Genomic DNA, 114066 nt, shown 5'->3' on the forward strand with positions numbered 1-114066 from the left:
CGAAGGCGCGGTCAGCGCTTCAAACTCCAGGGCGGGCGACAGGCTCTCGCAGCGGTCGCCCGCCCTACCCGGGGAGCGCTTCCGAAAATTGCGGCCTGCGCGAATGACATACGCCACGCCGCGCTAATCGCGCCGCAGCTACCCGCCGAGCAGCAGGATAAATCTCGCCGAAAAGACGCTCGAAGGTACGATCCCAGCCATAACGCCGCTCGACCATCGCGCGCGCGGAAGCGCCCATTTCCGCCGCTCCGCTCTGCCAGATGCGAACGACATTGGCGGCCATCGTCTCGACATCGTCGACCGGGCCGAGCAGCCCCAGCCCTGGCGGCACCCGATCGGGCATCGCCCCGCCCGCGACACCGACGACGGGAAGGCCGCTCGCCTGCGCCTCGAGCACCGAGATGCCGAACGTCTCGTCGGCCATGGCCGAGACGTAGATATCCGCCGAAGCGAGTGCGCGTGCCAGCTCTGCGCGCTCGCGCTCGAAGCCCGGAAAGGCGATGTCGAGCGATTCGGCCGCGGCCTGCGCCATCATCGCCTGCCGCAGCTTGCCGTCGCCGATCAGCACCATCGACGCATCGAGATCGCGAGGAAGCCGGCGGAACATCGCGAGCAGGCGGTCAGCGCGCTTCTCGTTGTCGATACGGCCGGCATAGACCAGCAGCGGTCCGCCGCCGCGCAATCCCAGCGATGCCCGGTATGCCGGATCGCGGCGCGCGGGGTGGAACAGCGTGGTGTCGACGCCGAGCGGCAGCACCGATTGCTGCGCGATGCCGCGCCGCGCGAGCGCCAGCCCTGCCTGTTCGCCAAGCGTATAGACCCAGTCGAATTCGCGATAGGTGATCTCGGCATAGCCGTAGGACAGCCAGCGAAACGCGCGACCAAGCGTATCGCCGAACTTGTCGGCGGCGACGCGGTAGACATGGGCGTTGGGAAAATCGGTACGATAGCCTGCTACAAGCGCGGTATCGGGAAAAGCGCGGCGGTGCCGGATCGCGGTCCACGGCAACACCCACGGGCACAGCGATTCGACGATGTCGGGACGGTAGCGCGCCAGCAGATCGCGCACGATGCCGGTGCGCAGGATAAAACGGTAATTGGGGCTGCCGCGCACCGGATCAGCACCGACCTCGGCGAAGATATGCCGACCGTTTACGGTCACGCGGTCCTGCGCGCCGGGGACGATCTGCAACAAATGGTGCGGCGTCGCGCGCAGCACGTAATCGCGCTTCTCGCGCAGATAGGTGCTGATGCCGCCGCCACCCTCGGGCGCCCAGCTCTGCGTCAGATCGCAGACGAGCAGCGGTCCGTCGGCACGCGCCACAAGACGGTCCGGGTCAAGCGCTCCGGCATTCTTGTGCATGATGTGAAGAGCCCTCGGCGCGCGTCGGCTCAGGCCGCCTGCACGACGCCCTTGTCGGCCATCAGCTGCTGCAATTCGCCGCTTTCGTACATCTCCATCATGATGTCCGAACCGCCGACGAACTCGCCCTTCACGTAGAGCTGCGGAATGGTGGGCCAGTCGCTGAAGCTCTTGATGCCCTGCCGCACGCCCTGGTCCTGCAACACGTCGACGCTCTGATAGTCGACATTGAGGTGCTGGAGAATGGCGACCGCGCGGCTCGAAAAGCCGCATTGCGGGAACAGCGGGCTGCCCTTCATGAACAGCACCACGTCGTTGGCGTCGACAAGGCCCTGCAGGCGGGCGTGAATGTCGTCGGTCATTCGGTCACTCCTTGGGTGTGGCGGTAGTGAGCTGGAGCGCGTGCAGCACGCCGCCCATCCGTCCGCCGAGCGCGGCGTATACCGCGCGCTGCTGCGCCACGCGCGACTGGCCGCGAAAGCTCTCGGCCACGACATGCGCCGCATAATGATCGCCGTCGCCGGCGAGATCGGTGATCGTCACTTCGGCATCGGGGATCGCTGTGCGGATCAGCGTCTCGATCTCGTCGGCGGCCATCGGCATCGCGTCAGGCCACGCCGATCAGCTGACGCCGCGCCTCGATCGTCTGCGCCTCGAGCGCGGCGCGCACCGCGGCTTCGTCGAGCTCGATACCTGCCGCGGTCAGATCGCTCAGTACCTTGCGGACGATGTCCTCGTCGCCGGCTTCCTCGAAATCGGCCTGGACGACGGCCTTGGCATAGGCGTCGGTTTCCTCGGGCGTCAGCTTCATCGCCGATGCAGCCCATTCGCCGAACAGCCGGTTGCGACGCGCAGTGATGCGGAACGCCAGCTCCTCGTCGCGCGCGAACTTGGTCTCGAACGCCCGTTCGCGATCGTCGAAGGTGGTCATGGCCGGCTATCCCCTTGCTGATGAGCAGCAAAGATAGGGGGCGCGAAACCGCGACGCAACGGGCCGCTACGGCGCGACGCGGACCACCGCCTTGCCGATGACCTGCCGCGCGGCCATTGCGGCGATCGCCTCCCCGCCGCGCTCGAAGGCGAAGGTCTGCGTCACGCGCGGCGCGATCCGCGCTTCCTCCCACAGCCGGAACAGCGTTTCGGCGTGCGCCGCATTGGCCTGCGGATCGCGCGCGGCGAAGGCACCCCAGAACACGCCGCACACATCGCAGCTCTTGAGCAGCGTCAGGTTGAGCGGCAGCCGCGGAATGCCCGCCGGGAAGCCCACCACCAGATAGCGGCCTTCCCAGCCGAGCGAGCGCAGCGCGGGCTCGGCATAATCGCCGCCGACCGGATCGTAGATCACGTCGAACCCCGCCTTTCCGCCCGCCGCCTTGAAGCGATCGGCGAGCGCTTTCGAGGCCTCCTTGTCGAACGGTGCCCGGTCATAGACGATGGTTTCGTCGGCACCCGCGGCACGCGCCGCCTCGGCCTTCTCCTTAGACGATACCGCCGCGACGACGCGCGCGCCGAACGCCTTGCCCAGTTCGACAGCGGCCAGGCCGACGCCACCCGCCGCGCCCAGCACCAGCAGCGACATCCCCTCGCCCAGCCGACCGCGATCGAGCAGCGCATGGATCGTCGTGGCGTAGGTGAGCATCAGCGCCGAGCCTTCCTCGAAGCTGCGGCCGTCGGGCAGGCGATGCAGCTTGACCGCATCGACCGCGACCTTCTCGGCTAGGCCGTTCCAGCCGGTCATCGCGATCACCCGATCGCCGACGGCCCAGCCAGTCACGCCCTCTCCCACCGTCTCGATCACGCCGGCGACCTCGCCGCCCGGCGCGAAGGGGCGCGGCGGCTTGAACTGGTATTTGTCCTCGATGATGAGCACGTCGGGATAGTTGATCGCGCAGGCGCGCACCGCGATCACCACCTGCCCCGCACCTGCGACCGGATCGGGCGCCTCGCTCAGTTCCAGAGTTTCAGGTCCGCCCGGCGCCTTCGACAGCAATGCCCGCATTCTGGCTCTCTCCCGCGATCCACGGCCGGGCGGCAAACGCCTCGGCTTCGTATTTCGAAATCGCGGTATCTCTTGCCAGTGTGATGCCGATCTCGTCCAGCCCCTCGATCAGGCACTGACGACGAAACGCGTCGAGGTGAAAGGCGAAGCGATCCTGATAGGGCGTGGTCACGCTCATGGTTTCGAGATCGACGGTGATCGCCACGCCCTCGTGCGCCACGTCGAGCAGGCGATCGATCGCCTCCTGCGGCAACACCACGGGCACGATGCCGTTCTTCACCGCATTGCCCGAGAAGATGTCCGAGAAGCTCGGCGCCAGCACGGCGCGCACGCCCATATCGGCCAGGGCCCAGGCGGCGTGCTCGCGGCTCGATCCGCAGCCGAAATTGTCGCCCGCGATCAACAGCGGGCTGCCGGCATGCTCGGGCGCGTCGAACACATTGCCCGGCTCGCGCCGCACCGCCTCGAAAGCGCCCTTGCCCAGCCCTTCGCGGCTGGTCGTCTTCAGCCAGTGCGCGGGGATGATGATGTCGGTATCGACATTCTTCGCACCCCATGGATAGGCGCGCCCCTCAATCCGCGAGACGGGTTCCATCAGTCGAGCATCTGCGGGAAGCGCGGCAATGCCGCCAGATCGCGCGGATCGTGCTGGATGACGACACGCGCCTTCAGGTTGGCGGCGATCGTCTCGAACCGGTCGTGGCTTGCCAGCGTGTCGGCACGGTCGGCGTTGAAGGTGGGCACGCCGCGCACGGCGCGGTTCTCGCGAAAATGATACTGGTCGCCGCTGACGAGCACCGCGCCGGCGTTGGGCAGGCGGACGAGCAACGCGCTATGGCCCGCGGTGTGGCCCGGCATCCGGAGCATCATCACGCTGCCGTCACCGAATATGTCGCGGTCGCCGCTGACGGGCGTGACGCGAGCGCCGTTCGTCAGCCACGGCGAGAAGGCTGCGCGCTGCGGATCGTCGGCGCCGAGACGCTGCACCGTCTCCCAGTCGCCAGCACCGATCAGCAACTCGGCGCCACCGAAGCTAGCGGTATCGCCGGTGTGGTCGGCATGGGCATGGCTGATGGCGACATGCGTGACATCAGCCGGCGCCAGCCCGAGTGCCTTCAGCCGATCGGCGATCGGCGCGACGAACGTCATGCGACCTTGCGAGCGCTCGGCCATCGCGCGCGAAATGCCGGTATCCCAGAGCAATACACCTTTGGGATGACGAACGACGAAGCAGCCGGCGGCGAACTCGCGCCGTTCGCCGACGAAGCGCATGGTGTCATTGAAGCGGCCTAGATCGGGCTGGACGATCCGGCCGCATTCGAAACCGGCGAGCCGCACGCCGGCCGTCGCCTGCGCCGAATCGAGCGCCGGTGCGTGACCGAGCAGCATTGGCGCGCAAGCGATGCGCGCCGCCCGGAGCCACGCCGCGCGCGTCACGCGGTATCGCGCACGGCTTCGGTGCGCACACCCGTGCCGGCCGAGCCGGGCCGCTTCGCCGACGCGGCATAGGCCGCCGCCAGGCCGCTCACCAGCGTCCCCGCCACCAACAAAACCAAAACGCGTCGCATACCCCAACCCCTTCCGGCATGATTGCCGGTCCCATTTACACGCTCACCAGATCGCGCACGTCGGTCAATCGTCCCGTCACTGCCGCGGCGGCGGCCATGGCAGGCGAAAGCAGGTGCGTGCGTGCCCCCGGACCCTGCCTTCCTACGAAATTGCGGTTGGAAGTGGAAGCGCATCGTTCGCCGGGCGGCACCTTGTCAGGGTTCATCGCCAGGCACATCGAACAGCCGGGCTCGCGCCACTCGAACCCCGCCTGCGTGAAGATGCGGTCGAGCCCCTCGGCCTCGGCCTGCCGCTTGACGAGACCCGAGCCCGGCACGACGAGTGCCTGCCGCACGCCATCGGCCACGCGCCGGCCGCGCACCACCGCGGCGGCGGCGCGCAGATCCTCGATGCGGCTGTTGGTGCAGCTGCCGATGAACACATGCTCGATGCCGATGTCCTGCATCGCCATGCCGGGCGCGAGCCCCATGTAATCGAGCGACTTGCGCGCCGCTTCCTGCTTCGAGGGGTCGGCGAAACTCTCGGGCTCGGGCACGCGGCCGGTGATCGGCACGACATCTTCGGGGCTCGTGCCCCAGGTGAGCGAGGGTGCGATCGCACTGCCGTCGATGGTCACGCGCCTGTCGTACTGCGCGCCGGCATCGGTAGGCAGCGTGCGCCACCAGGCGACGGCGCGCTCCCATGCCTCGCCCGTCGGGGCCATCGGCCGCCCCTTGAGATATGCGAATGTCGTGTCGTCGGGCGCGATCAGGCCCGCGCGCGCGCCGCCCTCGATCGACATGTTGCTGATCGTCAGCCGCCCTTCGACCGAAAGCGCACGAATGGCCTCGCCGGTATATTCGATGACATGGCCCGTGCCGCCGGCCGCGCCGATCCGCCCGATGATCGCGAGGATCACGTCCTTGGCCGATACCCCGAAGCCGAGCGTGCCGTCGACGCGCACTTCCATCGTCTTCGATTGCTGGAGGAGAAGCGTCTGCGTCGCCAGCACATGCTCGACCTCGCTCGTGCCGATGCCGAACGCCAGTGCCCCCAGCGCGCCATGCGCCGAGGTATGGCTGTCGCCGCAAACCAGCGTCGTGCCCGGCAGCGTGAAGCCCTGCTCGGGACCGACGACATGGACGATGCCCTGTTCGCTGGCGGTGGCGTCGATATAGCGGATGCCGAAATCGGCGGTGTTGCGCTCGAGCGCGGCGAGCTGCGCTGCACTTGCCGGATCGGCGATCGGCAAACGATGGCCAGCAGCGTCAAGCCGGGCGGTGGTTGGCAGATTGTGATCGGGAACCGCGAGCGTCAGCTCGGGCCGGCGCACCGGCCGGCCGTTAGCGCGGAGGCCATCGAAGGCTTGGGGGCTGGTGACTTCGTGCACCAGGTGACGATCGATATAGATCAGGCACGTGCCATCCTCACGCCGCTCGACGACGTGATCGGCCCAGATCTTCTCGTAAAGGGTAAGCGGTCGACTTGCCATGACGCCCGCGCTCTAGCCTTTTCATGCGCGAAGGCAAGCGCGGGCGTCATTTTGTTTCATGGAGTGTCAGGCGTTCGCGAGCGCCTTCTCGATGTCGGGCACCGGATGGCCGGTCAGGTCCTTGTCGAGCTCGCCCACCAGACGCGCTTCGACTTCCTTGTGATAGGATTTGCGCAGCTCGCCGAGCGTCTTGGGCGGCGCGACGACGATCAGCTTCTCGAAATCGTTGCGCAGCGCGCGCTTGCGCAGCAGTTCGGCGGTCTCCGCGGCAAACCGGTCCTCCTCGAGCTGATGGAAATCGGTTTCCTCATAGGCGCTGCGGCCTGGCCCCACGCTCGAGAAGCTGCGACCCGGCCGATCGGTCGACTGGTCGCCATCGGCCGGATTGTCCTGCTCGCGCACGCGCTCGACGGTGAGGTTCAGATGCTCGGCATCGCCCTCGTTGCGGAAGAACAGCATCTTGCGGCCATCGGCGACGACGACGAATGCCTTGTGGGGAACCTGCATCGGCTACTCCTTTTCTCGTTCTGTATGACAATGCGCCAACGCGCGGGTCGCCGGGCGGGTTGCGTGACGCCGCCGAGCCGGGCCATAGCGCGGCGATGCATGACATTCGTTTCATCCGCGAGAACCCCGAAGCGTTCGATGCCGCGCTTGCCCGGCGCGGCGCGGCGGCCCAATCGGCGACGCTGATCGCCCTCGACGAACGCCGCCGCGCGATCGTGACCGAGACGCAGGCCGGCCAGGCGCGGCGCAACGAGGCATCGAAAGCGATCGGTGCCGCCAAGGGCAAGGGCGATCACGCCGCCGCCGATGCGCTGATGGCCGAAGTCGCCGAGCTCAAGCAGCGCCTGCCCGCGCTTGAGGCCGAGGAGCGGCAGGTTTCGGCCGATCTCGACACCGCGCTCGCCGCGATTCCCAACCTGCCCGATGCCGATGTGCCCGATGGCGCCGACGAGACCGGCAATGTCGAGCTGAAGCGCTGGGGCGAGCCGCGCAACTTCGATTTCACGCCGCGCGAACATGCCGATATCGGTCCCGCGCTCGGCATGGACTTCGAGGCGGGCGCGATGATCTCGGGCGCGCGCTTCACCGCGCTGCGTGGGCCGATGGCACGGCTGCACCGCGCGCTCGGCCAGTTCATGCTCGATCACCAGACCGGTACGCACGGCTATGGCGAGGTCGCGCCGCCGCTGCTGGTGCGCGACGAGGCGCTGTTCGGCACCGGCCAGCTGCCGAAGTTTGCCGAGGACCAGTTCCATACCACCGATGGCCGCTGGCTGATCCCGACCGCCGAAGTCAGCCTGACCAATCTGGTGCGCGAGCAGATCCTCGACGGCGCGGCGCTGCCGCTGCGTTTTGCTGCGCTTACGCCCTGCTTCCGCTCGGAAGCCGGATCGGCCGGGCGCGATACGCGCGGCTTCATCCGTCAGCACCAGTTCGAGAAGGTCGAGCTGGTCGCGATCGCACACCCCGATCACTCGGAGGCCGAGCACGAGCACATGCTCGCCGCCGCCGAATCGGTGCTCGAGGCCCTCGGCCTGCCCTATCGCCGGATGCTGCTGTGCGCGGGCGACATGGGCTTTGGCGCGCGCAAGACCTACGATCTCGAAGTATGGCTGCCCGGCCAGGGCGCGTATCGCGAGATTTCGAGCATCTCGAACACCGGCGATTTCCAGGCGCGCCGCATGAATTCGCGCTTCCGCGCCGAGGGCGAGAAGGCGACGCGCTTCGTCCACACGCTCAACGGCTCGGGACTTGCCGTGGGCCGCACGCTGGTGGCGGTGATCGAGAACTATCAGGACGCCCACGGTTCGGTCGCCGTGCCCGACGTGTTGGCGCCCTATATGGGCGGCATCACGCGGCTGGAGCCGCGCTGATGCGTATCCTGCTCACCAACGACGATGGCTATCACGCTCCCGGCCTCAAGGTACTCGAAGCCATCGCGGCCAAGCTCTCGGAAGATATCTGGGTCGTGGCGCCGGCCGACGAGCAATCGGGCGCGGGGCATTCGCTCACGCTCACGCGGCCCCTGCGGATCCGCAAACACGGCGAGCGGCGCTTCGCGGTGGCGGGCACGCCGACCGACGCGGTGATGATGGCGCTTGCCAAGATCATGAAGGACTGCCCGCCCGACCTCATCCTCTCGGGCGTCAATCGCGGCGCCAACCTCGCCGAGGACGTCACCTATTCGGGCACCGTCTCCGCCGCGATGGAAGGCGCGCTGGCAGGCGTCCGCTCGATCGCGCTGAGCCAGCTCTATGCGCGCGAAGGCATGGGCGATACGGTGCCGTTCGAGGCCGCCGCCGCATGGGGCGAGCGCGTGCTGCGGCCGCTGCTCGACCTCGAATGGGCGCCGCGCACGTTCGTCAACGTCAATTTCCCGGCACTGCCCGCCGAGAAGGTGCTGGGCGTGCGCGTCGCCACGCAGGGCCTGCGCGATTATGGCCGGCTGCGCATCGTCACCAACACCGATCCGCGCGGGTACGAGTATCACTGGTTCGCGCTTGGCCCCACGGTCGAGACGCCCGCGCATTCGACCGATCTCGAAGCCGTGGGCGACGGCTATGTCGCTGTCACGCCGCTGCATCTGGACCTGACGCATCGCCCATCGCTCGCTATGCTCGAGGATGCGTATCGCTGAGGGGATCGGAATGGGGGTATCGCCGCACAGACTTCGCGGGACCGTCGCGCTGGCCGCCATGCTGGCGGTGGCGGGCTGTATTCCCGGCCGCGATGCCGCACCGCCATCATCGGCGCCGCCAGTCGCCGGCACGCCCGAGCCCGTCCGCCGCGCGCCCGACGAGGAAGTGCGGACGCTTCCGGCACCGCCACCGTCGTGGGAAGCACGCGCCGTCAATGCCGATGCGCGCCGGGTAACGGCCACAAGCTATACGGTCACGCGGGGCGACACGTTGCGCGGCATCGCCGAGCGCACCGGCGCTGGCTCCGAGGCGATCGCGCGCGCCAACGGGCTGGCGCCGCCGTTCACGATCTTTCCGGGCCAGCAGCTTTCGATACCATCGGGGCGCTATCACCTTGTCCGTGCGGGCCAGACGGGCATCGCGATCGCGCGCGCCTATGGTGTGGAGTGGAGCCGCGTCGTCGGCGCGAACGCGCTCGAGGAGCCGTATATCTTGCGCACCGGCCAGCGCGTGCTGATCCCCGACGACGCCCTGCCGCGCAGCGTGGCCGAACGCGCGCGCGCCTTCGAGCTCGACATCGACGACATCCTGACCGGCGGCCAGCCGGCGATCGCCGAGAATGCCGCCCCTGCCCGCGCCGTCGCGACGCCGCGCCGCGTGCTGCCCGCGAGTGCCGCGGTGGCAGCGCCCGCAGCCGCATTGCGCGGCGGCTTCCAGTGGCCCGTCGACGGGCGCGTGACACGCCGCTTCGGCCCCGGCCGATCGGGCGAGCGCAACGACGGCATCAAGATCGCCGTGCCGCTCGAAACGCCGGTGCTCGCCGCCGCCGACGGCACCGTCGCCTATGCCGGCAGCGACATTCCCTCGCTCGGCGGCGTCGTCATCCTGCGGCATGGCAGCGGGCTCACGTCGGTCTATGGGCATGCCGGGCAATTGCTGGTGCAGCGCGGGCAAGCGGTGAAGCGTGGCCAGACGATCGCCTTGTCGGGCGATACCGGTGCGGCCGAACGGCCCGAAGTGCATTTCGAGCTGCGGCAGGGCCGCACGCCGATCGATCCGCTAGGCCGGCTGCCACGCCGGTGAGACGCACCACAACCCATGCGACGCTGACGCGAAAGTCAGCATTGCCCGTCTGGGCGTCGCTCAGCCTGCGCGTGCTGCTGGTGCTGGCACTGGTCAGCGCGGCGATCGCGGTGCACTGGTTCGACCGTGCCGGGCTGCGCGACAATTTCGACGGCGAGGTGAGTTTCGCCGACGTCGTATATTTCACCATGATCTCGATCACGACGACAGGCTATGGCGACATCGCCCCCGTGACCGAGCGCGCGCGCCTGTTCGATGCGCTGATCGTCACGCCGATCCGCATCTTCGTGATCCTCATCTTCGTGGGCTCGGCCTACAATTTCATCCTCAAGCGGACCTGGGAGAAATGGCGCATGGCCCGCATCCAGCGCGACCTGACCGACCACATCATCGTCGCAGGCTTCGGCAAGACCGGCTCGGAGGCGGTCGACGAGCTTATCGCACGCGGTCGCGATGCCTCGACGATCGTCATCATCGATGGCGACCCCGAGCGGCTCGAACGCGCCGAGGCATGTGGATGCAATGTCCTGCTCGCCGATGCGACGCGCGATGCGACGCTCGAGGATGTGAAGATCGAGCGTGCCTGCTCGATGATCGTGGCCGCGGGGCGCGACGATACCTCGATCCTCGTTGTGCTTACGGCGCGGCATCTGGCGCCCGACCTGCCGATCAGCATCATCGTCAAGGCCGAGGACAACGAGTTTCCCGCCCGCGCGGCGGGCGCCACGACGGTCATCAATCCGGTGAGCTTCGCCGGGCTGCTGCTGGCAAGCTCGTGCAACGGCCGTCACATCGCCGATTACATGATGGACCTCGCCTCGTTCGACGGACGCGTGCAGCTTGCCGAGCGCCGCGTGGCGCCGCACGAGGTGGGCAAGGCGCTGCGCGATCTCGAGAGCGGGCTTGGGCTGCGGGTGTATCGGGGCGGCAAGGGCTATGGCTGGGCCGATCCCGAAGCGAAAGGTCTTCTGGCCGGCGACATCATCGTCGAGATCGTCGGCGGGCGGAACGCACCGGCATGACCGGCGATGCGGCGCGGCTATGGCCGATCGTGCTGCTGATCGGATCGAACATCTTCATGACGTTCGCCTGGTACGGCCACCTCAAGCACAAGGGCGCCGCACTATGGGCGGTCATCCTGGTGAGCTGGCTGATCGCGCTGCCCGAATATCTGCTCGCGGTGCCGGCAAACCGCATCGGCAGCAACGTGTATTCGGCGGCGCAGCTCAAGGGCATGCAGGAGATCATCACGCTCAGCGTGTTCGCGGTCTTCTCGATCACCTATCTGGGCCAGCGGATCACGATCGACCACGCGATCGGCTTCGCGCTGATCGCGGCGGGGGCGTTCTTCCTGTTCCGCGCTTGAGAATCAGCGCAGGAAATCGGCCAGCGCATCGCCCAGCTCGGGCTTGATTACGCAGCTCATATGCCCGCCGGGCGTCTCGACCAGCGTGGCATCGGGCAACAGCGCGGCGAGTTCGGCGTGCGAGCCGTTGTCGTCGTCTTCCTCGCCCGCCAGCACCAGCACGGGCTGCGTCACTGCCTCGATCGCCGCGCGCGGCGTATCGACGAAGGTGTCGAGGATACCGAGCAGCGCCTGCGGATCGCCTTTGGTGGTCTTAAGGAACGCCTCGACCATCCATTTGGGCGATCCGCGCTCGAAACTGCCGAGATTCTCGAGGATGTCGCGGAAGTGCCCCGCGCGCCGCTGCGTGTCGAGCAGTCCTTCCAGCCCCATGCCGGCGAACACCACGCGGCCGGGCGCCGGCACATGCCCGCGTGCGAGCATGCGCATCGTCGTGCGCGCGCCGAGCGAATAGCCGCCCAGATCATAATCGGTGAGGCCGAGATGCGCGACCAGCGCCTCGCCATCGACCGCCAGTATGTCGGGCGGATAGGCGGCGGCGTCGTGCGGCCGCTCGCTCGCCCCGTGGCCGCGCAGATCGGGCATGATGACGCGCCGCCCGGCGGCCGCCACCTTGGCGGCGTGGCCGTAGCGCAGCCAGTTGGTGTGCGCGTCGGACATATAGCCGTGGATGAGCACCACCGGCCGCCCCTCGCCCAGTTCGTGCCAGGCGAGGCGCACGCCGTCGGACGCGGTGAAATGATGCGTGCGCGCTTCCTGCGACACGCGCTCAGCCCTTCTTCAGATGGCGGCGGCCCAGCAGTTCGGCGATCTGGACGGCGTTGAGTGCCGCGCCCTTGCGCAGATTGTCGCTGACGCACCAAAAGGCCAAGCCGTTCTCCACGGTCGAATCCTCGCGCACGCGGCTGACGAAGGTTGCGAAATCGCCGACGCACTCGACCGGGGTGACGTATCCGCCGTCCTCGCGCTTGTCGACGAGCATCACGCCGGGCGCCTCGCGCAGCAGCTTCTGCGCCTCCTCGGCCGAAATCTCGCGCTCGAACTCGACATGGATCGCTTCGGAATGGCCGACGAATACCGGCACGCGCACGCAGGTGGCAACGACCTTGACCTTGGGATCGAGGATCTTCTTGGTCTCGACCACCATCTTCCATTCTTCCTTGGTCGAACCGTCGTCGAGGAAGCTGTCGATGTGCGGGATCACGTTGAACGCGATCTGCTTGGTGAACTTCTTGGGTTCGGCGGGATCGCCGACAAAGATGTTGCGGCTCTGCTCGAACAGCTCGTCCATGCCCGCCTTGCCCGCGCCCGAGACCGACTGGTAGGTCGCGACGACGACGCGCTTGATGCCGGCGGCATCGTAGAGCGGCTTCAACGCCACCACCATCTGCGCCGTCGAGCAATTTGGATTGGCGATGATGTTGCGCGCCTTGTAGCCGTCGATCGCCTCCGCATTCACCTCGGGCACGATCAGCGGCACGTCGGGGTCCATGCGGTAGAGCGACGAATTGTCGATCACCGTGCAGCCTGCCGCCGCGAAGCGCGGGGCGTGCAGCTTCGTCGCCTCGCTGCCGATCGCGAACAGCGCCATGTCCCAACCGGCGGGATCGAAATGCTCGATATTCTGGATGCGGAGCTGGCGCCCCGTCTCGCCATAATCGGCCATTTCGCCGACCGAGCGGCTGCTGGCGAGCACCGCGATCTCGTCGGCGGGGAATTCACGCTCGGCGAGGATGTTGAGCATCTCGCGCCCGACATTGCCCGTGGCGCCTGCGACGACGATGCGATAGCCCATGTAACAGTCTCCAGAAAGATGCGCGTCCGGTTAGGACGCGTGGCGCGCCGGCGCAAGCAAGCTGCGCTTTAGGCGGCTTCGGCGGACGCCGTGGTCCAGCCCAGCCGCGGGATCGCGATCGAGCGGCGTCCCCCCAGATCGGTACGCACGACGATGAGCTCGCGCTGCTCGATATAGCCGATGAGCCGCCGCGCGCGGCCGAGCGAGCTGGTGCCGTAGACCGCCGCGATCGCGGCATCGTCGGGCGCGGGTGCCCCTTCGCGGGCGGCGCGGGCGATCAGCAGGAACGGGCCGAGCATCTCGCCGGGCAATTCCTGCGCCAGCGCCATTGCCGGCGCCCAGTCGTCATCGACGCCATCGACGATGCCCGCGCGTGCGGCCGCCAGCCGCCGGGTGAACGCCTCTAGGTCGAGCGGGGGGCGCGCCAGACCCTGCATCCGGCAGCGCACCTGATAATCCTGATACAGCACCGCCGCCCCGCGCGTCGCCGCTTCGGGCTCGGCGACGATCGCGCGCAGCACATCGGCGACCACGGCCTCGACATCGACCTCGGGTTGCGCGGGTGCGTCGGTTCGCGCAGGCGCCGGATCGGCAGCGATGCGTTCGATCAGCGCCTCGGCCGCCACCGGCGGCGGCGGGGGCGGCGCGGCGAGCGGCAGCACGGGCTCGATGGGTTCGCCGCCGAATACCAGATCGTGCAGGTCCTCGGCGGGCGCCTGCGGCAGCGGCACCAGCTTGGGGCTGCCGCTGCGCGCCGAGGTAGCGACGGGACCGATCGTTACCGCGATGGGCCGGCGCGACACCGCCGGCCCCAGTGCGAGGAAATGCCCGCGCGCCAGATCGCGGATCGTCTCGGCCTGCCGCCGCTCCATGCCAAGCAAGTCGGCCGCACGCGCCATGTCGATGTCGAGAAAGGTGCGCCCCATCAGGAAGTTGGAGGCCTCGGCGGCGACGTTCTTCGCGAGCTTTGCGAGCCGCTGCGTGGCGATGACCCCCGCCAGCCCGCGCTTGCGCCCGCGACACATGAGGTTGGTCATTGCCGAGAGCGACGCGCGCCGCACCTCCTCGGCGACTTCGCCGCCGCCTGCGGGTGCGAACAATTGCGCCTCGTCGACCACCACCAGTGCTGGATACCAATGCTCGCGCGGCGCATCGAACAACGCGCCCAGGAACTGCGCGGCGCAGCGCATCTGGCCTTCGGCCTCGAGCCCTTCGAGGCTCAGCACCACCGACGCGCGGTGCTCGCGAATGCGCGCGGCGATGCCGGTGATCTCGCGCTCCGAATAGTCCGCCGCCTCGATGGTAACATGGCCATAGGCGCCCGAGAGCGTGACGAAATCGCCTTCGGGATCGATCACCACCTGCTGCACGCGGCCTGCCGACTTTTCAAGCAGGCGGCGCAGCAGGTGCGACTTTCCCGACCCCGAATTGCCCTGCACGAGCAGGCGGGTCGCGAGCAGTTCCTCGAGGTCGATCGATACGGCCTTGCCGGCCGCATCACGTCCCATGTCGACGGCGACGGTCATCAGCGATCGATGCTCAGTCCCCGGCCAGCACGTGCCGGTCGTAGAAATCGAGCATCGTCTTCCAATAGTGGAGGCGCAGCTTCGGATCGCCGAAGGCGTGCGTCTGGCCGGGATAGAGCATCGATTCGAACACGACGCCCTGCTGCTGCAACGCCGCCATCATCGCGGTGGAGTTGTCGAGGAACACATTGTCGTCGGCCATGCCGTGAATGACGAGCAGCGGATCGGCGATCTTGCCGGCATCGCCGATGGTCGACGAGGCGGCATAGGCCTGCGGCACGCGGCGCGGATCGCCCATGTACCGCTCGGTATAATGGGTGTCGTACAGCTCCCACTTGCTGACCGGCGCGCCCGCCACGCCGGCCGCGAAGGTGCCGGGTGCGGCTTCGAGCAGCTTCAAGGTCATGTAGCCGCCATAGGACCAGCCGAAGGTGCCGATACGGTCGCCGTCGACGAAAGGCTGCTGCTTGAGCCAGTTCGCCGCGAGCAGCTGATCCTCGACCTCGACCGTGCCCATCGCGTGATAGATCTGGTCCTCGAACGCGCGGCCGCGATTGGCCGAGCCGCGATTGTCGAGGCGGAAGACGATCCAGCCGCGATCGACCATCATCTGGTGCATCGGATCGGTCCAGCCGCGCGTCACCGTCTGCGGCCCCGGCCCGCCATAATAGGTGAAGAACACCGGATAGCGCCTGCCCGGCTCGCGGCGCGGCGAGAGCATCTGGTAATGCAGCACCGAGCCGTCGGCGGCCTTCAGCGTCCCGAACTCGGGAACGACATGGCTCGCGGCGAAGGGGGCATAGGGGTGCGATCCGTCGACGCGGTTCTCGCTCAGCCAGCGCGTGCGCGTGCCCGCGGTGTCGGCCAGATAGCGCTGCGGCGGCTGCGACGGGTTCGAGCGCGTGACGATGAGGCGGCTGGCCTTGGCATCCATGCTCGCCTCGTTCCACCAGCCCGCCTCGGTCAGCCGCTGTGGCTCGCCGCCGGCCAGCGGCACGGCATAGACATGGCGTTCGAGCACGCCGTCCTTGTTGCCGGTGAGGAACACGCGGCCCCTGCCCTCGTCCACCGCCAGCACTTCGGCGACGTTCCAGCTGCCGCGCGTAAGCTGGCGCCAGTTGCCGCCGGTGAAGCGGTAGAGATGCGAGAAGCCATCGCGCTCGGACGTCCAGACGAGGCTGCCGTCCTTCAGCGGCTTCAGATTGTCGTGCAGGTTGATCCAGCTGCGCTCGCCCGCTTTCTCGGTGAACAGCACGCGCGAGCGGCCCGTCGCGGGATCGACGGCGAGCATGTCGAGCGTCTTCTGGTCGCGGCTCTGGCGCTGGACGAGCAGCGTCCTGCCGTCAGCCGACCAGTCGACGCGGGCGAGGTAGATGTCGCGGTTCTCGCCCAGATCGACCTTGGTGCGGCCCGAACCATCGGGGTTCATGACATAGAGGTCGATCAGCACGTTGTCGGTGCCCGCCAGCGGATAGCGCTGTTCGTAGAGGCGCGTGCCTTCGGCGCCGATCGCGGCGCGTGTCAGGACCGCGACGGGCGCCTCGTCGTAGCGGGCGACGGCGATACGGGTGTCGTCGGGCGACCACCAATAGCCGGTGCGGCGGTGCATTTCCTCGTCGGCGACGAACTCGGCCTCGCCCCAGTGGACGGTGTCCTTTCCATCGGGCGTGACCGCCTGCGCGGTGCCGCCGGTGGCGGGCATCACGAACAGGTTCTGGTCGCGAACGAAGCTCACATAGTTGCCGCGTGGGCTGATGACGGGGTTGAGCGCGCCCGCGCCGCCCTGGGTGAGGCGGCGCACGTCGCCCGAGAGTGTGGCGAGGTAGAGATCGCCATCGAGCGGCACGAGGATGCTGCGGCCATCGGGCGCGAAATCATAGCGGACGACGCCCTGCGTCCCGCCGATGCGCAGCCGTTCGCGCTGCATCTTCTCGGCTTCGGACAGCTCGGCGCCGGTCGTGAACTTCCGCGAATCGAGCAACATCCGCCACTCGCCGCTGGTCATGTCCATCGCCCACAGATCGAGCCGCTGTGGCTCGTCGGCGCGCGCGCGAAGCTGGGTGAGCATCGTGCCATCGGGCGAGAGGCGCGGCGGGAAGCCGCCGACGCCCGACAGCGGCACGCCGCCGAACAGCCGCTCGAGCGGGATCGCCGCGGGATCAGCCACCGGTGTGCTCGCCGCGCGCTGCACCGACTCGGACGCCACCGCGCCGATGCTCGTCGATGCCAGCATCAACCCCGCCAACCATGTACGCATTCCTGTCTCCGGTTCCCGTATTGCCCGGGGTAATGCCGGGCGGGGCGGCGGGCGTAAAGGTTCAGTGATCGTTTGTGCATACGGCACCGGCCCGCTCCCCCACCCGGCTGCCCATCAGGATACTCTCGTGGGTGGCCGGGTGGGGGAGCGGGCTGGTGCCGCCGTTCTCAAGCTCGGACGTCTTCCTCCATCTCCTCGATCTCGTCGGGCAGGTCGTGCCCGAGTGCATCGCGTACCCAGAGGATGTTGACGAGGACGTAGAGCACGCAGGCGAGCGGCGCCGAAACGATTACGCCGATGAAGCCGAAGATGCCTCCCAGCGCCGCCAGCGCGAACAGCAGCACCGCCGGCGGGATCGACACAGCATAGCGCTGGATCATCGGGGTGAGCACATTGCCCTCGAACTGCTGCGCGATGAAGTAGACGAGCACTGCCCAGAGCGCGGTATCGGGCGAATTGGCGAAGGCGAGCAGCACGCCGGGCGCGGCGCCGATGAATGGGCCGACGAGCGGAATGAAGTTGGTGAGGCCCGAGATGACGCCGAGTGCGCCGGCCGAGGGCACGCCGGCGATCGCGAGGCCGATCCAAACCAGCCCGCCCACCACGATCATCGTCACGAACTGCGCGAGCATGTAGCGGTGCAGCGCGGCGCCCGACGCCTCGAGCGCTTCCTGAACGCGCGGCCCCTGCGATTTGGGGAACAGCAGCCGCGTGCCGCGCATGTAGAGCTTGGGGTCGAGCGCCAGATAGATCGCCGCGATGATGACGAGCACCAGATTGGTGACGGCGCCCACCGCGCCGAATGCGAAGCTGACCGCGCGCGTCATGATGCTTTGGATGTCGGGCGTGCTCGACAACAGGCCCTGCGCGAACGGGATCGTCTGGAGATAGCCCCGCACCGTCTCGAACGCCTGCGGCAATTGCTGCGCGATCTCGGTGAACTGCTCGCTCAGCTGCGCGCCGAACAGCCAGCCCGTCAGGCCGAGTATGGTGAGGATGAGCAGCAGTCCGAGCATGACCGAGACGGGATCGGACGCGCCAACGCGGCGGAAGGGGATCGCCGCGGCGCGGATAAGCACGGCGACGAGGATCGCCGAGAAGATGAGCATGAACACGAAAGCGAACTGCACCGTCAGCAGCGCCAGCCCGGTGATGAGCAGCACGATCAGCGTGGTCTGCGCCACGCGCGCACGTTCTTCGGTCGTCATCGCGTCATCCCCCTTGCCTGCCCTTGCGGTGCAACGCGCGACCCGTGCAACGGGGTTCCGCCTGCGACACGAAAAAGGGCGCGCAAGGCCCTGCCCTGCGCGCCCCAAATCGGTGAAAGCGGAATCGCCTTACTCGGCGGCGGTCTTTGCCGGGCGCGGATCGCGACGCTCGGCGATACGTGCCGACTTGCCGGTGCGGCCGCGCAGATAATAGAGCTTGGCGCGACGCACGACGCCGCGGCGCACCACCTCGATCGAATCGATGTTGGGCGAGTAGAGCGGGAAAACGCGCTCGACGCCTTCGCCGAAGCTCATCTTGCGCACGGTGAAGTTGCTGCCCATGCCCTTGTTCGACCGCGCGATGCACACGCCTTCGTAGTTCTGGACGCGCGTACGCTCGCCTTCGACGACCTTGACGCCGACCTTCAGCGTGTCGCCGGGGCGGAAATCGGGGATCGCCTTGGCCGAGACGAACTTGGCGATCTGCTCGGCCTCGATCTGCTGGATGAGGTTCATGTCATTCATTCCCATCATGTCGCCGCGCACCAGAGGGAGACTGGACCCGAGCACCCTCATGGCGCTCCCACAGGTCCGGCCTCCGTAGCCGTGTATCGCTCGCGGCCATGGCGTGGCGCCATGCCGCGATCCTCGCATGATCCCCCGATCGCAGCACTTCGGGGATCGTGCGCCCTTCCCACAATTGCGGTCGGGTATAATGCGGATATTCGAGCAGCCCCGTCTCGAAGCTCTCGTCGTCTCCGCTCGAAGCCGCGCCCATTACGCCGGGAAGCAGCCGGATGCAAGCATCGAGCAATGTCAACGCCGCCATCTCGCCGCCCGAGAGGATATAATCGCCGATCGAGACTTCCTCGATTTCGCGCGCCTCGAACAGCCGCTGGTCGATGCCTTCGAATCGGCCGCAGAGGATGATGGCCCCAGGCCCCATGGCGAGCTCGCGCACGCGCGGCTGGGCAAGCGGGCGGCCGCGCGGCGTCATCGCCAGCACGGGGCGGTTATCGGCGACGTGATCGAGTGCCGCGGCGAGTACGTCGGCACGCATCACCATGCCGGCGCCGCCGCCCGCGGGCGTATCGTCGACCGAGCGATGACGATCGGTGGCGAAATCGCGAATCTGTACGGGCTCGCACGACCAGCGCCCCTCGCGCAGCGCCCTGCCCGCCAGCGACACGCCGAGCGGGCCGGGAAACATCTCGGGATAGAGCGTGAGGACGGTTGCGGCGAAGGTCATCTGCCCCCAATGCGGCGGGGCATGGGGCAAAGGCAAGGCGGCACATGGACGACTGCATCATCATCGGCGCGGGGCCTGCGGGGTTGACGGCGGCGATCTATCTGGCACGCTTCCATCTTGCGATCCGGCTGTTCGACAGCGGCGCGAGCCGCGCGGCGATGATCCCGCGCACGCACAATCATGCCGGCTATCCCGAGGGGATCGAGGGGCTCGAGCTGCTGCGGCGGATGCTGGCGCAGGCCAATCGCTATGGCGCGCTGTGCGAGCCGGCCGAGGTTACGCGGGTCATGCGCGACGGCGACGGCTTCACGGTCGAGGCCGACGGGCGGGCGTTCGTTGCGCGGACGGTGCTGCTGGCGACGGGGGTAGTCAATCGGCGCCCGGCGGGCCTCGATAACGCGTTGCATGACGAGGCGCTCCAACGCGGGCTGCTGCGCTACTGCCCGATCTGCGACGGTTATGAAGTGACCGACAGGCGCGTGGGCGTGATCGGCACCGGCACGCACGGCACGGCCGAGGCGCTGTTCCTGCGCGGCTTCACCGCCGACGTCACGCTGATCGCCCCCCATGTCCACGAGCTCGACGCCGAATGCGCGGCCAGGCTCGATGCGGCGGGCATCGTGCGCGTCGACGGGCCGTGCGGCGACTATGCCATCGAGGGCGACCGGCTGTGCCTGACGACCGCCGAGGGGCCGCTGCGCTTCGACAGCGTGTACCCGGCGCTCGGATCGGACATACGCTCCGAACTGGCGGTGGCGGTGGGAGCGGCGGCAACCGACGAGGGGTGCCTAGAGGTCGACGACCATATGCGCACCTCGGTGCCCGGCCTGTTCGCGGCGGGCGACGTGGTGAAGGGGCTCGACCAGATATCGAACGCGATGGGTCAGGCGGGGATCGCGGCCACCACCATCCGCAACCTTCTCGACGAACGGCGGCCGCTGCGGCGGTGAGCGCTAGGCCGCCGGGCCCGCCGCCCAGCCATCGACCGCGGCGTCGAGCACCGACATGGGCATCGGGCCCGCGCCCAGCACCAGCGCGTGGAAGGCGCGCACATCGAAGCGATTGCCCATTGCCGCACGTGCACGCTCACGGGCGGCGTGGATGGCGTTGGCGCCGACCTTGAAGCTGCACGCCTGCCCCGGATAGACGGCGTAGCGCGTGACTTCGCGATCGGTCGCGTCGCGCGGCTCGCCGATGTTGCGCACCATCCAGTCGATCGCCTTGTCCCGGCTCCAGCGGTGATGATGGAGCCCGGTATCGACGACGATGCGGCCTGCGCGGAACAGCTGCGATTGCAGCGCGCCGATCGCGCCGAAGGGATCGTCGGTATAGACGCCGATCTCGTCGGCCACCTGCTCGGCATAGAGCGCCCAGCCCTCGGTATAGGCGGAGAAGCGCGCGATGCGGCGAAAGCGCGGCAGTTCAGGCGCGTGGCCGAGCGTGCTTGCCTGGAAATGGTGGCCGGGAATGCCCTCGTGATGCGTGAGCGTCGGCATCCGCCATGTCGCATGTTCTACGGGATTGCGCAGGTTGAGCGTATAGGCACCAGGCTCGCCGGGGCCGCCGCGGCTGTAGAAGGCGCCGGGCGCGCCCGCCTCGATCGCCGGGGGTACGCGGCGCACGACGATGGGGTCGATCGGGCCGGGCGTGAAGGCACGCGGCAACAGCGCCGTCACCTTGGCGAGCTGCGCCTCGGCGATCGCCATCAGGCGGGCGCGGCCGGCATCGTCGTTCGAGACGGTAAAGCGCGGGTCCTCGTTGAGCGCGGCCATGCGATCATATACCGAGCCCTGCCGCATCCCCTGAGCCTGCAACAGCGTGTCGATGCGTCCGAGCAGGTCCTCGCACTGCGCCAGGCCGATGCGGTGGAGTTCGCCCGGCGGCGTGTCGACGGTGGTGTTCGACCGGACGGCGGCGGCGTAATAGGCATCGCCATCAGGCAGGCGCCAGACGCCGGCATCGCTGCTGGCATTCGGCAGCAGCGCCTCGAGCGCTGCGATCTGCCGCGACAAGGCGGGCTGGATGCGATTCGCGAAGATCGCCCGCGCCTCGCCGCTGCGATCGCCCAGCCCCTTGGCGCGCATCTTCGCCAGCGCCGGCGCCATCAGGGCCGAAGTCATGGGATCGCCGTCGCGCAGGCCCTTCACCTGCGCGATGGTGCGGACGAGCACGAAATCGGGCGGCGTCACGCCGATCGCGGCATCGGCGGCGATGCGCGCGCTTTCCTGATCGATCGCCACCGCCAGCGCCGCAAGACGCGCGAGCCAGGCTTCGGCATCGGCGCGCGTCTCGAGCGGATGACGGCTGCCGATGAAGGCGGGTAGCCAGTAATAGGCGCCGTTCATCTGGCTTACGACATAGGGGCTGGGCCGCAGATTTGCGTCGACATAGCCATAGCGCCCCAGCAGATCGTCGAGCATCTCGTAGACGAAGCCGGCGGTGGCGTGATCGAGGCGCGCGCGCGGCGACAGCGACGCGACGTCGATGCGCGCAAGCGCCGCGCGTGCTTGGCGGACGGCAGCATGGTCGCGCGTGCGTGCTGCCATCGAGCGATCGTCGAGCATGGCGCGCAGACCGGCATTGGCGCCGGTATCGAAATCCTGGCCCGTCGCCTCCTCGGGCGAGCGGCGCAGGAAGGCGGCGACATGCGCATCGAGCAGCGAAGCGAGCGCGGCATCGGCCGATTGCGGCAGCATCGCGCCGAGCGGCGCGGCGGCAAGCGTCGCGGCGCCGGTTGCGGTGGTGGCGAGAAACTGGCGGCGATCGAACATGGTTGCTCCCGAAAGACAAAGGCGCCGACGGTCATGCGTGGCCGCCGGCGCATTACGGACGTACGCGACGCCCGCGGGGACTTCTAGAATTTGTAGCCGAGCGTCGCGCCGAACACGCGCGTCGAGGGTTCGACCTGCACGCCGCTGTAGAACGCCTTTTCATAGGCGTTGGCGTAGAATTGCTCGTCGAACACATTCTCGACGAACACCGTCGCGCGGAAGCGATCGTCCTCGACGCCGATGCGCAGGTTCACATTGTGGTAGCTCGGCGAGATGAACGGGAACACCGGGTAGAGATAGGCATAGGGGTTCGACACCATGGTGTCGCGGAAGCTCCATTCGGCGCGCGCGAAGCCTTCGAAGTCGCCGGTGATCGGCACATTGTATTGCGCCTGCGCACCGAAGGTCCATTCGGGCGCGTTGACGAGCTGCTCGCCCGTCACGTCGATCACCACGCCGTCGATCAGCGCGTTGGGATAGTCGAGGAACTGCGTCTTGTTCCAGCCGAGCTGGCCGCTGAAGGTGAATTGCGGCGTCAGCCGAGCGTCGAAGCTCGCCTCGAGGCCGTAGCTTTCGGCCGCCGCGGCATTGGCGATGCCGCTGACGCCGCGCAACAGCCCGGTGGCAGGATCGATAAACTGGAAGCGGATCGTCTGCTGCACGTCCTTCCAGTCCATGTAGAATGCCGTGACGTCGACGCGCAGCTTCTTGTCGAACAGCTCGAACTTGGTGCCGGCTTCGTAGTTCCACAGCGTTTCGGGCTGGAACTCGTTGAGGAGGTTGACATTGTTCGACGTCTGCGTGCCGCCGGACTTGAAGCCGCGCGCGGCGGTGGCGAAGATCAGCCAGTCGGGATTGGCCTGGTAGCTGAGCGTAAACTTGGGGCTGACATCCTCGAACTTGGCCTGCCGGTCGTTGACGCCGGTGAGGATGGTGTTCGAGCGCGTGACCGAGTCATTCTGCACCGTCTCGCGCGAGTAGCGGATGCCGAAGGTAGCGGCGAGGCGATCGGTAAGATTGAAGGTGCCCTGCCCGAACACCGCCCAGTAATCGGAGGACGAGCGGCCATCGGCGCCGGTGACTTCGAGGCCCTCGCAATCGCCGCCGGTGCTCGCCGGGCAAAGGGGACTGTCGGCGCCGTGGAAGGTCGACTGGTCGGAGACGCCGGTGTCGCGGCCGGCGGTGATGCCGACGCTCCAGTCGAAGAAGTTGGTGCCCGTCGACTGGACACGCAGCTCGCCGCTGGTCGACTCGCGCTGAAGGAACAGGTCCTCGTAGAAGAAATCGGGGCTGCCACCGTCGACATCGCCATAGTTGAACACCGTGGCGGTGAGGTGGCCGCCGACGGCGGTGACCGAGACGTCGCCGATTTCCCACACCGCACGCCCGCTCAGATATTCGAACTTGCCGCCCACGCGCTGCGGGCGATTGAAGTTCACGCGGTCGTCGTTCTCGGGATAGAAGCCGACACCGTCGGGATTGCCGATGAGGCCGGCGGCGCGGCCATAATAGACCGATGCCCAGGTACGCGTGACGAAGCCGGTAGGCACGCCGTTGCGCATGCCGACCACCTCGTCGGAATAATTATAGGTCACGTCGAGCGTGAGGTTGTCGGTGGGCGTCAGCCGGCCCTGGATACGATAGGTGTAATATTCGCTGTCGTTGCCGCCACCGATGGCGTTGATGTTCTTGATGAACCCATCGGACTTTTCGTACTTGCCCGATGCGCGCAGCGCGAGCAGGCCCTCGACTACGGGCACGTTGACCGCACCTTCGGCGCGATAGGTGTCGAAGCTCGAATAGCCGAGATCGACGAAACCCTCGAACTCGTCATTGGGCTTCTTGGTGACGACGTTGATCGCGCCGCCCACCGAGTTGCGGCCGAAATAGGTGCCCTGCGGCCCGCGCAGCACCTCGATGCGTTCGAGATCGACGATCTGCGGATTGCTGGTGCCCGAGGCGACGTTGAACTCGTCGATATAGAAAGCATAGGTCGCCTGCCGCACGTCGGCATAGGGGTTCAACTGGTTCGAGATGCCGCGGATCGCCAGATCCTTGCGATCGCGCGAGCCGTTCGACTGGAAGCTGACATTGGGGGTCAGCGCGAAGAAATCCTCGACCGACTGGACGTTGTTCTCCTGCAGCGCCTCGGCGGTGATCGCGGTGATGGCGATCGGCACGTCCTGGATGCTCTGCTCGCGGCGCTGCGCGGTGACGATGATCTCGCCCGCCGCGGCTTCCTGCGCGTCCTGCGGCGGCGCCTCGGCCGCGGTCGCCGTTTCGGCCGCCGGCCCTGCCTCCTGCGCGATCGCCGGGGTGGCCAGTGCCAGCGCCAGCGCGCCCGATGCTACCGACGTCGCCATCCTGATCGAAACGATGTTGTTCGAAACTGCCCGCTTGCTCATGTCAAAACCCCCCTCACCGCGCGGACGACGCCCGCGCGCTTGTGGTTTCCCGTTCCTCTCCAGACCCGCGAGCCGCCGGCCCGCGCGCATTCAGCCGGTCACTTCGTCCAGCATTGCGGATCGAGCGGCCCCTTGGCGGGGTCGAGCTCGCTGCGCACCAGCGTGATCGCGGCGATCTTGCCGTCGCGCAGATCGGCGTGGCCCGCTGCGAGCGAGCAGCCGACCTTGCCGTCACGCCGCGAGCGGATGACGTGGTAGTTGTAGATTCGCCCGTCCTTCTCGAACACTTCCTTGAACGGCACGACGATCTCGACGTCGCCGCCGCCCGACTGGATCTTCTGGAAGTGCGTCTCCCACTGCTCGACGCCGCGGATGACGGTGCGCCCTTCGAGCGTCAGCGTGGCGTCAGGCGTGAAGTGCTTCGAGAAATTGGCTGCGGTGAAGGCGCCGGGCGTCTTGAACGCCTGGTTCCACCAAAGGAACATGCGCGACAAGGCATCGGTTGCGGGCGCCTGCGGCTGTGCGCCCGACGGCACGGCGGCGAAGATGGCGGCGATCGAACAGGCTGCGATGAGCTTCTTCATGCGATGGGTCCCCCGTCTGAACCTCGTTGCGGAAGCGGTCGTGCCGCTTGCGTCGATGGCGAGTGTCCGTCAGTTACATTGTTGTTGCAACGACATGACAAAGCGTCCTTCGTTGCGCCACGCGCAACTCCCGCGCATCAATCATCCTTTCGGATGATCTTGCCGCCTTTCATCACGAAGCCGATCGTGCGCAGCGCGGTGATGTCGCGGCTGGGATCGCGATCGACCGCGACGATGTCGGCGAAATAGCCGGGCTTGAGCACGCCAACCTCGCCATCGACGCCGAGCATCCGCGCGGGCTCGATCGTCGCGGTGCGCAGTGCCTGTGCGTGGCTCATGCCGGCGTCGACATAGATTTCCGCCTCGCGCACCGTTGCATTGGTGCCGTCGTTCGGCTCCCACGGATATTGATCGGTGCCGAGCGCGATCGGCACGCCGATGCGGATCGCGTCGCGCAGCGACTGGATGTGCTGGCGCCCCACCGACTCGACACGCGCCAGATACCAGGGCGGCGAGCCGATCTTCTGGTAGAAGGCGCGCGCACCGGGCTGCGTCACCACGATCGTCGGCACGAACCACACGCCTTTGTCGCGCATCTTCTCGAGCACCGGTGGCGTCAGGAAATAGCCATGCTCGAAACAGTCGATCCCCGCATCGATCGCGGTCATCGAGGCATCGGGCGACCCGGTATGGCCCGTCACCTTGACGCCGTTGCGGTGCGCGACCTCGATCGCGGTGCGCAGCTCGTCATCGGTGAAGGGCGAGGCGGCGATGTCGCCATGCGTATCGGAGATGCCGCCCGAGATGCCGATCTTGATCCACGTCGCGCCGGCCTTCACCTGGCTGCGCACTGCCTTCGAGAAGGCCGCCGGGCCATCGACCTCGAGCTTGCCATGGCCGCCGGTGGGCACGATCGACGCGCCAGCGGTGTGGATGCGCGGACCGTCGAAGATGCCGCTGTCGATCGCGCGCTTGACGGTGAAGTCGACGCCGGCGTCGGAGCCGGTCAGCCGGATCGTCGTGATGCCGGCCATCAGCGACTTCTGCGCATTGTCGAGCGTGCGAAGCGCCATCGAGTCGGGCGTCTCGTCATGGATGCGAGAGGCGCCCGGCAGGTTGAGCGCCAGATGGACGTGCATGTTCATGAGGCCCGGGATCAGCCATTTGCCCGCCAGCGGCACCAATGTGGCGCCTTCGGGCACCGGCGTGGTGGCGGCGGGGCCGATCGCCCTGATGCGCTCGCCCTCGACGATCACCACGGCGTCGCGGATCGGCGCCTTGCCTTCCAGATCGGCGACGTGCCCGCCGGTGAGCGCAATGACCTGCGCCGCCGCCGGCGCGGAGGCGAGCAGCAGCGCAATCGTCGCGGCGGCGAAGCGGCGACGGCTCACGAGACCTTGCCCGTCTGCGGATCGATCCGGTCGATCGCGGCGGGATTGTCGTCGTCGCGATAGACGATGCCGCCCTTCATCACGAAATCGAGGCTGCGCAGCGCGCCGATATCCTGCACCGGATCGGCGTCGAGCGCGACGATATCGGCATATTGGCCCGGCGCGATGCGGCCCACTTGCTTGTCGAGCCCCAGCATCCGCGCGGGCTGGATGGTGGCGGCCTGCAACGCGGCGAGCGGCGTCATGCCGGCCTTCACGTACAATTCGGCCTCGTGCACCGTCGCGGTGGTGCCGCTGTTGGGCTCATAGGGGAATTGATCGGTGCCGAGCGCGACGTTGACGCCCAGCCGAATGGCCTTTTGCAGCACCGCCCAGTGATCCTTGCCGACCGAGGCCACGCGATCGAGATACCAGGGCGGCGAGCCGATCTTGCGGTAGAACTCGTATGCGCCGGGCTGGCTGACGACGATGGTGGGGACGAGCCAGGTGCCCTGCTTCTTCATCTCGGCGAGCACCTGATCGTTCAGGTGATAGCCGTGCTCGAAACAGTCGATGCCGAACTTGAGCGCCTGCATCGCCGCAACCGACGAGCCGTTGTGCGCCGTCACCTTCACGCCGTTGCGCTTGGCGACGTCGAGCACGGTCGACAGTTCGGCATCGGTCATCGGCGCGGCGCCGATCGCGCCGTGCGTGTCGGAGATGCCGCCCGAGATCGCGATCTTGATCCAGCTCGCGCCGCGCTTGATCTGCTCGCGCACCACTTTCGAGAACTCGGCCGGGCCATCGGCCTCGAGCGACCCGTGGCCGCCGGTGGGCACGATCAGCTCGCCCGCGCTCTCGATGCGCGGCCCCACCGCCTGGCCTGCGTTGATCGCGCGGCGAAGCTGGAAGTCGAGGCCGCGATCCTCGGCAGTGAGGCGCACGGTGGTGACGCCCGCGAGCAGGCTGCGGCGCGCATTGTCGGCCATACGCAGCGCCTGCGCGCCATCGGTTTCGTTGACCAGCTCGGCCCCCGCCGCGCCGGGCAGCTTGAGGCCGAAATGGACGTGCATGTTCATCAGCCCCGGCGCCAGCCAGCGTCCCGCCATCGGCACCATTTTGGCGCCCGCGGGCACCGGCACGCTGGCGGCGGGGCCGACGGCGACGATGCGCTCGCCCTCGATCAGCACCGTCGCGTCAGGCGTGGTGCGGCCGGTGTCGATATCGACGACGTTGCCGCCGGTGAGCGCGACGACGCGCGGCCGCGCCTCCTGCGCGCTCGACGCGGCAGGCGCGAGCATCGCCACCGCCATCGCGCCCGTCATCCATCGTGTGAGCCTGCGCATCGCCGCTTCCCCCGTTCGTTGGCGACGACAGACTGCGGCATGGGCAAACGAAAACAATGCAGCAGCGACTGCGACTTCATTGCCTGAAACGCAACGGCTGCGGAATATCATATCACGAAAAGCAAGGATGGCTGCGGCGCAATGTCGATAGATGCGGGCGGGCGGATTAACGTCAGGCAGCGATCGACGGTTGCATTCCGCGCGGCTGGCGACACGATTGGCCTGACGGGGAATGGGGAACACGCAATGCAAACCGACCGCTATCGCATCAGCCGCCGCGCGCTTTTCGCCACGTCTGCGCTGTTCGCCTTGGGCCATGCGCTCCCCGCGCTGGCACGCCAGGATGCCGCCGCGCGGCTGCGCCAGCTGCTCGCGGCGAGCGAGGCGGCCGACCTCGCGCTCGATCCGATCGGCGACCTACGCAAGGGCGGCGATACGGCGCCGGGCGCGCCGCTGTTCGTCAACCCGCTGTCCGACGGTTATGCCGCGCGGCTCGAAGCCAACAAGCGCGCCGATGCGCGCGCGCTGGCGGCGATCCCGCGCGATGCGCTGACGGCGACCGATGCGATCGCCTATGACGTGTTCGCCTACAAGACCGCGCAGCAGCTGGAGCTGTTCGACAGCGGGCTGTTCGCGGTGCAGCGCAAGGCTCCGCTCAACCCCTCGTTCGGGATGCATGTCGAATTTCCCGACTTCATGTCGTCGGGCGCGGCGCCCTTCGCCACCGTGAAAGATTACGAGGACAACCTCGTCCGGCTTAAAGGTTTCGCCGGGCATCTGGCGATGATCGTCACGCGGCTGCGGCAGGGCGTGGCCGACGGCTATGTCCAGCCGCGCATCATCGCCGAGAACGTGCTCAAGCAGACCGACGCGATGCTGGCGGTGCCGCTGGCCGAAAGCCCCTTCCTTGCGGGCGTGCGCAAGTTTCCCGATGCCGTCGGCGCCGCCGACCGAGCGCGGCTGACCGCAGCGTACGAGGCGATGGTGCGTGGGCCTGTGCTGGGTGGCTATCGAACGCTCGGCGACTATCTGCGCACGACCTATCTGCCGCTGGCGAGCGCCACGCCCGGCCGCGCCGCGATGAAGGACGGCGCACGGCTCTATGCCTGGGAACTGGCGCGCCACACCACCACGCGCCGCAGCGCCGACGACATCCATGCGCTGGGGCTCAAGGAAGTCGCGGGCATTCTCGCGCAGATGGAGCAGGTGCGCGAGACCACCGGCTTCGACGGCGATCTCAAGGCGTTCTTCGAGCATGTCCGCACCGACCCAAAATATTACTACACCAAACAGGAAGACCTGATCGCGCGGTTCGAGGCGATCGAGGCCAAGATCTGGCCGGCGATTCCCAAGCTGTTCCACAGCCGCCCCAAGGCACCGTTCGAGGTGCGCCCCCTGCCCGCGCTCGGCGACCAGCGCGGTACCGGCTATTACCGCGCCGGCCCGCCCGACGGCGTGTCGCCCGGCATCCTGTTCTTCAACATGTCGATGCTCAACACGCGGCCCATCCCCACGCTCGAGACGCTGACGCTGCACGAGGGCATTCCCGGCCATCATTTCCAGATCACGATGGTGCGCGAGGACGAGAGCCTGCCGCCGATCCTGCGCTACGGTTCGGCCACCGCCTATTCCGAAGGCTGGGGGCTGTATGCCGAATCGCTCGGGCCGGAGCTCGGCATGTTCACCGACCCGATGCAGCTGTTCGGCCATCTCGACATGGAGATGCTGCGCGCGGTGCGGCTGGTGGTCGATACCGGCATCCACGCCAAGGGGTGGGAACGCCAGAAGGCGATCGATTACATGCTCGCCAATACCTCGATGGCGCCGCGCGACGTGGCAGTCGAGATCGATCGCTACATCGCCTATCCGGGGCAGGCGTGCGCGTACAAGATCGGCGAGCTCAAGTTCCGCGAACTGCGCGAGGCGGCGCAGGCGAAGCTAGGCAGCCGGTTCGACGTGCGCGACTATCACGAGCAGGCGCTCTCGACCGGCGCGCTGCCGATGGACGTGCTCGACGCCAAGATCCGCCGCTGGATCGATGCCGGCGGCGGGCGCGCCGCGTGAGCGAGGCGACCGCGCCGGCGCCGCGATCGCGCCGGCATCGCTGGCTGCTGCTGCTGCCCTTCGTGTGGCAGGTGGCGTGCGTGCCGTTGGTCAACGACGTGGCGTGGCGGCCCTTTTCGCTGCCCTTCCCGATGGTGTGGCAGATGGCGGGCATCCTGTTCACCACCGCGATCATCGCCATCGTCTTCGCGATCGACAAGCGCCACCCCGAGTTCGCGCCCGCGGACGGCGAGGCATGATCCTGGTCATCACGCTCGCGATCGTGCTCGGCACGATGGCGGGAGCGCTCGCCGCATCGCTGCGCCAGCGCGCCGCGCGGCACAGCATGGCCGAATGGGCAGTGGGTGGCCGGCGCTTCGGCGTGCTGATCTTCTGGTTCCTCAACGCCGGCGAGATCTACACGACGTTCGCGGTACTCGGAATCTCGGGTTTCGCATGGGCCTATGGCGCGCCGGCCTATCTGGCGTTCACCAGCGTGAGCCTGTCGGCGGCGATCGGTTACTGGCTGATGCCGCGCATCTGGGATGCCGGGCGGCGCCACAATCTTGTGACACAGGCCGATTTCTTCGCGCAGCATTATCGCGCGACCTGGCTGGGCGTAGTGGTGGGCGTGGCGGGCATCGTCGCACTGATCGTCTATGTGCAGATCCAGATCGTGGCATTGAGCCTGATCGTGCGGATGACGCTGGGGCCGGAAGTCTCACCACTCGCCTCGGCGCTGATCGCGGCGGCAGTGATGCTCGCCTTCGTGGTGTTCGCGGGGCTGCGATCGGCGGCATTCGCCGCGGGGGTGAAGGACGTCCTGATGCTGCTCGTCGTCGCCGGGCTGTGCGTGACGGTAGCTAGCAAGGTGGGCGCGGCGTCGATGCTCGACGTGTACCGGCTGGCGCAGGACAGCTTCCCCGGCATCGGCCGCTTTCCGGGACTGCAACCCGAGGCCGGCCTGTCGAGCGTGTGGCTGATGACCTCGGCCCTCAACGTGGCGCTCGGCAACTGGATATTGCCGCATCTGTTCCAGCTATGCTTCTCGGCGGGCAGCGAGAACACCATCCGCCGCAACGCCATCTGGCAGCCCATCTACTCGCTGAGCTATTTCTTCATCATCCTGCTGGGCTTCGCGGCGCTACTGGCGGGCACGCAACCCGAAGGCGGCGATACCAATGCAGTGCTGCTGCAGTTCGTCGCCGATCGCTATCCGGCATGGGCGGTGGGCGTGTTCGCGGGCACCGCGTGCCTGCTGGCGCTGGTGCCGGGATCGGTGCTGCTGCTGACCGCGGGGTCGATCTTCAGCCGCAACGTGGTGCTGCCGCTCCGGCCGGGGACGAGCGACCGCGCCCTGCTGGCACTGTCGCGCGCGGCGATGCTGGTGTTCGCAGGCATCGCGGTGTGGCTGACGCTGGGGGGGTCGCGCTCGCTCGTCGAGATCGGACTTTCGGCCTATGCGGCGATCGGGATGCTGGCACCGGGCGTGTATTTCGCGTTCCTTTGGCCGCGCGCGCATGCCGCAGGCGTGTTCGCAGGCATCGTCGCGGGCTATGCCGCCCTGACGCTGCCGCAGGCCACGGCGCTGTGGAACGCGCTGCTGCCGCATTGGGAGCACGGGCTGATCGCGATGGCGGTCAACGCCGCTGTGGCGGCGGCGGTGTGCCTGATCGTTCCGACGCGCCGGCCCGCTGCCGCCTAGGGTCCTGACCCTAGCTCCAGCTCTTGAGCTTGGCCTCGAGGATCGCGAGCAGGCGCGCGGGGGCGCCTTCGAGCTGGCGGCCCAGGCGGTGGATGAGGCTGACCGTGGTATGCTCGATCGCATCGTCGAGCAGCGGGCGCGCGACGAGCGTGCCCTGATCGAGTTCGGCGAGTGCCGAGATGCGCGGGAGCACCGTGACCGCGCGGCCGGCCTTGGCGATCTCGCGCATCATCTGGATCGAGGTGGTCACCAGCATCGGCTCGAGCCACACATGCGCGCGCTTCTGCGCCTCGGCGAGCGCCGCTATGATGCTGAAGCCGCGCGGCGGCAGGCACAGATCGGTGTCCTGAAGCTCGGCGATCGTGACCGCCTCGCGCGCCGCGAGCGCGTGGCGCGGCGAGCACAGCACCATCAGCGGCTGCTCGACGACGGCGCGCGTGCGGATCTTGGGCTCGGTGGTGGTGTTGAGGATCATGCCGACATGCGCCTCGTCATCGAGCACCATGCGCACGATCTCGGCGCTCGACGAACTCGCGACGGCGATCGCGATGCCGGGGTTGCGGCGCTGGAACCCGTCGATCGTCTCGATCAGCGGGGGGCCGAAGAACCCCTCGCCGATCGCCAGGTCGACGCGGCCGGTCTTGACCTCGCGCAGCTCCTGCAACTGGTTGAGCAGCGTCTCGCGATCGGCGAGCTGGTTGCGGTGAAACTCGAAGGCGAGACGGCCGGCTTCGGTGAGGCGGATCGAGCGGCGACCGCGTTCGATGAGCGCAACGCCCATATCCTGCTCAAGCTGCGCGATCTGGCGGCTGATCGACGAGGTGGCGACGCCGATCTTGTCGCTCGCCAGCCGCATCGACCCCAATGTCGCCGCTTCGTAGAAATAGTGGAGCGCATTGTCCCACATCGTACGATTCTCCCTCCCCTCGGCACCGCGTATGGCCATCCTGTCATATGTTGCGCGATACGCAATCACATACGGCTTTCGTTGTCGCGACTGCTATCGCACCATGGCGCGGCGCTGCTAAGCAGCGGCACGAACAGGCTGACGGGAACGGCCGGGACCGGGGGTATGAGTTGACGACCAAGCGATCGCGCGTGGACTGGCGCGGATATCTGCCGGCCATCACCACCCCTTTCGCGCGCGACGGCGCGCTCGACCACCAGGCGCTCGGCCGGTTGCTCGAATGGCTGCACGGCGAGGGGATGCACGGGCTGGTGATTGCCGGCACCACCGGCGAATGGCCGAGCATGACGCCCGACGAGCGCGTGGCGCTGTTCGCGGCGACCGGAGCGCAGCTGACAGGCAAGCTGCCGCTGATCGCGGGGTGCAGCGCCTTTACCGCGCGCGAGGCGATCGCCTTCGCCGAGGCTGCCGCGACGCACGGCTTCGACGGCATCCTCGTGACGCCGCCGCCCTATTTTAGGCCATCGCCCGACGAGATTTACGGCTTCTACGCCGATATCTCTGCCGGCCAGCCGCTGCCGATCTGCGTCTACAACTGGCCGCCGGGCACCGGCGTCGACATGCCGCTCGACCTGCTCGAACGTCTGGCCGATCTCGAGAAGGTCGTCGCGATCAAGCAGTCGACATCGGACCTCAGGCGCTTCGTCACCACCTATTTCGCGCTGAGCGAGCGGGTGCGCGTGTTCGGCCACACGATGGACGAATATGGCCTCGCTCTGCTCGAGGCGCGCGGCGGCGACGGCACGATGGGCGCGGGCGGCGTGCTGGGACGCACGCAGCCCGATTTCTACAATCATCTGTGGGCGGGCCGCATCGAGAAGGCGCGCATCTGCGGCAGCCAAGACCGCGCGATCCTCGATGCGTGGTACACCGTCGATCTGGTCGGCCGCTTCGGCTCGGGCCCGGCGATCCTCAAGGCGGCGCTCGACGTGCAGGGACTGCCGGGCGGCCATGTCCGCGCGCCACTGCGCGACGTGGGCGCGGACGACCGTGAACGAATCCGCGAGACTCTCGCTGCGCTAGGCCGCATCTAGCGCGCATGGAGCGCGCCGACGTCGCGATCATCGGTGGGGGGCTGATCGGCTGTGCCGCGGCGTGGCGGCTGGCGCAGCGCGGCGCGCGCGTGGTGCTGCTCGAAGCCGGCGAGCATAATGCCGGCGCATCGGGGCAGAATGCCGGATCGCTGCATTTCCAGCTCGAGCGCCGCTTCCTCGAACAGGGCGAGGCGCTGGCCGAGCAGGCGGCACGGATCGCGACGCTCAACGTGCTCGCGGTTGCCGACTGGCGCGCGATCGAGTGTGAGCTCGGCGCCGACCTGCACGTGTCGATGGCGGGCGGGCTGATGGTCGCCGAGACGCGCGAGGAGGTCGCGCTGCTCGAAGCCAAGGCCGCGCGCGAGGCGGCGGCGGGGCTGGCGGTGCGACTTATCGACGGTGACGCGGCGCGCGCGCTGGCACCCTATCTCGCCAAGAGCGTGATCGCGGCCTGCCACCTGACCGATGAAGGCCATGCCGATCCGCGTGCGCTGACGCCGGCGCTTGCGGCTGCGGCACGGGCCGCGGGTGCTGCGATCCGCGAGGGCTGCCGCGTCGAGGCGATCAAGACGCCCGCCCCCGGCAGATTCGTGCTGCGTACTGCCGCGGGCGGCGTGACCGCGGCCCAGTTGCTGATCGCCGCGGGCGCGTGGAGCGCGAGCGTCGCGGCGATGGCGAACATCCACCTGCCGATGGTGCCCGTGGCATTGCAGATGAACGCGACCGAGCGCATCGCGCCGGCGATACCTCACCTTATCCAGCATGTCGGGCGCAGGCTTTCGCTCAAGCAGGCGCATGCCGGCAACGTGCTGATCGGCGGCGGTTGGCCCGCGCGCATGGCGGTGCGCAGCGACGGCGGCTTCGATCTTGCCCGCCGCCCCGCGCTGAGCGAGACGTCGCTGGCCGGCAATCTGCGCGCGGCGATCGACGTGGTGCCGATGCTCGCGCGGCTGAACCTCATCCGCACCTGGACAGGGACCACCGCGATCACTGCCGACCAGTTGCCGATCGTGGGGCCGGTGCCGCGCCTGCCGGGTCTGTGGGTGGCGGGCGGCGGATCGGCGTTCACGCTCGGCCTCACTTTTGCGCGGCTGATCGCGAACGCGATGGGCGGCGAGCGCGTGCGCGAGCTCGACCTGTTCGGCCCGGCGCGCTTCGATCATCTCAACAGCTTCATGGGTGCCGCATGAGGCGCGTCGAGGCCGGCGTGACGAGAGGGCAGCGCGTTGCCTTCACCATCGACGGTGCGAGCGTCACGGCGTTCAAGGGCGAGACCGTGCTGGCGGCGGCTCGCGCGGCGGATATGCCGATCGCGGGCTGGTGCAACATGGGCAGTTGCGGCGAGTGCATGGTGACGGCGGCGAGCGGAATGCGCGTGCGCGCATGCCTGACGCCGGTTGCCGAGGGCCTGTCGGTGACAACGCATGGCTGAGCGCGCAACGGTGGACGTGGCGATCGTCGGCGGCGGGCCGGCGGGTCAGGCCGCGGCATTGCAGCTTGCCGCCGCCGGCATCGCCGCCACGGTGATCGACGAGCAGCCGCGCGCCGGCGGGCAAATCCTGCGCCAGCCGCCATCGGCCGTTGCGGTGCGCGACTGGCTTGCGGGCCGGAGCTATCGCGCGCTCAAGGCGCAGCTTGCGGCGTTCGAGGATTGCAATGCCGTCACCTGGCGCGGCGGCACAAGCGTGATCGGCCTTTCGATGAACGAAGATGGCGCGGGCCTGACCCTTGCCGACGGCTCGGGCGTCGAGCGGCTGCACGCGCGCCATGTGCTCGTCGCGGCGGGATGCCACGATCTGGCGGTGCCGATGCCCGGCTGGACGCTGCCGGGCGTGCAGCCGGCAGGCGCGGTGCAGGCGATGCTCAAGAGCCAGCAGATGCTGCCCGAAGGCGCGACGCTGTTCGCCGGCACGCATCCGCTGCAACTGATCGTCGCCGCGCAACTCGTGCGCGCCGGCGCGACGGTAGCGGGCGTGCACTTCGCGCAGCCGCTACGGCGCTTCGCCACCTGGCTGTCGCCTGCCGCCGCAATCGCTCGCAGCGCCGATCTTGCCGATGCGCTGGCGGCGCTCGCGACGCTGCGTCGTGCGCGCGTGCCCGTGCGCTTCGGCAGCGCGATCAGTGCGATCGAGGGCGCGATGCGGGTCGAGCGCGCGATCGTCGACGGCGTGCCGATCGCCTGCGATCAGGTGGCGCTGTGCTACGGCTTCGTCCCGCAATCGGCGCTGCCGCGCATGGCGGGTGCCACGATGCGCGCGGCGGGGCCGGCGGGCGGGTTCGCTACCGTCGCCGACGACTGGATGGCGAGCAGCGTGCCCGGCCTGTGGGTTGCGGGCGAGACGACCGGCGTTCAGGGCGCCCCCGCCGCCGCGTGCGAGGGCGCGATCGCGGGCATCGGTATCGCGCAAACCATGCGTGCTTTCGATCTGCGTGAAGCCGAGCGCCGCGCTGCGCCGTTCCGCGCAGCATATGTGCAGCATCGCACCTTTGCGGCGGTGCTCGACCGCATCGCCGATCCGCGCGACCACTTCCCCCCGATCGCGCCCGACACGATCGTTTGCCGCTGCGAGGCGGTGCCGCGAGCAGCACTGGCAGGCGGATCGGCCAACGCCGTCAAGCTCGCATCGCGCTGCGGCATGGGGCTTTGCCAGGGCCGCAATTGCGAGCCGACGCTGCTGCGGCTGCTAGGCGCGCCCGATGGTCCCGGCTTCACCGCGCGCTTCCCTGCCCGCCCCGTCGCGCTCGGCATGCTTGCGGGCGATTGATTGCGCAGGCGGCAACGATCTTTGCAGGGATGCCGCGTTGCCCCGCCCCGCCCCGCGCGACAGACTGCCGCGCATTGCCATTCGAGGAGCCTGCATGACCGTCCCTGACGCCCCGCGCTTCCTGTCGGTCGACCATGTATCGTGGACCGTGCCCGATCTTGAGGCAGCGATCGCCTTCTATCGCGACGTCATCGGCGCCGAGGAATTGTTCCGCATGGGGCCGCTCGATGCCGCAGACATCCCGGCGATGCCCGACGGGCGCGACTGGATGGCCGCGCATGTCGGCGTGCCCGGCGCGCGGCTGACGCTGGCGATGATGAAGCTCGCCGACAATCTCAATTTCCAGCTCGTGCAGTACGACAAGCCCGACGATCGCGGCACGACACTGCCGCGCAACTGCGACCGCGGCGGCCATCACCTTGGCCTCAAGGTCGACGATGTCGAGAAGGCGGTGGCCTATCTGGCGGCGCATGGCTGCACGCCGATGGAGATCATCCATATCGATGCCGGGCCGCTCGCCGGCAAGAAGAACGTCTATGTGCTCGATCCCTTCGGGCATCAGCTCGAGATCGTCGACTGAAAGGAAGCGCGATGGCAAATACCAAGCTCAACCCGCCCGAGATGTACGACGCGCTCGGCTACGGCTTCTCGCATGCCGCGCTGCAGGCGGGCGGACGTACCATTCACTGCGCGGGCCAAGTGGCGTGGGACGCCGAGTGCAACGTGGTGGGCGGCGACGATCTGGCCGCGCAGACCGCGCAGGCGCTTGCCAACCTCAAGGCGGTGCTGGCGGCTGCCGGCGCCTCGCCCGCCGATGTGGTGCGGATGCGCACCTATGTGGTGAACCACAGCCCCGACAAGCTCGGCACGGTGCTCGGCGCGTTCGGCGCTTTCTATGGCGATGCGACGCCCGCGCCCAATACCTTCATCGGCGTGCAGGCGCTGGCGCTGCCCGACTTCCTCGTCGAGATCGAGGCAATCGCCGCGATCGACTGAGGCGCCACGCGTCGGCATTGCACAATTGGCGGTTTTCGCCGATCATATCCAAAGTGGAACGACAACGCGGGTCGCGAACGCGGGGAGTCGACCCTCTTGAAGCATGTGCTCGTCGCCGACGATCATCCGATCTGCGCCGCCACGCTGGTGATGGCGGCGCATGCGGCGTCGCACGACGCCGTGGTCGAAGTGGTCGAAACGCTCGCGGCAGTCGAGCATTGCCTGCGCCAGCAGCCCTATGCGCTGGTCTTGCTCGACCTGATGCTGCCCGACGCCCAGGGCCTTGCCGGCCCGGCACTCGTGCATGCGATCCAGCCCGACACCACCTTTGCGGTAGTGACCGCGCGCGACGACGCCGACACGATGCGCGCGGTACAGGCGATCGGCGCGCGCGGGTTCCTCTCAAAGGCCACGCCGGTCGACACGATGATCGCTGCGATCGCGACGCTGCTTGGCGGCGGTCGCTGGTTCGCCGAGCCCGCCAGCCCCGACCCTGCCCCGGGAGTGACGATGATCGCACGGCTGGGCGCGTTGTCGGCCGCGCAGTTGCGCGTGCTGCGTGCCGTCGCGCGCGGGCTGCCAACCAAGCAGATCGCCTATGAGCTCGATCTCGCCGAACCGACGATCAAGTCGCACCTCTCGGGCATCTTCCGCAAATTGGGCGTGACCAACCGCACGCAGGCAGTGCTTGCCTACCGAATGATCGAGGACACGGGCGCCATCGACGCCGGCGGGCCTGCCGACAATCCCATTCCGCTATAGGGGCTCACAGGATGACGTTGCTGCTGTCGAGCGCCGGCGTGCCGAGCAGCCGTATCTCGAGATCGGCGACGCGATCGCCGTTGGTGTCGCCGATCAGGATGCCGCTCACATAGCGCAGCTGCCCCGCCACGCCCGAAAAGGCGGCCGTGCCGATCATCGTGAAGCCCTGGTCGCCCGCCGCCAGCGTATTGGCGTCGATCGCCGACAGGTCGAGCTTGTCGAGCAGCGCGTTGAAATCGGTGATCGTCTCACGCGCGGTAGTACCAACCGCGCGCGGCGCGTCGCCGGCTGCGTAGCGGAAGATGTCGGCCCCCGCCCCGCCCGTCAGCGTATCGGCCCCTGCGCCGCCGATGAGGATATCGTCGCCGTCGCCGCCCGACAGCGTATCGATGCCGATGCCGCCATCGAGCCAGTCGTTGCCGCCGTCTCCGAAAAGCCGGTCATTGCCGTCGACCCCGTGAATGACGTCGTCGCCCGCCCCGCCGCGCGACTCATCGTTGCCCAGGCCGCTGTAGAGCGTGTCGTTGCCCGCCTCGCCTTCGAGGCGGTCGTTGCCGGCACCGCCGAACAGCTGGTCGTTGCCGGCGCCGCCGATGACCTCGTCATTGCCGCCGCCACCCAGCAGCATGTCGTCGCCGTCGAAACCGCGCAGCCGGTCGTCACCGTCGAAGCCATAGATCTGGTCGGGCCGCGCGGTGCCGTCGATGCGCTCGCCAGCGGCAGTACCGTCGATCCGGTTGACGTAGCTCGCCACGTTGAGGACGAAATCGTCACTAGTGCGCGCGTTGAACGTATCGGTGACGGCGACCTGCACGGTAAGCGCGCCGACGAAGCCCGCCGGCGGCGTGCCCGAGAAGGTGCGCGTCGCGGCATCGAAGCTAAGCCAGGCCGGCAGCGGATCGCCATTGGCCATGCGCGCCGACCAGGCGAGCGTGTCGCCCGTATTGTCCTCACGAAAGGCGTTGGTAGGCACCGCGAACGAGAAGGCCACCGTCTCGACCACGCTGCGATCGGCCACGCCGTCGCGAATCAGCGGCGCGGTATTGGTGCCCCAAGGCACCTGGAAGATATCGCTGGCGAGATCGGTGAGGCCTGTGTTGCGTTCGACGATGGTGGCGAATCCCTCGTCCGCCCCGTCGAGATTGGCGTAGAAGGGGAAATCCTCGATCCGGTCGAAATAATAGAAGCGGTCGCCTTCCTGCAGCCGGTCGAGCTGTTCGTGGATGATGACCCAGAAGGTCTGGCCGACGACGCCGCCATTGATATGTGCCTCCGCCATGCCGCCGACCCACAGATCGACGCGATCGATTCCCTTGACGGTATTGCCGTTCACCAGCGCGATATCGGGGTTGGCGGCGGTGAAGGCGGCGATGGCCTCGGGCGTCGACAGCACCAGATCGGGATAGGCGGCGCGGAACTGTGCGATCAGCGTATCCGACAGGCCGTTGCGTGCCTGAAAGTCCTCCCACGACAGATAGGGCGATAGATCGCCGGCATGGCTCACCGCTTCGGCGACATAGGGATTGGTCGAGGCGTCGAGCGCGGCGCGTACCTGATTGAGCGTGCCCAGTCCCACATCGCGCCCACGCGCCACGTTGAAGGCGAACAGATCGGCCGGCTGGCGGACCAGATCGTTGCGCACTGCATCGACGACGTTGACGTCGACTTCCTCGGCGGCCTGACGGACGATGCCGCCGATCACCGCATTGGCGCCGATCTGCGCATAGCCGGGCTGCGGATTGTAGCCATAGGCCTGCAACGTCGCGAGCGGCAGCGTGAACACCTCGGGCGCATTGCTGGGATTGAGGAACGCGTCGAACAGCGTGATGTCGCGCGTGCTGCCGTCGTTGTTGAGGATGCGCAGCGTATCGCCGATCTGCGAATGGCCGAAGCGATAGGCGGCGGCGGCGAACTCGTGCGAGATGCTGGCATCGGCCTCGGGATTGTAGCCAGCCCAGCCATGATCGCCGGTGCCGCGCATGCCGCCCAGCAGCACGTCGGCGAAGTCGGTGAAGACGACGCGCTGATATTCGCCCTCGTTGATGATCTTGGCGGCCTGATAGAGATCCTCGGCATCGCCGCCGAATCCCGCCGCGGCGAGATTCTCGACGTGGAAATTATGGTTGCGCGCCCAGATGGTATGCATCGCGGTGAGCGAGACATTCTCGTTGCCGCGCCCGTCGCCCACCACGACGTGATCGAGCAGGTTGATATAGGCATTGGTGTCGAGCAGCAGCGCTTGGCCCGAGCCCATGAAGTCGGCGGCGAGCCCCGGCACCATTGCGGCGTTGATGACGCCGCCGGCATCGACCAGCCCCGCATAATAGGTGCGGAAGGTCGTGCTGAAGTCGCCGTCCTCGAAGCGCGTGTCGTTGTTCCAGTGATCGAGGATCAGCTCGCGCAGCGTCGGCAGCAGATCGAACTGCGGCGACATCGGATCGGGCCCGCCCATCGAAAGACGCGCGCCCACCCCGCCCGAGCCATCGGTCTCGCGCAGGAAGATGCCGACCAGCGCGGTCGAGCCATAGGCCTGGTTCTGGTCGATGAAGTTCGACGTCTTGTTGAGGTGCAGCGGATTGCCGTCCTCGTCCCAGCCGACGACGGCGCCGCGCGTGAGATCGGCGGGATTGTTCGAACCCGGCGCCATCGAGATGCCCGGCCCGCCGATCGCGATCGATCCGCTGCCGCCCTTGGCGAGGAAATCGAGCCCGTGATCGAAATACTGGCCGAACGCCATGAAGAAGATATTGCTGCCGCTTTCGGCGCGCAGCAGATCCTTTTCGTGCGTACCGATGACGTTACTGATCGCACGCGGATCGAGCCCGTCGAAGATCGGATTGACGCCGAGATTGACGGGCGGCGCGCCGGGCACGGTCGAGGCGATCGGCGCGCCGTAATGCGCGTCGGTCAGGCGGATGAAGTAATTGTCGGTATTGCCATAGCCCGGATTCGCGACATTGTTGCCCCATCCGTCGAGTGTGCGAATACCCGTGAGGTTCTCGCCGAAGCTCTCGCCCCGCACAAGGCGGAGCAGTCCGTCGAGATCTTCCTGCGTGAGTGTGAAGATGGCCATGTGAGCCCCCGATGATGCGTGGTTTGCCGGGCGAGACCGCACCGGCGCAACGTTTCCCGCATCGCGCTCGGGCCGGACATCGCAATCATCGCAAGAATAGGTTCAGCGGGCGCGAGTCACAATTTAGCCTGACGCGCTAGTACCGGGGGTCTAATCACCGTCATCCGATCGGGTGTGCAGTGACGCCGTGCCATACCAAAGTATGGTGGTTAACCACATCTTTCCTTTGACTCGAAACCACGCATTCCTATCCTTGGTGTTGTCGTGACGGTACGAGCGACTCGCCCGATGCAGCCGCATCCGCGAGGCCCATCACCGGCAGCGGCAGGCGGCGTTGGGGACGTCGCACCGGCGATGCGGAAGAGACCGTCACGCCCAGTCAGTTCGGTCGCAAGTCAGGTTGCACGAAGTGCCGATGCGCCCCCCTGGGCTGGCATCGGCGGGGGCATGACAATGCATAGTGACGCGAACGCAATCGCGATCCTGGAGGATTGCGCGATCTACCGGGCCGGGCTGGCCGCGCTGCTGGCGCACGAGATGCCGCGGAGCCCTATCGTCGAACATGGCGACTGGTCGTCGCTGATCGGCTGGCTGCACCGCGGCGACGGCGTTGCGCTGCTGATCGTGGGAAACACGCTGTACGATGCGCGACCGCCCGCGCTCGCGGCGATCCGCGCGCGCAGTCCGCGCCTTCGCATCGCGATCATGGCGCAGCATTGCTCGCGCGAGGCGGTGATTGCGGCACTTGCCGACGGCGTGCACGGCTACGTGACGCGCGAGATGGCTTCGGGTGCGATCGTCGCCGCGCTGCATGCGGTGGCCGACGGCGCGATCCATCTTCCGCCGCAGATCGCCGACCAGCCCGTGCTGCACGGCGAGGCACCCGACGACCAGCTCACCACACGTCAGCGCCAGGTGCTGACGCTGCTGTCGCGAGGATGTTCGAACAAGGAGATCGCGCGCACGCTGGGTATCGCCGAGGCGACGGTAAAGGCGCATGTCGCATCGTCGTTCCGGACGCTGCGCGTGCACAACCGGATGGCGGCGGCATCGAAGCTTCATCTGCTGGGCCCCGGCGCAAGCTCGCCCGAGCGATATTCGCGCGTCGCGTCCGCCTATTCTCACTGAACCGTATCGAATGCGCCGCGCATGAGGGCGCGCTCTTTTCGCCAGTCCGCAAGTATTAGATACTTATCTCTAGCGATTCTGGCGTGGCACTAGTCCGTCTAGCCGAATAGACGTAAATGCGCATCGAGGCGGATAGTTCCTCCATTCGAAACAATGATTCGAACCGGGGGAACTGTCATGGCTACCAGCTTCATCGTAAATCTTGCCGACCTCACCAAGATCCTCGAACAGATCAAGGTCGCCGAGCTTCATGCCTCGACGCCCGGCATGTCGCTGCTCCAGGCCATCCAGCAATATTTCGGCGTGTCTGCCGCCAATGCGGCGCTGCTGCCCGTGGGGCTGCGCACCGTCGACGGACGCGACAACAATCTGCTGCCCGGTAATTCCGAATATGGCGCGGCCGACACGCTGTTCCCGCGGATGACGACGCCGCGCTACCTCAACGATACCGACGGCGATTCGATCGATTTCGACGGCGCCGGCCCCGGACCCACGCTGACGGGCGGCAATTACGGGGGACCGGCATCAGTCGTCGATGCCGATCCGCGCATCATCTCGAACCTGATCGTCGACCAGACGCCGGCCAATCCGGCAGCCGTGCAATCTGCGCTGGCGTTCGTCGGCATCACCGGATCGGCGGCAGTCGCTGCCGCCAACGCGATCGTCGCGGCATACAAGGCGACGCTGCATGCGAACGGTGCCGATGCCGCTGTCGATGCCGCGCAGGCCGCGTTGACGAGCGCAGTCACCGCGCATGCCGCCGCCGCTTCGGCGCATGGCGCCAATCAGGCGCGTGCCGACGCCTTCACCGCCGCCGATAGGCCGGCCGAGGCCGCAGTCGCGCTGGCCGATAGCGCCACGACCGCGCTCGACGCGCTAGCGACCGCGATCGACGCGTTGGTCGCGCCCGAGGCCGCGCTGAGCGCTGCCGAAAACGCGCTGGCACCCGCGGAGGCCGATTCGGCCGCTGCGTCGACGGCGCTCACTGCGGCGATCGAGGCGCGCGACGCCTATCTGGCGCTGCCGCCCGAAAACCAGGTTCCCGAGGAGCTTCAGGCGCTCGAGACCGCGGTCACGACGGCACAGGGCGCCTTCGCCGCCGCCGAGGCTGTCGCACAGCCGCTGCGCGACGACGTGGCCGATGCGCTCGCCACCGTGCAACCGCTGCGCGCCGCTGCCGCCGATGCGTTCACCGCAGCGTCCGATGCCGCCGTCGCGCTGCTCGCTGCGGCCGATGCCGCCGCCAATGCGCTCGATCCCGCCGGTGCCGCGGACTTTACCACACCCGAGGCGCTTGCCGCCGCTGCAACCGCGCAGGCGCTGGTCGATGCGCTGGGCGCGATCGTGGCGGGCGGCGTGCAGGCGGACGATCTTGCCGCCGCCGAGGCCGCCGTCTCGGCGTTCGCAGCCGCGATCGGCGATTTCGCCGCCAGCGCGGTGCTGATCGAGACCGAGCGTGCCGATGCGGTGAGCGATGCGGCGGCGAGCCAGCTCATGCTCGACGGCGCGACGACGGCGCTCAACGCCGCGCAGACGACGTATGACAATGCCGTCGCGCTCGCCAACACCACCGGCACGCCCGAGGAGGCCGCAGCGTTCCTCTCGGAAACGATCGCCGAATATGGCATCGAGGAAGGCACCGAAGGCGGGTTGTTCATCCCCAACGTGTCGCCCGATGTCGGGCTGTCGCAGAGCTTCAATTCGTGGATGACGTTCTTTGGCCAGTTCTTCGACCACGGCCTCGACCTCGTCACCAAGGGCGGTTCGGGCACCGTCTACGTGCCGCTCACCGCTGACGATCCGCTCGTCGCTGGCGCCGACAAGGTGTTCGGCACCGCCGACGATCTGCCCGCGCACCTGCGCTTCATGGCGTTGACGCGCGCGACGCCGACGATCGACGAAACCGGCCAGCGCCAGCACGAGAACCAGACGACGGCGTTTGTCGATCAGAACCAGACCTATACCTCGCACGCATCGCACCAGGTGTTCCTGCGCGAATATGCGCGGCTCGACCTCGACGGGAACGGCGCGCGCACGCTCTCGACGGGCCACCTGCTCGACCACAGCGAAACCGAGGGCGGGCTGGCCGACTGGGGCGACGTGAAGGCGCAGGCACTGACGATGCTGGGCATCGCGCTTGGCGATCTCGACGTGCTCGACGGGCCGCTGCTCGCGACCGACCCCTATGGCAACCTCATTCTCGGCGCCAATGGATATGCGCAACTGGTGATGGCGCCCGATGCCGAGCATGCCGAACCCTGGTTGAAGGAAGGCAGTCCCGACGGCAGCGTGACCACGGCGGGCGCGCTGCGGACCGGCCACGCCTTTCTCGACGACATCGCGCATCATGCGGCCCCCGGTCGCTGGGATTCGAACGGCGACGGCCGGGTGACTGGCGCCGACGCCTTCAAGGTCGCCGATGCCGATCCGGGCACGGGCGACGACGGCATCGCCGGCACCTATGACGACGAGATGCTCGACGCGCATTTCGCCACCGGCGACGGGCGCGGCAACGAGAATATCGCGCTCAGCGCCGTGCACTCGGTATTCCATTCGGAGCACAACCGGCTGGTCGAGGCGAACAAGCTGACCATCCTCGAATCGGGCGACCGCGCGTTCATCAACGAATGGCTGCTGGTCGATTTGGGGCCGGGTGACGTGATCCCCGGAGATCCTTCCGAGCTGGTATGGGACGGCGCACGGCTGTTCCAGGCGGCGCGCTTCGTCAACGAGATGCAGTACCAGCATCTGGTGTTCGAGGAGTTCGCACGGCGCCTCCAGCCCGCGATCGATCCGTTCGTGTTCACCAACACCGCCGATATCGACCCAGGCATCGTCGCCGAGTTCGCGCATGTCGTCTATCGTTTCGGCCATTCGATGCTGACCGACACCGTCGAGCGGCTGAACAACGATCTGGAGACTGTCGACGGCGGCGAGCAGCTCACGCTGATCGAGGCGTTCCTCAACCCGACGCTGTATACCGCGACGGGAGCCGATGCCGCCGAGATTAACGCCAATCTGGTGCGCGGGCTGACGCGTGATCGCGGCAACGAGATCGACGAGTTCGTCGTGCCGGCGCTGCAGAGCAACCTGCTGGGGCTGCCGCTCGACCTTGCCACGCTCAACATCGCACGCGGTCGCGAAGCGGGCATCGGTTCGCTGAACGAGATCCGCGCCGAGCTGTACAACGACTTCGCGCTTGCCGACCTCAAGCCTTATGTGAGCTGGGCCGACTTCGCGCAGAACATGCGCAATCCCGCGTCGCTCGTGAACTTCCTCGCGGCGTACGGCACGCACCCGACCATCACCGGCGCGACCACGATGGTCGCCAAGCGCACCGCCGCGCTCGAGCTCGTATTCGGCGTCGACCAGAATGGCGACAATAGCGTGCCCGCCGATCGCGTGGCGTTCCTTACCGCGACGGGCGCCTGGGCCGGCGGCAATCTCGGCGGCCTCAATCTCGTCGACTTCTGGATCGGCAGCCTTGCCGAGGAGCGCCCCGAATTCGGCGGGATGCTTGGCTCGACCTTCAACTTCATCTTCGAGCACCAGATGGAGAGCCTCGAGGATGGCGACCGCTTCTATTATCTTTCGCGCACGCAGGGCATGAACCTGCTCAACCAGCTCGAGCCCAATACCTTCACCGATCTGGTGATGCGCAACACCGACCTGTCCGATCCCTATGCGACGCACCTGCCGGGGTCGCTGTTCTCGACGCCCGACCTCATCCTCGAGCTCGACCGCGCGATCGCGCAGGCCGAGCCCGACCCCACCTGGGACGATCCGCTGCTCGACGCCATCGCGCCCAAGGTCGTGCGTGTGGTGAGCGGCGTGGTCGACGCGAACGACCATGACGTGGGCGGCGAGCTGCGCTTCTCGGGCGGCGAGCATGTCGTGATAGGCGGCACCGAGGGCAACGACATCCTGACTGCCGATCTGGGCGACGACACGCTCTGGGGTGATGGCGGCGACGATTACATCAACGGCGGCGGCGGTGCCGACAATGTGTTCGGCGGCGACGGCGACGATGTGATCGAGGATAATTTCGGCGACGATTTCCTGCGTGGCGAAGCGGGCAACGACGTCATCAGCGCGGCGCGCGGCGTCGATCTGGTATTCGGCGGCGAAGGCAATGACGCGATCTTCCTCGGGCAGGACATGTCGGAGGTGTTCGGCGGCGAGGGCAACGACTTCATCCTCGGCAGCTCGGGCCCCGACGGGCTGTTCGGCAACGAGGGCGACGACTGGATCGAAGGCGGCGAAGGGTTCGACGTCATCTCGGCCGACAATTCGGAATTGTTCTTCAACTCCGCGGTCATCGGCCATGACGTGATGTGGGGCCAGGGCAACGACCAAGACTATGACATGGAATCGGGCGACGACATCGCGGTGTCGGGCGCCGGCGTCGAACGCTTCGAGGGCATGTTCGGCTTCGACTGGGTGATCGCCAAGTTCGATCCGGCGGGCGCCGATTTCGACTTCAACATCCCGATCTTCACCACCGAGCTCGACGACATCCTGCGCGACCGTTTCGACAAGGTCGAAGGCGCGTCGGGCTGGCGGCACAACGACGTGATCGTGGGCGCCGACGCCGGGCAGACGCTGGGCGGCATCCTCGCGATCGAGCTGCCGGCGGGCGAGACGCGCGTGGACCATGCGCTGACGCAGGAAGGCATCGACCGGATCGAGGGGCTGCGCGGCTTCCTTGACGATGCGCTGACCACCATCGCGGGAATCACCGGTGCCGATGCCGATCACTATATCGATGGCGACATCCTGATGGGCGGCGCCGGCAGCGACCTGCTGAAGGGCAATGGCGGCTTCGACATCATCGATGGCGACGCCTGGCTCAACGTGCGCATCCGCATCAATGTCGACGGGCAGGAATATACCGCCGACTCGCTCAACAGCGACCGGCATGTGGCCGGCGAGCAGGCGGGCAAGGTCTATTTTGTCGGCGGCGCGTTCGACGGGATGGTCGCCTTTGGCGGCAAGTCGCTCACCTCGCTGCTGGTCGATCGCACGATCAATCCCGGCGAGATGGAGATCGTGCGCGAGATCCGCACCGATCCGACGGCCGGCAACAGCATCGACACCGCGGTCTATCGCGGCACGCTGGCGGAATATGAGATCGAGGGCCTCCAAACGAGCGGCCCCGACAATAGCGGCACGATCCTGCGCCGCCCGTGGGACGTGAACGGCGACGGCTTCATCGCGGTACGCGACCGCGACGATGGCGAGACCGGCGCGACGATCACCGGCCCCGATGGCGAGCCGGTCACGCTCACCTCGCGCGGCATCGTCACCGACAATGTCGACCTCATCCGCAACATCGAGCAGTTGCAGTTCAGCGACGTGCGGCTGACGATCGCGGGCGAGAACGCGCCCGCCACGGGAACGCTGACGATCAACGATCCGAGCGACTTCGGCGGGCTGGTGACGCCCACCGTCGGCCAGGTGCTGAGCGTTTCGCTTGCCGACCTGATCGATGCCGACGGGATCGCGCTCGACGCCAACGGCCTGCCGGCGGGCATGACGGTGGAGTGGCAGGCCGCCTTGCTCAACAGCGGTGGCGGCTGGACCACGGTCGGCACCGGCCCGACCTATACCGTGCCGTCGGCGCATGTGGGCGAGAATATCCGCGCGGTGGTGCGCTTCGAGGATCTGGCGGGCGCGAGCGAGCAGCTCACCTCGCAGCCGAGCGAAGCGGTGACGGCGCCCTTCTTCGTTGACGAGAACAGCCCGACGGGCACGGTCGTGAGCCTGACGATCCCGTTTGATCCCGATGCCGATGCGCGCAGCTTCGTCGGCGGGCCGGTGCCCGATATCGACCCGGCGACGCTGTTCCACGAGATCGATCCGCTGTCGGACGCCGACGGGCGCTTCACGATCGTGCTCAACGGCACCGATGCCAACGGCAACCCGCGCTACTCGCTGGTGGTCAACCAGGGCGGCGCCGCCAACCTCAACTATGAGGACGTGCAGACGCCCGTCGACAACGAGTATCAGATCGTCATCAACAGCTATGCCGACCAGCCGGCGACGCCCGAGAACCTCGTCGCGGTGCGCCAGTTCACCGTGCGGCTGAACGATGTGGGCGAAGCGCCGACCGATATCGAATGGGTAGGCGTGTTCCCGAGCGACGTGTCGATCCCGCTCGCCAACAGCGTCGTCGGCAACGCAATCGGCATTGGCGACGAGAGCTATCATCACAGCCTGCTGCCGAGCAGCACCGCGGGCTTCGTCATCGCATCCGATGGCACCGTGACGCGCACCGGATCGAGCCTTGCGCAGAACGGCGTCTACCAGCTCGATGTGGTAGCAGCCGGCGGCGGCGAGCAGCTTTCCGAACGCTTCGTCATCCGCACCGGCGCCTTCACGACCAACGACGATATCGTGGGCGGTCTGGGTAGCGACATCATCTACAGCCTGACGGGCAATGACACGCTGGGCGGCGATGCCGGCGACGACACGCTGTACGGCCAGTCGGGCAATGACATCCTGAACGGTGGTGCTGGCGACGACACGCTTATAGGCGGCGCGGGCACCGACAGCGTTAACGGCGGCACCGGCGACGATCTCATCATCTACCGCCATATCGACGGTGTCGACACCATCAACGGTGGCGCCGATTTCGACACGCTGGCGATCATGGGTGCCGGCGGCACCCAGACGATCAGCGTCACCTATGACGGCATACGCCTGACCGGTGTGGGCGGCGGCAGCATCGCCAATGTCGAGCAGGTCACGCTCGACCTGTTCGCAGGTTCGGACATGCTCAGCATCGTCTCGAACGCCGCGGTGATCGTCGATCTGAGCGCGGGCACTGCAAGCGGCTTTGCCTCCATCGCGGGTGTGGAGAACATCCAGACGGGCAACGGGGCCGACCAGGTGACGCTCGATGGCGCAGCGAGCACGGTGATGACCGGACTGGGCGACGACACGGTAGTGGCGACCGTCGACAACCAGCAGGACAGGCTGCGCGGCCAGGGCGGCTTCGACACGCTCGATTACTCTGCCTATGCCACGGGTCTTGGCATCGCGCTTACGAATTCGGTTGTCACGGGCTCGGGCACGACCACCGCGACCTCCGATACCATCGCCGAGTTCGAACATGTGATCGGCGGATCGGGTAACGACACGATCGCCGGTACGGGTCTTGGCAACCGACTCGACGGCGGCAGCGGCGGTGACACGCTGCGCGGCCTCAACGGCGACGATCACCTGATCGGCGGACTGGGTGACGATACGCTCGAAGGCGGCATGGGTACCGATACGATCGAGGGCGGCGCTGGGAACGACGTCATTCGCTGGTTCATCGGCGACGGCGCCGATAGCGTCGATGGCGGCGCCGATACCGACCGTGTCGACATTCTCGGTTCGAACCTGGCGCAGACGGTGAACGTGGTGTTCGACGGGACGCGCATCACGCATGTGGCTGGCGGCAGCTATGCCGACGTCGAGAGCTTCACGCTCGACATGGGCACCGGCATGGATACGCTGACCTACACGACCAGTGCCGACCTGACGATCGATTTGGGTGCGGGCGCCGCGACAGGCTTTGCTTCGGTCGCCGGTGTAGAGCATGTCCGCACCGGATCGGGCGACGACATCATCCGGACGCACGCGGGTGCGAGCAACGTGTTCGCGGGTGACGGCGAGGATGCCGTGATCGTCGCCGTCGACAATGTTGTCGAGCAGTTCCAGGGCGAAGGCGGCACCGACACGATCGACTATTCGGCGTATACGGCGGCGCTGCGCATCATGCTTCCGGGCGGCGTGGTCATGGGTTCGGGCAGCACGGCGGCGACCTCGGACGTGATTGGCGGCTTCGAAAACGCGATCGGCGGGCAGGGCGCCGATGTGCTGACGGGCGACGGCGGCGCCAATGTGCTCGACGGCGGCGGCGGCAGCGACCGTATTCTCGCAGGCGGCGGCGACGATACCGTCCGTCAGTCAGCGGGCCAAGCGGGCCGCGACTTCGTCGATGGCGGGGCGGGAACCGATACCTATGTGCTGACCGGCGATGCCAGTGCCGAGGCATTCGTGATCTATGCCCGCGCGGCGGCGATCACGGCAGGGTTCGTGCCCGTCAACGCGTCGGTCGAGATCGTCATCGTGCGCAACGGCAACGTCATCGCCGAGCTCGACAATATCGAGGAGATCGTCGTCGATACGGTCGAGGTATCGGCGAACGACGGCAACGGCGTGCCGAATGGCGGCACGTCGGGCGGCGACACGATCAGCGTGGCGGGCGATTTCGCGGCGCCGTTCACCAGCCTCGACTACAGCACGATCACGGTCAACGGCGGCGCGGGGACCGATGTGGTCGACATCAGCGCGCTCGCATCGGATCACCGGATCGTGTTCAACAACGTAGAGGGTGGTGACAGCCTTGTCGGGCCGGTGCGCGCGCAGGACGAACTGTTCGGTGCCGACGGTGCGGCGATCGACATGCGCGCCTTCCAGGCTGCCGATGCATTGCAAGAGCCGGTATCGGCGGGCTTCACCGAACGCGGCTTCGCGACCGACCTTTCACTGCCGATGCCAGCACTGGTGTGAACCAGCGCCCATGCGCGTTGACGTGCCGCGCATGGATGGTCGCCGGGTGGGAGCGCCCCCTTCCCGCCCGGCGACTTCGCGTGTCAGGCAGTGGCGGTCAGCGCCTCGAACACATGTTCGAGCAAAGGCTCGTCGAACTGGCAGCCGGCTTCGAAATCATCGGCCCAGACGACGCGCGTCACCTTCTGCCCGTGGCCGGGCAGCGTCAGCCAGATCGTGCTGCCGGGCTTGAGCGCCGAATAGGTCTGCAATCGCGCGCCGTGCATCGAGAGATCGACGACCTTGCACAAGGTACGATCGAGCCCGCCGCGGCCGATGCGCGCATCGAGCGAGACGGGCGCACGCGGCGAGCGTCGGCGCGAGCCGACGACGGCGGGTTCATATTCGGCAGCGAAGGAGCGGGGGGCATGCAGTGTCATACGCGCACGCTACGCTCGCATCGTTAACGGCGCGTCAACGCTACACTAGCGTCGGCGCGCTACCCAAGATTTCAGCTCTTGCGCAGCGAAAGCCCGCCACCGAAGCGCTTGTTGAAGCGCGCGACCTGGCCGCCGGCGTCGAGCAGGCGCTGGTTGCCGCCGGTCCATGCCGGATGCGCCAGCGGATCGATCTCGAGCGTCATCGTGTCGCCTTCCTTGCCCCAGGTGGAGCGCGTTTCGTACACGGTGCCGTCGGTCATCTGGACCTTGATCATGTGGTAGTCGGGGTGGGTATCGGCTTTCACGTCTTTTCTCCGGGTCATGCCGCTGGTTTCCGACCAGCAGCGAAGGCGCGGCCCCTAGCAGAGGCGCGCGCCGAGGGCAATTGGGCGAAGGCTCAACCCGCCTTGGGCGGATCGGCGATCATCGCGGTGAAGTTCGCGGTGGCGGCGACCTGATCGCCCAGCAGCGCGCGGCCAGCGAACTTGCACACGCTCGAACGCTTCTGGACGAACTCGACCTCGAGCGTCAGCAGCACGCCGGGCTCGACGGGCTTCCTGAACTTGGCTTCCTCGATCGCCATGAAATAGACGAGCTTGCCCGAACCGGCGAGCCCGAGGCTTTCGACCGCGAGAACGCCGGCGGCCTGCGCCAGCGCCTCGACGATGAGCACGCCGGGCATGATCGGACGACCGGGGAAATGGCCCTGGAAGAAGCCTTCGTTGATCGTCACCGCCTTTACCGCACGGATCGAGCGATCGGGCACGATCTCCTCGACGCGATCGACGAGTAGCATCGGATAGCGATGCGGCAGCGCCGCCATCACCCGCTGGATATCGAGCGGGCCGATGGCGGTGCGGGCGGTGTCGGCCTCGCTCACCGGCCCTGCGGCGCCGCAGGTGCCGGCGTCGCGGCTGCGGGTGCGGCCTGCTGCTGGCCCTGGCCGCCGGGCTGCCAGCCGGCGGGCGGCGTGATCGTCACGCTCGGCACCAGGCGGTTGAGCTCGGCGGCGATGTCGGCGGTGATGTCGTTGGTGGGCTGCGTGAACAGCGTCGCTTCAGGACGAAGCAGCAGCGAGACCTTCTTGCGAGCGACGGCGGCGTTGACCGCGGCCTGGAGCTGCGCACTGATCTGCTCGAGCGCATAGGCGCGCGCGCGTTGTGCCGGCTCGGTCAGCCGCGCGAGCTCCTGATTGGCGGCCTGCTCGCGCGTCTGGATCGTCTGCGCCTGCGTGCGCAGCGTGTTCTGGTTGGCGTTGGGCTGCGCGGCTGCCGTCTGGTACGCCTGGATCAGCGGCGCGAGCTCGGCCTGCAGCGCCTGCTGGCGCGTCTGCGCCTGCTGAATCTGCGCGGCATAGGTCGTCTGGATCTGCGACTGGGCGGTCTTCCACGCATTGCTCTGCGCGACGGCGCCTTCGGGATTGGCGACGGCGATACCCGCGGTCTGCGCCGATGCCGGGACGGCGACGGCAGCAATGGCGAGCGGCGCCGCGACGGCGGCGAGGAAATGGCTGGGACGGATCATGAGCGTTCGATTCCTTGGGGTTGCGATAGATGGCGACGCGATCAGAAACCCGCGCCGACGTTGAAGGTCAACAGCTTGGGGTCGTCACCCTCGACCGAATAGACGTCCTTGGCGAGATCGATGCGCAGCGGGCCGAACGGCGAGTTCCAGTTGACGCCGATGCCCACGGTGATGCGCGGACGCGGCGAATCACCGACGAAACGCTCGAGGAACGGCGCGATCTGGTTGGTCGCGGCGATGTTGGTCTCGGTGCCCGTGCAGGTGCCGCCGAACGTCTCCGAATAGCCCGTCGAGCAGGTGGTGAGGCGCGTGCCCGTCAGGCCGTTCTGCGTGAATGTGTTGCGGAACAGCGGCTGGCCGTCGTTGCTGAGGACCGGCTGGTTGACCGGGAGCAGCTGCGGCGAACCGTCGACGTTGAAGACCGGGTTGCCATTGGCATCGGTCGCCTGCGTGAAGGTGACGGTGGGCAGCGGTCGCGTGACGTTGAACAGCGCACCCGCCATCACATAGACCGAAGGCCGCAGGCCCAGCTCGGACGCGCCCGAGCCGAGCGGAATCTCGAGCTCGGCCTTGGCGAGATAATAGGCCTTGCCGCCCAGCGCATCGTCGACGATCTGGTCGCGATCGGTGACGAGGATGGTGTTGCCGTCGTCGTCGGTGGTGAAGGGGATGCGCTGGATGCGCGGGCCGACGCCGCGAATGTCGAAGCCGCGGAACTGCGGCTCGCCCAGATAGAAACGGTCGATGATGCGCACCGGATCGATGCCGGGGCCACGGCTGTCCTCGAGCGACTTGATATAGCCGCCCTGCGCCGCGGCCGAGAAAATGAAGCCCGAACCGGCGTTGAAATATTTGATGCCATCGAAGCGCGCGCGCGCATAGCGCACGTCGCCGCCGAGGCCGGCGAAATCGGCGCCGACGAGCAGCCGCTGGCCGGCGGTGGGACGCAGGCGGCTGTTGAGGCTGTCATAGACGAGGCTGACGCCCACCAGCGAGGTGATGCGGTTGCCGAGCTGTTCGCACAGGAAGCGGCCGGCGCGCAGCGGATCGCACTGGCCATTGGTGAAGAACTGGCTCTCGTCGAGCGTGACGTCGTCCTGTTGCAGATTGTAGCGCGTCGACAGCGACCAATATTCGGTCAGCGGCACGCCGGCGACGATGTTGAAGCCCGTCGACACCTGCTGGAACGTGGTGTTGCGATCGTTGCCGATGAAGTTGAAATTGCGGAAGTCGCGGCGGAACACGGTGCCGCCGAGCGCGATGTTGCGATCGAACAGATAGGGTTCGGTGAAGCCCAGCTCGACCGAGCGCGAGAAGCTCGAATAATTGACCTGCGCGCGCAGATCCTGCCCCTTGCCGCGGAAATTGCGCTGGCGGATCGAGCCTTGCAGGATGAACCGCTCGAGGCTCGAAAAGCCTGCCGACAGCGACAATTCGCCGGTCGATCGTTCCTCGACATTGGCATTGAGCACCACGCGATCGGGCGCGCTGCCCGGCTCCTCGGTGATCTCGAAATTGTCTTGGAAGAAACCAAGCGAATTGATGCGGTCCTGCGAGCGGCGGCGCAGGAACGAGTTGTAGGCATCGCCCTCGCCCAGCCGCATCTCGCGCCGGATCACCTCGTCCTGCGTCTGCGTATTGCCGGTGATGTTGATGCGCTCGACATAGGTACGCTGCGATTCGGCGATCGCGAGCGTGATGCCCATGGTGAGGTTTTCCTCGTTGCGGAAATATTCGGGCCGCACATCGGCAAAGGCGTAGCCGAACAGCCCCGCGGTCTCGCTCAGTGACGTGACCGAATCCTCGACGAGCTTGGCGTTGAACCATTCGCCCTTCTTGATCGGCAGGCCAGCGGCGAGCTGCTCGTCGTTGAAGTCGCGGATGCCGCTGTCGACCGCCACGTCGCCGAAGCGATAGCGCGGGCCTTCCTCCACCACATAGGTGATGATGAAGTCTTCCTTGTCGGGCGTCAGCTCGGCGACCGCGGAGATGACGCGGAAGTCGGCATAGCCTTCGGTCAGGTAGAATTGCCGCAGCTTCTGCTGGTCGAACGCCAGACGATCCTGATCGTACGACGTGTTCGAGCTGAAGAAGCGGAACCAGCGCGACTGCTTGGTCGCCATCTCGCCGCGCAGCGCATCGTCGCTATACTGCTCGTTGCCGATGATGTTGATCTGGCGAACCTTCGACTTCGGCCCCTCGGTGATCTCGAACACCACGTCGACGCGGTTCTGATCGAGATTGACCTGCTTGGGCTCGACCACGGCGGCGAAACGGCCCTGGCGGCGATACAGCTCGATGATGCGCGCGACATCGGCACGCACTGCGGTGCGCGTGAAGATCTGCCGCGGCGCCAGCTTGATCTCGGGCAGGATCTTGTCGTTCTTCAACCGGCGATTGCCCTCGAGCACGACGCGGTTGATGATCGGGTTCTCGCGCACGCGCACGATCAGGTCGCCGGTCTCGACGCCCTCGATCTGCACTTCGGCGATGAGATCGGACGCGTAGAGATCACGGATCGCGGCGTCGATCAGCTCGTTGGTGTAGGGCTCGCCGACGCGCAGCTTGGTATAGCTGAGCACGGTATCCTGCTCGATGCGCTGCGAGCCGACGACGCGCAGCGACTTGATGACGCGCGCGGGCTGCGCGGGTGGCGCGATCGGCGCCCGCGGGGCCTGAGCCTGCGGCGCCTGCGGAGCGGCGGGCGCCTGCTGCGCATGGGCGACGCCTGCCAGCATCGAGCCGGCCAGCAGCATCGCCGTGGCGCGCGCGCCATAATGGGTAGCCTTGATCGCGGTCACCTTCGTCCCACCCCGAAATAAGAAAACATCGCACTCGCCGGCACGCCGGCCCGCACGCCCCTGCCCGAAGCGCACTATCCGATCAAGCCGGCCAGCCCGCGCCATACACCGAATGCGCCCAGATCGTTGATCGTCACGAAGAACATCAGCGCCAGCACCGCCGCCAATCCGCCGCGATACGCCCATTCGACCAGCCGCGGGTCGGCAGGCCGCCGCCGCACCGCCTCGATCGCATAGAACATCAGATGGCCACCATCGAGCATCGGGACTGGCAACAGGTTGATGAATCCCAGATTAATCGAGACGAGCGCGACCAGCCCGACGAACTGCGCGAGCCCGAGCGAAAGCTGCTGGCCCGATACCTGCGCGATGCGCAAGGGGCCGCCCAGCTCGTCGATCGAGCGGCGGCCGGTGACGATCTGGCCCAGCGTCTCGACCATCATGCCGATGATGTCGCCGGTGCGCTCGATGCCGACGAGCGGTGCGCGCAGCAGGCTCACGGGTTCGCGGACGGGATCGCCTGCGGTCACGCCTACCAGCCCGATGCGATATTCGTTGCCGAACCGATCGCGCTCGCGGCGCAGACCGATTTGCAGCTCGGCCTCGCGAGGCTGGCCCGCCCGCTCGAACGCGATCGTCGTACGCTCGCCGGGGCGGATATGCGTGTAGGCCGCGATATCGTCGAACGTCTCGACAGCGTTGCCGCCGATCGTGCGCACGCGGTCGCCCGCCTGCAAGCCGGCGGCGGCGGCAGGCGTACCCGCGACCACCTGGCCGATCACCGGCGGCGTGCGGCTTTCGCCATAGGCGAGCGCGAAGCCGGCGAGGATGAGCACCGCGAGCGCGAGGTTGATCGCCGGCCCCGCGGCTACAATGATCGTGCGCTGCCACAATGGTTTGGACTGGAAGGTTCGCTCGCGTTCAGAAGTCGGCAGTGCGAGCCATTCGACGCTCGGCTGGCTGGCGGGGTTCATGTCGCCAGCGAAGCGCACATAGCCGCCGAGCGGCAGCCAGCCGAATTGCCAGCGCGTGCCGCGCCGATCGGTGAACCCCGCGATCTCGCGCCCGAAGCCGACCGAGAACGCCTCGGCATGCACGCCGAACCAGCGCCCGGCAAGATAGTGGCCAAGCTCGTGCACGAACACCAGCGGCCCGAGCACCAGCAGGAACGCGATGACGGTGAAGATCAGGCCTGGGCTCTCGATCAAGCGACGCAATCCTTTACCCGCGCGGCGGCGTTGCGCCGCGCCTCGCCGTCGATCGCCAGTACCGCATCGACATCGTGCGGCGCAGGCGGATCGTAGCTCGCCAGCGTATCCTCGACGATTGCGGCAATTTCGAGGAAGCCGATGCGCCGCTCGAGAAACGCGGCGACGGCGATCTCGTTGGCGGCGTTGAGGATCGCTGGCCGCGCGCCGCCGGCATCGAGCGCCTCGCGCGCCAGCCGCAGCGCGGGGAAGCGATCGGGATCGGGCGCCTCGAAATCGAAGCGGCCGATCGCGGCGAAATCGAGCGGCGCCATCGGCGTTTCCATGCGATCGGGCCAGGCGAGCGTGTGCGCGATGGGCACGCGCATGTCGCTGGGGCCGAGCTGTGCGAGGATCGAGCCGTCGACATATTCGACCATCGAATGGATGACCGACTGGCGGTGCACGATCACCTCGATCGCGTGCGCCGCGACGGGGAACAGGCGCGCGGCCTCGATCAACTCGAGGCCCTTGTTCATCAGCGTCGCCGAATCGATCGATATCTTGGCGCCCATCGACCAGTTGGGATGCGCTACCGCCTGTTCGGGGGTGACGGCGGCCATCGCTTCGCGGCTCCAGTCGCGAAACGGGCCGCCGCTCGCGGTGAGGATGATGCGCCGCACGCGTTCGGGGCGCGCTGAGTCCATACACTGGAAGATGGCGTTGTGTTCGCTGTCGGCGGGAAGCAGCGTCGCGCCCGATCGCGCGGCGGCGGCAAGGATGACCTCGCCCGCCGAGACGAGCGGCTCCTTGTTGGCGATGACGACAGTGCGTCCGCCCTCGATCGCCGCCAGCGTGGGGCCGAGGCCCGCACAGCCGACGATCGCGCTCATCGTCCAGTCGGCGGGCATGCGCGCGGCTTCGCACACTGCTTCGACGCCGCCGCCTGCCTCGATACCGGTGCCCGCCAGCGCCTCGCGCAACGCGGGCAGGCAAGCGGCGTCGGCGACCGCAGCGAAGCGCGCGCGCGTGCGGATCGCGGCTGCCGCCAGTGCGGATACGTCGCGGTTCGCGGTGAGCGCGACGACGGCGAAATCGTCGGGCGCGCGCTCGATGAGGTCGAGCGTCGAGGTGCCGATCGACCCCGTCGCGCCGAGGATGCTGATGCGCCTCATGCGAGCGCTCCCACGCCGATCACCGCGAGCGCCGCGAGCGGCGCGACGGGGACGACGCCATCGAGCCGGTCGAGAAAGCCGCCATGGCCCGGCAGCAGCGTGCCCGAATCCTTGATGCCCGCCTGGCGCTTGAGCCAGCTTTCATAGAGATCGCCCATGGCCGAGACGACGGCGAGCAGCGGCGTCAGCAGCGCCAGCCAGGGCGACAGACCCCAGCTCATCATCGCGCCGCCGAAGATCGCCGCGGCAAGCACGCCGCCGACGAACCCCGACCACGTCTTGTTGGGGCTGATCGTCGGCGCGAACTTGGGACCGCCGACCGAGCGGCCGACGAAGAACGCCGCGGTATCGCACGCCCACACCAGCCCAAGCGCCCAGAGCGAGACGAACAGGCCGTTCTCGCCGGTGCGCAGGAAGGCCAGCGCCAGCGCCGGCAACCCGACATAGAGGATGCCGCGCGCGACATCGACGCGCCGCGTGATCGCCGCGACGAAGAAGAACGCGCCGACCACCAGCCCCAGCGTGAAGAAGCTCGCACCCGAAGCGAGCGGCGACAGGATGGCGAGCGGCACCGACAGCGCGAACAGCGCGATGCGCTTCTGGCGCGTGTCGATGCGATGCAGGTCGCACCATTCGGCCATCATCAGCATCGCGCCGACGACGATGAGCAGCCAGAACACGATGCCGCCGATCGCCAGCGCGACCGCGGCGACGGCGAGCATCGCGAAGCCTACCATGAGCCGCTGGTTGAGATTGGCCTTGCGCGCCTCGGCCTTCGCTTGCTCGGGCGTCACAGGCCACCGAAGCGGCGCTGCCGACGGCCGAACGTCTCGATCGCGTGCGCCAGCGTCGCGCCGTCGAAGTCGGGCCACAGCGTATCGACGAACAGCAGCTCGGCATAGGCGGCCTGCCACAGCAGGAAGTTCGACAGGCGCTGCTCGCCCGAGGTGCGGATGAGCAGATCGAGCGGGGGCAGATCGCGCGTGGTGAGCGCCGAGGCGAACGTCGCCTCGTCGATCGCTTCGGGATCGAGCGCGCCGTCGCGCGCGGCCCCGGCGAGCCGACGCGCGGCGGCGACAATCTCGGCCTGCGCACCGTAGTTGAGCGCGATGACGAGGATCGGGCCGGTGTTATGCGCGGTACGCTCGATCGCGCCGTCGATCATCGCGACCAGATCGCGTGAAAGCGCGTGATAGTCGCCGATGACGCGCAGGCGGACATTCTCGGCCACCAGATCGTCGAGCTCGGCGCGCAGGAAATGGCGCAGCAGCCCCATCAGGTCGCGCACTTCCTCCTCGGGCCGGCGCCAGTTCTCGGACGAGAAGGCATAGAGCGTCAGCACCTCGATGCCGAGGTCGCGTGCCGCGCGCGTGACGCGGCGCACGGCTTCGACGCCCTGCTTGTGCCCAGCGATGCGCGGCAAACGGCGGGCCTTGGCCCAGCGGCCATTGCCATCCATGATGATCGCGACATGCCGCGGCGCCGCAGCCGCCACGGGTGCGGGATGCGTGGCCATTAGCCGGCCGCCCCAAACACCGCCACATGCGCGCCGAACCGCGTCACTTGTTCAGGATTTCCTTTTCCTTGGCGCTTGCCGTCGCGTCGATGTCGGCGATCGTCGCGTCGGTCAGCTTCTGCACCTCGGTCTCGTGGCGCTTGCGCTCGTCTTCGGAATAGACGCCCTTCTTCTCGTCGGTCTTGAGCGCGTCCATGCCGTCGCGCCGCACGTTGCGCACCGCGATCTTGGCCTTCTCCGAATATTGTCCCGCGAGCTTGGCGAGTTCCTTGCGCCGCTCCTCGGTAAGGTCGGGGATCGGCAGGCGCAGATTCTGGCCGTCGACGATCGGGTTGAGGCCGAGGCCCGCCGAGCGGATCGCCTTGTCGACGGGGCCGACATTCGACTTGTCCCACACCTGCACGCTCAGCATCCGCGGCTCGGGTGCCGAAACGGTGGCGACCTGGTTGAGCGGCATGTGCGCGCCGTAAACCTCGACGGTGACGGGATCGAGCAGCGAGGTGCTGGCACGGCCGGTGCGCAGGCCGCTCAGATCGCCCTTGAGCGATTCGACGGCGCCGGCCATGCGGCGCTCGAGATCGGCCTTGTCATAAGCGGCCATGGGGACTTCCTCTCTTTATGGCTGGTTGCGGACGATCGTGGCGGTGCCCTCGCCGCGCAGCACGGCGGCGAGATTGCCGTCGTCGCGGATGTTGAACACCACGATCGGAATGTCGTTGTCGCGGCAGAGCGCCACGGCGCTGGCGTCCATCACCTTGAGGTCGTCGGCGAGCACGCGGCTGAAGGTGAGGCTGTCATAGCGCTTGGCGGTGGGCACCTTCTTGGGATCGGCATCGTAGACACCGTCGACGCTGGTGCCCTTGAACAGCGCGTCGCACTTCATCTCGGCCGCGCGCAGCGCGGCGGTGGTATCGGTCGTGAAGAAAGGCAGCCCGGTGCCCGCCGCGAAGATCACGACGCGGCCCTTTTCCATGTGCCGCTCGGCCTTGCGGCGGATATAGGGCTCGCACACGCTCGCCATCGGGATCGCCGATTGGACGCGCGTGTCGATGCCGAGCTTCTCGAGGGCGTTCTGCATCGCGAGCGCGTTCATGACGGTCGCGAGCATGCCCATATAGTCGGCGCTGGCGCGATCGAAGCCCTTGGCGGCACCCGCCAGCCCGCGGAAGATGTTGCCGCCGCCCACCACCATGCACACCTGAAGGCCCGTCTCGGTCGCGGCTTTCACCTCGCGCGCGACGCGGTCGCAGGTATCGGGATCGATGCCGAACTGCCCCTGCCCCATCAGGACCTCGCCCGACAATTTGAGCAGGATGCGGTTGATCTTGGGGAGTGTCATGGAATCCGATCGGGTCATTCAGATGGGCAGCAAAACGGCGCGGACCTTAGAAGGCCCGCGCCGTCGTGCCAACCGGATAGATGCCGTGCGAACGATCGCTGCGGCATCGGTAACGGTCAGGCCTTGTGGAGCCCCGCGGTGGCGGCGACTTCGGCGGCGAAGTCGCTCTCCTCGCGCTCGATGCCCTCGCCGAGCTGGAAGCGGACATAATCGACGAGCTTGATCGTCGTGCCCGCATCCTTGCCCGCCTTGGCGACCACATCGGCGACGGGCGTCTTGCCGTCCATCACGATGGGCTGGCTGAGCAGCGCGTTCTCCTTGGCGAACTTCTTGACCGAGCCCTCGACCATCTTGGCGATGATGTCGGCGGGCTTGCCGCTCTCGGCCGCCTTCTCGGTCGCGATCTGGCGCTCGCGCTCGAGCACGTCCTGATCGAGGCCGTTCTCGTCGAGCGCCAGCGGGAAGGCAGCGGCGACGTGCATCGCGATCTGCTTGCCGAGCGGCTCGAGCACGTCGACGCCGGCATCCGATTCGAGCGCCACGAGGACGCCGATCTTGCCGAGGCCGGGTGCGGCGGCATTATGGACATAGGGGATGACGGCGCCCTGCGACACCGACACCGCCTTGGCACGGCGCAGCACCTGGTTCTCGCCGATCGTCGAGATGTTGTTGGTCAGCACTTCCTCGACGGTGCCGCCCTCAGCCATCTTCACGCCCTTCAGCGCGTCGAGATCGTCGCCATGGTCGAGCGCGAGCGCGGTGACCTCGCGCACGAAGCCCTGGAAGATCTCGTTCTTCGCGACGAAATCGGTCTGCGAGTTGACCTCGACCGCGACGCCCTTGGTGCCGGCGACGGCAACGCCCACCAGACCCTCGGCGGCGGTGCGGCTCGACTTCTTGGCGGCGGCGGCAAGACCCTTGGCGCGCAGCCAGTCGACCGCGGCTTCCATGTCGCCATTGTTCTCGTTGAGCGCCTTCTTGCAGTCCATCATGCCGGCGCCCGAGCGCTCGCGCAGTTCCTTGACGGCTGCAGCCGTGATCTCGGCCATGCTTCGTTCCTTCTTCTAGAAATCGGGCGGGGTCAGTGCATCGCGCCCTGCCCCGCCCCGATGACAGTCTGGTGACGCGGGCACGCGGCCCGCGCCGGGATCAGGCGTTGGCCTGCTGCGCCTCGGCGGCAGGCGCCTCGGCAACGGGCGCCTCGGTGGCGGTTGCTTCGACGGCAGGCGCTTCCTCGCTCAGCGCAGGCTCGGCGGGCGGCTCGGCCATCGCGCCAAAGTCCTGGCTACGCATCTGTGCCTCGTTATTGCCGCGCGTGGCGGCGATCGCCATCGCTTCGCAATAGAGACGGATCGCGCGGCTGGCGTCGTCGTTCGCGGGCACCGGGAAGGCGATGCCGTCGGGCGAGACGTTCGAATCTAGGATCGCGACGACGGGGATGCCCAGCGTGTTGGCTTCCTTGATCGCCAGTTCTTCCTTGTTCGCGTCGATCACGAACATGATGTCGGGGATGCCGTTCAGGTCGCGGATGCCGCCGAGCGACAGCTCGAGCTTGTCCTTCTCGCGCGTGAGGTTGAGCACTTCCTTCTTCGTGAGGCCGTGCGTGTCGCCCGAAAGCTGCTCCTCGAGCGCCTTCAGCCGCTTGATCGAACCCGAGATCGTCTTCCAGTTGGTGAGCATGCCGCCCAGCCAGCGATGGTTGACGAAATGCTGGCCCGAACGGCGCGCGGCCTCGGCGATCGGCTCCTGCGCCTGGCGCTTGGTGCCGACGAACAGCACCTTGCCGCCCGAAGCGACGGTCGACGACACGAAGTCGAGCGCGCGCGCGAACAGCGGCACGGTCTGCGACAGGTCGATGATGTGGACGCCGTTGCGATCGCCGAAGATGTAGGGCTTCATCTTCGGGTTCCAGCGATGCGTCTGGTGGCCGAAATGCGCGCCCGATTCGATGAGCTGCTGCATGGTGACGACGGGTGCCGCCATAGGGATGCTTCCTTTCCGGTTAGTCCTCTGGGAAGCGAGCGACCGCTGTATCTCCAGCCTCGAAGGCCGGCAGCAGCACCGGGTTATGTGCTTCCCATGCGGGGTTGAGCGCGGGCCGTTAGCCGAAAGCCACACGTAATTCAAGTATTGACGTCAGAACGTTTGTGGAACATATGGGGTTCGAAAGCGGCACGTGGAACCGTTCGTCGCAATCGGTGTTCAAGCGTCTGGAATCGCCCGAATAATATTGCCCGAGGGAGGGTATCATGGGGTTGCTGCTCGTATCGCTGCTGTTCGCCGCCGCACTCGCGCTCGCCGTGGCGGTGATCTACCTCACCGTTGCGCCCGAATATGCGCGCATCCGCTCGCTGCTGGTGGATGGCGTAACGCCCGCCGCTCTGGTGGCGGTCCCTGTGCGTCGGCGCGTGCGCGTCAGTCCGCCGCGCCGGACGCTGGCGCGGGCGCTGCGCGAAGCCGCCTGACGCGGGCATAGCTCGCGATGCTGAACGGGATCGTCGCCAGATAGGCGACGCAGATCGCGGTCAGCGTCTGCCAAGGTGCCGACACCAGTGCGGCGGCAAGAACGACCACCACGATGATCGCCTCGAAACGCGCCGAGCGACGCAGCCGCAGCGACGACCACGAGAAGGTCGCGAGGTTCGAAACCATCAGGAAGGCGATGAACGCCACCCATGGCGCGACCAGCCATGCCGAGCCGAATACGGGCTCGCCCGACCAGAACCAGCAATAGAGCGGCAGCATCGCCAGGCCGGCGCCCGCCGGTGCGGGCACGCCGGTGAGAAAGCCCGCCGATTTGTGCGGCTGCTCGGCGACGTCGATCGCCGCGTTGAAGCGCGCGAGCCGCAGGGCGCAGAACACCGCGTAGATCAGCGCCACGATCCAGCCGATGCGCGGCAGATCGGACAGTGCCCACAGATAGATGATGAGCGCGGGCGATACGCCGAACGAGATCGAATCGGCCAAACTGTCGAGCTCGGCGCCGAACCGGCTCTCGCCGCGCACGAACCGCGCGACGCGCCCGTCGATGCCGTCGAGCACGCCCGCCAGCAGGATCATCAACACCGCGCGCTCCCACTCGCCCGACAGCGCGAAGCGGATGCCGGTGAGGCCCGAGCACAAGGCAAGCGCCGTAATGGCGTTGGGCGCGAACGAACGCAGCGGGATGCCGCGCGCCCGCGGAACGGGACGCGCCATTATTGCGCCACGCCCGTCGGCGCCTCGGCACCGCGACGGCCGATGATCGTCTCGCCCGCGATGCTGCGCTGGCCGAGGATCACCTGCGGGGCATAGCCCTCGGGCAGGAAGACGTCGACGCGGCTGCCGAAGCGGATGAGGCCGATACGCTGGCCCGCCACCACCATGTCGCCCGGCTTGACGAAGCCGAGGATACGCCGCGCCACCAGCCCGGCGATCTGCGTGAAGCCGATACGCAGCCCCTCGGGCGTCTCCACCACGATATGCTGGCGCTCATTCTCGTCCGACGCCTTGTCGAGATCGGCGTTGAGGAACTTGCCCGAGATGTAGATGACCTGCCGCACGATGCCGGTGACGGGCGTGCGATTGATGTGCACGTCGAACACGCTCATGAAGATCGACACGCGCATCATCGGCGCGTCGCTAAGGCCGTTGGGGCCGGCGAGCTCGGGCGGCAGCGGCACGCGCTGGATCATCGTCACCAGACCGTCGGCGGGTGCGACGATCAGCCCCTCGCCCTGCGGCGTGGTGCGCACCGGATCGCGGAAGAACGCCGCCACCCAGATGCCGAGCATGATGAGCGGCCATGCCACGAACCAGCCGAGCCAGATGAGCGCGACGAGCGTGACCGCCGCCACGATGAGCACATATTTGCGGCCTTCGGGGTGCATGGCGGGAAAGCGCCACTTCACCGTCGTGGTGCCGACGGGCGGCTTGTCGAGAGATGCCATCCCGCCGAGATAGCCGCGCCGCCCCGGCGATACAACGCTTCATCGCCCGCCGATGGTTGATCGCCCGGCGCCCGCCCTCTAGAGCGCGGGCAAACCTCCCTCAGGACAAGCGAGATATTGATGGCCAAGATCAAGGTGAAGACGCCCGTCGTGGAGATCGACGGCGACGAGATGACGCGGATCATCTGGGCGTGGATCCGCGAGCGCCTCATCCTTCCCTATCTCGACATCGACCTCGAATATTACGACCTCGCCGTCGAGAAGCGCGACGAGACCGACGACAAGATCACCGTCGACAGCGCCAGGGCGATCCAGAAATACGGCGTCGGCGTGAAGTGCGCGACGATCACCCCCGACGAGCAACGCGTCGAGGAGTTCGGCCTCAAGAAGATGTGGAAGTCGCCCAACGGCACGATCCGCAACATCCTGGGCGGTGTGGTGTTTCGCGAGCCGATCGTCATCTCGAACGTGCCGCGGCTGGTGCCGGGCTGGACCAAGCCGATCGTCGTCGGCCGCCACGCATTCGGCGACCAGTATCGCGCGACCGACTTCAAGGTGCCCGGCCCCGGCAAGCTGCGGCTGGTGTTCGAAGGCGACGACGGCGCGGTGATCGACGAGGAAGTGTTCCGTTTCCCCTCGCCCGGTGTCGCGATGGCGATGTACAATCTCGACGATTCGATCCGCGACTTCGCGCGCGCCAGCCTCAATTACGGGCTCGATCGCAAGTGGCCGGTCTATCTGTCGACCAAGAACACGATCATGAAGGCCTATGACGGGCGCTTCAAGGACATCTTCCAGGAAGTGTTCGAGACCGAGTTCGAGGACCAGTTCAAGGCCGAGGGCATCGAATACCAGCACCGCCTGATCGACGACATGGTGGCATCGGCGCTGAAATGGCACGGCGAATTCGTGTGGGCGTGCAAGAATTACGACGGCGACGTCCAGTCGGATACCGTCGCACAGGGCTTCGGCTCGCTCGGCCTGATGACCTCGGTGCTGATGACGCCCGACGGCAAGACTATCGAGGCCGAGGCCGCGCACGGCACCGTAACGCGCCATTATCGCCAGCACCAGCAGGGCAAGGCGACCTCGACCAACCCGATCGCCTCGATCTTCGCGTGGACCGGCGGCCTGAAGTATCGCGGCAAGTTCGACGGCACGCCCGACGTGACGCGCTTCGCCGAGACGCTCGAGCGCGTGTGCGTCGAGACGGTGGAAAGCGGGCAGATGACCAAGGATCTGGCGATCCTCATCGGACCCGACCAGCCCTGGATGACGACCGAGCAGTTCTTCGAGGCGATCCGCCAGAACCTCGAGACCGCCATGGCCGGTTGGAACTGACCCCCATCCCACGCGTGCACGAAACCCCGCCCTCACCCGGCGGGGTTTTTTGTGCCCCGCGCATGACAAGCCGGGGCGTGCATGCTTTAGGGTAGCCGCATGGCCCTAGATCTTCAGAACAGCGGCATCTCCGACGCGCTCGTCATCCTCGGCGCGGCGGGGCTGGTGATCCCGGCGTTCGCACGCTTCAAGATCTCTCCGGTCATCGGCTTCATCCTGGTCGGCATCCTCGTCGGCCCCAATGCGCTGGGGTCGATGATCGGTTCGGTGCCGTGGCTCTATTACGTCACCATCTCCGATCCCGAGGCCATCGCGCCCTTCGCCGAGTTCGGCATCATCCTGCTTTTGTTCACCATCGGCCTCGAGCTGTCGCTCAAGCGACTCTGGGCGATGCGCGGCATGGTGTTCGGCATCGGCGCCGCCGAGTTGCTGGTATCGGGGCTGCTGATCGGCTTTGCGCTGCATCTGCTCGGCCAGCCCTGGGGCGGCGCGATCGGGCTGGGACTGGCGCTGGCGCTATCGTCGACCGCGCTCGTGCTGCCGATCGCGGGCATGCATTCGGCAGTGGGGCGCGGCGCCTTCGCGATGCTGCTGTTCGAGGATGTGGCGCTGGTGCCGATCATCTTCATGCTCGGCGCGCTTGCGCCCACTGCTACCAGCGAAGGCTGGAAGGGGCTCACCGAAGTGGCGATCGCCGGCGGGCTTACCGTCGTCGGGCTGTATCTGGCGGGGCGCTTCATCCTGCCGCGGATGTTCGCGCAGGCGGCGCGCACCAAGAGCCCCGAACTGTTCCTCGCGGCATCGCTGCTGGTGGTCATCGCCGCCAGCCTTGCCACCGGCGCGGCCGGGCTGTCGCCGATCGTCGGCGCGCTGCTTGCCGGCCTGCTGATCGCCGAGACCGAATATCATGGCGAGGTTGAGGCGATCACCGCGCCGTTCAAGGGCCTCGCGCTCGGCGTGTTCCTGATCTCGGTGGGCATGGCGCTCGATCTGCGCCTCGTCGCGCGCTACTGGCCCGAGCTGCTCGCGGCGATCGCCGGGGTGATGGCGGTCAAGGCGATCGTCACGATGCTGCTGCTGCGCCTTGCCGGCGCGCGGCCCGGTACGGCGGCCGAAACGGGCGTGCTGATGGCGAGCCCCTCGGAAACCACGCTGATCGTGCTCGGCACCGCGACCGCCGCGGGGCTAATCCAGCCCTCGACCGCGGCGTTCTGGACGACGGTGACGGCGATCGGCCTCACGATCACGCCGCTGCTCGCCAAGGGCGGGCGGCTGATCGCGCGCCAGATCGAGAAGCGCACCGCCGATGCCGTGACCGCCGCCGAAGTGGCAGGCGATCGCACCGCGCACGGCACCGTCATCATCGGCTTCGGGCGCGTTGGCCGCACCGTGGCCGAGATGCTGCGGATGCACGACAAGCCCTATCTGGCGATCGACGCCGATATCGACGTGGTCAACGAGGCGCGGCTCGCCGGCTACAATGTCGAGTTTGGCGACGTCGCACGCAGCGACATGGTCGACCGGCTCAACCTTGGTCATGCCAAGGCGCTGATCGTGACGATGGACGATCCGGTACAGAGCGTGCGGCTGACGCGCCGCGTGCGCGGCTGGGTGCCCGAGCTGCCGATCATCGTGCGCGCGCGCGATGCCGCGCACGCGGCGCAACTCTACAAGGCGGGCGCCACCGACGCGGTGCCCGAGGCGCTCGAAAGCTCGCTGCAACTCTCGGAGGCGGTGCTCGTCGACCTGGGCGTGGCGGTGGGGCCGGTGATCGCCTCGATCCACGAGAAGCGCGACGAGATGCGCCGCGCGATCAAGGCCGCCGCGGATCTTGATCGCGAGCCGCGCATCCGCAAGCTGCGCAGCGCCGCCCCCGCCGACGGCAGCGCCACCGCGCCGCGCTGAGACGGCGCATTGCCCGGCGCGCGCCACGCGCCTAAGCTGACGATCGCACGACCGGGGAGGCTTTGGCGCCGATGCAGTTTTTACGAACGCTGATGTGGGTGCTGCTTGCGGTGCTGGCGGTCGCCTTCTCGTTCAACAACTGGACGGTAGTGGCGGTGCGGCTGTGGGGCGGGCTGGTGGCCGATATCAACCTGCCGCTGCTGCTCGCCATCGCCGGCGCGGTCGGCTTCGTGCCGCTCTACCTGTATCATCTGGCGGCCACGTGGCGGCTGAGGAACCGGATCGCCTCGCTCGAACGCGCGACGGCGGACATGTCGGCAGCGCCCGCCGCACCACCGGCGCTGGCGCCGGGCGACACCGCAGTGACGGTGCCGGTGGCTTCGGCAGCTACCTCGGACCCGGCGGTCGATCCCGCGCCGGCGGAACCGGCGCGCCCATGAGCACGCGCATCTATGTAGCGCTCGACACGCCGATGCTCGAGCAGGCGCGGACGATCGCGACGCGCGTGCGGCATCATGTCGGCGGCATCAAGCTCGGGCTCGAATTCTTCATGGCGAACGGGCGCGCGGGCGTGCGCGAAATGGCCGAGATCGGTCTGCCGATCTTCCTCGACCTCAAGTTTCACGACATTCCCAATACTGTCGCCAAGGCGATCCAGGCGCTGCGCCCGCTCGAGCCGGCGATCCTGACGGTGCATGCTGCCGGCGGTCGCGCGATGATGGAGGATGCCAAGGCGGCGGCGGCCACAGGCACCAGGGTGGTGGCGGTGACGATGCTCACCAGCCTCGACGGGCCAGACCTCAAATCGATCGGCCTCGCGCCCGATCCGCATGAGCAGGTGGTGCGCCTGACCGAACTGGCGCGCGAGGCGGGGATCGACGGCGTGGTGTGCTCGGGCGCCGAGGTCGGCGCGGCGAAGGCGGCATGGCCGCAGGGCTTCTTCGTGGTGCCCGGCGTACGACCTGCCGATGGTGCGCATGGCGACCAGAAACGCGTCGTCACGCCGCGCGCCGCGCTCGACGCCGGCGCCTCGATCCTCGTCATCGGCCGGCCGATCACGCAGGCCGAGGATCCCGATCAGGCCGCCCGCGCGATCGAGGCGACACTCTAAGCCCGCTTGACTCGCCGCGAGCGTGCGGCATCGTGCGACATCATATCCTCGGCGCAATCGCGCCATCCCTGCCCTGTTCGATGGAGAATCCGATGCGTCGTCCGCTCATCACGACTGCCGCCAGCCTCGCGCTACTCGCGACCCCGGCACTGGCACAGACCGAGCGCGCGCCGGTGAGCAGCGGGGTAGTACCCGCCGAGGTCGCCAACACCGCCGAGCGGCCGATCCGCTTTGCCGCCACGGCACCGGCAGGCGGCGTGCTCGCGATCCCGATGGCGGGCGCCGCCGACACTGTGCGTGTGCCCGCTGCGATCGCCGCTGCCGTGCAGAGCGCCGTCGCCAGCGCGAAGTTCGAGGCCGGGGCCAATGCGACGCTCGATCTCTATGGCGTGGGCGGCTATGATCGCGTGATGCTGGTGGGCGTTCCCACGGGCAGCCTGAGCGCGGTGCAGCTTGCCGATCTGGGCGGCAGCGTCGCGCAGGCGACGGCGACATCGGCGACGCCCGTCGCGATCCTCACCGCCGGCCTGCAAAGCGCGGTCGCGACGCCCGCCGCGCATGTGGCGCGCGGCGTGGGGCTGGGGCAGTATCGCTTCGACCGTCTCAAGACCGTTGATCGTACCACCGCGAACGCGCAGCCGATCGTGATCGTCGCGGGCGACGATGCGGCACAGGCCTATGCGCGCGACCATGCCGGACTGGTCGACGGCGTGCGGATGACGCGCGATCTCATCACGATGCCATCGAACCTCAAATATCCCGAGAGCTTCGTCGCGATTGCGCGCGCGATGTTCGAGGGCGTGCCCAACACGCGCATCACCGTGCTCGACGAGCCGCAGATGCGGCGGCTCAACATGGGTTCGATCCTGTCGGTCTCGCAGGGGTCGAGCCGGCCGGCGCGGATGATGATCGTCGAGTATCGCGGCGGCGGGGACGCCGCGCCGCTCGCGCTGATCGGCAAGGGCATCACGTTCGACAGCGGCGGCATCTCGCTGAAGCCCGGCGCGGGAATGGAGGACATGCGCGGCGACATGTCGGGCGCGGCGGCAGTGATCGGCGGCGTGCTGGCGGCGGCGAAGCGCGGCGCGCGCGCCAATGTGGTGGCGATCGCGGCGCTGGCCGAGAACATGCCCGGCGCCAATGCCAGCCGCCCCGGCGACGTCGTGCGCACGATGAACGGCCGCACGATCGAGATCATCAGCACCGATGCAGAGGGCCGCATGGTGCTGGCCGACGCCAACCAGTATGCGATCGACCGCTACAAGCCCGCCGCCGTCGTCAACATCGCGACGCTCACCGGCGCGATCGTGACCGCGCTGGGCGACGACTATGCCGGCCTGTTCGCCCGCGACGAGGCTCTGGCCGACCGGATCGAGGCGGCAGCGGCAAGCTCGGGCGATCCGGTGTGGCGGATGCCGCTGCATCCGAGCTATGCCGAGGACATGGCCTCGCCGATCGCCGACATCGCCAATGCCGTGCGTATCCCGGGCGCCGGCGCCGGGCGCGGCGCGCATTTCATCGGGTTCCTGACGCCCGAGCCGACGCCATGGGCGCATATCGACATGGCGGGCATGGATTCGTCGAGCGGCACGCCGACTGCGCCCAAAGGCGCGCCGGGCTTCGGCGTGCGGCTGTTCGACGACCTGATCCGCAGCTACGAGCGATGATCGCGCCGCGCCGATGACGGGCGCCAAGATCTGTGGTCTCAGCGACCCCGCCACGCTCGATGCGGCAGTAGCGGGTGGCGCCAGCAATGTCGGCTTCGTGTTCTTCGCGCCCTCGCCGCGCGACCTGCCGTTCGATCGCGCTGCGGGGCTGGCGGCGCGGGTGCCGGAGCATGTCGGCATCGTCGGCGTGTTCGTCGATCCCGACGATGCACTGATCGACGCGGCGGTGGCGGCGGGGAGCCTGACCGCGATCCAGTTGCACAAGACCGCGCCCCCGCGCATCGCCGAGCTTCGCCGGCGCACCGGCCGCGAAACCTGGGCGGCACTGGCGGTAAAGACGCGCGCCGATCTCGACGGCGCGCGCGCGCTGGCGCAGGCGGCCGATCGCATCCTCTACGACGCCAAGACGCCCGAGGGCGCGGCGCTGCCCGGCGGCATGGGGCTGCGCTTCGACTGGGAGCTGCTGCGCGGCTTCGCGCATCCGCTGCCCTGGGCGCTGTCGGGCGGCCTCGACGCGGGCAATGTCGGCGAGGCGATCGAACGCACAGGCGCGCCGCTGGTCGACGTGTCGTCGGGCGTCGAGACCGCGCCGGGCGTGAAGGACGCTGGCAAGATTGCGGCTTTCCTGAAGGCGGTGCGGCGCTAGCGGCGGGCGTGGCCTTTCGCCACCTCGACACGCTGCATCGCCACGGGTAAGCGCTCGGCCATCATGAACGCCCCCAACAGCTTTCGCACGCAGCCCCCCGAGCAGGCGAACAGCCTGCGGCAACAGCCCGACGAGCGCGGCCATTTCGGCGCCTATGGCGGCCGCTACGTCGCCGAAACGTTGATGCCGCTGGTGCTCGATCTCGAACGCGAATATCGCGCCGCCAAGGCCGACCCGGCCTTTCAGGCGCAGTTCGACGATCTGCTCGAACATTATGTCGGCCGCCCCAGCCCGCTCTATTTCGCCGAGCGGCTGACCGAGGCGCTTCGCGACGGCGCCGAGCCGGGCATGGGGGCCGAGGTCTGGTTCAAACGCGACGAACTCAACCATACCGGCGCGCACAAGATCAACAATTGCGTCGGCCAGATCCTGCTGGCGATGCGGATGGGCAAGACGCGCATCATCGCCGAGACCGGCGCGGGCCAGCATGGCGTTGCCACCGCGACCGTCTGCGCGCGCTTCGGCCTGCCCTGCGTCGTCTATATGGGCGCGCGCGATATCGAGCGGCAGCAGCCCAACGTGTTCCGCATGAAGCTGCTCGGCGCCGAAGTGCGGCCCGTGACCAGCGGCGCGGCGACACTCAAGGATGCGATGAACGAGGGGCTGCGCGACTGGGTCGCGAATGTCCACGACACCTTCTACCTGATCGGCACCGCCGCCGGGCCGCATCCCTATCCCGAGCTGGTCCGCGATTTCCAGAGCGTGATCGGCCGCGAGGCACGCGCGCAGATGCTGGCGCGCACCGGCCGCCTGCCTGATCTGCTGGTGGCGGCGATCGGCGGCGGATCGAACGCGATCGGGCTGTTCCATCCCTTCCTCGACGATGCCGACGTGGCGATGCTGGGCGTGGAAGCGGCGGGCCACGGGCTCGATCGCGAACATGCCGCATCGCTCAACGGCGGCGCGCCAGGCGTGCTCCACGGCAACAAGACCTATCTGCTCCAGGACGATGACGGCCAGATCACCGAGGGGCATTCGATCTCGGCGGGGCTCGATTATCCGGGCATCGGCCCCGAACATGCCTGGCTCAACGATATCGGCCGCGTCGAATATACCGCGATCACCGACACAGAGGCGCTCGACGCCTTCCAGCTCGTGTGCCGCACCGAAGGCATCATCCCCGCGCTCGAACCGAGCCACGCCATCGCTGCGGTGGCCAAGCGTGCGCGGACGATGCGCGCCGACCAGATCATCCTCGCCAATATGTGCGGGCGCGGCGACAAGGATATCTTCACCGTAGCGACGGCGCTGGGAGTGGAGATGTGAATCGCCTCGCCTCCGCCTTCCCTGCCGATCGCGCGGCACTGGTGGCGTTCGTGACGGCGGGTGATCCGTCGCCGGCCGTGACGCCTGCGATCCTCGATGCGCTGGTGGCCGGCGGCGCCGACGTGATCGAGCTGGGGATGCCGTTCACCGATCCGATGGCCGATGGCCCCGCGATCCAGGCGGCGAACATCCGCAGCCTGGGCGCGGGCACCGCCACCGCCGACATCCTGACCATCGCGACAGATTTTCGCGCGCGCCACGCCGATGTGCCGCTGGTGCTGATGGGCTATGCCAATCCGATGCTGCGCCGGGGGGCGCAATGGTTCGCGACGGCTGCCGCCGAAGCCGGCGTCGACGGCGTCATCTGCGTCGATGTGCCGCCCGAGGAGGACGGCGCGCTCGGCCCCGCGCTGCGCGATGCGGGGCTGGATTTCATCCGCCTCGCTACGCCGACTACCGACGCGGCGCGCCTGCCTGCCGTGCTCGATGCCGCTTCGGGCTTCGTCTATTATGTCTCGGTCGCGGGCATCACCGGCTTGCAGCAGGCGGTACAGACCTCGATCGACGAAGCGGTCGGGCGGCTGAAGGCGGCGACCGACCTGCCGATCGCCGTGGGCTTCGGCGTGCGCACGCCCGAACAGGCCGCCGCCATCGCGCGCGTGGCCGATGGCGTGGTGGTCGGCTCGGCGATCGTCGAGATCGTCGGCACGCATGGCGAAGCGGCGGCACCGCACGTCACCGAATATGTCCGGTCGCTGCGAGCGGCGATCGATCAGAGCAGGAAACAGGCATGAGCTGGCTCAACCGCGTCCGCAACGCGATCGCATCGGTGGTCCCCGCCAAGGAGACGCCCGACAATCTGTGGCACAAGTGCAAGGGCTGCGGGCAGATGGTGTTCGTGAAGGAGTTCGAGGAGAATCTCCACGTCTGCCCCTTGTGCGAGCATCACCACCGCATCGGCCCGGCCGAGCGGTTCGCGTATCTGTTCGACCCCGGCACGTGCAAGCTGCTGCCGAGCCCGCGCGTGGCCGAGGATCCGCTCAAGTTTCGCGATTCGAAGCCCTATGCCGCGCGACTGAAGGCGGCACGCGCCGACACCGGCGACCAGGACGCCTTCGTCAGCGCGCGTGGGCTGATCGAGGGGCGGCGCGCCGTGGTGGGCGTGCAGAACTTCGCCTTCATGGGCGGATCGATGGGCCAGGCGGTGGGCGAAGGCTTCGTCGCCGGCGTGCAGGCCGCGATCGCCGCGCATGCGCCGTTCATCATCTTCAGCGCATCGGGCGGCGCGCGGATGCAGGAAGGCATTCTCAGCCTCATGCAGATGCCGCGCACGACCGTGGCAATCGAGATGCTGCGCGATGCCGGGCTGCCCTATATCGTCGTGCTCACCGATCCCACATCCGGCGGCGTCATGGCCGCCTATGCGATGCTGGGCGACGTGCAGATCGCCGAGCCCAAGGCGACGCTGGCGTTCACCGGCCGCCGCGTGATCGAGCAGACGATCCGCGAGAAGCTGCCCGACGATTTCCAGACAAGCGAATATTATCGCGACCATGGCCTCATCGACATGGTGGTGGCGCGCAAGGAACTGCGCGCGACGCTGGCGCGGCTGATCGACTATCTGTGCGCCGGCAAGGCCGCGGCCTGACCTTCCGGCTGCTCGCGCACGCACGATGGATCACGCCCGCTCCGCGCACCCCGGCGTGCAGGCCGCGCTCGACCGGCTGAGCGCGCTCGGCCCCGGCGCCGATGTGCTGGGGCTCGACCGGATCACGCGGCTGCTTGCGCGGCTGGGCGATCCGCACCATGCGCTGCCGCCGGTGTTCCATGTGGCGGGCACCAACGGCAAGGGATCGACCTGCGCGTTCCTGCGCGCGGGGCTCGAGGCGGCGGGATATCGCGTCCATGTCTATACCAGCCCGCATCTGGTCCGCTTCAACGAGCGTATCCGCGTGGCGGGCACGCTGATCGACGACGAGAGGCTGGCGGCACTGCTGGGCGAAGTGCTCGATGCCGGCGGCGATATCGGCGCGAGCTTCTTCGAGGTGACGACGGCGGTGGCATTCCTCGCCTTTGCCCGCACGCCCGCCGATGCCTGCGTGATCGAGGTGGGGCTGGGCGGCCGGCTCGACGCGACCAACGTGCTCGCTGCGCCGGCGGTGTGCGGCATTGCGCAGCTCGGCATCGATCATCAGGCGTTCCTCGGTGACACGATCGAGGCGATCGCCGCCGAGAAGGCCGGCATCGCCAAACCGGGCGTGCCGCTGGTGACGCCGGCCTATGCCGCACCCGTCGCGGCGATCGTCGCAAATGTGGCGGGCATGGCGGGCGCGCCGCTGCATGTCGAGGGCCGCGACTGGCGCTGGCAACCGGAGGGCGACGGGCTGGCCTTCGACGATGGGGAGCGGCTTGCGCTTCCCGCCCCCGCGCTCGCCGGCGCGCATCAGCTGGCGAATTGCGCACTGGCGGCGGCGATGTTGCGGCGGCAGACGATGCTCGCCGTGCCCGACGACGCGCTGGCGGCGATGGCACGCGATGCGCGCTGGCCCGCGCGGATGCAGCGCCTCGCGACCGGGCCGCTGACGGCTCCGTTGGGGACAACGCGCGAAGTCTGGCTCGATGGCGGGCACAACCCGGCCGCGGCCGAGGCGCTGGCCCCCGCCCTTGCGCGCTTCGGCCCGAAAGGCGTCGACCTTATCCTGGGCATGCTCGCCAACAAGGATCCGCTCGGGCTGCTGGCCCCGCTCGCGCCGTCGATCGCCAGCGTGACCGCCATTCCCGTGCCGGATCATGCGAGCCACAGCCCCGATGCGCTGACGGCCGTCGCGCAGCAACTGGGCCTAGCAGCCGCGACCGCATCGTCGATCGATGCCGCCGTCGCGCATGTCGCGGCCCGGGGTTCCGCGCCGGCGGTCCTGATTGCCGGGTCCCTCTATCTGGCCGGCGAGGCGCTCGCACGAAACGACGAGCCACCGGCCTGACAATTATTGCGATTGACTATCAATAACAGATCGGCATGATCGCTGGCGAGCAACGGAGAGTCGCCTGTGACGTCGATCGCCCACCCCCTCGCCGCGGCGCTGCCGCATCTGCAACCGCATGATGCAGCCGGCCGGCTGCTGCTGTTCGGCATCCGCCAGATGGGCGCGCACGGCCTAAACGACGCGGCCTGCGCGCACGCCTTCGTCACCGCTTTCGGCAAGGATTTCCGCCGCCCGCTGGTGTTACTTCGCACGCTGATGCACGAGATGTCGCAGGCGGCGGCGGGGCCGATCCAGATCGCGCCGTGGTGCTGCCGGCGGATGACCGCGGGCGAAGCGGCGCTCCTGACGGTGCTGCGCCGGATCGACCGCGAGCCCGATGCCGCCGCGCTGCTGCTGTCGGACCTGCTCGGCGTGCGCGAACCCGCGTCCGTCGCGGTCAGCGCGCACCTGCTGGCGAGCGCATTCAGCGACCTGGGGCTGCCGCTGCGCTGAGATCGGTAGCGAGCGGCGCTTCGGCATCGGTGGGCTTGGGGGTACCGCGCCACCAATCGAGCAGCACCAACAGCACGGCAACGCCGCCCAGTCCTGCCGTCAGCAGGAAGATGTTGGCATAGCCATAGATGTCGATCGCCTCGCCCGTCGCCGCACGGCCGAGCGCGCCGACAAGGAACGTCATCGACGAGAGCAGCGCATATTGCACCGCGCTGTATTCACGCGACGTGATCGACGAGATGTAGGCGATGAACGCGGTGCCCGCGAGACCGCCGGCGATATTCTCGCCCGAGATGGTGAGCATCAGCCGTACCATGCGCGGGTCGGCGCCAAGCTGATCGAGCCACAACGCGCGCGCGAACGCATCGAGATTGGCGCCGCCCAGCGCCAGATCGGCATAGAGCAGGTTCGACAGCGCCGCGACGATGCCGCCGACCAGCAGCGTCGGCATCCGCCCCAGCGTTGCGAGCATCACGCCGCCGAGCGCCACGCCGGCGATCGTCATCAGCACGCCGAACAGCTTGGAGGCGAACGCCACCTCGTCGTTCGAATAGCCCATGTAATCGAGATAGAAGGGAAAGGCGAAGGGCGCCCAGATCGAATCGGCGATGCGATAGAGCAGGATCAGCGCGAGCACGAGCAGCGCCCCCCAGCGCAGCCGATCGACGATCTCGGCGAGCGGCAGGATGAGCGCGCGATAGCAGTGATCGGCCGCCGCCTGCGCGCCGCTTGCCGCTGTCTGCGTGCCCGGCGCTCCCGGCTGGCGGCGCGTCCAGCCCGAGACGAGCGCGGGGATGATGACGGTGGCGACGATGATCCACGGCCCCCAGCTGGTGGTGAACACGCCCGCCGAGGGCGCCGTCTCGCCCGGCGGCGGCACCAGTGCGGCCACCATGAAGTCGCCGAGCATGAAGATCGCCCAGCCCCAGCACACCGCCACGATGCCGAGCGCGATGGCGCGCTGGCGACGATCGGGCACGACATGGCCGGCAAGCGGCGCGGCCTCGTCGGCGCCGTCGCGCACCACTTCGGGCGTGAACAGCGTCATCGCCAGCGCGCCGAGCATCGCGAAGCCGAAGCCGACATAGACGGTCGGCCAGTCGAGCCTTGCCGCGAGCACCAGCGCCAGCGCGCCGCCCGCGAGCGCCGCGAAGCGGTTGCCGAGCTGGTAGATCGCCGACATGAGATCGACGGTCGCCACCTCGTCGGCCACCTCGATGCGCCATGCGTCGATCACCACGTCCTGCGTGGCCGAGAGGAACGCCGCGATCACAGCGATGGCGGCGAAGCTGCCGATCGCGGTGACGGGATCGGTGGCGGCGAGCATCCACAGCAGCACCGCGAGCGCGCCCTGGCACAGCACCAGCCACGAACGGCGGCGCCCCAGCCGCCCGAGCAATGGCAGCCGCGCGCGATCGACAAGCGGCGACCACAGGAACTTGAACGCATAGGCAAGGCCGATCCACGACAGCACGCCGATCGTCGCGAGGCTCACCTGCAATTCGCCGAGCCAGGCGTTGAGCGTGCCGATCAGCAGCACGAACGGCAGGCCCGAGGCGAACCCCAGCACCAGCATCGCCGCCATCTTGCGGTTCGAGAACGCCGCCTTGAGCAGCGCCCACCCCTTCACCTTCTCGCCCACCTTGCACCCTCGCTGTGAAGCCGCGACACTAGCGAAAACATCGGAGAAGGACAGCCATGAACGCGCGCGAACCGACGGCAGGGCAACGCGCGCTGGCGCGGGCGCTGGCCATGGAGCCGGCCGACGAACCCGGCGCGATCGCCAATGTCGATGCCGCGGCCTATACCGAGCCCGCGCGCTTCGCCGCCGAGCAAGCCGCCATCTTCGCGCGCGTGCCGCTCGTCATCGCTCCCTCGGCGCTGCTGCCCGAGCACAACATGGCGGTGCCGCATGACGGCTTCGGCAAGCCGCTGCTGCTGACGCGCGACGGCGACGGCACGGCGCATGTGTTCCTAAACGTCTGCCGCCATCGCGGCACGCGACTGGTCGAGGGCAGCGACGTCGTGCGCGCGCCGCAGCTGGTCTGCCCCTATCATGCATGGTCGTACGGCACCGACGGTGCGCTTGCGGGCGTGCCGCGCGGCGACACGTTTCCCGGCCTGTGCAAGGCCGATCTGGGCCTGCGCGAACTGCGCTGCGTCGAGGCCGGCGGGCTGATCTGGTTCGCGTTCGACGAAGGTGCCGACTTCGCCGACGCGCATATGCTGGCGCGCGATTTCGAGGCGTTCGACCTTGCCGGGCAGCATTGCTTCCGCCGCCGCACGCACGACGTGCGCGCCAACTGGAAGCTGGTGATGGACGCGTTCCTCGAAAGCTATCATGTCGCGCGCCTGCACGCGGGCACGATCGGGCGCTTCCTTCGGGACGGCGTTGCGCGGGCCGACGCCATCGGCCCGCATCAGCGATCGGCGGTGGGCCGCGCCGCCGCTGGCGAAGCGCTGGCGTCGAGCGACTGGGCCGTGCTGCGCGCCGCGATAACCTTCACCTACCAGCTGTTTCCCGGCACGATCCTCGTCGTCAGCCCCGATTACATCAACCTGATGATATTGATGCCGCAGGCGCACGACCGCGTGCTCGTCGAGGATTTCATGCTGATCCCGCAAGCGCCCGCGACCGACAAGGCGCTCGCGCATTGGGAAAGGAGCTGGGAGTTTCTCGACGGCGGGGTATTCGCCGCTGAGGATTTCCGCGCGGCCGAACTGGGCCAGCAAGGCCTCGCGTCGGGCGCCATCGAGCGGACGGTGCTCGGCACGCTCGAAAGCGGCATCCGCCGCTTCCACGACGCCGTAGAGGCGCAGCTCGCGCGCTAGGCCGCGCGCGCGAACAGGTTGAAGCTCTGCGGGAGCTTGCGCGGCTTGCCACCGTCGATCATCGTTTCGATAGCATCGATCGCCGCTAGCAGATCGCGCTGCGGATACGGCTTCGAGAGGCAGCCGGCGGCGAGTTCCCGCGCCTCGACGGGGCACCGTCCGGTGACGAACAGCACCTCGACCCCGCGCGAGCGCGCCACGCGCGCCACGTCGACGCCGCTGCCGTCGGCCAGGTTCACGTCGAGCAGCACGAGATGCAAATCCTCGGCCACGTCGAGCGCGGCGATGGCGGCGGCGACGCTGTCGATCGCGGCGACGACCTCGAACCCAGCATCGGTAAGAAAATGCTCGGTATCGAATGCCACGAGCGGTTCGTCCTCGATGACGAGGATCCGCGAGATACGCCGCTTCTTCCGCCCGAACAGCATGATATGGTTCGATTTCCCTGGACGACTCCAGCGCCTCGGCCGTCGTCGCGTAACAATCTACACCGTCGTCGCGATCCGCGCTGCACAATTTTTTGCCGCGCGGTGCAGGTTTGGACTATCAGAGCCGCCATGCCCCCGTCCAATCCCGATGCCGTGCATCGTATCGCAAAGCTGCTTGCCCGTGCCGGAATCGCGTCGCGCCGAGAGATCGAGCGGATGATCGCCGAAGGGCGCGTCGCGATCGACGGCACGCCGCTTGCCACGCCGGCAACACTGATAGCGTCGCTGCGCGGCGTCACCGTCGACGGCCAGCCCGTCGCGGCGCCGGCGCCCGCACGGCTGTTCCGCTTCCACAAGCCCGCCGGCGTGCTGACGACCGAGCGCGATCCCGCCGGGCGACGCACCATCTACGACATTCTGCCGCGCGATCTGCCGCGGGTGATGCCGGTGGGCCGGCTCGACCTCAACACCGAGGGGCTGTTGCTGCTCACCACCGACGGCGAGCTCAAGCGCCAGCTCGAACTGCCCGCGACGCAGGTGAAGCGCAGCTACCGCGCGCGCGCCTTCGGCGAGGTGAGCCAGGCGCAGCTCGAGGAGCTGATCGAGGGCATCGAGATCGACGGCATCCGCTACGGTTCGATCGACGCCAACCTCGAACGGCGGACGGGCGCCAACACCTGGATCGAGATGACGCTGACCGAGGGCAAGAACCGCGAGGTGCGCCGCGTGCTCGAGCATCTGGGGCTGCAGGTATCGCGGCTGATCCGCACGAGTTACGGGCCGATACCGCTGGCGGACATGCCGGTAGGGGCGATCGACGAGATCCGCCAGCACGACCTCATCCTGCTGCGCCGCGACCTGAAGCTCGCGCCCGACCGTCGCTCGGACAGCGCAGTCGGCACGCATGCGCTCCTGGCACGAGCGGCAGTCGAGCCCGACGCACCGCGCCGGCTTGGCGCTGCCGGCCAGACGCGCGCGACCGCGCGCGCGGATGCGACCCCCGCGAAAGCGCGGGTCGGACGCATCGAACGCAGCGGCGGCGACGCGCGGCCGGATCGAAGCGGGCGCAGCGCCAGTGGCGCGCGCCGCCCCGAACACGACCTGCGGCGCGGTGAACGTGGCGAACGCAGCGCGAGCCGGGAAGATCGGCCCGCGCAACCGCATCGCGAGCGCGGATCGGGCGCAGGCGACGGGCGACGTGAGCGCGGCCCGCGCGCGGAGCGTGCGACCGCCGCGCAGCGCCCGCAGCGTGGCAAGCCCACGCCTTCGCGAGGCAGCTTCGCCCGCGAGGAACGGCCTGCACCCGCAGAGCGCGGATCCGCACGCGGCGGTGGCGAGCGTGAGGCATCACGCCGCGCTCCCGCCCCGAAGTCCGACGCGCGTCGTCCTCACGGCACCGCGAAACCCGCTGCCGGGCGGAACGACCGGCCGCGCTTGCCCGGCGATGGCGCGCCACGGCCACCGCGTCCCGGCGGCAAGCCAGCGGGCAAGCGTTGATGCGAATCATCGCCGGCACATATCGCGGCCGCCCGCTCGCGGCGCCCAAAGGCGAGGCGACGCGCCCCACTGCCGATCGCGTGCGCGAGGCGCTGTTCTCGATGCTCGCCAGCCGCCTCGGCAGCTTTGAAGGCCTTGCGGTGGGCGACCTCTTCGCGGGGTCGGGCGCGCTCGGGCTCGAGGCGCTGTCCCGCGGCGCGGCCAGTTGCGTGTTCGTCGAACAGGATCGCGCCGCGCTCGATGCGTTGCGCGCCAATATCGCCAGGCTCGGGGTGAACGCAGATATCCGTGCGCAATCGGTACTTGCGCTCGGGCCGGCGCCGGCACCGCTCGACCTGATCCTCCTCGACCCGCCCTATGGCACCGGCGCGGCGATCGTTGCGCTCGAACGGCTGGGCCGGCTCGGCTGGATAGCGCCGGCGACATGGATCAGCATCGAGACGGGCGCGCGTGAGCCCGTGGCGGTCAAGGGCTTCGCGATCGATGCAGAGCGTGTGCACGGCAAGGCACGCCTGACGCTGCTGCGCATGGCCTGAGCGTCAGTTCAGCCCCTGGCAATCAGCGACGCGGCAGGCGGCTCGGCGTCGTCGGCATCAATCAGGGGAACATGCCATGCAGCGCTCGCGCCACCGCCGCCGGATCGTGTTCGCGACGTTGTTCGCCCTTTGCGGCGGCATCCTCGCGGCGCTGACGCACCCCGATGCGCGAAACGGAGCGATGGCCGATCGCATCGCGCACGCGGCCGAGCGCACCGGCGAATATCTGCGTCCACCCGTCTGAGCGATCAGGCGCGTTCCTGCCAGTGCCAGCGCAATAGTGGACGCGCGAGCGCCACGCCGGCGATGAAGCCGCCGACATGCGCGGCGCCCGCGATCGGCATGCCGGTGCCCGCGGTCATGAAACCCAGCAGCGCGTTGATGACGGTCCAGCCGGCGATCAGCCACGCCACCTGCACCGTGCGCGCGGAGAACGGGCCGATGGGTCGCGCGCGATTCTGGCCGTATAGCAGCGAATAGGCGCCGATCAGCGCCGATACCGCCCCGCTCGCGCCGATCATCGGCACTGCCGAGGATGGCATCAACAGCCAGTGCGCGGCAACCGATGCGACGGCGCCGACGAGATACAGCGTGACCACGCCCGCCGCGCCGAGCGCCCGCTCGGTCGCCACGCCGGCGAAGATCAGCATCACCAAATTGAACGCCAGGTGCAGCAGATTGCCGTGGATGAGCGTGGCGGTGAACGGCGTCAGCGCGGCAGGCAGCAAAAGGCCATCGTCGAGATAGGCGAGCGTGCCACCGAAGCGGGCGGGGATGAAACCGGCATAGACTGCCCAGTAATCGACCGAGCCGAACACGAAAATGGCGATCGAGGCGAGCACCGTCGCCGCCGCGATCGCGACGGTGGCGGGCGAACGGCCTTTCATCGGATCAGATGAACTCGATCTTCGACACCAGGTAATAACGGTCGCCCGACGGCACCGTCACTTCCACCTCGTCATCGACGCGGCGCCCGATGAGTGCGCGGCCAAGCGGCGAATTGTACGAGATGCGGCCTGACTTGGCGTCGGCCTCGGTCTGGCCGACGATCTGGTACCTGACGGGCTTCTCGTCCTCGTCATGCAGCGTGACGGTGGCGCCGAACACGATCTTGTCGCCCGAAAGATCACGCGGATCGATCACCTGCGCGCGGCTAAGCTTGTCCTCGATATCGGCGATCGATGCCTCGATCTGGCCCTGACGCTCCTTGGCGGCGTGATATTCGGCATTCTCCGAAAGGTCGCCATGCGCGCGCGCTTCCTCGATCGCGTCGACGATCTGCGGGCGTTCGATCTTCAGGCGCTTCAGTTCCGCGGTGAGCTTTTCATAGCCCTCCTGCAACATCGGCATCTTCTCGACGGTCGCCATATGCAGTCCTTCCATAGCCCCTTGTTCGCGCGGCCTACACCAGGTCCGCCCGCACACCGCTTGCCTTTATGAGGGGATCAATTGTGCGAGCGCGAATAATAGGACTGGAGCGAGCGCACTTCAAGAGACCGGCGTGCCAGCGCCTCGATCGCGCGCGCGGCCGCCACACTGGCTGAAGCCGTGGTGAAATAAGGCAATTTCTGCGCCAGCGCCGAACGCCGGATATCGGCCGAATCCTTGAGCGACTGCCAGCCTTCGGTGGTGTTGAAGATCAGGTCGATGCCGCCATCGAGAATGCGGTCGACGATGTGCGGACGCCCCTGCGCCACTTTGTTGACGCGCTCGACCGCGATCGCCTGCCCTGCGAGGAAATCGGCGGTGCCGCCCGTCGCGACGATGGTGAAGCCCATCTCGGCAAGCAGCTTCACGCCGGGGAGGATCACCGGCTTGTCGCTGTCCTTGACGCTCACGAACACGCTGCCCGATTGCGGCAGTACGACGCCGGCGCCCAGCTGCGACTTGGCAAAGGCGGTGGCGAAATCGCGATCGATTCCCATCACTTCGCCGGTCGACTTCATTTCGGGCGACAACACCGGATCGACGCCGGGGAAACGGGCGAAGGGAAATACGGCTTCCTTGATGGCGATATGATCGACCGCGCGATCGATGCCGCCCAGATCGGCGATCCGCTCACCCGCCATCACGCGGGCTGCATATTTGGCGATGGGCGCGCCGATCGCCTTGGCGACGAATGGCACGGTGCGGCTGGCGCGCGGATTGACCTCGATCAGATAGACCTGACCGTCCTTCACCGCGAACTGGATGTTCATCAGCCCGCGCACCCCCAGCGCGTGCGCCAGCACCTCGGTCTGGCGCTCGATCTCGGCGATCACGTCGGCGGGCAGGCTGTAGGGCGGCAGCGAGCAGGCACTGTCGCCCGAATGGACGCCGGCTTCCTCGATATGCTGCATGACGCCGGCCACGACCACATCGGTGCCGTCGCAGATCGCATCGACATCGACCTCGATCGCATCGCGCAGATACTGGTCGATCAATACCGGTGCGTCGCCCGATACTTGCACGGCAGTCTGGATATAGGCTTCGAGCTGCGGCGTACCGTCGACGATCTCCATCGCGCGGCCGCCCAGCACGTAGCTGGGGCGCATGAGCACGGGATAGCCGATCCGCTCGGCCACTGCGATCGCCTCTTCGCGGCTACGCGCGATGCCGTTGGCGGGCTGTTGCAGCTCGAGCTTCGAGATGAGCGCGGCGAAGCGCTCGCGATCCTCGGCAAGATCGATCGCATCGGGGCTGGTGCCGAGAATGGGGATGCCCGCCGCCTCTATTGCCTTGGCGAGGTTGAGCGGCGTCTGGCCGCCGAACTGGACGATCACGCCCACCAGCTCGCCATTGGCCTTTTCGGTCTCGAGGATCTCGAGCACGTCCTCGGCAGTCAGCGGCTCGAAATAGAGGCGGTCGGACGTGTCGTAATCGGTGCTCACCGTCTCGGGATTGCAGTTGACCATGATCGTCTCGAACCCGGCATCGGCGAGCGCGAAACAGGCGTGGCAGCAGCAATAGTCGAACTCGATGCCCTGCCCAATCCGGTTCGGCCCGCCGCCCAGGATAACGATCTTGCGCCGGTCGCTCGGCATCGCCTCGTCCTCGGGTTCGCCGAAGGCCGGCGCCTCGTAGGTCGAATACATATAGGGCGTGCGCGCCTCGAACTCGGCGGCGCAGGTATCGATGCGCTTGAAGACAGGCCGTACGCCGAGCTTGTGGCGCAACGCGCGCACCTCGCTCTCGTTGACGCCGCCCGACATCGCCTTCACCGCTTCGTGGATCAGCCCGCCGCGCGCGGGAAAGCGTTCGCGCAAGCCGACGCTCTCGACTGCGAGATAGGCGAGCCGCCGGTCGCTGAACCCCATCGCCTTCAGCCGCCGCATGCCGGCGGCATCGCGCGGCAGGCCGTTGGCGATCACTTCGCGCTCGGCCTCGATAATCTCGCGGATGCGGTTGAGAAACCACGGATCGTACTTGGCGATCGCGTGGACTTCCTCGACCGAGAAGCCCTCGCGCAGCGCCTGCGCGGCGACCAGCAGCCGGTCGGGCGTGGCGCGCGACAGCGCCGCCTCGATCTCGGCGCGCGGCGCGCCCTTCAGATGCTCGACATCGTTGAAGCCCGACAGCCCCGTCTCGAGTCCGCGCAGCGCCTTGTGCAGGCTCTCGTGGATCGAGCGGCCGATCGCCATCACCTCGCCTACCGATTTCATCGCAGTCGACAGGATCGGTTCGGCGCCCTTGAACTTCTCGAAGGCAAAGCGCGGAATCTTGGTGACGACGTAATCGATCGTCGGCTCGAAGCTTGCCGGCGTCGCGCCGGTAATGTCGTTCTCGATCTCGTCGAGCGTGTAGCCGACCGCGAGCTTGGCGGCGACCTTGGCGATCGGGAAGCCGGTGGCCTTCGACGCCAGCGCCGAGGAGCGGCTGACGCGCGGGTTCATCTCGATCACGATGAGGCGGCCGTCCTTCGGATTGACCGCGAACTGGACGTTCGAACCGCCCGTCTCGACGCCGATCTCGCGCAACACCGCGATGCTCGCGTTGCGCATGATCTGATATTCCTTGTCGGTCAGCGTCAGCGCGGGGGCCACGGTGATGCTGTCGCCGGTATGCACGCCCATCGGATCGATATTCTCGATCGCGCAGACGATGATGGCGTTGTCGGCGCGGTCGCGCACGACTTCCATCTCATATTCCTTCCAGCCGAGCAGCGATTCCTCGATCAGCACCTCGGTGGTGGGCGACGCGTCGAGGCCCTTGCGGACGATATCGACGAACTCCTCCTTGTTGTACGCCACGCCGCCGCCGGTGCCGCCCAATGTGAAGCTCGGGCGAATGATCGCGGGAAGCCCCGTCTTCTCAAGCCCTTCGAGCGCTTCCTCGACACTGTGCGCGATCGCCGAACGGGCGGATTCGAGCCCGATCCTGTCCATCGCGACACGGAATTTCTGCCGGTCCTCGGCCTTGTCGATCGCCTCGGCATCGGCGCCGATCATCTTGACGCCGTATTTTGCGAAGGTGCCGTCGTGGAACAACGCGAGCGCGGTGTTGAGCGCGGTCTGGCCGCCCATCGTGGGGAGTACCGCGTCGGGGCGCTCCTTCTCGATGATGCGCGCGACGATCTCGGGCGTGATCGGCTCGACATAGGTCGCGTCGGCGAGCTCGGGATCGGTCATGATCGTCGCGGGGTTCGAATTGACGAGGACGACGCGATAGCCCTCCTCCTTCAACGCCTTGATCGCCTGCGTGCCCGAATAGTCGAACTCGCACGCCTGCCCGATGACGATAGGCCCCGCGCCGATGACGAGGATCGAGGAGATGTCGGTGCGTTTGGGCATATCAGTTTAGCGGCCGCTTAAAGAGGTATTGGATACGGGTTGTGTGCCCCGCCTCGACTACAGGGACCGTTGAGATCAGTTCCCAACCTTCGGCTCCCATCATGTCGAGAGCCTGAAAAATGTGCTTTCCGCGAAACTGGTCCTCTTCCCAGTAGCCGACATGGAAAGGCGGAAGAAGAGTGGCAGTGTTGTACTCCCACAGCTTCACGCGCGGTTCTCCAACATCCCCACGAACCGCTCGAACAGGTAGAAGCTGTCCTGCGGCCCCGGCGACGCCTCGGGGTGGTATTGCACGCTGAACGCGGGGCGGTCGGTGAGTTCGAAGCCGGCGTTGGAGCCGTCGAACAGCGACACGTGGGTCTCGCGCGCCGTCTCGGGCAGCGTTTCGGTCAGCACCGCGAAGCCGTGGTTCATGCTGGTGATCTCGACCACATTGTCGGACAGGCGCTTGACCGGGTGGTTGGCGCCGCGATGGCCCTGATGCATCTTGGTGGTCTTCGCCCCCACCGCCAGCCCGAGCAGCTGGTGGCCGAGGCAGATGCCGAACACCGGCAGCTTCTCGTCGAGCAGCCGGCGGATGACGGGGACGGCATATTCGCCCGTCGCGGCGGGATCGCCGGGGCCGTTCGATAGGAACACACCGTCGGGCGCGAGCGCCATCACCTCGTCATAGGTCGCGGTGGCGGGCAGTACCGATACGCGTGCACCGGCGGCAACGAGGTTGCGGAAGATGTTGCGCTTCGAGCCATAGTCGATCGCAACGACGTGGGGGCGGGCGTGCGGCGGGTTCTCGACTTCGCTCGAACCGAATGGCTTCTGTTCGGAACGGTTATCCCCCCCTCCGTTCGCTTCGAGCGAAGTCGAGAACGCGTCGGCGGTATCGGCATAGCCCTGCCCCAGCGTCCACAGTCCGCCCTGCCAGCCATAATGCATTTCGCACGACACCGCCTTGGCGAGGTCCATGCCCTCGAGCCCCGGCCAGGCGCGCGCCTGTTCGATCAGTGCGGGGATGTCGAACACGCCGTCGGCCGAATGCGCGATCACGCCGTTGGGCGCGCCGCCCAGGCGGATACGACGCGTCAGCGCGCGCGTGTCGATGCCAGCCAGGCCAATGCGGTTGTGCGCGCGCATCCAGTCGTCGAGCCGTTCGTTGCTGCGGAAATTGCTCGGCTCGGTCACGTCCTGGCGCACGATCATGCCCAGCGCGTGCGGATCGTCGGCTTCGACGTCATCGGCGTTGGTGCCGACATTGCCGATATGCGGGAAGGTGAAAGTGATGATCTGCCCGGCATAGCTGGGGTCGGTCATCACTTCCTGATAGCCCGTCATCGCGGTGTTGAAGCACACCTCGCCCACGGCCGCGCCCTCGGCACCGAAACCGCGGCCCCACAGCACTTCGCCCGACGCCAGCACCAAAGCCCCCGTTGCTCCATCCGGCATGCGCGAGGGGTTGGCGTCGGCCATGTACGGGCACTCCGATAGGTTGGTCTGGCGATGTCGCTAAGCCGTGGGCGCTACGCCGCCTGCCCGCCCCCGTCAACCGGGTGACGCCGCGCGCGTACGGCGCTATCGATCGCGGTTTACCGTTTTCCCGAAAGACCGCACATGATTCGCGACGACATCAAGACCGCGCTCGTCACTGCCATGAAGGGCGGCGACAAGGCCGGCACCGCCACGATTCGCCTGATCCAGTCGGCGATCAAGAACCGCGACATCGAGGCACGCACGCAGGCGCCGGTCGCCGACGACGACGTGCTGGTGGTCGAAGTGCTGCAGAAGATGGTCAAGCAGCGCCGCGAATCGATCGAGATGTACACGCAGGGCAACCGCCCCGAACTCGCCGCTGCCGAGGCCGCCGAGGTGACGGTCATCGAGCGCTTCCTGCCGCGCCAGATGGACGAGGGCGAGACGGCGGCGGCGATCGACGCGATCAAGACCGATCTCGGCGCCACCGGCATGAAGGACATGGGCCGCGTGATGGCCGAGTTGAAGGCACGCCACGGCCAGACGCTCGACATGAGCAAGGCGAGTGCCGCGGTGAAGGCGGCACTGGCCTGAGCGCGCCACGTCGCCGCGCATTCGTTCGCCTATTGTGCTAGACGCCGAATCGTGAGTCTGCCCCCCGCCTTTCTCGACGAGCTGCGCGCGCGCACGACGCTGTCGGCGCTGGTGGGACGCAGCGTGAAGCTCCAGCGCGCAGGCCGCGAGTTCAAGGCGTGCTGCCCGTTCCACAACGAGAAGTCGCCGAGCTTCTACGTCAACGACGACAAGGGCTTCTACCATTGCTTCGGCTGCGGCGCGCATGGCGATGCCATTCGCTGGATGACCGAGCAGCAGGGCCTGCCGTTCATCGATGCGGTGAAGGAACTGGCGCAGGCAGCCGGGCTCGACATGCCCGAGCGCGACGCGCGCGCGACCCAGCGTGCCGAGCGTGCGCGCTCGCTGCACGATGCGATGGCGGCGGCGGCGGCGTGGTACGAAAGCCAGCTCTGGGGCATCGACGGTGCCGAGGCGCGCGCGATGCTCGAGCGGCGCGGCGTGCGCGAGGAGACGGCGCGCGCCTTCGGCATGGGCTTCGCGCCCGACAGTCGCGGCCGGCTGCGCCAGGCGCTGGCCGAGTTCGGCGATGCGATGCTGATCGAATGCGGGCTGCTGATCCAGGTCGAGGGCAAGGAACCCTATGACCGTTTTCGTGGCCGCCTGATGATCCCCATCCGCGACGTACGCGGGCGCGTGATCGCCTTTGGCGGACGCATCATCGGCGCGGGCGAGCCCAAGTATCTCAACTCGCCCGACACGCCGTTGTTCGACAAGGGCCGCACGCTCTACAATGTCGAGCGCGCGAGCGCGGCGGCGCGCAAGGTCGGGCAGGTCATCGTCGTCGAAGGCTATATGGACGTGATCGCGCTCGCGCAGGCGGGCTGCGCCGAGGCGGTGGCGCCGCTCGGCACCGCACTCACCGAGATGCAGCTCGAGCGGCTGTGGCGCATGGCCGACGTGCCCGTCCTCTGTTTCGACGGCGACGCTGCTGGGCAGAAGGCCGCGATCCGCGCGGCCGAGCGCGCGCTGCCGATGCTTGCGCCGGGCAAGCGGATCGAGATCGCGACATTGCCCGCCGGGCTCGATCCCGACGACATCGTCGGTGCGGGCGGCGCCAAGGCGTTCCGCAGCGTGCTGAAACGCGCGCGCAGCCTCGACGATTTCATCTGGACGAGCGAATTCGCCGCGCTGCCGCCACAGGCCGGACCCGACGAGCGCGCCGCGCTGCTGCACCGGCTCGACAAGGCGGCCGAGACGATCGGCGATCCCATCCTGCGCCAGCAATATCGCAGCGCCTTTCGCGAGCGCTTCTACGGCGTGTTCGGCAGCCGTGCGCAGCGCATGTCGGTGGTGCAGGCCGCCGCCGGACCGGTGGTGCAGGAGGAGCGGCGCGGGTTGCAGTTCACGCTGCACCGCGCGGTGCTGCTTGGGCTGATGCGCTATCCCGAGGTGCTGGTCGAGCGGGTCGAGGACGTGTCGGCGCTACAGATCGTCCACCGCAAGCTGCGCCAATGGCGTGACATGCTCGTCGAACAGGCGCTGCAATGGCCGACGGCGGACGTGATCGAGATCACGCACGAGATGCTCTCGAACGAGTTCGGCCTTGAGATCGAGAAGCGCTGCTTCGGCAAGGATCTGGCGTTTAGCTTCTATTTCGCGCGCACCGATGCGACCGAGCCCGCCGACGACCTGCGCCGCCTGATCGAGTTGCTGCTCGAGGAGCATGAGACGCGCCGCGCGGTGGCGCTTCGCAATGCCGATGCGGCACGCGACCTGAGCGAGGCCAGCCTTACGGCGCAGCGTCAGGCGATTTTCCGCAACAACGACACGCATCAGGCGCTGGCCGACTGGGTCGAGCGATATCGTACCGCCGCTTGATCGCTGTGGCGAAACCCCCATATCGCCACGACAATCGTGGAGCGACGCGCTCATGCGAGTTGCAAAATCCATATTGGCAGGCATGAAGCGGCGCATTCCCTGTATAATGCGTCATCGGGTAATCGAGGGCAGTTGATGGCGAAGGCGAACATGGCGGACGTTGCCGAGGCGAGTGAAACGGGCGACGCGCCGCTGATCGATCTCAACGAAGGGTCGATCAAGAAGCTGGTCGCCCGCGCCAAGAAGCGCGGCTACATCACCGTGGACCAGCTCAACGAGATGCTGCCGCAGGACCAGATGTCGTCCGAGCAGATCGAGGACGTGATGTCGGCGCTCAACGACATGGGCGTCAACGTCGTCGAGAACGAGGAAGCCGGCGAAGACAGCGAGGCCGAGGACGATACGCCCGACGAGGTCGAGGGTGCCGACAATCAGGATGGCTCGGCCCCCGCCTTCGAGGCACCCAAGAAGAAGGAAACGGTCGACCGCACCGACGATCCGGTGCGAATGTATCTGCGCGAGATGGGCGCAGTCGAGCTGCTGAGCCGCGAGGGCGAGATCGCCATCGCCAAGCGCATCGAGGCCGGCCGCGACACGATGATCTTCGGCCTGTGCGAATCGCCGATCACCTTCAATGCGATCATCGGCTGGTCGACCGCGCTCAACGAAGGCACGATGCAGCTGCGCGAGATCCTCGATCTCGACGCCATGCTCTCGAAGGACCCCGCCCCCGAATCGCTTTCGGACGACGAGGATGGCGACGGCGAGATTTCGGAAAAGAATGCCGGCCCCTCGTTCAAGGACGAGGACGAGCCCGAGGAAGCGTCGAACGACGACGACGAGGATTCGATGACCGAACGGCGCACGCCGCGCCCGTCGGACGACGAGGAGGAGGACAATACCCTCAGCCTCGCGCAGATGGAGGAAACGCTCAAGCCGCAGGCGCTCGAGAAGTTCGCCAACATCACCACGATCTACAAGAAGTTCGCCAAGGTCCAGCAGAACCGGCTCGATGCGATGGGCGCGGGCGGCGAGCTTTCGGCCGCCGACGAACGCAAGTACCAGAAGCTGCGCGAGGAGCTGACCGCCGAGGTCGAGAGCGTGCAGTTCCACCAGGCGAAGATCGAGTATCTCGTCGACCAGCTCTACAGCTTCAATCGCCGGCTGACCGCGCTTGGCGGCCAGATGCTGCGCCTCGCCGAACGCCACAAGGTCAATCGCAAGTCGTTCCTCGACAGCTATGTCGATCACGAACTCGACGAGAACTGGCTTGAATCGGTCAAAGGGCTCGACAAGAAGTGGAAGGCGTTCGCCGAGAACGAAGTCGACGCCGTCGATCGCATCCGCTCCGAGATCGCCGAGATCGCGCAGGCCACAGGCATGGCGCTCGGCGAGTTCCGGCGCATCGTCAACATGGTCCAGAAGGGCGAGCGCGAGGCGCGCATCGCCAAGAAGGAAATGGTCGAGGCGAACCTGCGCCTCGTCATCTCGATCGCCAAGAAATACACCAATCGCGGGTTGCAGTTTCTCGACCTGATCCAGGAAGGCAATATCGGCCTGATGAAGGCGGTCGACAAGTTCGAGTATCGCCGCGGCTACAAGTTCTCGACCTATGCGACATGGTGGATCCGGCAGGCGATCACGCGCTCGATCGCCGACCAGGCGCGCACGATCCGCATTCCGGTGCACATGATCGAGACGATTAACAAGCTGGTGCGCACCAGCCGCCAGTTCCTGCACGAGCAGGGCCGCGAACCGACGCCCGAGGAAATGGCCGAGCGCCTCTCGATGCCGCTCGAAAAGGTCCGCAAGGTGATGAAGATCGCCAAGGAGCCGATCAGCCTCGAAACGCCGATCGGCGACGAGGAGGATTCGCACCTCGGCGATTTCATCGAGGACAAGAACGCGATCATTCCGGTGGATGCCGCTATTCAGGCGAACCTCAAGGAGACCGTCACGCGCGTACTGGCATCGCTCACGCCGCGTGAGGAGCGCGTGCTGCGCATGCGCTTCGGCATCGGTATGAACACCGACCACACGCTCGAGGAAGTCGGCCAGCAATTCTCGGTCACGCGTGAGCGTATCCGCCAGATCGAGGCGAAGGCGCTCCGGAAGCTCAAGCATCCGTCGCGCAGCCGCAAGATGCGCTCGTTCCTCGATCAGTAGATCATCGTTCGACCGGGCACCTTCAAAAATGAAAACGTCGCGCGGTGCGATCCGCGCGGCGTTTTCGCGGTCGGTCCACCGATCAGAAGTGGAAGCCCACGCCCGCATTATAGGTGACTTCGCCGCGCCGCGTATCGACGGCGGCGCCGGCGCGGAACACAGTGGGCTTGTCGCTTTCGGTGGCTTTCGACACGCCGAGCGCGAGCGCGACCTCGCCGCCATGGCCGCCGATGCTGGCACCGGCCATCCCGCGTCCGGGCAGGAAGCTCTGCGGCAGGCCTGACAGCGCAGCGCCATTGGCAGCGAGCGCATTCATGTCGGCTGCAAGCAGGCGGTTGTTCTCGCGCAGCAGCGTGGCCGTGGCGCCCATCGCCTGCCCGAATGCGTCGGCGATGCGGCCATCGGTATAGGCGGTTGCGGCGGCCAGCGTGTCGGCAGCGCTCGCGGCGACCTGCCCGACGGTCGCCGCATCGCTGCTAGCGATGCCCGGGGCGATGCCGCTCAGCCGCCGGGCGCCCGCGGTGCCGCTGAAGTCGACGCTGTCGCCGCCATTGGCGCTCGCTACCGTGATGACCGCGCCCTGACCTTGCTGTCGCACCAGCCCTGCGGCGCCGCGTTCGATATCGGCGCGCAATGCCGTGCCCGCTGCGGCTGCCTCGTCGGCGCTGCCCTGCGCCGCAGCAATGCGTCGGTCATGTGCCGCGAGCGTCGCGTCCTGCGATGCATTGACCGCACGCTCGCGCGCGACGTCGGTCTGCAACGTGCCGATCGCCTCGGTGTTCGCGATCGTGCGCGTATCGAGTGCGGCGAGCGCGGCGACGCTGGCGCCCAGCCCGTTCTCGATCGTCGCGACGCGCCCGTCGAGCGCGCCGATGGCGCTGTCATGACCGTCGAGGCGTGTTTCGGCCATGTCGGCGCGATCCTCGAGCGTGGCGATGCGCGTGTTATGGCCGGCACTCGTCGCTGCGAGCGTGACCAGCGTGTCGCCCTGCTGCGTCACCCGCGCGTCGATCTGCGTCACCCGCGCATCGACCAGCGTCGTGCCGCCACCCGCGCCGATCCGCGCGTCAAGTTCGAGGATCGCCTGCGTGTTCGCCGCCACCCGGCCGCCCAGCCCCGCCACGTCACCGTCGAGCCGTGCGATCGCGCCTGCCTGACCATCGACCGTTCCGCGAAGATCGGCTAGGTTCTCTGCCTGCACGCCAAGCGTCGCCTCGACGCCGTCGATCCGGCGCCCCTGCCCCGCTACGATCGTTGCCAGCGCCGCGCCATCGCCGCGCAGGCCATCGACATCGGCGGCGAGCCGGGCCACACCGCCATTGAGCACACCGATATCGGCGTCGATCCGCGCGAGCGCGCCATCATGCTCGCCGAGCCGCCGGTCCTGCGTGTCGAGGCGCAGCACTGCTGCCCCCAGCCCCGTTTCGACCGTGCCGATCGCCCCCGCCTGGCGCGCAAGATCGGCATCGATGCGCACGAGAGCCTCACCATTTGCCGCGATCCCGGCCGAGGCTTGCGCGGTGAGTTGCACCTGCGCATCGAGATCGGCGCGGACCGCTGCGACTGCCTGCACATTGCCGCGTACCACGGTATCGATCGCCGTGACGTTGGCGCCCAGCGCACGCAGCAGCGCGGCCTGATCGGCGACCTGCCCGTCGATCACGGTGATACGCTCGCCCTGCAAGGTAACGCGCGTATCGAGGTCGAGCAGGCGCGCATCGATATCGATCGAGATGAGCTGTGCATGGGCGGGCATCGCGCAGAACAGCGCGGCCGGCGCTGCGGCATAACGGAGCAAGGGAGAGATCGGCATATCGGCATCCTGAGGTTCGAGTGATGCCAGTATCGCGCGACGCCCTGTCGATGGCGCGGCGCGGTCGTTCGCTCCGGTCGTGCGATTTGCGCAACGCGGGGCACCCGTGGACCGAGGAGATTTGTGCAAAGCTTGCTCCGGTACGGAGGCGATATTCGCTCGGGCGCGTACTTCTGCTCCACTCTGGCGGCATCGCCTTGCCAGCGCGGCGCGTGTCTCGGCACGATGGCGCCCATGAACGCGCCGCTCGTGGATCCGCATCCCGATGCCTGCGTCACCGCATCCGATCTGGTGCGTCGGTTCGGCACCTGGCAGGAGCGCGCGCTCGCACGGCCCGTGTTCGTCATGCGGCGCGGACGACCGGGCTGGTGCTCACCTCGTTCGACCTGATGACGCGGCTGTGCGCCCCCGCCCCCGAACGCGACGCGGGCGACCAGATGCTGCTGCTCGATTCGCTGCGCGAGCCGGTCCTTGCAATCGATACCGCAGGCATCGTGACGGCGGCCAACCGCGCCGCGCGTATCGCCTTCGCCGTCGGCGAGCATGGTATCGGCCAGTCGATCTACGCCGTGCTCTCCGATGTGATCGGCCGCTTCATCCTCGACCTTGCCGAGCGCGCACGCCGTACGGGAACTGCCGAGCACAGTGAGTTCGCGATCGGCGACCGGCAATATCTGGTCACGCTGCTTCCGCATGCCGAAGGTGCGCTGCTGGTGGCCGACGATGCGACCGCCGATACGCGCGCCGATGCGATCGCCGCCTCGCACTCGGCACTCGAACGCGCGATCGAGGCTTCGGGTACGATCGCGACCGCGCGGCTCAACCTGCGCGGCTACATCGCCGACGCCGCACCGACGCTCGCGACGCTGACGGGCACGACCGAACAGGCGCTGCGTTCGGTGCGCTTCGTCACGCTGTTCGACGTGGGCGCGCGCGTGCGCGTGGGCGATGCCATCGAACAGGCGATCGGCGAAGCACGCACCGTTGTCGTCGACGCCCGCCTCCAGCGCGCACGCGGTCCGGCGCTCGACGTGCAGCTGACGCTTGCCGCCGAGCGCGAGCGTTTCAGCGTCGCTGCGCTGCGCCTCGTCATCGTTCCGCTAAGATCCGACCAATCGACGTGAACGCGCCATCAACCCTGTCTTTACGTGTCTTCGTATAGACCGGGCGCCATAGGTTTGCGGTCAGCACCGCAACGCGTGGTGCCGGCTTGGCCCAGGATCAGGGGATTGCGCCATCATGGCTGCGGAAACGGTGCGAATCACGGGTGGGTCGGGCATATCGGGTGCGTTGTTCGCGCTCGTCGATGCCGATGGCTCGGGTAGCCATGCGCATCTCAAGCGACTGACCGCACCCCATGCCGGACTGCGCGACGTCGCCGATGCGCTGCACATCGCGTGCATGCTGCACGGGCGTCATCCCGGCATCATCGACCATGCGATCACCCACACCCCGGTAGAGGGCGCCGCCGAATGGCTGGCCGATGCCAGCGCGGCATTCGCGCGCGAGCGCCAGCGGCTCGCCGCGCTCGTGGCCGCCGCCGGTCCGCTGCCGAGCACACCCGGCCAGGCCGAGAGCGAGGCGGCGGTAAGCGCGCAGCGTCATGCACTCGATACGCTCGGCCAGTCCGACCGGCTGGGTTGCGCATTCGGCGCGGCGGTAGCGCTGATGCTCGACTGGCACGCCATCCGCGCGATCCTCGACAGCGCGGCCGACCGGCTGGGCCTCTATGCCGACCCCGCACGCCTGCCGCCGCCCTTCGAGACCGCCGTCGCGCTCGATGCGCTGGCCACGGCGCCCGGCATCGAACGCGCGACGATGTTCGGTGCGCAGCAGTTGCTGGCGCAGCAGCGCGGGCTGTGGGACCTGCTCGAAGCACGCGCCGAGGCGCGCGCCGCCGTCTGACCGCACGGGTTGCGCGTAGCGGCGGCTTGCCCCTATCGCGGTGCCGGCAGGCACGATGCGAGGATGGCGATGCGGTTCGAAGGCACCAGCGACTATGTGGCGACCGATGATCTGAAGGTCGCGGTCAACGCCGCCGTCACGCTCAGGCGGCCGCTGCTGGTGAAGGGCGAGCCCGGCACCGGCAAGACCGTGCTGGCACACGAGATCGCGCGCGCGGTGGGCGCGCCGCTGATCGAATGGAACGTCAAGTCGACCACCAAGGCACAGCAGGGGCTGTACGAATATGATGCGGTGGCGCGGCTGCGCGACGGCCAGCTCGGCGACCCGCGCGTCCACGAAATCTCGAACTATATCCGTCGTGGCAAATTGTGGGAGGCGTTCACCGCCCCCGAACTGCCGGTGCTGCTGATCGACGAGATCGACAAGGCCGATATCGAGTTTCCCAACGACCTGTTGCAGGAGCTCGATCGCATGGAGTTCCACGTCTACGAGACGGGTGAGACGGTGAAGGCCGCCGAGCGCCCGATCGTGGTCATCACCTCGAACAACGAGAAGGATCTGCCCGACGCGTTCCTGCGCCGCTGCTTCTTCCACTATATCGCCTTCCCCGACCGCGAGACGATGCAGGCGATCGTCGACGTGCATTTCCCCGGCATCCAGAAGCTGCTGGTGTCGAAGGCGATGGACATCTTCTATTCGCTGCGCGAGGTGCCGGGGCTGAAGAAGAAGCCCTCGACCAGCGAGCTGATCGACTGGCTCAAACTGCTGCTGCACGAGGACATGCCGCTCGACGTGCTGCAATCGCGCGACCCGTCAAAGGCCATTCCGCCGCTGCACGGCGCGCTGCTCAAGAACGAGCAGGACGTGATGCTGTTCGAACGGCTGGCGTTCATGACACGGCGGGGGGGCTGATTACGCCGGTGGGCTGGTGTTCACCGCCGCCGAATACCGGCATTTTCGTTCGTGCTGAGCCTGTCGACGCACTGTCTTCCCACCCGAGGCAAAGAGCAGCCCTTCGACAACCTCAGGGCGAACGGATGCGGTTACTCCGCCGCTTCCGACTGCGGCTCGGCAAGCGCCGGAGCATCGGCCGACAGTTTCGACAGCGGCCGCGGCGTGCTCTCGACCATCGGCAGCGGATCGATCGACTTCTGGCCGGTGTCGACGTTCATCGCCTCGAACCGCTTGGCCTGCGTCATCACCTGGCTTTCGATTGAGCCGACAAAGGCGTTGTACGCGACGTTCGCGGTTTCGAGGTTCTTGCCCAGTTTCGCGATATGCCCGCCCATCGTGGCGATGCGTGCATGCAGTTCACGGCCGATATCGGCGATCTGCCGCGCCTCGCCCGCCAGCTTCTCCTGCCGCCAGACCGCCGCCACGGTGCGTGCGATGGCGATGAGGTTGGTCGGCGTGGCGATCAGCACGCGGCGGTCAAAGGCATAGTCCCACAATTCGGGTGCATGCTCCATCGCCGCCGAGACGAAATGCTCGCCGGGCACGAACATGATGACGAACTCGGGCGTGTTGTCGAACTGCGACTGATAGGCCTTACTGCCGAGCGCAGTGACATGCGCCTTCATCGAGGCGACATGCGCGCTCAGATGCTTGGCGCGCTCGCCCTCGTCGAGCGCGGCATAGGCGTCCTGATAGGCGTTGAGCGAGACCTTTGCGTCGATCACGAGCAGCGAATTGCCTGGCACGCGGATCGTGGCGTCAGGCCGCAGCCGGCCGCCTTCGGCCTCGACCGACACTTCCATATGGAAATCGGTATGCTCGGCCAACCCGCAGGTCTCGAGCACGTTGCGCAACTGCTGCTCGCCCCAGCGACCGCGCGCCTTGGGTGCGGCGCGCAATGCGTTGACCAGCCGCGCCGCCTCGCTCTTGACCGATTCCTGGCCAATGCGCATCGCGTCCATCAGGCCCTTAAGCGTCCCATAGGCCTCGGTGCGTTCCTTCTCGATCGTCGCGACGTTCGATTCGTAGCGCTTGAGCGTCTGCTCGACGGGGGCGAGCAGCGCTTTGATCTTCATCTCGTTGGTTTCGCCCGCCTGATGAAAGCGCTCGTCGGCGCGCTTGAGGAACGCCTGCTGCGCCTCGCCGAGCAGGCCGGCGGCGGCATCGCGGAACTGGCGCGTCATTTCCTCGCGCGCGGCGCGGAACTCGTCGAGCCGCTCGCGGCTGGCCGCCTCGCGCTCCTTGACCTGCGCATAGGCGAGCCGCGCCTCGTCGCGCTCGAGCCGCAGCTGGTCGGCGGTTTCCATCAGGGAAGATACGCGGCCCGCGCGATCGGTCGCGAGCGCCAGATCGGCGATCGCCTGCTTGAAATCGGCCTCGCGCGCGTCACGCTCCTCGCGCACCGCCTCGACTCCGCGATTGCCCAGAAACCAGCCCAGCACCGCGCCCACCACCAGGGCGGCGACGACGAGAAGGATGGCGAAAACGGGATCCATGGGCACGCACTCCGGTGAACGAAGCGCGAACCTAACGTCCTAGACGCGCAGCCTCAAGCCGCAGCCTTGCGCGCCTTGGCCAGTTTGCGGAGCACCATGTCGCGTTTGAGGCGCGAGAGATGATCGGTGAACAGGATGCCGTTCAGATGATCCATCTCGTGCTGGAGGCAGGTGGCCATCAGCCCGTCGAACCATTGTTCGTGCGTGGCGCCCTCCAGATCGAGCCAGCGCGCCCGGCAGCGATCGGGGCGCTCGACCTCGGCGAACTGCTCGGGAATCGAAAGACAGCCTTCCTGATAGCAGCGCAGCTCGGGCGATACCTCGACGATCTCGGGGTTGATGAAGGCGTGCGGGTTGCGCACCGGCTTGCCTTCCTCGTCCTCGGTTTCCTGAAGGTCGATCACCAGAATGCGCTGCGGCACTGCGACCTGGATGGCCGCAAGGCCGATGCCGGGCGCGTCGTACATCGTCTCGAACATGTCGGCCACGAGCTGACGTACGCCGTCGTCGATCGTCGCGACGGGGTCGGACACCAGCTTGAGACGCGGGTCGGGAATCTCGATGATCGGAAGAATGGCCATCGGCGGAAATTAAGGTCGGGCCGCCCGCCGGTCAAGCAACGGGGCGGCGTGCGCGCAGCGCCTGCGCCAGCGTTCCCTCGTCGAGATAATCGAGCTCGCCGCCCACCGGCAGCCCGTGCGCTAGCTGCGTGACGCGGACGGGAAAACGCTCGATCCGCTCGGCTAGGTAATGCGCGGTCGTCTGCCCCTCGAGCGTGGCGTTCATCGCCAGCACCACCTCGTCGACCCCGCCCGCCTCGATCCGCCGCAGCAGCGCGTCGATCGCCAGATCTTCGGGCCGCACGCCTTCCAGCGCCGAGAGGCGACCGCCGAGCACATGGAAGCGCCCCGGAAACAGCCGCGCACGATCGAGCGCCCACAGATCGGCGACTTCCTCGACCACGCACAGCGAGCGCGCGTCGCGGCGCGGATCGGTGCAGATCGCGCACGGGTCGGTGGTATCGACATTGCCGCAGATGCCGCAGGTTGCGAGCCGTTCCTCGACCGCCGCAAGCGCGCGCAGCAGCGGCGCGAGCGCGGTTTCGCGCCGCTTGATGAGGTGCAGCACCGCGCGCCGCGCCGATCGCGGCCCAAGCCCGGGCAGCCGGGACAGCGCCTGCGTCAGCGCGTCGATTTCGGGAGAAGCCATCGCCTCGCTAGATAGGGGGTTGCGCCGCGCTCTGCCAAGCGTTTGAGAAGGCCGATGCGGATCGTCTTCATGGGAACGCCGGCCTTCGCGCTGCCGACGCTCGACGCGCTGGTCGCGGCGGGGCACGACGTCGTGGCGGCGTACAGCCAGCCGCCGCGGCGGGCCGGGCGCGGCAAGGCGCTCACGCTTTCGCCGGTGCAGGCGCGTGCCGAGGCGCTCGGCATCGCGGTGCATACGCCGTGCACGCTGCGCGATGCCGATGCGCAGGCAGAGTTCGCCGCGCATGACGCCGATGTCGCGGTGGTCGCCGCCTATGGCCTCATCCTGCCGCCGCCGGTGCTGGCGGCGCCGCGGCTCGGCTGCCTCAACGTCCACGGATCGCTGCTGCCGCGCTGGCGCGGCGCGGCGCCGATTCAGCGCGCGATCCTGGCGGGCGATGCCGAGACGGGGGTAGGCATCATGCAGATGGAAGCGGGGCTCGACACCGGGCCGGTACGGCTCGAAGGCCGCACGCCGGTTGACGGCAAGACGGCGGGCGAACTCACCGAAGAACTGGCAGCCATGGGCGCCGCGCTGATGGTGCGGGTGCTCGCCGATCCCGATCGCTATCCGCCGGTCGCGCAGGCAACCGAGGGCGTCACGCACGCCGCCAAGATCGACAAGGCCGAGGCAAGGCTCAATTTCACACAGTCCGCGCATTCGGCCGAGCGGCAGGTGCGGGCGTTCAATCCGGCGCCGGGTGCCTTTTTCGAAGCGCGCGGCGAGCGCATCAAGCTGCTCGCGGCCGAGGTCGATGCGGGCGGCGCTGCGGCGGGCGCGATCATGCCGCATCCGCGAGGCTTTGCCATCGGATGTGCCGATGGTTTGTTGGTGCCAACGCTCGTCCAGCGCCCGGGCCGCGCCGCCATGACGCCGGCCGAGCTGCTGCGCGGCTTCGATCTGCTGGCATGACGCGGTACGCGCTGACGATCGAGTATGACGGCCGCCCCTTCATGGGCTGGCAGCGCCAGGCGCATGGACCGAGCGTGCAGCAGGCGATCGAGGAGGCCGCAGGCGCGATCACCGGCGAGGCTGTGACGGTCCATGCCGCAGGACGTACCGACGCAGGCGTGCATGCGCTGGCGATGCGCGCGCATTGCGACATCGCCAAGCCGCTCGGCGCCTTCCGCCTGATGGAAGGCCTCAACGCGCTGCTTCGCCCGCGGCCGATCGCGATCCTCGCCTGCGAGGAAGTGCCCGGCGACTGGCACGCGCGCTTCAGCTGCACCGCGCGACATTACGAATACCGCATTCGCAACCGCCGTGCGCCGTTGACGCTCGAGGCGGGGCGGGCATGGCGGCTGGCGATGGACCTCGACGCCGATGCGATGGCCGAAGGCGCGCGGCACCTGCTCGGGCGACACGACTTCACCACCTTCCGTTCGGCGCATTGCCAGGCCGACAGCCCGGTACGCACGCTCGACCGGCTCGATGTGGTACGCGAGGGCGACCTGATCCGCGTGTTCGCATCGGCGCGGTCGTTCCTGCACCATCAGGTGCGCTCCATGGTTGGATGCCTCGCCTTTGTGGGAGCGGGGCGCTGGCGGCCCGAGCGGATCGCCGAAGCGCGCGACGCACGCGACCGCGCCGCGCTGGCGCAGAACGCCCCGCCCGATGGCCTCTACTTCACCGGTGCCGACTATCGCTCAGCGTGAAAAGGCCGCGACCAGCTCGACATGCGTCGACCAGCGGAACTGGCCGACGGGCTGCACACAATCGAGCCGGTATCCACCTTCGCAGATCGTCTTGGCATCGCGCGCGAAGCTGCTGGGATTGCACGAGACATAGGCGATGCGCGGCACGCTCGCGCCAGCGAGCTCGCCGGCCTGCTCGCGCGCGCCGGCACGCGGCGGATCGAGGATGATCGCACCGAAGCGATCGAGTTCGGCCACCGTCAGCGGCCGCCGGAACAGATCGCGATGCTCGGTGAAGATCGGGCGTTGCACGGCATTGGCAGCTGCCTGCAACGCCAACACCGCCTCGCGCGCGCCTTCGGCGGCATAGACCTTGCCGGGCAGCGCGAACGCAAAGGTACCGAGGCCAGCGAACAGATCGGCAATCGCCGGCGCATCGCCAACCGCCTCGCGCACGCCGGCGATCAGCGCGGCCTCGCCATCGGCGGTTGCCTGCAGGAACGCGCCGGCGGGCATCGGCACCGCGACGCCGCCCAGCGTGATCGTCACCGGCTCGGGCTGCCAGCGCGCTTCGGCACCATAGCTGTCGTCGATCGAAAGGCGCGCGAGCCGGTGGCGCTGGGCGAAGGCGGTGAGCGCCTCGGTCGCGGCAAGGCCTTCGCCGAGCCGGCCGTGCAACACCACGTCGACGCCTTGGTCTACGAGCGCCAGATGCACGTCGATCCGCCCCGATTGCGGCAGCTGCGCCGCGAGCAGGCCGCGCAGCGGCGACAGGAGCGCGAAGAGCTCGGACGCGAGAACCCAGCATTCGTCGAGGTCGATCAGATGATGGCTCTGCGCCTGCGTGAAGCCGAGATGCACCTGACGCCCGCGCCGCTCGGCATGAAGCGTCGCGCGCCGGCGCGTGCGTGGTGGCGACAGATAGGGCGCGCGGATCGACGCGTCGAGCCCCTGCCCCTTCAACGCCCCCTCGACGCGATCGACGAGGTAGCGCGCATAGGCCGCGTCATCGAGATGCTGGAGCTGGCAGCCGCCGCATTGCGGATAGTGGCGGCATGGGGCCACTTGGCGATGCGGCCCCGGCATCAGGCTGCCGTCACCGAACACGCGGTCGCCCGGGGCGGCAAGCGGCACATGCCGCCCGCTCTGCGTCACGCCCTCGCCGCGCGCGGCGACGCGGACGATCGGGTCTTCGTCTATCGGCATTCGGCGATCGCCTGCGGGACATGCATCGGCAGGTCATCGGCTACCAGCGCCGCGCCGGCAAGCCCCGCCGCGCGCTGGTGCAGCCACACCGCCTCGCACGCGGCACGCATCGGCGCGTGCGTGACCGCCAGTCGTGCCGCCACCAGCCCGGCGAGCACATCGCCCGTGCCCGCGGTGGAGAGCCAGGATGGCGGATTGGCGACGATGACATTTCCTTCGGGATCGGCGATCACCGTATCGGCGCCCTTGTGGATCACCACCGCGCCGCTGGCACGCGCCGCGGCGACCGTTCGCGCGATCTTCGGTGCGTCGCCGGCCCCGAACAAGGCATCGAACTCGCCGCCATGCGGCGTCAGGATCGTCGGGCTGCGCCGGGCGGCGAGCGCAGCGATCGATATCAGCGCCAGCGCGTCACCATCGAGCACCAGCGGCAAATCGCTCGCCAGCGCCTGCGCGCAAGCTGCTCGAGCCGCCGCGTCGCGGCCAAGCCCCGGACCGATCAGCAACGCACTGGTCCGAACATCGGCGATCGTGTCGCTGCGCGCGTCGGGCTCACGGTGGACGATGGCGTCGAGCGGCGTCCTGCGATCGTCGCTCGCCAGCACGACATAGCCCGCCCCGCCCCGCGCGGCGGCGGCAGCCGCAAGCCGTGCGGCCCCGCCCATCGCGCCGCCAATCACGCAGACCAATCCGCGCGAATATTTATGCTCGGCTGCCGCAGGTGGATTGATGCGTGGCCGCGCGATGGTGCGTGCGCTGCTGGAAACGTCGATGCCGATCGGGTCGAGCAGCACATGCCCGCATCTGGACGCAGCCTCACCCGCCACATGCGCGAACTTGAGCGAGCCGAGCGCCAGCGTGACATCGGCGCGGATCGCATCTCCCAAGGCCGCGCCGCGATCGGCGTCGATGCCCGATGGCAGGTCGATCGACAGGATGAACGCATCCTCACAGAGACGGGCGGCGGCCTCGCCGTCGAAGGCGCGCGACATGCCGGTGCCGAACAGGCCGTCGATCACGAAGGGTCGCGGCGGGGCGTCGGCGAGCGATGTGACCGGCCCAGCCCAGCGCGCGCGCATCGCGGCTGCGGCGCCCGCGCGGGGCTCACCCAGCGCCGCGACGCGCACGTCACAGCCCGCCGCCCGCAACAGACACGCCGCGCCATAGGCATCACCGCCATTGTTGCCCGGCCCCGCAAGCACGAGGATCGGCCGGCCGGCGGCGAATCGCGCCGCTTCGCGGGCCACCGCGTGTGCGGCGCGTTCCATCAGATCTGCGGGCACGATGCCGCGCGCCGCGCAGGCCGCCTCCGCCGCCGCCATTTGCGCGGCCGACAGGATGGGGGCGCCGGCGGGCAGCCGCCTCACGAGCGCGTGATCGTTTCCGGCAGGCGGAAGCGCGCGCCGCCGATCGCCACTTCGATCAGGCCATCGGCCACGGTTCGAACCTCGGCGCGCTCGGCGCCGTCGGCTGGCACGAGCCCCCCGTCGCGCGTCACGCGCATGCGGCGGAATCCGCCATCGGGAAGCTGCAACGTCAGCACCATGCCTTCGGCATCGAGCGTGCGATCGAGCGAGCAGGCGCGCGCGAAGCCGTCGGCGCCCTCGGGCGCGCACAGGATACGGCCGTCATCCTCGGCGGCAACGGCCACCTGTTCCTCGACGTTCTCGATGACGGGCGGCGGCGCAGGCGCCTTCTCGCAACCGCCAAGCAGGAGCGATGCGAAGACGGCGAGACTAGATATCCGCATAGACATGGGTTTCGGCACTCGCTCCGGGATGCGTTACCGCGCCCTTGTAGGCGGGGCCCACCGTCTTCGCATAGCGCCAGAGCGCACCCGAGCCATAGTCGTTGGTGCGCGCAACCCAGCGCGCGCGCCGCTCGGCCAGTACGTCTGCCGGCACATCCAGGTCGATCGTGCCGGCCTCGGCGTCGATCGCGATCGTGTCGCCGTCCTCGACGAGCGCGATCGGTCCGCCATCGGCAGCCTCGGGGCCGACATGGCCGATGCAGAAGCCGCGCGTGCCGCCCGAGAAGCGCCCATCGGTGATGAGCGCCACCTTCTCGCCCAGCCCCAGGCCATAGAGCGCCGCGGTGGTCGACAGCATCTCGCGCATGCCCGGCCCGCCTTTCGGCCCTTCATAGCGGATGACGATGACCGATCCCTCGGCGATATCGCGCGCCTCGACGGCGGCGAAGGCGTCCTCCTCGCAATCGAAGCAGCGCGCGGTGCCGGTGAACTGGAGGCGCGCCATGCCCGCCACCTTCACGATCGCGCCATCGGGCGCCAGGCTGCCGCGCAGACCGACGACGCCGCCCGTCGGCGTGATCGGCGCCTTGACGTCATAGATGACCTTCTGATCGGGATTCCATGTCACGGCGTCGATATTCTCGCCGAGCGTGCGGCCCGTCACGGTCATGCAATCGCCGTCGAGCAGACCGCCGGCGAGCATCGTCTTCATCAGCATGTAGACGCCGCCCGCTTCGTGCATGTCCCTGGCGACATAGCGGCCGCCAGGCTTGAGATCGGCGAGGTAGGGTGTCGACTTGAAGGCTTCGGCGACGTCGAACAGATCGAAATCGATGCCCGCCTCGCTTGCCATCGCGGGCAGATGCAGCGCGGCGTTGGTCGATCCGCCGGTCGCAGCCACCACGCGCGCAGCGTTGACGAAGGCAGCGCGCGTGGCGATGTCGCGCGGGCGCAGGTTGCGCGCCACCAGCTCCATCACCTGCTCGCCCGCCGCAACCGCGATCTCCTCGCGGCTGCGATAGGGTGCCGGCACCATGTTCGAATTGGGCAGCGACAGCCCGATCGCCTCGCCAACGCAGGCCATGGTGTTGGCGGTGAACTGGCCGCCGCACGCGCCATGGCCGGGGCATGCGACCTTCTCGAGTGCGGTCAGCTCGTGCAGCGGGCAGTTGCCTGCGGCATAGCGCCCCACCGCCTCGAACACGTCGACCACGGTTACGTCGCGTTCCTCGAACCGGCCGGGCAGGATCGACCCGCCATAGACGAAGATGCCCGGCACGTTGAGCCGCAGCATCGCCATCATCATGCCGGGCAGCGACTTGTCGCAGCCGGCGAAGCCCAGGAACGCGTCATAGCAATGGCCGCGCATCGAAAGCTCGATCGAATCGGCGATCACCTCGCGGCTGACGAGCGACGCCTTCATGCCCTGATGGCCCATCGCGATGCCGTCGGTCACGGTGATGGTGTTGAAGCGCCGCGGCATCCCCCCGCCCGCCTCGACACCGGCACGCGCGGCATCGGCCTGCATGTCGAGCGTGGTGTTGCAAGGCGCACTGTCGTTGCCCGCGCTGGCGATGCCCACGAAGGGGCGCGCGATCGCTTCCTCCTCAAGCCCCATCGCATAATAATAGCTGCGGTGCGGCGCACGCTCGGGGCCGACGGATACGTGGCGGCTCGGGAGGCGCGCCTTATCGAAACGGTTGGTCATGGCGCAAGGCTATTGCGTCGGAGCGCCCGATTTCGCAACCCTGTTGCGCGCGCTTTCGATGATCGGCGCCAAGAGGACAGACCAGCGCGATACCCCTGCGTCATCGGCCAGCAGGTCGTTGCACACTTCGATCGAAACGCATGCGATGCCGTTGGCCTCACCGTGGCGGTTGAGCGTGGCGTTGAGCATCCGCCCCGAATAGGGAGCGTTGTCGCCGGTCGCGATGCCCGCCGAGCGCAGCCCGTCGATCATCAAATGCGCCGCGCGGTCGTCACGATTGTAGAGGATTCCCGCATCGATGGCGCGCGGCTCGCCGCCCGCCTCGAGCTGCCTCGTGTAGCTGTGGATTGCGACGATGAGCGCAGGGCGGGACCGGCGCACCGCCGCCGCGACCGCGCGGTGATAGGGCGCCTGGAAGTGCGCGATGCGCGCCCAGCGATCCGCACCGACATTGCCGGGGATGGCGTGGCCGTCCGAAGTTTCGGGCACGAGCGCGGGATGATCGGGTTCACGATGCAGATCGATCACCAGCCGCGATACGGTGCCGAGCACCGCCGGCGCACCAAGCCTTGCCGCCAAAGCATGCGTCAGCGCGCCGGCGCCCAGATCGACGGCGATGTGCAAACCGAGCAGCGACAGATCGATACGCAGATCGATGTCTTGCGGCACCGCGGCCGATGCATGATCGCACAGCAGCAGGATATCGCCCGCGCCGGGGAGCAGTTCGGCCGCGCTCATGCCGGGCGATCGATCGCGTAGACGTTCATCGCCGCGAGCGGATCGGTCGGGTCGATCTTCGGGTGCAGGAAATCGAGCGCAGGCAGACGCTGCATCCCTAGGCGTATCGCGACGGCGTGGCTCGGCGCATTGGGACGCGCGACGATCGCGACCGCGCGGCGCGCGTCGAATGCGCGCCACGCATGGTCGAGCGCGGCGCGCGCAGCTTCGGTCGCATAGCCGCGCCCCCAGCGCGAGCGGGCGATCAGCCAGCCAACCTCGATCTCGCGCTCGATCGGCGTATCGGGGGCGCCCGGCTTGAGCCCGCAGAAACCGACCCACGCGCCACTTTCGCGTTCGAGGACAGACCAGAAGCCAAGGCCTTGCGGGTGATAGCTGGCGTGACGTGCGAGATCGGCACGCACGCCGTCTTCATCCTGCCCCGGACCGAACAACGCCATCGTCTCGCGATCGGCGAAGGTGGCGGCGCGGGCCGCGAAGTCCTGCGGTTCGGGCCAGCGCAGCAGCAGCCGCGCGGTCTCGATCATCCGAGCAGCCGCGCGGCAAGTGGGGCGTGATAGGTGAGCACGCCTGCGCAGCCCGCACGCTTGAACGCCATCAGCGTCTCGAGCACCAGCGCGTCGCGATCGCCCGCACCCGCAGCGGCGGCAGCCTCGATCATCGCATACTCGCCGGACACGGAGTAGGCGAACACAGGTACTTCGAACCGCTCCTTCACACGCCGCACAATGTCGAGATAGGCGAGGCCGGGCTTCACCATCACGCTGTCGGCGCCCTCGTCGAGATCGGCGGCGACTTCGCGCAGCGCCTCTTCGGCATTAGCGGGGTCCATCTGATAGGTCTTCTTGTCACCCTTCAGCCGCCCGCGGCTGCCCACCGCGTCGCGGAACGGGCCGTAGAAGGCGCTGGCATATTTGGCGGCATAGGCCATGATCTGGACGTTGTGGTGCCCCGCCACTTCGAGCGCCGAGCGGATCAGCCCGACGCGCCCGTCCATCATGTCGCTGGGGGCAACGATATCGGCGCCCGCGCGCGCCTGCACCAGCGCCTGTTCGATCAGCACCTCGGCCGTCGCGTCGTTGAGCACATAGCCGCGATCGTCGACCAGCCCGTCATGGCCGTGCGCGGTATAGGGATCGAGCGCGACATCGGTGAGCACGCCGAGATCGGGCACCGCATCCTTGATCGCGCGGATCGCGGTGCACATCAGATTATCGGCATTGGTGGCTTCGGCGCCGCTGTGGCTGCGCAGATGCTCGGGCGTGTTGGGGAACAGCGCCACCGCCGGGATGCCGAGCGCGACGGCTTCGCGCGCGCGATCGACGATGCCGGCGACCGGCCAGCGCGACACGCCCGGCAGACTGGCGATCGGCTCCTCGCCGTCGCCTGCGGTGACGAACAGCGGCCAGATGAGGTCGGCGGGCGTCAGCACCGTTTCGGCGTGGAGCGCGCGGCTCCAGGGGGCGACGCGCGTGCGGCGCAGGCGCAGGGCGGGATAGTGGCTCATGCCGTGGGTTTGCGGGAAGCAGGCTGCGAGCGCAATCCCGCCAGCATTGCGCGGCGTTACCGCACCCCTCCACCCCTCGCTGCGCGAGCGGTCCCCCGCCCCGTTCCGGGGAGGTGTTTATCCGAGCCGCGCCAGCGCCGCACTCAACCGTTCTGCCTCGGCAGCCTTTTCGGCGTGATCGGCGCGTGCCTTCTCGACAGCTTCGGGTTTCGCACGCTCAACAAAGCTGGGATTGCCGAGCCGCCCCGCAAGCGCATCGCGCTCCTTGCCGGCCGCGGCGATCGCCTTGGTGAGACGCGCGCGTTCGGCTTCGAGATCGATGACGCCATCGAGCGGCAAGACATAGGTAGCCTGATCGACGACAATCTGGAGCGCGCCGCCCTCGCTTGGTTCGCCGCTATTCGGATCGACACGCGCCAGGCGCGTCAATGCCGGCCGCTGCCGCTCGATGCGCTCACTGGTCGCGGCATCGGCGTCGCGGACGTGCAGCGCCATCCGCGCGCCCGGCGGCACGTTGAGCTCGGTTCGAGCGGCCCTGATTTCGCTCACCAGCCGGATCAGCCAGTCGATCTCGGCGCGCGCGGCGGGATTGAGCGCGCGGGCGTCGGGCATCGGCCACTTGGCGACGATCAGGTCGTGCTCGCGTGTCCCCAGCGCATGCCACAGTTCCTCGGTGATGAACGGCATGAAGGGGTGGAGCATGACAAGGATCTGATCGAGCACCCAGCCGGCGACGGCCCGCGTTTCGGCATCGATCGTGCCGCGCTCATCGCCGGTCGAGATCGGCTTGATGAGCTCCAGATACCAGTCGCAGAAGCGGCTCCACGTGAACTGGTAGATCGTGTTCGCGGCCGCGTCGAAACGGAGATCGGCGAGCGCGAGGTCGAGCGCCTGCACCGTCTCGACCGTCTCGGCGATGATCCACTGGTTGACCGCGAGCGTCGCGGGCGGCGGCTCGATCGTCTGCGAAGCGCCGATGCCGTTGGCCATCGCGAAGCGGGTGGCGTTCCACAGCTTGGTCGCGAAGTTGCGATAGCCCTCGACGCGCTTCTCATCCATCTTGATGTCGCGGCCCTGGCTTTCCATCGCCGCCATGAAGAAGCGCAGCGCATCGGCGCCGTACCGGTCGATCAGGCCGAGCGGGTCGACGGTGTTGCCCTTCGACTTAGACATCTTGGCGCCATCGGCGGCGCGGACGAGGCCGTGAAGGTAGAGCTTGCGGAACGGCACATCGCCGAGGAAATGCATCCCCTGCATCATCATCCGCGCATCCCAGAAGAACAGGATGTCGAAGCCCGAAACGAGGATGTCATTGGGATAGCGGCCGGCGTCGCGCGGATCGCTGTCCGGCCAGCCCAAGGTAGCAAAGGGCCACAAGGCACTGGAAAACCACGTATCGAGCACGTCGGGATCGCGGGTCAGCGTTGTGCCCTCCCCCGCCTGCGCCTGTGCTTCGACTTCGGTTTCAGCGACGAATACGCGGCCGTCCTCGGCATACCATGCCGGTATCCGGTGCCCCCACCAGAGTTGCCGCGAGACGCACCAGGGCTGGATGTTCTCCATCCAGTTGAAAAAGGTCTTTTCCCAGCTCTTTGGCACCACATCGATGCGGCCGTCGCGCACCGCTTCGATCGGGCCCTGGGCGAGCGTCGCGGCGTCGACATACCATTGGTCGGTTAGCCACGGTTCGATCACCACGCCCGAGCGATCACCATAAGGCGCCTGGATGACGCGGTCCTCGACCTTGACCAGCACGCCTTCGGCCTCGAGCATCGCGACGACGCGCTTGCGCGCCTCGAACCGATCGAGCCCCAGCAACTCGTCGGGCACGCCACCGCACTGGACGATCGCCGCCTTGGCATCGAGCATGTTAAGCATCGCGGCGGGCTTGAACCCGGCGCGAACGCCTACCTCGAAGTCGTTGAAATCATGCCCTGGCGTGATCTTCACCGCGCCCGACCCCAGCTCGGGATCGGCATGCTCGTCGGCGACGATGGGAATCAGCCGCCCGGTGATCGGCAGGCGGACCTGCCGGCCGACGAGCGCGGTGTAGCGCGCGTCGTCGGGATTCACCGCCACCGCCATGTCGGCGAGCATCGTCTCGGGCCGCGTCGTCGCCACTTCGATATGCCCCGAGCCGTCTTCGAGCGGGTAGCGCAATGTCCAGAAGCCGCCCTGCACCTCGCGCGTCTCGACCTCGAGATCGCTGATCGCGGTGCCGAGGCCGGGGTCCCAGTTCACGAGGCGCTTGTCACGGTAGATCAGGCCCTGCTTGTGCAGCTCGACGAACACCTTGAGGACGGCCTTCGAGAAGCCCTCGTCCATCGTGAAGCGCTCGTTTGCCCAGTCCATCGAGCAGCCGAGCCGGCGCAGCTGGCGCGTGATCGCACCGCCGCTCTCGGCCTTCCATTCCCACACCTTGTCGATGAAGGCCTCACGGCCAAGGTCGGCTCGCTTGACGCCGTCCTTAGCCAGATTGCGCTCGACCACCATCTGCGTGGCGATGCCGGCATGGTCGGTGCCGACGACCCAGCGCGCGTCGCGGCCCTTGAGGCGCGCGTGCCGCACCAGAATGTCCTGCAACGTGTTGTCGAGCGCATGGCCGATATGCAAGCTGCCCGTTACGTTGGGCGGGGGATTGACCAGCGTGAACGGATCGGCGCCGGGCCGCTCGGGGCGGAACAGGCCTGCATCTTCCCAGTGCGCATACCAGCGCTGCTCGATGGCGGCGGGATCGAAAGTCTTCGGGAGTTCGCTCATCCGCGCGGCATTACCCAGCGTGCCGATAGGCGCAAGCCTTCAGGTAATGCCCGTCGGCCCTTCGAGCAGCTGGCGCACGCGCTGGGCAAGGTCGGCACGGCGATAGGGCTTGCGCACCAGCTCGAACGCGCGGCTATCCTCATCGAGCGCACGGTCCGAATAGCCCGTGGTCAGCAGCACGGGAAGCGACGGAAATTCGCGCCGCACCGTCTGCGCGAGCGCGACGCCGCTCATGCCCGGCATCACGATATCGGTGAAGAGCAGCCGGAATTCCTTGCCGTCGCGCAGCAGATCGAGCGCGCGCTGCGCCGAATCGACGTGCATCACGCCATAGCCCAGATCCTCGAGCATCGCCTTGCCAAGCTCGGCGACCTGCGGCTGGTCCTCGACCATCAGGATCTGCTGCCCCGAACCGCGCACCTGCTGGGCCGGTGCACGAGTGCCCTCGACCATGCCGCGTGCGCGCGGGAAATAGAGCGTAAAGCGCGCGCCGCCATCGGGCAGATTCTCGACCGAGACGCCACCGCCCGACTGGCGCATGAAGCCATAGACCATCGATAGGCCGAGCCCCGTGCCCTTGCCGACGCCCTTGGTCGAAAAGAACGGGTCGAAAATCTTGTCGATCGCGTCCTCGTCGACGCCGGTGCCGGTATCCGATACCGAAACGGCGACATATTCGCCCGGCTCGAGCCCGTTCGCTCGCGGATCGTCCTCGGTCGACACGAGATTCTCGGTCGCGATCGTCACCATGCCCGTGCAGCCCATCGCGTCGCGCGCGTTGGCGAGCAGGTTCAAAAGCGCCATCTCGGCCTGTACCGGATCGATGCGGCTATTCCACAGATCGTCGGAGAACGAGCGGCGGATCGTTATGTCGCCGCCTACGTGCCGATCGACGATCGGGCCGAAATCGGAAATCAGCGTGTTGAGGTTGAGCAGCCGGTCGCGAAGCTCCTGCTTGCGCGCAAAGGCAAGCAGCTGCTGCGTGAGCGTGGCGCCGCGCCCGGCCGCCATGCCGATCGCCTCGATCGCGCGGCGCGCGGCGCGATCCGACTCGTCGATGCGGCTTTCGAGCAGATCGACATAGCCGAGCACGACCTGAAGCAGATTGTTGAAATCATGCGCGATGCCACCGGTCAGCTTGCCGACGGCTTCCATCTTCTGCGCCTGGTGCAGCGCTTCCTCGGCCTCCTTGCGGCGCGAGATATCGAGCTGGCTGGCGAAGAAGAATTTGAGCTTGCCCGCCTCGTCGAACACCGGCGACACGAACAGCGCGTTCCAGAAGGTCGAGCCGTTCTTGCGGTAGTTGAGCACTTCGACCGCGACTTCCTCCTCGCGGCGGATGGCGTCGCGCACCTGGTCGATCACCGAGCGGTCGGTCTCGGGGCCCTGGAGCAGCCGGCAGTTGCGCCCGATCAGTTCCTCGAGCGCATAGCCCGTCATGCGGATGAAGGCGTTGTTGGCAAAAATGATCGGGTTGTCGTCCTGCCACGGATCGGTGACGATCATCGGCATCCGCGTCGTCTCGACCGCGGCGAAGAAGATATCGTGGCGCGCGCCTGCGGGCGGGGTGGTGTCAGCGATGTGCGGCGGCGGACCCAGAGGTTCGCCGCCGTGCATCGCGTCGGTAGGGGCGCCGGTCAGTTCGTCGCTCATATGCGGCAAACCCCTGGACGCGCGATCGGTTGCACGCAAGCCGTCAGTCGTCGCGACCCGATATGCGCGCGATCTCGCGCGATACCATCGTCTCGACGATGCGCGGCAGATTGGCGTCGAGCCACTGGCTCAGCATCGGCCGCAACATCTCGCGCACCAGTCCTTCGAGCGTATCGGCGCCCGTGACCTCGGGCTTCACTACCAGCCGCGACAGCGCATCGAGCTTGCCGCGCGTCGCCTGTGCGACATGCGCCGAAAGGATCGCCGGATCGTGCGTCATCGTTTCTTCGCGTTCGTGCGCGCGCGGCGCGGTTTCGGGGGCCGGATCGGCTTGCGGGGCGGGCGCCGGATCGGCCTGCGCGGCAAGCGACTGGTCGAGTTCGAGCACCGCTTCCTCGGTCTCGTCGTCACGCACCGGCAGCGGCTGTGCACGCGGCGGCTCGGCGGGGCGCGCGATGCGGCGTCCGCGGCCCGGCACCGCCCCGTCGCCTTCCTCGGCGATGATGCGCTTGATCGACGACAGAATGTCTTCCATCGACGGCTCCGAACTCAGATCCCCCATGCCGCCGTGTCCCCTGTTCAGCGTGGCGTATTGACGTCACCTGAAGGATTGGCGGGGTCAGTGTCAATCGGGCGTTGCAGTTCGGGATCAAGCACGCCCGAGACGGCGGGCGTCTGCGCCGGCGTATCGACGGTGCGCGTACCCTGCGGCGTCGGCGCAGGATTGTCCTTCCAGTCGAGCCACGCCTTGTCGACGCGCTCGTAATTGACCGTCGGATCATAGAGCGCGCCGCCGTCGAGACCCAGATCCTGCGCCTCGGCACGGCCCATCGCCGCGAGCAGCGCGAAACCGGCGACGTACGCGTTGCGCCGCGCCGTTACGAGATCGACCTGTGCGTTGAGCAGTTCCTGCTCGGCGTTGAGGATTTCGATGATCGTGCGGTTGCCCACCGAATTCTCGGCGCGCACGCCCTCGAGGCTCAGCCGGTTCGCCGACACCGCGGCTTCCGACGCCTCGATCACGCGCAACGACGACTGCCACTGCGCGAAGGCGGTGCGCGCATCGGCGATCACCGCACGCTCGGTCGCCGTCACCTGCTCGATCGCGACGCCTTCGCGCGCCTGTGCCTGGCGCACCTGCGCG

At 67.8% G+C, this 114066-nt stretch carries 103 protein-coding genes (1 of these 103 cut by a window edge); 43 read left to right on the forward strand and 60 right to left on the reverse strand.

Translation table 11 applies throughout. The annotated features are described in order from the left end of the window. Positions 1-64: 64 nt before the first annotated feature. The 10 genes from FBR43_RS08055 to FBR43_RS08095 form a co-directional block, all read right to left on the reverse strand. A complete protein-coding gene (locus tag FBR43_RS08055; protein ID WP_136942669.1) occupies positions 65-1363 on the reverse strand; it encodes a glycosyltransferase in 1299 nt (432 codons plus the stop codon). Between the two features lie 29 nt (positions 1364-1392). Beyond that, positions 1393-1725, reverse strand: coding sequence for a Grx4 family monothiol glutaredoxin (gene grxD, locus FBR43_RS08060; RefSeq protein WP_136942670.1), 333 nt, complete (start codon positions 1723-1725; stop codon positions 1393-1395). Between the two features lie 4 nt (positions 1726-1729). Beyond that, on the reverse strand, positions 1730-1966 hold the full coding sequence (locus FBR43_RS08065) for a BolA family protein (protein ID WP_136942671.1): 237 nt from the start codon (positions 1964-1966) through the stop codon (positions 1730-1732). A 4-nt stretch (positions 1967-1970) separates the two neighbouring features. Then, complete coding sequence (locus tag FBR43_RS08070) at positions 1971-2294, reverse strand: DUF1476 domain-containing protein (protein WP_136942672.1); 324 nt, start codon at positions 2292-2294, stop codon at positions 1971-1973. A gap of 66 nt (positions 2295-2360) precedes the next feature. Beyond that, the gene (locus FBR43_RS08075; protein ID WP_169542547.1) at positions 2361-3362 is read right to left on the reverse strand and encodes an NADPH:quinone oxidoreductase family protein; all 1002 of its coding nucleotides are present in this window, start codon (positions 3360-3362) and stop codon (positions 2361-2363) included. Next, a complete protein-coding gene (leuD, locus tag FBR43_RS08080) occupies positions 3325-3957 on the reverse strand; it encodes a 3-isopropylmalate dehydratase small subunit (RefSeq protein ID WP_136942673.1) in 633 nt (210 codons plus the stop codon). Before leuD ends, FBR43_RS08075 begins: the two co-directional genes overlap by 38 nt. Next, on the reverse strand, positions 3957-4751 hold the full coding sequence (locus FBR43_RS08085; RefSeq protein WP_136942674.1) for an N-acyl homoserine lactonase family protein: 795 nt from the start codon (positions 4749-4751) through the stop codon (positions 3957-3959). Before FBR43_RS08085 ends, leuD begins: the two co-directional genes overlap by 1 nt. A 44-nt stretch (positions 4752-4795) precedes the next feature. Next, positions 4796-4930 carry a hypothetical protein gene (locus FBR43_RS16550; RefSeq protein ID WP_262708686.1) on the reverse strand — a complete coding sequence of 45 codons (135 nt, stop codon included), beginning with the start codon at positions 4928-4930 and terminating at the stop codon, positions 4796-4798. Between the two features lie 35 nt (positions 4931-4965). Continuing rightward, positions 4966-6402 carry a 3-isopropylmalate dehydratase large subunit gene (gene leuC / locus FBR43_RS08090; protein WP_136942675.1) on the reverse strand — a complete coding sequence of 479 codons (1437 nt, stop codon included), beginning with the start codon at positions 6400-6402 and terminating at the stop codon, positions 4966-4968. Between the two features lie 66 nt (positions 6403-6468). Further along, complete coding sequence (locus FBR43_RS08095; RefSeq protein ID WP_136942676.1) at positions 6469-6909, reverse strand: host attachment family protein; 441 nt, start codon at positions 6907-6909, stop codon at positions 6469-6471. Positions 6910-7004: 95 nt separating this feature from the next. On the opposite strand from FBR43_RS08095, the gene serS reads away from it, so the two are divergent. The 5 genes from serS to FBR43_RS08120 are packed head-to-tail and all read left to right on the forward strand — an operon-like array spanning position 7005 to position 11496. Beyond that, the gene (gene serS / locus FBR43_RS08100; protein ID WP_136942677.1) at positions 7005-8282 is read left to right on the forward strand and encodes a serine--tRNA ligase; all 1278 of its coding nucleotides are present in this window, start codon (positions 7005-7007) and stop codon (positions 8280-8282) included. After that, a complete protein-coding gene (gene surE / locus FBR43_RS08105) occupies positions 8282-9046 on the forward strand; it encodes a 5'/3'-nucleotidase SurE (RefSeq protein WP_136942678.1) in 765 nt (254 codons plus the stop codon). The genes serS and surE overlap by 1 nt, the downstream gene beginning before the upstream one ends. 58 nt (positions 9047-9104) lie before the next feature. Then, positions 9105-10130: a peptidoglycan DD-metalloendopeptidase family protein gene (locus FBR43_RS08110; RefSeq protein ID WP_394344044.1), complete on the forward strand. Its 1026-nt coding sequence runs from the start codon at positions 9105-9107 to the stop codon at positions 10128-10130. Continuing rightward, positions 10127-11152, forward strand: a complete 1026-nt coding sequence (locus FBR43_RS08115; RefSeq protein ID WP_136942680.1) for a potassium channel family protein — start codon at positions 10127-10129, stop codon at positions 11150-11152. The genes FBR43_RS08110 and FBR43_RS08115 overlap by 4 nt, the downstream gene beginning before the upstream one ends. Further along, positions 11149-11496 (forward strand): DMT family protein, encoded by a 348-nt coding sequence (locus tag FBR43_RS08120; protein WP_136942681.1) that lies wholly within the window; start codon positions 11149-11151, stop codon positions 11494-11496. Before FBR43_RS08115 ends, FBR43_RS08120 begins: the two co-directional genes overlap by 4 nt. A gap of 3 nt (positions 11497-11499) precedes the next feature. Here FBR43_RS08120 and FBR43_RS08125 read toward each other — a convergent pair whose 3' ends face one another. The 7 genes from FBR43_RS08125 to trmD all read right to left on the reverse strand — a co-directional run bounded on the left by FBR43_RS08125 (position 11500) and on the right by trmD (position 19531). Further along, a complete protein-coding gene (locus FBR43_RS08125) occupies positions 11500-12261 on the reverse strand; it encodes an alpha/beta fold hydrolase (RefSeq protein ID WP_249276507.1) in 762 nt (253 codons plus the stop codon). A 4-nt stretch (positions 12262-12265) separates the two neighbouring features. Continuing rightward, entirely contained in the window at positions 12266-13291 is a 1026-nt protein-coding gene (locus FBR43_RS08130; RefSeq protein ID WP_136942682.1) for an aspartate-semialdehyde dehydrogenase, read from the reverse strand. A gap of 68 nt (positions 13292-13359) precedes the next feature. Continuing rightward, positions 13360-14817 (reverse strand): ATP-binding protein, encoded by a 1458-nt coding sequence (locus FBR43_RS08135; protein ID WP_136942683.1) that lies wholly within the window; start codon positions 14815-14817, stop codon positions 13360-13362. Between the two features lie 13 nt (positions 14818-14830). Continuing rightward, positions 14831-17074 carry a S9 family peptidase gene (locus FBR43_RS08140; RefSeq protein WP_136942684.1) on the reverse strand — a complete coding sequence of 748 codons (2244 nt, stop codon included), beginning with the start codon at positions 17072-17074 and terminating at the stop codon, positions 14831-14833. A 167-nt stretch (positions 17075-17241) separates the two neighbouring features. Then, the gene (locus tag FBR43_RS08145) at positions 17242-18282 is read right to left on the reverse strand and encodes an AI-2E family transporter (RefSeq protein ID WP_136942685.1); all 1041 of its coding nucleotides are present in this window, start codon (positions 18280-18282) and stop codon (positions 17242-17244) included. 129 nt (positions 18283-18411) lie between these two features. Continuing rightward, positions 18412-18798 (reverse strand): 50S ribosomal protein L19, encoded by a 387-nt coding sequence (gene rplS, locus FBR43_RS08150; protein ID WP_136944097.1) that lies wholly within the window; start codon positions 18796-18798, stop codon positions 18412-18414. Between the two features lies 1 nt (position 18799). Further along, positions 18800-19531, reverse strand: coding sequence for a tRNA (guanosine(37)-N1)-methyltransferase TrmD (gene trmD, locus FBR43_RS08155; RefSeq protein WP_136942686.1), 732 nt, complete (start codon positions 19529-19531; stop codon positions 18800-18802). A 44-nt stretch (positions 19532-19575) separates the two neighbouring features. Between trmD and FBR43_RS08160 the strand changes: the two genes are divergently transcribed. Next, entirely contained in the window at positions 19576-20481 is a 906-nt protein-coding gene (locus tag FBR43_RS08160; protein ID WP_136942687.1) for an NAD(P)/FAD-dependent oxidoreductase, read from the forward strand. 3 nt (positions 20482-20484) lie between these two features. Here the strand turns inward: FBR43_RS08160 and FBR43_RS08165 are convergent, their stop codons facing one another. From FBR43_RS08165 to FBR43_RS08185, 5 genes are all read right to left on the reverse strand, one after another. Further along, positions 20485-22302, reverse strand: coding sequence for a DUF885 domain-containing protein (locus FBR43_RS08165; RefSeq protein ID WP_136942688.1), 1818 nt, complete (start codon positions 22300-22302; stop codon positions 20485-20487). A gap of 83 nt (positions 22303-22385) precedes the next feature. Beyond that, entirely contained in the window at positions 22386-24707 is a 2322-nt protein-coding gene (locus tag FBR43_RS08170; protein WP_136942689.1) for a TonB-dependent receptor, read from the reverse strand. Between the two features lie 98 nt (positions 24708-24805). Then, on the reverse strand, positions 24806-25291 hold the full coding sequence (locus FBR43_RS08175) for a hypothetical protein (protein ID WP_136942690.1): 486 nt from the start codon (positions 25289-25291) through the stop codon (positions 24806-24808). A 137-nt stretch (positions 25292-25428) separates the two neighbouring features. Further along, positions 25429-26682 carry an amidohydrolase family protein gene (locus tag FBR43_RS08180; protein ID WP_136942691.1) on the reverse strand — a complete coding sequence of 418 codons (1254 nt, stop codon included), beginning with the start codon at positions 26680-26682 and terminating at the stop codon, positions 25429-25431. Further along, positions 26679-28007, reverse strand: a complete 1329-nt coding sequence (locus tag FBR43_RS08185) for an amidohydrolase family protein (RefSeq protein ID WP_136942692.1) — start codon at positions 28005-28007, stop codon at positions 26679-26681. The genes FBR43_RS08180 and FBR43_RS08185 overlap by 4 nt, the downstream gene beginning before the upstream one ends. Positions 28008-28253: 246 nt before the next feature. Here FBR43_RS08185 and FBR43_RS08190 point away from each other — a divergent pair, with 246 nt between their 5' ends. Genes FBR43_RS08190 through FBR43_RS08200 form a run of 3 tightly spaced genes read left to right on the forward strand, consistent with a single transcriptional unit; the run spans position 28254 to position 31755 of the window. After that, complete coding sequence (locus tag FBR43_RS08190; RefSeq protein ID WP_136942693.1) at positions 28254-30071, forward strand: DUF885 domain-containing protein; 1818 nt, start codon at positions 28254-28256, stop codon at positions 30069-30071. After that, entirely contained in the window at positions 30068-30310 is a 243-nt protein-coding gene (locus FBR43_RS08195; protein ID WP_136942694.1) for a DUF3311 domain-containing protein, read from the forward strand. Before FBR43_RS08190 ends, FBR43_RS08195 begins: the two co-directional genes overlap by 4 nt. Further along, a complete protein-coding gene (locus FBR43_RS08200) occupies positions 30307-31755 on the forward strand; it encodes a sodium:solute symporter family protein (RefSeq protein WP_136942695.1) in 1449 nt (482 codons plus the stop codon). The genes FBR43_RS08195 and FBR43_RS08200 overlap by 4 nt, the downstream gene beginning before the upstream one ends. 10 nt (positions 31756-31765) lie before the next feature. Here the strand turns inward: FBR43_RS08200 and FBR43_RS08205 are convergent, their stop codons facing one another. Beyond that, positions 31766-32701: a LysR family transcriptional regulator gene (locus FBR43_RS08205; protein WP_249276508.1), complete on the reverse strand. Its 936-nt coding sequence runs from the start codon at positions 32699-32701 to the stop codon at positions 31766-31768. Between the two features lie 152 nt (positions 32702-32853). Here FBR43_RS08205 and FBR43_RS08210 point away from each other — a divergent pair, with 152 nt between their 5' ends. The 7 genes from FBR43_RS08210 (at position 32854) to FBR43_RS08240 (ending at position 38279) form a co-directional block, all read left to right on the forward strand. Continuing rightward, entirely contained in the window at positions 32854-33756 is a 903-nt protein-coding gene (locus FBR43_RS08210; protein WP_249276509.1) for a dihydrodipicolinate synthase family protein, read from the forward strand. A gap of 5 nt (positions 33757-33761) precedes the next feature. Beyond that, positions 33762-34946, forward strand: a complete 1185-nt coding sequence (locus tag FBR43_RS08215) for an NAD(P)/FAD-dependent oxidoreductase (RefSeq protein ID WP_136942698.1) — start codon at positions 33762-33764, stop codon at positions 34944-34946. After that, positions 34943-35188, forward strand: coding sequence for a (2Fe-2S)-binding protein (locus FBR43_RS08220; RefSeq protein ID WP_136942699.1), 246 nt, complete (start codon positions 34943-34945; stop codon positions 35186-35188). The genes FBR43_RS08215 and FBR43_RS08220 overlap by 4 nt, the downstream gene beginning before the upstream one ends. Then, on the forward strand, positions 35181-36521 hold the full coding sequence (locus tag FBR43_RS08225) for an FAD/NAD(P)-dependent oxidoreductase (RefSeq protein ID WP_136942700.1): 1341 nt from the start codon (positions 35181-35183) through the stop codon (positions 36519-36521). The genes FBR43_RS08220 and FBR43_RS08225 overlap by 8 nt, the downstream gene beginning before the upstream one ends. Before the next feature lie 94 nt (positions 36522-36615). Continuing rightward, positions 36616-37101, forward strand: a complete 486-nt coding sequence (locus FBR43_RS08230) for a VOC family protein (RefSeq protein ID WP_136942701.1) — start codon at positions 36616-36618, stop codon at positions 37099-37101. 11 nt (positions 37102-37112) lie between these two features. Beyond that, the gene (locus tag FBR43_RS08235) at positions 37113-37517 is read left to right on the forward strand and encodes a RidA family protein (RefSeq protein ID WP_136942702.1); all 405 of its coding nucleotides are present in this window, start codon (positions 37113-37115) and stop codon (positions 37515-37517) included. A 105-nt stretch (positions 37518-37622) separates the two neighbouring features. Continuing rightward, on the forward strand, positions 37623-38279 hold the full coding sequence (locus tag FBR43_RS08240; RefSeq protein WP_249276653.1) for a response regulator transcription factor: 657 nt from the start codon (positions 37623-37625) through the stop codon (positions 38277-38279). A gap of 4 nt (positions 38280-38283) precedes the next feature. On the opposite strand, the gene FBR43_RS08245 is transcribed toward FBR43_RS08240, so the two are convergent. Then, positions 38284-41352 carry a peroxidase family protein gene (locus FBR43_RS08245; RefSeq protein ID WP_136942704.1) on the reverse strand — a complete coding sequence of 1023 codons (3069 nt, stop codon included), beginning with the start codon at positions 41350-41352 and terminating at the stop codon, positions 38284-38286. Between the two features lie 447 nt (positions 41353-41799). Here FBR43_RS08245 and FBR43_RS08250 point away from each other — a divergent pair, with 447 nt between their 5' ends. Together FBR43_RS08250 and FBR43_RS16555 are read left to right on the forward strand one after the other, a co-directional pair. Continuing rightward, entirely contained in the window at positions 41800-42480 is a 681-nt protein-coding gene (locus tag FBR43_RS08250) for a response regulator transcription factor (protein WP_169542548.1), read from the forward strand. A gap of 177 nt (positions 42481-42657) precedes the next feature. Next, the gene (locus FBR43_RS16555; protein ID WP_136942706.1) at positions 42658-51042 is read left to right on the forward strand and encodes a peroxidase family protein; all 8385 of its coding nucleotides are present in this window, start codon (positions 42658-42660) and stop codon (positions 51040-51042) included. An 83-nt stretch (positions 51043-51125) separates the two neighbouring features. On the opposite strand, the gene FBR43_RS08260 is transcribed toward FBR43_RS16555, so the two are convergent. The 13 genes from FBR43_RS08260 to rpsB form a co-directional block, all read right to left on the reverse strand. After that, complete coding sequence (locus FBR43_RS08260) at positions 51126-51461, reverse strand: PilZ domain-containing protein (protein ID WP_136942707.1); 336 nt, start codon at positions 51459-51461, stop codon at positions 51126-51128. Between the two features lie 71 nt (positions 51462-51532). Further along, positions 51533-51766 carry a 50S ribosomal protein L31 gene (gene rpmE / locus FBR43_RS08265; protein ID WP_136942708.1) on the reverse strand — a complete coding sequence of 78 codons (234 nt, stop codon included), beginning with the start codon at positions 51764-51766 and terminating at the stop codon, positions 51533-51535. A gap of 92 nt (positions 51767-51858) precedes the next feature. Continuing rightward, positions 51859-52341, reverse strand: coding sequence for a 3-hydroxyacyl-ACP dehydratase FabZ (gene fabZ, locus FBR43_RS08270; protein WP_136942709.1), 483 nt, complete (start codon positions 52339-52341; stop codon positions 51859-51861). Beyond that, positions 52338-52985, reverse strand: a complete 648-nt coding sequence (locus FBR43_RS08275) for an OmpH family outer membrane protein (RefSeq protein WP_136942710.1) — start codon at positions 52983-52985, stop codon at positions 52338-52340. Before FBR43_RS08275 ends, fabZ begins: the two co-directional genes overlap by 4 nt. Positions 52986-53026: 41 nt before the next feature. Then, positions 53027-55741 (reverse strand): outer membrane protein assembly factor BamA, encoded by a 2715-nt coding sequence (gene bamA, locus FBR43_RS08280; RefSeq protein WP_136944098.1) that lies wholly within the window; start codon positions 55739-55741, stop codon positions 53027-53029. Between the two features lie 119 nt (positions 55742-55860). Next, positions 55861-56994, reverse strand: coding sequence for a M50 family metallopeptidase (locus FBR43_RS08285; protein ID WP_136942711.1), 1134 nt, complete (start codon positions 56992-56994; stop codon positions 55861-55863). Beyond that, positions 56991-58148 (reverse strand): 1-deoxy-D-xylulose-5-phosphate reductoisomerase, encoded by a 1158-nt coding sequence (locus FBR43_RS08290; RefSeq protein ID WP_136942712.1) that lies wholly within the window; start codon positions 58146-58148, stop codon positions 56991-56993. The genes FBR43_RS08285 and FBR43_RS08290 overlap by 4 nt, the downstream gene beginning before the upstream one ends. Next, complete coding sequence (locus FBR43_RS08295; RefSeq protein WP_317128318.1) at positions 58145-58942, reverse strand: phosphatidate cytidylyltransferase; 798 nt, start codon at positions 58940-58942, stop codon at positions 58145-58147. Before FBR43_RS08295 ends, FBR43_RS08290 begins: the two co-directional genes overlap by 4 nt. Beyond that, positions 58939-59664 carry an isoprenyl transferase gene (locus FBR43_RS08300; protein ID WP_136942713.1) on the reverse strand — a complete coding sequence of 242 codons (726 nt, stop codon included), beginning with the start codon at positions 59662-59664 and terminating at the stop codon, positions 58939-58941. The genes FBR43_RS08295 and FBR43_RS08300 overlap by 4 nt, the downstream gene beginning before the upstream one ends. Before the next feature lie 43 nt (positions 59665-59707). After that, positions 59708-60265: a ribosome recycling factor gene (gene frr / locus FBR43_RS08305; protein ID WP_136942714.1), complete on the reverse strand. Its 558-nt coding sequence runs from the start codon at positions 60263-60265 to the stop codon at positions 59708-59710. A gap of 15 nt (positions 60266-60280) precedes the next feature. After that, positions 60281-61003 (reverse strand): UMP kinase, encoded by a 723-nt coding sequence (gene pyrH / locus FBR43_RS08310; protein WP_136942715.1) that lies wholly within the window; start codon positions 61001-61003, stop codon positions 60281-60283. Between the two features lie 116 nt (positions 61004-61119). Beyond that, on the reverse strand, positions 61120-62052 hold the full coding sequence (gene tsf, locus FBR43_RS08315) for a translation elongation factor Ts (RefSeq protein ID WP_136942716.1): 933 nt from the start codon (positions 62050-62052) through the stop codon (positions 61120-61122). Positions 62053-62152: 100 nt separating this feature from the next. Continuing rightward, positions 62153-62986 carry a 30S ribosomal protein S2 gene (rpsB, locus tag FBR43_RS08320; RefSeq protein ID WP_136942717.1) on the reverse strand — a complete coding sequence of 278 codons (834 nt, stop codon included), beginning with the start codon at positions 62984-62986 and terminating at the stop codon, positions 62153-62155. Between the two features lie 266 nt (positions 62987-63252). On the opposite strand from rpsB, the gene FBR43_RS08325 reads away from it, so the two are divergent. Next, the gene (locus tag FBR43_RS08325) at positions 63253-63468 is read left to right on the forward strand and encodes a hypothetical protein (protein ID WP_136942718.1); all 216 of its coding nucleotides are present in this window, start codon (positions 63253-63255) and stop codon (positions 63466-63468) included. Here FBR43_RS08325 and pssA read toward each other — a convergent pair. Next, positions 63419-64201 (reverse strand): CDP-diacylglycerol--serine O-phosphatidyltransferase, encoded by a 783-nt coding sequence (gene pssA / locus FBR43_RS08330; protein WP_136942719.1) that lies wholly within the window; start codon positions 64199-64201, stop codon positions 63419-63421. The two genes, FBR43_RS08325 and pssA, sit on opposite strands and share 50 nt — an antisense overlap. Further along, entirely contained in the window at positions 64201-64932 is a 732-nt protein-coding gene (locus FBR43_RS08335; protein ID WP_136942720.1) for a phosphatidylserine decarboxylase, read from the reverse strand. The genes pssA and FBR43_RS08335 overlap by 1 nt, the downstream gene beginning before the upstream one ends. A 120-nt stretch (positions 64933-65052) precedes the next feature. On the opposite strand from FBR43_RS08335, the gene FBR43_RS08340 reads away from it, so the two are divergent. From FBR43_RS08340 to FBR43_RS08390, 11 genes are all read left to right on the forward strand, one after another. Continuing rightward, positions 65053-66273, forward strand: coding sequence for an NADP-dependent isocitrate dehydrogenase (locus tag FBR43_RS08340; protein ID WP_136942721.1), 1221 nt, complete (start codon positions 65053-65055; stop codon positions 66271-66273). A 99-nt stretch (positions 66274-66372) separates the two neighbouring features. Further along, positions 66373-68178, forward strand: a complete 1806-nt coding sequence (locus tag FBR43_RS08345; RefSeq protein ID WP_136942722.1) for a cation:proton antiporter domain-containing protein — start codon at positions 66373-66375, stop codon at positions 68176-68178. A 71-nt stretch (positions 68179-68249) separates the two neighbouring features. Then, a complete protein-coding gene (locus tag FBR43_RS08350) occupies positions 68250-68618 on the forward strand; it encodes a LapA family protein (protein WP_136942723.1) in 369 nt (122 codons plus the stop codon). Next, on the forward strand, positions 68615-69289 hold the full coding sequence (gene pyrF / locus FBR43_RS08355) for an orotidine-5'-phosphate decarboxylase (protein WP_136942724.1): 675 nt from the start codon (positions 68615-68617) through the stop codon (positions 69287-69289). The genes FBR43_RS08350 and pyrF overlap by 4 nt, the downstream gene beginning before the upstream one ends. Before the next feature lie 92 nt (positions 69290-69381). Beyond that, positions 69382-70956 (forward strand): leucyl aminopeptidase family protein, encoded by a 1575-nt coding sequence (locus FBR43_RS08360; protein ID WP_136942725.1) that lies wholly within the window; start codon positions 69382-69384, stop codon positions 70954-70956. A 13-nt stretch (positions 70957-70969) separates the two neighbouring features. After that, positions 70970-71602 carry a phosphoribosylanthranilate isomerase gene (locus tag FBR43_RS08365; protein ID WP_136942726.1) on the forward strand — a complete coding sequence of 211 codons (633 nt, stop codon included), beginning with the start codon at positions 70970-70972 and terminating at the stop codon, positions 71600-71602. Positions 71603-71665: 63 nt separating this feature from the next. After that, positions 71666-72928, forward strand: coding sequence for a tryptophan synthase subunit beta (gene trpB / locus FBR43_RS08370; RefSeq protein WP_136942727.1), 1263 nt, complete (start codon positions 71666-71668; stop codon positions 72926-72928). Continuing rightward, positions 72925-73722: a tryptophan synthase subunit alpha gene (gene trpA, locus FBR43_RS08375; protein ID WP_136942728.1), complete on the forward strand. Its 798-nt coding sequence runs from the start codon at positions 72925-72927 to the stop codon at positions 73720-73722. The genes trpB and trpA overlap by 4 nt, the downstream gene beginning before the upstream one ends. Further along, a complete protein-coding gene (accD, locus tag FBR43_RS08380) occupies positions 73719-74576 on the forward strand; it encodes an acetyl-CoA carboxylase, carboxyltransferase subunit beta (protein ID WP_136942729.1) in 858 nt (285 codons plus the stop codon). Before trpA ends, accD begins: the two co-directional genes overlap by 4 nt. 25 nt (positions 74577-74601) lie before the next feature. After that, positions 74602-75909 (forward strand): bifunctional folylpolyglutamate synthase/dihydrofolate synthase, encoded by a 1308-nt coding sequence (locus FBR43_RS08385; RefSeq protein WP_136942730.1) that lies wholly within the window; start codon positions 74602-74604, stop codon positions 75907-75909. A gap of 66 nt (positions 75910-75975) precedes the next feature. Then, positions 75976-76404, forward strand: coding sequence for a DUF6628 family protein (locus tag FBR43_RS08390; RefSeq protein WP_136942731.1), 429 nt, complete (start codon positions 75976-75978; stop codon positions 76402-76404). Here FBR43_RS08390 and FBR43_RS08395 read toward each other — a convergent pair. Beyond that, complete coding sequence (locus FBR43_RS08395; RefSeq protein ID WP_249276510.1) at positions 76376-78046, reverse strand: AmpG family muropeptide MFS transporter; 1671 nt, start codon at positions 78044-78046, stop codon at positions 76376-76378. The genes FBR43_RS08390 and FBR43_RS08395 overlap by 29 nt on opposite strands. A gap of 56 nt (positions 78047-78102) precedes the next feature. Here FBR43_RS08395 and FBR43_RS08400 point away from each other — a divergent pair, with 56 nt between their 5' ends. Then, positions 78103-79236, forward strand: a complete 1134-nt coding sequence (locus FBR43_RS08400) for an aromatic ring-hydroxylating oxygenase subunit alpha (RefSeq protein WP_136942732.1) — start codon at positions 78103-78105, stop codon at positions 79234-79236. On the opposite strand, the gene FBR43_RS08405 is transcribed toward FBR43_RS08400, so the two are convergent. Then, positions 79233-79664, reverse strand: a complete 432-nt coding sequence (locus tag FBR43_RS08405; RefSeq protein WP_136942733.1) for a response regulator transcription factor — start codon at positions 79662-79664, stop codon at positions 79233-79235. The two genes, FBR43_RS08400 and FBR43_RS08405, sit on opposite strands and share 4 nt — an antisense overlap. A gap of 153 nt (positions 79665-79817) precedes the next feature. Between FBR43_RS08405 and FBR43_RS08410 the strand changes: the two genes are divergently transcribed. The 3 genes from FBR43_RS08410 (at position 79818) to FBR43_RS16150 (ending at position 81941) form a co-directional block, all read left to right on the forward strand. After that, the gene (locus FBR43_RS08410; RefSeq protein WP_317128319.1) at positions 79818-81161 is read left to right on the forward strand and encodes a pseudouridine synthase; all 1344 of its coding nucleotides are present in this window, start codon (positions 79818-79820) and stop codon (positions 81159-81161) included. Beyond that, positions 81161-81697, forward strand: coding sequence for a 16S rRNA (guanine(966)-N(2))-methyltransferase RsmD (rsmD, locus tag FBR43_RS08415; RefSeq protein ID WP_136942735.1), 537 nt, complete (start codon positions 81161-81163; stop codon positions 81695-81697). Before FBR43_RS08410 ends, rsmD begins: the two co-directional genes overlap by 1 nt. A gap of 76 nt (positions 81698-81773) precedes the next feature. Further along, positions 81774-81941 (forward strand): hypothetical protein, encoded by a 168-nt coding sequence (locus tag FBR43_RS16150; protein WP_169542550.1) that lies wholly within the window; start codon positions 81774-81776, stop codon positions 81939-81941. Positions 81942-81945: 4 nt separating this feature from the next. On the opposite strand, the gene FBR43_RS08420 is transcribed toward FBR43_RS16150, so the two are convergent. The 4 genes from FBR43_RS08420 to carA form a co-directional block, all read right to left on the reverse strand. Continuing rightward, positions 81946-82584, reverse strand: coding sequence for a rhomboid family intramembrane serine protease (locus tag FBR43_RS08420; protein WP_136942736.1), 639 nt, complete (start codon positions 82582-82584; stop codon positions 81946-81948). A gap of 4 nt (positions 82585-82588) precedes the next feature. Then, positions 82589-83065 (reverse strand): transcription elongation factor GreA, encoded by a 477-nt coding sequence (gene greA / locus FBR43_RS08425; RefSeq protein ID WP_136942737.1) that lies wholly within the window; start codon positions 83063-83065, stop codon positions 82589-82591. A 77-nt stretch (positions 83066-83142) separates the two neighbouring features. After that, positions 83143-86466, reverse strand: coding sequence for a carbamoyl-phosphate synthase large subunit (carB, locus tag FBR43_RS08430; protein ID WP_136942738.1), 3324 nt, complete (start codon positions 86464-86466; stop codon positions 83143-83145). A gap of 204 nt (positions 86467-86670) precedes the next feature. Next, entirely contained in the window at positions 86671-87930 is a 1260-nt protein-coding gene (carA, locus tag FBR43_RS08435; protein WP_136942739.1) for a glutamine-hydrolyzing carbamoyl-phosphate synthase small subunit, read from the reverse strand. 141 nt (positions 87931-88071) lie between these two features. Here carA and FBR43_RS08440 point away from each other — a divergent pair, with 141 nt between their 5' ends. From FBR43_RS08440 to rpoD, 3 genes are all read left to right on the forward strand, one after another. After that, positions 88072-88524: a GatB/YqeY domain-containing protein gene (locus FBR43_RS08440; RefSeq protein ID WP_136942740.1), complete on the forward strand. Its 453-nt coding sequence runs from the start codon at positions 88072-88074 to the stop codon at positions 88522-88524. A 51-nt stretch (positions 88525-88575) separates the two neighbouring features. Next, complete coding sequence (gene dnaG / locus FBR43_RS08445) at positions 88576-90384, forward strand: DNA primase (protein WP_136942741.1); 1809 nt, start codon at positions 88576-88578, stop codon at positions 90382-90384. A 135-nt stretch (positions 90385-90519) separates the two neighbouring features. Further along, complete coding sequence (gene rpoD, locus FBR43_RS08450; RefSeq protein ID WP_136942742.1) at positions 90520-92550, forward strand: RNA polymerase sigma factor RpoD; 2031 nt, start codon at positions 90520-90522, stop codon at positions 92548-92550. A gap of 82 nt (positions 92551-92632) precedes the next feature. Here the strand turns inward: rpoD and FBR43_RS08455 are convergent, their stop codons facing one another. Beyond that, positions 92633-94363 (reverse strand): YadA C-terminal domain-containing protein, encoded by a 1731-nt coding sequence (locus tag FBR43_RS08455; RefSeq protein WP_136942743.1) that lies wholly within the window; start codon positions 94361-94363, stop codon positions 92633-92635. 234 nt (positions 94364-94597) lie between these two features. Here FBR43_RS08455 and FBR43_RS16155 point away from each other — a divergent pair, with 234 nt between their 5' ends. From FBR43_RS16155 to FBR43_RS08470, 4 genes are all read left to right on the forward strand, one after another. Continuing rightward, positions 94598-94753, forward strand: coding sequence for a hypothetical protein (locus tag FBR43_RS16155; RefSeq protein WP_169542551.1), 156 nt, complete (start codon positions 94598-94600; stop codon positions 94751-94753). After that, entirely contained in the window at positions 94732-95487 is a 756-nt protein-coding gene (locus FBR43_RS08460) for a nitrogen regulation protein NR(II) (protein WP_136942744.1), read from the forward strand. The genes FBR43_RS16155 and FBR43_RS08460 overlap by 22 nt, the downstream gene beginning before the upstream one ends. A 115-nt stretch (positions 95488-95602) precedes the next feature. Then, positions 95603-96268 carry a DUF6975 family protein gene (locus FBR43_RS08465; RefSeq protein WP_136942745.1) on the forward strand — a complete coding sequence of 222 codons (666 nt, stop codon included), beginning with the start codon at positions 95603-95605 and terminating at the stop codon, positions 96266-96268. 69 nt (positions 96269-96337) lie between these two features. Continuing rightward, positions 96338-97180 carry an AAA family ATPase gene (locus FBR43_RS08470; protein WP_136944101.1) on the forward strand — a complete coding sequence of 281 codons (843 nt, stop codon included), beginning with the start codon at positions 96338-96340 and terminating at the stop codon, positions 97178-97180. A 131-nt stretch (positions 97181-97311) separates the two neighbouring features. Here the strand turns inward: FBR43_RS08470 and FBR43_RS08475 are convergent, their stop codons facing one another. From FBR43_RS08475 to recR, 3 genes are read right to left on the reverse strand one after another with little or no spacing between them, the layout of a single operon-like run. Then, on the reverse strand, positions 97312-98718 hold the full coding sequence (locus tag FBR43_RS08475; protein ID WP_136942746.1) for a DNA recombination protein RmuC: 1407 nt from the start codon (positions 98716-98718) through the stop codon (positions 97312-97314). Between the two features lie 53 nt (positions 98719-98771). Beyond that, positions 98772-99299, reverse strand: a complete 528-nt coding sequence (gene def, locus FBR43_RS08480) for a peptide deformylase (protein ID WP_136942747.1) — start codon at positions 99297-99299, stop codon at positions 98772-98774. Between the two features lie 31 nt (positions 99300-99330). Beyond that, positions 99331-99927, reverse strand: a complete 597-nt coding sequence (gene recR / locus FBR43_RS08485; RefSeq protein WP_136942748.1) for a recombination mediator RecR — start codon at positions 99925-99927, stop codon at positions 99331-99333. A gap of 54 nt (positions 99928-99981) precedes the next feature. Here recR and fmt point away from each other — a divergent pair, with 54 nt between their 5' ends. Then, complete coding sequence (fmt, locus tag FBR43_RS08490) at positions 99982-100878, forward strand: methionyl-tRNA formyltransferase (protein ID WP_136942749.1); 897 nt, start codon at positions 99982-99984, stop codon at positions 100876-100878. After that, on the forward strand, positions 100875-101621 hold the full coding sequence (gene truA / locus FBR43_RS08495; RefSeq protein ID WP_136942750.1) for a tRNA pseudouridine(38-40) synthase TruA: 747 nt from the start codon (positions 100875-100877) through the stop codon (positions 101619-101621). Before fmt ends, truA begins: the two co-directional genes overlap by 4 nt. Here truA and FBR43_RS08500 read toward each other — a convergent pair. The 11 genes from FBR43_RS08500 to FBR43_RS08550 form a co-directional block, all read right to left on the reverse strand. Then, positions 101613-102806 carry a class I SAM-dependent RNA methyltransferase gene (locus tag FBR43_RS08500; RefSeq protein WP_136942751.1) on the reverse strand — a complete coding sequence of 398 codons (1194 nt, stop codon included), beginning with the start codon at positions 102804-102806 and terminating at the stop codon, positions 101613-101615. The two genes, truA and FBR43_RS08500, sit on opposite strands and share 9 nt — an antisense overlap. Next, positions 102797-104173 (reverse strand): NAD(P)H-hydrate dehydratase, encoded by a 1377-nt coding sequence (locus FBR43_RS08505; RefSeq protein WP_317128320.1) that lies wholly within the window; start codon positions 104171-104173, stop codon positions 102797-102799. Before FBR43_RS08505 ends, FBR43_RS08500 begins: the two co-directional genes overlap by 10 nt. Beyond that, complete coding sequence (locus tag FBR43_RS08510) at positions 104170-104562, reverse strand: hypothetical protein (protein ID WP_249276511.1); 393 nt, start codon at positions 104560-104562, stop codon at positions 104170-104172. The genes FBR43_RS08505 and FBR43_RS08510 overlap by 4 nt, the downstream gene beginning before the upstream one ends. After that, positions 104543-106264: a dihydroxy-acid dehydratase gene (gene ilvD / locus FBR43_RS08515; protein WP_136942752.1), complete on the reverse strand. Its 1722-nt coding sequence runs from the start codon at positions 106262-106264 to the stop codon at positions 104543-104545. Before ilvD ends, FBR43_RS08510 begins: the two co-directional genes overlap by 20 nt. Positions 106265-106273: 9 nt before the next feature. Further along, entirely contained in the window at positions 106274-107002 is a 729-nt protein-coding gene (locus FBR43_RS08520) for an N-formylglutamate amidohydrolase (RefSeq protein ID WP_136942753.1), read from the reverse strand. Further along, positions 106999-107529: a GNAT family N-acetyltransferase gene (locus FBR43_RS08525; RefSeq protein ID WP_136942754.1), complete on the reverse strand. Its 531-nt coding sequence runs from the start codon at positions 107527-107529 to the stop codon at positions 106999-107001. The genes FBR43_RS08520 and FBR43_RS08525 overlap by 4 nt, the downstream gene beginning before the upstream one ends. Continuing rightward, on the reverse strand, positions 107526-108509 hold the full coding sequence (gene hemB, locus FBR43_RS08530; protein ID WP_136942755.1) for a porphobilinogen synthase: 984 nt from the start codon (positions 108507-108509) through the stop codon (positions 107526-107528). The genes FBR43_RS08525 and hemB overlap by 4 nt, the downstream gene beginning before the upstream one ends. 117 nt (positions 108510-108626) lie before the next feature. Next, a complete protein-coding gene (locus FBR43_RS08535) occupies positions 108627-111269 on the reverse strand; it encodes a valine--tRNA ligase (protein ID WP_136942756.1) in 2643 nt (880 codons plus the stop codon). A 39-nt stretch (positions 111270-111308) separates the two neighbouring features. Beyond that, positions 111309-112922: a histidine kinase famiy protein gene (locus tag FBR43_RS08540; RefSeq protein ID WP_136942757.1), complete on the reverse strand. Its 1614-nt coding sequence runs from the start codon at positions 112920-112922 to the stop codon at positions 111309-111311. A 43-nt stretch (positions 112923-112965) separates the two neighbouring features. Then, positions 112966-113457 carry a DUF2497 domain-containing protein gene (locus FBR43_RS08545; RefSeq protein WP_136942758.1) on the reverse strand — a complete coding sequence of 164 codons (492 nt, stop codon included), beginning with the start codon at positions 113455-113457 and terminating at the stop codon, positions 112966-112968. 44 nt (positions 113458-113501) lie between these two features. Next, positions 113502-114066: the 3' portion of a TolC family outer membrane protein gene (locus FBR43_RS08550; RefSeq protein WP_136942759.1), read on the reverse strand. The gene runs 947 nt beyond the window's last position; only the last 565 of its 1512 coding nucleotides appear in the window; its start codon lies off the right edge, out of view; the stop codon is at positions 113502-113504.

This window comes from Sphingomonas baiyangensis, assembly GCF_005144715.1.
Classification (GTDB): Bacteria; Pseudomonadota; Alphaproteobacteria; order Sphingomonadales; family Sphingomonadaceae; genus Sphingomonas; species Sphingomonas baiyangensis.

Excerpts from the sequence above, each read along its gene's own strand:
- FBR43_RS08440 (WP_136942740.1), top strand. The coding sequence starts at position 88,072 with ATGATTCGCGACGACATCAAGACCGCGCTCGTCACTGCCATGAAGGGC.
- FBR43_RS08175 (WP_136942690.1), bottom strand. The coding sequence starts at position 25,291 with ATGAAGAAGCTCATCGCAGCCTGTTCGATCGCCGCCATCTTCGCCGCC.
- FBR43_RS08095 (WP_136942676.1), bottom strand. The coding sequence starts at position 6,909 with ATGCAGGTTCCCCACAAGGCATTCGTCGTCGTCGCCGATGGCCGCAAG.
- rplS (WP_136944097.1), bottom strand. The coding sequence starts at position 18,798 with ATGAACCTCATCCAGCAGATCGAGGCCGAGCAGATCGCCAAGTTCGTC.
- trpB (WP_136942727.1), top strand. The coding sequence starts at position 71,666 with ATGAACGCCCCCAACAGCTTTCGCACGCAGCCCCCCGAGCAGGCGAAC.
- FBR43_RS08470 (WP_136944101.1), top strand. The coding sequence starts at position 96,338 with ATGCGGTTCGAAGGCACCAGCGACTATGTGGCGACCGATGATCTGAAG.
- carB (WP_136942738.1), bottom strand. The coding sequence starts at position 86,466 with ATGCCCAAACGCACCGACATCTCCTCGATCCTCGTCATCGGCGCGGGG.
- hemB (WP_136942755.1), bottom strand. The coding sequence starts at position 108,509 with ATGAGCCACTATCCCGCCCTGCGCCTGCGCCGCACGCGCGTCGCCCCC.
- FBR43_RS08360 (WP_136942725.1), top strand. The coding sequence starts at position 69,382 with ATGCGTCGTCCGCTCATCACGACTGCCGCCAGCCTCGCGCTACTCGCG.
- FBR43_RS08300 (WP_136942713.1), bottom strand. The coding sequence starts at position 59,664 with ATGGCCACGCATCCCGCACCCGTGGCGGCTGCGGCGCCGCGGCATGTC.
- pyrH (WP_136942715.1), bottom strand. The coding sequence starts at position 61,003 with ATGACACTCCCCAAGATCAACCGCATCCTGCTCAAATTGTCGGGCGAG.
- FBR43_RS08065 (WP_136942671.1), bottom strand. The coding sequence starts at position 1,966 with ATGCCGATGGCCGCCGACGAGATCGAGACGCTGATCCGCACAGCGATC.
- FBR43_RS08160 (WP_136942687.1), top strand. The coding sequence starts at position 19,576 with ATGGACGACTGCATCATCATCGGCGCGGGGCCTGCGGGGTTGACGGCG.
- FBR43_RS16155 (WP_169542551.1), top strand. The coding sequence starts at position 94,598 with ATGAACGCGCCGCTCGTGGATCCGCATCCCGATGCCTGCGTCACCGCA.
- FBR43_RS08245 (WP_136942704.1), bottom strand. The coding sequence starts at position 41,352 with ATGGCCATCTTCACACTCACGCAGGAAGATCTCGACGGACTGCTCCGC.
- truA (WP_136942750.1), top strand. The coding sequence starts at position 100,875 with ATGACGCGGTACGCGCTGACGATCGAGTATGACGGCCGCCCCTTCATG.
- FBR43_RS08085 (WP_136942674.1), bottom strand. The coding sequence starts at position 4,751 with ATGCTGCTCGGTCACGCACCGGCGCTCGATTCGGCGCAGGCGACGGCC.
- FBR43_RS08145 (WP_136942685.1), bottom strand. The coding sequence starts at position 18,282 with ATGACGACCGAAGAACGTGCGCGCGTGGCGCAGACCACGCTGATCGTG.
- FBR43_RS08260 (WP_136942707.1), bottom strand. The coding sequence starts at position 51,461 with ATGACACTGCATGCCCCCCGCTCCTTCGCTGCCGAATATGAACCCGCC.
- FBR43_RS16150 (WP_169542550.1), top strand. The coding sequence starts at position 81,774 with ATGCAGCGCTCGCGCCACCGCCGCCGGATCGTGTTCGCGACGTTGTTC.
- serS (WP_136942677.1), top strand. The coding sequence starts at position 7,005 with ATGCATGACATTCGTTTCATCCGCGAGAACCCCGAAGCGTTCGATGCC.
- FBR43_RS08075 (WP_169542547.1), bottom strand. The coding sequence starts at position 3,362 with ATGCGGGCATTGCTGTCGAAGGCGCCGGGCGGACCTGAAACTCTGGAA.
- FBR43_RS08170 (WP_136942689.1), bottom strand. The coding sequence starts at position 24,707 with ATGAGCAAGCGGGCAGTTTCGAACAACATCGTTTCGATCAGGATGGCG.
- FBR43_RS08455 (WP_136942743.1), bottom strand. The coding sequence starts at position 94,363 with ATGCCGATCTCTCCCTTGCTCCGTTATGCCGCAGCGCCGGCCGCGCTG.
- FBR43_RS08535 (WP_136942756.1), bottom strand. The coding sequence starts at position 111,269 with ATGAGCGAACTCCCGAAGACTTTCGATCCCGCCGCCATCGAGCAGCGC.
- FBR43_RS08230 (WP_136942701.1), top strand. The coding sequence starts at position 36,616 with ATGACCGTCCCTGACGCCCCGCGCTTCCTGTCGGTCGACCATGTATCG.
- FBR43_RS08545 (WP_136942758.1), bottom strand. The coding sequence starts at position 113,457 with ATGGAAGACATTCTGTCGTCGATCAAGCGCATCATCGCCGAGGAAGGC.
- rsmD (WP_136942735.1), top strand. The coding sequence starts at position 81,161 with ATGCGAATCATCGCCGGCACATATCGCGGCCGCCCGCTCGCGGCGCCC.
- carA (WP_136942739.1), bottom strand. The coding sequence starts at position 87,930 with ATGGCCGACGCCAACCCCTCGCGCATGCCGGATGGAGCAACGGGGGCT.
- leuD (WP_136942673.1), bottom strand. The coding sequence starts at position 3,957 with ATGGAACCCGTCTCGCGGATTGAGGGGCGCGCCTATCCATGGGGTGCG.
- FBR43_RS08340 (WP_136942721.1), top strand. The coding sequence starts at position 65,053 with ATGGCCAAGATCAAGGTGAAGACGCCCGTCGTGGAGATCGACGGCGAC.
- def (WP_136942747.1), bottom strand. The coding sequence starts at position 99,299 with ATGGCCATTCTTCCGATCATCGAGATTCCCGACCCGCGTCTCAAGCTG.
- FBR43_RS08350 (WP_136942723.1), top strand. The coding sequence starts at position 68,250 with ATGCAGTTTTTACGAACGCTGATGTGGGTGCTGCTTGCGGTGCTGGCG.
- frr (WP_136942714.1), bottom strand. The coding sequence starts at position 60,265 with ATGGCCGCTTATGACAAGGCCGATCTCGAGCGCCGCATGGCCGGCGCC.
- FBR43_RS08420 (WP_136942736.1), bottom strand. The coding sequence starts at position 82,584 with ATGAAAGGCCGTTCGCCCGCCACCGTCGCGATCGCGGCGGCGACGGTG.
- FBR43_RS08225 (WP_136942700.1), top strand. The coding sequence starts at position 35,181 with ATGGCTGAGCGCGCAACGGTGGACGTGGCGATCGTCGGCGGCGGGCCG.
- FBR43_RS08275 (WP_136942710.1), bottom strand. The coding sequence starts at position 52,985 with ATGATCCGTCCCAGCCATTTCCTCGCCGCCGTCGCGGCGCCGCTCGCC.
- FBR43_RS08190 (WP_136942693.1), top strand. The coding sequence starts at position 28,254 with ATGCAAACCGACCGCTATCGCATCAGCCGCCGCGCGCTTTTCGCCACG.
- FBR43_RS08235 (WP_136942702.1), top strand. The coding sequence starts at position 37,113 with ATGGCAAATACCAAGCTCAACCCGCCCGAGATGTACGACGCGCTCGGC.
- FBR43_RS08510 (WP_249276511.1), bottom strand. The coding sequence starts at position 104,562 with ATGTCTATGCGGATATCTAGTCTCGCCGTCTTCGCATCGCTCCTGCTT.
- fmt (WP_136942749.1), top strand. The coding sequence starts at position 99,982 with ATGCGGATCGTCTTCATGGGAACGCCGGCCTTCGCGCTGCCGACGCTC.
- FBR43_RS08385 (WP_136942730.1), top strand. The coding sequence starts at position 74,602 with ATGGATCACGCCCGCTCCGCGCACCCCGGCGTGCAGGCCGCGCTCGAC.
- FBR43_RS08220 (WP_136942699.1), top strand. The coding sequence starts at position 34,943 with ATGAGGCGCGTCGAGGCCGGCGTGACGAGAGGGCAGCGCGTTGCCTTC.
- FBR43_RS08345 (WP_136942722.1), top strand. The coding sequence starts at position 66,373 with ATGGCCCTAGATCTTCAGAACAGCGGCATCTCCGACGCGCTCGTCATC.
- FBR43_RS08365 (WP_136942726.1), top strand. The coding sequence starts at position 70,970 with ATGACGGGCGCCAAGATCTGTGGTCTCAGCGACCCCGCCACGCTCGAT.
- FBR43_RS08525 (WP_136942754.1), bottom strand. The coding sequence starts at position 107,529 with ATGATCGAGACCGCGCGGCTGCTGCTGCGCTGGCCCGAACCGCAGGAC.
- FBR43_RS08070 (WP_136942672.1), bottom strand. The coding sequence starts at position 2,294 with ATGACCACCTTCGACGATCGCGAACGGGCGTTCGAGACCAAGTTCGCG.
- FBR43_RS08540 (WP_136942757.1), bottom strand. The coding sequence starts at position 112,922 with ATGAGCGACGAACTGACCGGCGCCCCTACCGACGCGATGCACGGCGGC.
- FBR43_RS08475 (WP_136942746.1), bottom strand. The coding sequence starts at position 98,718 with ATGGATCCCGTTTTCGCCATCCTTCTCGTCGTCGCCGCCCTGGTGGTG.
- FBR43_RS08200 (WP_136942695.1), top strand. The coding sequence starts at position 30,307 with ATGATCCTGGTCATCACGCTCGCGATCGTGCTCGGCACGATGGCGGGA.
- pyrF (WP_136942724.1), top strand. The coding sequence starts at position 68,615 with ATGAGCACGCGCATCTATGTAGCGCTCGACACGCCGATGCTCGAGCAG.
- ilvD (WP_136942752.1), bottom strand. The coding sequence starts at position 106,264 with ATGACCAACCGTTTCGATAAGGCGCGCCTCCCGAGCCGCCACGTATCC.
- pssA (WP_136942719.1), bottom strand. The coding sequence starts at position 64,201 with ATGGCGCGTCCCGTTCCGCGGGCGCGCGGCATCCCGCTGCGTTCGTTC.
- FBR43_RS08465 (WP_136942745.1), top strand. The coding sequence starts at position 95,603 with ATGGCTGCGGAAACGGTGCGAATCACGGGTGGGTCGGGCATATCGGGT.
- FBR43_RS08405 (WP_136942733.1), bottom strand. The coding sequence starts at position 79,664 with ATGCTGTTCGGGCGGAAGAAGCGGCGTATCTCGCGGATCCTCGTCATC.
- FBR43_RS08140 (WP_136942684.1), bottom strand. The coding sequence starts at position 17,074 with ATGCGTACATGGTTGGCGGGGTTGATGCTGGCATCGACGAGCATCGGC.
- grxD (WP_136942670.1), bottom strand. The coding sequence starts at position 1,725 with ATGACCGACGACATTCACGCCCGCCTGCAGGGCCTTGTCGACGCCAAC.
- FBR43_RS08110 (WP_394344044.1), top strand. The coding sequence starts at position 9,105 with ATGCTGGCGGTGGCGGGCTGTATTCCCGGCCGCGATGCCGCACCGCCA.
- bamA (WP_136944098.1), bottom strand. The coding sequence starts at position 55,741 with ATGCTGCTGGCCGGCTCGATGCTGGCAGGCGTCGCCCATGCGCAGCAG.
- leuC (WP_136942675.1), bottom strand. The coding sequence starts at position 6,402 with ATGGCAAGTCGACCGCTTACCCTTTACGAGAAGATCTGGGCCGATCAC.
- FBR43_RS08165 (WP_136942688.1), bottom strand. The coding sequence starts at position 22,302 with ATGTTCGATCGCCGCCAGTTTCTCGCCACCACCGCAACCGGCGCCGCG.
- FBR43_RS08135 (WP_136942683.1), bottom strand. The coding sequence starts at position 14,817 with ATGACCGTCGCCGTCGACATGGGACGTGATGCGGCCGGCAAGGCCGTA.
- FBR43_RS08205 (WP_249276508.1), bottom strand. The coding sequence starts at position 32,701 with ATGGCCATACGCGGTGCCGAGGGGAGGGAGAATCGTACGATGTGGGAC.
- FBR43_RS08400 (WP_136942732.1), top strand. The coding sequence starts at position 78,103 with ATGAACGCGCGCGAACCGACGGCAGGGCAACGCGCGCTGGCGCGGGCG.
- rpoD (WP_136942742.1), top strand. The coding sequence starts at position 90,520 with ATGGCGAAGGCGAACATGGCGGACGTTGCCGAGGCGAGTGAAACGGGC.
- surE (WP_136942678.1), top strand. The coding sequence starts at position 8,282 with ATGCGTATCCTGCTCACCAACGACGATGGCTATCACGCTCCCGGCCTC.
- FBR43_RS08215 (WP_136942698.1), top strand. The coding sequence starts at position 33,762 with ATGGAGCGCGCCGACGTCGCGATCATCGGTGGGGGGCTGATCGGCTGT.
- FBR43_RS08335 (WP_136942720.1), bottom strand. The coding sequence starts at position 64,932 with ATGGCATCTCTCGACAAGCCGCCCGTCGGCACCACGACGGTGAAGTGG.
- FBR43_RS08120 (WP_136942681.1), top strand. The coding sequence starts at position 11,149 with ATGACCGGCGATGCGGCGCGGCTATGGCCGATCGTGCTGCTGATCGGA.
- rpsB (WP_136942717.1), bottom strand. The coding sequence starts at position 62,986 with ATGGCGGCACCCGTCGTCACCATGCAGCAGCTCATCGAATCGGGCGCG.
- FBR43_RS08185 (WP_136942692.1), bottom strand. The coding sequence starts at position 28,007 with ATGCGCAGGCTCACACGATGGATGACGGGCGCGATGGCGGTGGCGATG.
- FBR43_RS08500 (WP_136942751.1), bottom strand. The coding sequence starts at position 102,806 with ATGCCGATAGACGAAGACCCGATCGTCCGCGTCGCCGCGCGCGGCGAG.
- FBR43_RS08520 (WP_136942753.1), bottom strand. The coding sequence starts at position 107,002 with ATGAGCGCGGCCGAACTGCTCCCCGGCGCGGGCGATATCCTGCTGCTG.
- FBR43_RS08290 (WP_136942712.1), bottom strand. The coding sequence starts at position 58,148 with ATGAGGCGCATCAGCATCCTCGGCGCGACGGGGTCGATCGGCACCTCG.
- FBR43_RS16550 (WP_262708686.1), bottom strand. The coding sequence starts at position 4,930 with ATGCGACGCGTTTTGGTTTTGTTGGTGGCGGGGACGCTGGTGAGCGGC.
- accD (WP_136942729.1), top strand. The coding sequence starts at position 73,719 with ATGAGCTGGCTCAACCGCGTCCGCAACGCGATCGCATCGGTGGTCCCC.
- FBR43_RS08130 (WP_136942682.1), bottom strand. The coding sequence starts at position 13,291 with ATGGGCTATCGCATCGTCGTCGCAGGCGCCACGGGCAATGTCGGGCGC.
- greA (WP_136942737.1), bottom strand. The coding sequence starts at position 83,065 with ATGGCGACCGTCGAGAAGATGCCGATGTTGCAGGAGGGCTATGAAAAG.
- FBR43_RS08325 (WP_136942718.1), top strand. The coding sequence starts at position 63,253 with ATGGGGTTGCTGCTCGTATCGCTGCTGTTCGCCGCCGCACTCGCGCTC.
- recR (WP_136942748.1), bottom strand. The coding sequence starts at position 99,927 with ATGGCTTCTCCCGAAATCGACGCGCTGACGCAGGCGCTGTCCCGGCTG.
- FBR43_RS16555 (WP_136942706.1), top strand. The coding sequence starts at position 42,658 with ATGGCTACCAGCTTCATCGTAAATCTTGCCGACCTCACCAAGATCCTC.
- tsf (WP_136942716.1), bottom strand. The coding sequence starts at position 62,052 with ATGGCCGAGATCACGGCTGCAGCCGTCAAGGAACTGCGCGAGCGCTCG.
- trmD (WP_136942686.1), bottom strand. The coding sequence starts at position 19,531 with ATGACCTTCGCCGCAACCGTCCTCACGCTCTATCCCGAGATGTTTCCC.
- FBR43_RS08055 (WP_136942669.1), bottom strand. The coding sequence starts at position 1,363 with ATGCACAAGAATGCCGGAGCGCTTGACCCGGACCGTCTTGTGGCGCGT.
- FBR43_RS08250 (WP_169542548.1), top strand. The coding sequence starts at position 41,800 with ATGACAATGCATAGTGACGCGAACGCAATCGCGATCCTGGAGGATTGC.